The organism is Parabacteroides sp. PF5-9 (assembly GCF_029893105.1).
Taxonomy (GTDB): domain Bacteria; phylum Bacteroidota; class Bacteroidia; order Bacteroidales; family Tannerellaceae; genus JARXWG01.
The window spans coordinates 1-99,713 of record NZ_JARXWG010000018.1 but is presented as its reverse complement, the minus strand read 5'-3'; the positions used below and the strand labels follow the sequence as shown (position 1 = coordinate 99,713).

General features: G+C 40.9%; 91 protein-coding genes, 1 tRNA gene and 1 other RNA gene. 48 read left to right on the top strand and 45 right to left on the bottom strand.

The window, feature by feature from the left end; translation table 11 throughout:
- Positions 1-724: 724 nt before the first annotated feature.
- On the bottom strand, positions 725-1,942 hold the full coding sequence (locus M2135_RS11410) for an S-adenosylmethionine:tRNA ribosyltransferase-isomerase (RefSeq protein ID WP_280748634.1): 1,218 nt from the start codon (positions 1,940-1,942) through the stop codon (positions 725-727).
- Positions 1,943-2,328: 386 nt separating this feature from the next.
- On the opposite strand from M2135_RS11410, the gene M2135_RS11405 reads away from it, so the two are divergent.
- From M2135_RS11405 to M2135_RS11390, 4 genes are all read left to right on the top strand, one after another.
- Entirely contained in the window at positions 2,329-2,838 is a 510-nt protein-coding gene (locus tag M2135_RS11405; RefSeq protein WP_280748635.1) for an RNA polymerase sigma factor, read from the top strand.
- 127 nt (positions 2,839-2,965) lie between these two features.
- On the top strand, positions 2,966-4,015 hold the full coding sequence (locus M2135_RS11400; protein ID WP_280748633.1) for a DUF2027 domain-containing protein: 1,050 nt from the start codon (positions 2,966-2,968) through the stop codon (positions 4,013-4,015).
- 7 nt (positions 4,016-4,022) lie between these two features.
- On the top strand, positions 4,023-4,511 hold the full coding sequence (locus M2135_RS11395; protein WP_280748632.1) for a CYTH domain-containing protein: 489 nt from the start codon (positions 4,023-4,025) through the stop codon (positions 4,509-4,511).
- 38 nt (positions 4,512-4,549) lie between these two features.
- Entirely contained in the window at positions 4,550-6,715 is a 2,166-nt protein-coding gene (locus M2135_RS11390; RefSeq protein WP_280748631.1) for a S46 family peptidase, read from the top strand.
- A gap of 92 nt (positions 6,716-6,807) precedes the next feature.
- Here the strand turns inward: M2135_RS11390 and M2135_RS11385 are convergent, their stop codons facing one another.
- The 3 genes from M2135_RS11385 to hemW all read right to left on the bottom strand — a co-directional run bounded on the left by M2135_RS11385 (position 6,808) and on the right by hemW (position 8,858).
- Positions 6,808-6,978 carry a hypothetical protein gene (locus M2135_RS11385; protein ID WP_280748630.1) on the bottom strand — a complete coding sequence of 57 codons (171 nt, stop codon included), beginning with the start codon at positions 6,976-6,978 and terminating at the stop codon, positions 6,808-6,810.
- Complete coding sequence (locus M2135_RS11380) at positions 6,971-7,546, bottom strand: zeta toxin family protein (RefSeq protein WP_280748629.1); 576 nt, start codon at positions 7,544-7,546, stop codon at positions 6,971-6,973. The genes M2135_RS11385 and M2135_RS11380 overlap by 8 nt, the downstream gene beginning before the upstream one ends.
- Before the next feature lie 181 nt (positions 7,547-7,727).
- The gene (hemW, locus tag M2135_RS11375) at positions 7,728-8,858 is read right to left on the bottom strand and encodes a radical SAM family heme chaperone HemW (RefSeq protein ID WP_280748628.1); all 1,131 of its coding nucleotides are present in this window, start codon (positions 8,856-8,858) and stop codon (positions 7,728-7,730) included.
- 630 nt (positions 8,859-9,488) lie between these two features.
- Between hemW and M2135_RS11370 the strand changes: the two genes are divergently transcribed.
- Positions 9,489-11,645: an elongation factor G gene (locus M2135_RS11370; protein WP_280748627.1), complete on the top strand. Its 2,157-nt coding sequence runs from the start codon at positions 9,489-9,491 to the stop codon at positions 11,643-11,645.
- Between the two features lie 69 nt (positions 11,646-11,714).
- On the opposite strand, the gene M2135_RS11365 is transcribed toward M2135_RS11370, so the two are convergent.
- Positions 11,715-12,062, bottom strand: a complete 348-nt coding sequence (locus M2135_RS11365; protein ID WP_280748626.1) for a hypothetical protein — start codon at positions 12,060-12,062, stop codon at positions 11,715-11,717.
- 50 nt (positions 12,063-12,112) lie between these two features.
- Between M2135_RS11365 and M2135_RS11360 the strand changes: the two genes are divergently transcribed.
- The 3 genes from M2135_RS11360 to M2135_RS11350 all read left to right on the top strand — a co-directional run bounded on the left by M2135_RS11360 (position 12,113) and on the right by M2135_RS11350 (position 14,413).
- Positions 12,113-12,283 (top strand): hypothetical protein, encoded by a 171-nt coding sequence (locus tag M2135_RS11360; protein WP_280748636.1) that lies wholly within the window; start codon positions 12,113-12,115, stop codon positions 12,281-12,283.
- Positions 12,284-12,383: 100 nt separating this feature from the next.
- Complete coding sequence (locus M2135_RS11355) at positions 12,384-13,643, top strand: putative DNA modification/repair radical SAM protein (protein ID WP_280748625.1); 1,260 nt, start codon at positions 12,384-12,386, stop codon at positions 13,641-13,643.
- A 5-nt stretch (positions 13,644-13,648) separates the two neighbouring features.
- A complete protein-coding gene (locus M2135_RS11350; protein WP_280748624.1) occupies positions 13,649-14,413 on the top strand; it encodes a TIGR03915 family putative DNA repair protein in 765 nt (254 codons plus the stop codon).
- Positions 14,414-14,476: 63 nt separating this feature from the next.
- Here M2135_RS11350 and M2135_RS11345 read toward each other — a convergent pair whose 3' ends face one another.
- Together M2135_RS11345 and M2135_RS11340 are read right to left on the bottom strand one after the other, a co-directional pair.
- Positions 14,477-15,337 carry an RNA polymerase sigma factor RpoD/SigA gene (locus M2135_RS11345; RefSeq protein WP_277464157.1) on the bottom strand — a complete coding sequence of 287 codons (861 nt, stop codon included), beginning with the start codon at positions 15,335-15,337 and terminating at the stop codon, positions 14,477-14,479.
- Positions 15,338-15,476: 139 nt separating this feature from the next.
- Positions 15,477-16,994, bottom strand: a complete 1,518-nt coding sequence (locus tag M2135_RS11340) for a Do family serine endopeptidase (protein ID WP_280748623.1) — start codon at positions 16,992-16,994, stop codon at positions 15,477-15,479.
- Positions 16,995-17,295: 301 nt separating this feature from the next.
- On the opposite strand from M2135_RS11340, the gene rnpB reads away from it, so the two are divergent.
- Positions 17,296-17,669, top strand: an RNA gene (gene rnpB / locus M2135_RS11335) — RNase P RNA component class A.
- A gap of 20 nt (positions 17,670-17,689) precedes the next feature.
- On the top strand, positions 17,690-19,060 hold the full coding sequence (locus M2135_RS11330) for a YihY/virulence factor BrkB family protein (RefSeq protein ID WP_280748622.1): 1,371 nt from the start codon (positions 17,690-17,692) through the stop codon (positions 19,058-19,060).
- 58 nt (positions 19,061-19,118) lie between these two features.
- Here M2135_RS11330 and M2135_RS11325 read toward each other — a convergent pair whose 3' ends face one another.
- Positions 19,119-19,721 carry a riboflavin synthase gene (locus M2135_RS11325; RefSeq protein WP_280748621.1) on the bottom strand — a complete coding sequence of 201 codons (603 nt, stop codon included), beginning with the start codon at positions 19,719-19,721 and terminating at the stop codon, positions 19,119-19,121.
- Positions 19,722-20,216: 495 nt separating this feature from the next.
- Here M2135_RS11325 and M2135_RS11320 point away from each other — a divergent pair, with 495 nt between their 5' ends.
- The 5 genes from M2135_RS11320 (at position 20,217) to M2135_RS11300 (ending at position 25,067) form a co-directional block, all read left to right on the top strand.
- A complete protein-coding gene (locus M2135_RS11320) occupies positions 20,217-21,281 on the top strand; it encodes an AhpC/TSA family protein (protein WP_280748620.1) in 1,065 nt (354 codons plus the stop codon).
- Positions 21,282-21,431: 150 nt separating this feature from the next.
- On the top strand, positions 21,432-22,124 hold the full coding sequence (locus M2135_RS11315; protein ID WP_280748619.1) for a hypothetical protein: 693 nt from the start codon (positions 21,432-21,434) through the stop codon (positions 22,122-22,124).
- 194 nt (positions 22,125-22,318) lie between these two features.
- Entirely contained in the window at positions 22,319-23,314 is a 996-nt protein-coding gene (locus M2135_RS11310) for a GGGtGRT protein (protein WP_280748618.1), read from the top strand.
- Positions 23,315-23,537: 223 nt separating this feature from the next.
- The gene (locus tag M2135_RS11305; RefSeq protein WP_280748617.1) at positions 23,538-24,500 is read left to right on the top strand and encodes a hypothetical protein; all 963 of its coding nucleotides are present in this window, start codon (positions 23,538-23,540) and stop codon (positions 24,498-24,500) included.
- Positions 24,501-24,608: 108 nt separating this feature from the next.
- Entirely contained in the window at positions 24,609-25,067 is a 459-nt protein-coding gene (locus M2135_RS11300) for a hypothetical protein (protein ID WP_280748616.1), read from the top strand.
- A 56-nt stretch (positions 25,068-25,123) separates the two neighbouring features.
- Here M2135_RS11300 and M2135_RS11295 read toward each other — a convergent pair whose 3' ends face one another.
- Both M2135_RS11295 and M2135_RS11290 read right to left on the bottom strand, forming a co-directional pair.
- Entirely contained in the window at positions 25,124-25,501 is a 378-nt protein-coding gene (locus M2135_RS11295; RefSeq protein WP_280748615.1) for a putative quinol monooxygenase, read from the bottom strand.
- 69 nt (positions 25,502-25,570) lie between these two features.
- Positions 25,571-26,875: a hypothetical protein gene (locus tag M2135_RS11290; RefSeq protein ID WP_280748614.1), complete on the bottom strand. Its 1,305-nt coding sequence runs from the start codon at positions 26,873-26,875 to the stop codon at positions 25,571-25,573.
- Between the two features lie 426 nt (positions 26,876-27,301).
- On the opposite strand from M2135_RS11290, the gene M2135_RS11285 reads away from it, so the two are divergent.
- From M2135_RS11285 to mnmD, 3 genes are read left to right on the top strand one after another with little or no spacing between them, the layout of a single operon-like run.
- Entirely contained in the window at positions 27,302-27,787 is a 486-nt protein-coding gene (locus M2135_RS11285; RefSeq protein WP_280748613.1) for a low molecular weight protein-tyrosine-phosphatase, read from the top strand.
- 21 nt (positions 27,788-27,808) lie between these two features.
- Positions 27,809-28,582: a DUF5040 domain-containing protein gene (locus M2135_RS11280; RefSeq protein WP_280748612.1), complete on the top strand. Its 774-nt coding sequence runs from the start codon at positions 27,809-27,811 to the stop codon at positions 28,580-28,582.
- Positions 28,583-28,586: 4 nt separating this feature from the next.
- Complete coding sequence (gene mnmD, locus M2135_RS11275) at positions 28,587-29,252, top strand: tRNA (5-methylaminomethyl-2-thiouridine)(34)-methyltransferase MnmD (protein ID WP_280748611.1); 666 nt, start codon at positions 28,587-28,589, stop codon at positions 29,250-29,252.
- 21 nt (positions 29,253-29,273) lie between these two features.
- On the opposite strand, the gene M2135_RS11270 is transcribed toward mnmD, so the two are convergent.
- The 8 genes from M2135_RS11270 to M2135_RS11235 all read right to left on the bottom strand — a co-directional run bounded on the left by M2135_RS11270 (position 29,274) and on the right by M2135_RS11235 (position 36,453).
- Positions 29,274-29,681 (bottom strand): PaaI family thioesterase, encoded by a 408-nt coding sequence (locus M2135_RS11270; protein WP_280748610.1) that lies wholly within the window; start codon positions 29,679-29,681, stop codon positions 29,274-29,276.
- 89 nt (positions 29,682-29,770) lie between these two features.
- Positions 29,771-31,246: a cysteine--tRNA ligase gene (gene cysS / locus M2135_RS11265; protein ID WP_280748609.1), complete on the bottom strand. Its 1,476-nt coding sequence runs from the start codon at positions 31,244-31,246 to the stop codon at positions 29,771-29,773.
- 23 nt (positions 31,247-31,269) lie between these two features.
- The gene (gene purE, locus M2135_RS11260; protein ID WP_280748608.1) at positions 31,270-31,776 is read right to left on the bottom strand and encodes a 5-(carboxyamino)imidazole ribonucleotide mutase; all 507 of its coding nucleotides are present in this window, start codon (positions 31,774-31,776) and stop codon (positions 31,270-31,272) included.
- Positions 31,777-31,907: 131 nt separating this feature from the next.
- The gene (gcvH, locus tag M2135_RS11255) at positions 31,908-32,288 is read right to left on the bottom strand and encodes a glycine cleavage system protein GcvH (protein ID WP_280748607.1); all 381 of its coding nucleotides are present in this window, start codon (positions 32,286-32,288) and stop codon (positions 31,908-31,910) included.
- 11 nt (positions 32,289-32,299) lie between these two features.
- On the bottom strand, positions 32,300-32,920 hold the full coding sequence (locus M2135_RS11250) for a hypothetical protein (protein WP_348537114.1): 621 nt from the start codon (positions 32,918-32,920) through the stop codon (positions 32,300-32,302).
- 13 nt (positions 32,921-32,933) lie between these two features.
- Positions 32,934-34,382 (bottom strand): RNA polymerase factor sigma-54, encoded by a 1,449-nt coding sequence (gene rpoN / locus M2135_RS11245; protein WP_280748605.1) that lies wholly within the window; start codon positions 34,380-34,382, stop codon positions 32,934-32,936.
- 217 nt (positions 34,383-34,599) lie between these two features.
- Positions 34,600-35,268, bottom strand: a complete 669-nt coding sequence (locus M2135_RS11240) for a bifunctional 4-hydroxy-2-oxoglutarate aldolase/2-dehydro-3-deoxy-phosphogluconate aldolase (RefSeq protein ID WP_280748604.1) — start codon at positions 35,266-35,268, stop codon at positions 34,600-34,602.
- A 141-nt stretch (positions 35,269-35,409) separates the two neighbouring features.
- Complete coding sequence (locus tag M2135_RS11235) at positions 35,410-36,453, bottom strand: sugar kinase (protein ID WP_280748603.1); 1,044 nt, start codon at positions 36,451-36,453, stop codon at positions 35,410-35,412.
- A gap of 297 nt (positions 36,454-36,750) precedes the next feature.
- Here M2135_RS11235 and truA point away from each other — a divergent pair, with 297 nt between their 5' ends.
- The 5 genes from truA to M2135_RS11210 all read left to right on the top strand — a co-directional run bounded on the left by truA (position 36,751) and on the right by M2135_RS11210 (position 40,454).
- Entirely contained in the window at positions 36,751-37,497 is a 747-nt protein-coding gene (gene truA, locus M2135_RS11230; RefSeq protein WP_280748602.1) for a tRNA pseudouridine(38-40) synthase TruA, read from the top strand.
- 52 nt (positions 37,498-37,549) lie between these two features.
- Positions 37,550-38,446, top strand: coding sequence for a DMT family transporter (locus M2135_RS11225; protein ID WP_280748601.1), 897 nt, complete (start codon positions 37,550-37,552; stop codon positions 38,444-38,446).
- A 168-nt stretch (positions 38,447-38,614) separates the two neighbouring features.
- Complete coding sequence (locus M2135_RS11220; RefSeq protein ID WP_280748600.1) at positions 38,615-39,019, top strand: type II toxin-antitoxin system HicB family antitoxin; 405 nt, start codon at positions 38,615-38,617, stop codon at positions 39,017-39,019.
- A 22-nt stretch (positions 39,020-39,041) separates the two neighbouring features.
- Entirely contained in the window at positions 39,042-39,677 is a 636-nt protein-coding gene (locus M2135_RS11215; RefSeq protein WP_280748599.1) for a DUF3256 family protein, read from the top strand.
- A 12-nt stretch (positions 39,678-39,689) separates the two neighbouring features.
- Entirely contained in the window at positions 39,690-40,454 is a 765-nt protein-coding gene (locus tag M2135_RS11210) for a GDSL-type esterase/lipase family protein (RefSeq protein WP_280748598.1), read from the top strand.
- Positions 40,455-40,481: 27 nt separating this feature from the next.
- On the opposite strand, the gene M2135_RS11205 is transcribed toward M2135_RS11210, so the two are convergent.
- The 9 genes from M2135_RS11205 to M2135_RS11165 all read right to left on the bottom strand — a co-directional run bounded on the left by M2135_RS11205 (position 40,482) and on the right by M2135_RS11165 (position 51,819).
- A complete protein-coding gene (locus tag M2135_RS11205; protein WP_280748597.1) occupies positions 40,482-41,006 on the bottom strand; it encodes a hypothetical protein in 525 nt (174 codons plus the stop codon).
- Between the two features lie 76 nt (positions 41,007-41,082).
- Positions 41,083-41,391, bottom strand: coding sequence for a TRL-like family protein (locus M2135_RS11200; protein WP_280748596.1), 309 nt, complete (start codon positions 41,389-41,391; stop codon positions 41,083-41,085).
- A gap of 283 nt (positions 41,392-41,674) precedes the next feature.
- Positions 41,675-43,129 carry a TrkH family potassium uptake protein gene (locus M2135_RS11195; protein ID WP_280748595.1) on the bottom strand — a complete coding sequence of 485 codons (1,455 nt, stop codon included), beginning with the start codon at positions 43,127-43,129 and terminating at the stop codon, positions 41,675-41,677.
- A gap of 6 nt (positions 43,130-43,135) precedes the next feature.
- Positions 43,136-44,473, bottom strand: coding sequence for a Trk system potassium transporter TrkA (trkA, locus tag M2135_RS11190; protein ID WP_280748594.1), 1,338 nt, complete (start codon positions 44,471-44,473; stop codon positions 43,136-43,138).
- Between the two features lie 38 nt (positions 44,474-44,511).
- On the bottom strand, positions 44,512-46,419 hold the full coding sequence (gene dxs, locus M2135_RS11185; RefSeq protein ID WP_280748593.1) for a 1-deoxy-D-xylulose-5-phosphate synthase: 1,908 nt from the start codon (positions 46,417-46,419) through the stop codon (positions 44,512-44,514).
- Positions 46,420-46,488: 69 nt separating this feature from the next.
- Complete coding sequence (locus M2135_RS11180; RefSeq protein WP_280748592.1) at positions 46,489-47,790, bottom strand: ATP-binding protein; 1,302 nt, start codon at positions 47,788-47,790, stop codon at positions 46,489-46,491.
- A 9-nt stretch (positions 47,791-47,799) separates the two neighbouring features.
- Positions 47,800-49,170 (bottom strand): sigma-54 dependent transcriptional regulator, encoded by a 1,371-nt coding sequence (locus M2135_RS11175; RefSeq protein ID WP_280748591.1) that lies wholly within the window; start codon positions 49,168-49,170, stop codon positions 47,800-47,802.
- 48 nt (positions 49,171-49,218) lie between these two features.
- Positions 49,219-50,703 carry a TolC family protein gene (locus M2135_RS11170; RefSeq protein WP_280748590.1) on the bottom strand — a complete coding sequence of 495 codons (1,485 nt, stop codon included), beginning with the start codon at positions 50,701-50,703 and terminating at the stop codon, positions 49,219-49,221.
- Positions 50,704-50,841: 138 nt separating this feature from the next.
- Complete coding sequence (locus M2135_RS11165; RefSeq protein WP_280748589.1) at positions 50,842-51,819, bottom strand: Gfo/Idh/MocA family oxidoreductase; 978 nt, start codon at positions 51,817-51,819, stop codon at positions 50,842-50,844.
- Positions 51,820-52,254: 435 nt separating this feature from the next.
- Between M2135_RS11165 and M2135_RS11160 the strand changes: the two genes are divergently transcribed.
- The 6 genes from M2135_RS11160 to M2135_RS11135 all read left to right on the top strand — a co-directional run bounded on the left by M2135_RS11160 (position 52,255) and on the right by M2135_RS11135 (position 59,422).
- On the top strand, positions 52,255-52,710 hold the full coding sequence (locus tag M2135_RS11160) for a hypothetical protein (RefSeq protein ID WP_280748588.1): 456 nt from the start codon (positions 52,255-52,257) through the stop codon (positions 52,708-52,710).
- 330 nt (positions 52,711-53,040) lie between these two features.
- A complete protein-coding gene (locus tag M2135_RS11155) occupies positions 53,041-54,495 on the top strand; it encodes a THUMP domain-containing protein (RefSeq protein WP_280748587.1) in 1,455 nt (484 codons plus the stop codon).
- Positions 54,479-56,665: a DPP IV N-terminal domain-containing protein gene (locus M2135_RS11150; protein WP_280748586.1), complete on the top strand. Its 2,187-nt coding sequence runs from the start codon at positions 54,479-54,481 to the stop codon at positions 56,663-56,665. The genes M2135_RS11155 and M2135_RS11150 overlap by 17 nt, the downstream gene beginning before the upstream one ends.
- Positions 56,666-56,696: 31 nt before the next feature.
- Positions 56,697-57,968 (top strand): phosphoribosylamine--glycine ligase, encoded by a 1,272-nt coding sequence (gene purD / locus M2135_RS11145; protein WP_280748585.1) that lies wholly within the window; start codon positions 56,697-56,699, stop codon positions 57,966-57,968.
- Positions 57,969-57,974: 6 nt separating this feature from the next.
- A complete protein-coding gene (locus tag M2135_RS11140) occupies positions 57,975-58,985 on the top strand; it encodes a hypothetical protein (protein WP_280748584.1) in 1,011 nt (336 codons plus the stop codon).
- A complete protein-coding gene (locus M2135_RS11135) occupies positions 58,973-59,422 on the top strand; it encodes a VTT domain-containing protein (protein WP_280748583.1) in 450 nt (149 codons plus the stop codon). The genes M2135_RS11140 and M2135_RS11135 overlap by 13 nt, the downstream gene beginning before the upstream one ends.
- Before the next feature lie 34 nt (positions 59,423-59,456).
- Here M2135_RS11135 and gldN read toward each other — a convergent pair whose 3' ends face one another.
- The 9 genes from gldN to M2135_RS11090 all read right to left on the bottom strand — a co-directional run bounded on the left by gldN (position 59,457) and on the right by M2135_RS11090 (position 68,493).
- Positions 59,457-60,539, bottom strand: coding sequence for a gliding motility protein GldN (gene gldN, locus M2135_RS11130; RefSeq protein WP_280748582.1), 1,083 nt, complete (start codon positions 60,537-60,539; stop codon positions 59,457-59,459).
- A 14-nt stretch (positions 60,540-60,553) separates the two neighbouring features.
- On the bottom strand, positions 60,554-62,119 hold the full coding sequence (gene gldM / locus M2135_RS11125; protein ID WP_280748581.1) for a gliding motility protein GldM: 1,566 nt from the start codon (positions 62,117-62,119) through the stop codon (positions 60,554-60,556).
- A 19-nt stretch (positions 62,120-62,138) separates the two neighbouring features.
- Entirely contained in the window at positions 62,139-63,194 is a 1,056-nt protein-coding gene (gene gldL, locus M2135_RS11120; RefSeq protein ID WP_280748580.1) for a gliding motility protein GldL, read from the bottom strand.
- A gap of 39 nt (positions 63,195-63,233) precedes the next feature.
- On the bottom strand, positions 63,234-64,658 hold the full coding sequence (locus tag M2135_RS11115) for an SUMF1/EgtB/PvdO family nonheme iron enzyme (RefSeq protein WP_280748579.1): 1,425 nt from the start codon (positions 64,656-64,658) through the stop codon (positions 63,234-63,236).
- 3 nt (positions 64,659-64,661) lie between these two features.
- Positions 64,662-65,612 carry a type IX secretion system membrane protein PorP/SprF gene (locus tag M2135_RS11110; RefSeq protein ID WP_280748578.1) on the bottom strand — a complete coding sequence of 317 codons (951 nt, stop codon included), beginning with the start codon at positions 65,610-65,612 and terminating at the stop codon, positions 64,662-64,664.
- 145 nt (positions 65,613-65,757) lie between these two features.
- Entirely contained in the window at positions 65,758-65,979 is a 222-nt protein-coding gene (locus M2135_RS11105) for a DUF2795 domain-containing protein (RefSeq protein ID WP_005633363.1), read from the bottom strand.
- A gap of 78 nt (positions 65,980-66,057) precedes the next feature.
- Positions 66,058-66,621 (bottom strand): cob(I)yrinic acid a,c-diamide adenosyltransferase, encoded by a 564-nt coding sequence (locus tag M2135_RS11100; RefSeq protein ID WP_280748577.1) that lies wholly within the window; start codon positions 66,619-66,621, stop codon positions 66,058-66,060.
- 10 nt (positions 66,622-66,631) lie between these two features.
- The gene (locus tag M2135_RS11095; RefSeq protein ID WP_280748576.1) at positions 66,632-67,423 is read right to left on the bottom strand and encodes an SAM-dependent methyltransferase; all 792 of its coding nucleotides are present in this window, start codon (positions 67,421-67,423) and stop codon (positions 66,632-66,634) included.
- Positions 67,424-68,031: 608 nt separating this feature from the next.
- Positions 68,032-68,493, bottom strand: coding sequence for a DUF937 domain-containing protein (locus M2135_RS11090; protein ID WP_280748575.1), 462 nt, complete (start codon positions 68,491-68,493; stop codon positions 68,032-68,034).
- 464 nt (positions 68,494-68,957) lie between these two features.
- Here M2135_RS11090 and M2135_RS11085 point away from each other — a divergent pair, with 464 nt between their 5' ends.
- The 11 genes from M2135_RS11085 to thiL all read left to right on the top strand — a co-directional run bounded on the left by M2135_RS11085 (position 68,958) and on the right by thiL (position 80,828).
- On the top strand, positions 68,958-69,350 hold the full coding sequence (locus M2135_RS11085; protein WP_280748574.1) for a 6-bladed beta-propeller: 393 nt from the start codon (positions 68,958-68,960) through the stop codon (positions 69,348-69,350).
- A complete protein-coding gene (locus tag M2135_RS11080) occupies positions 69,253-69,993 on the top strand; it encodes a hypothetical protein (RefSeq protein WP_280748573.1) in 741 nt (246 codons plus the stop codon). Before M2135_RS11085 ends, M2135_RS11080 begins: the two co-directional genes overlap by 98 nt.
- A gap of 83 nt (positions 69,994-70,076) precedes the next feature.
- Positions 70,077-70,544, top strand: a complete 468-nt coding sequence (locus tag M2135_RS11075; RefSeq protein ID WP_280748572.1) for a hypothetical protein — start codon at positions 70,077-70,079, stop codon at positions 70,542-70,544.
- A 24-nt stretch (positions 70,545-70,568) separates the two neighbouring features.
- On the top strand, positions 70,569-73,106 hold the full coding sequence (locus M2135_RS11070; protein WP_280748571.1) for a M4 family metallopeptidase: 2,538 nt from the start codon (positions 70,569-70,571) through the stop codon (positions 73,104-73,106).
- A 93-nt stretch (positions 73,107-73,199) separates the two neighbouring features.
- A complete protein-coding gene (locus M2135_RS11065) occupies positions 73,200-73,661 on the top strand; it encodes a hypothetical protein (protein WP_280748570.1) in 462 nt (153 codons plus the stop codon).
- A gap of 177 nt (positions 73,662-73,838) precedes the next feature.
- On the top strand, positions 73,839-75,296 hold the full coding sequence (locus tag M2135_RS11060) for a glycosyltransferase family A protein (RefSeq protein WP_280748569.1): 1,458 nt from the start codon (positions 73,839-73,841) through the stop codon (positions 75,294-75,296).
- Positions 75,293-76,255 (top strand): DUF4922 domain-containing protein, encoded by a 963-nt coding sequence (locus M2135_RS11055; protein WP_280748568.1) that lies wholly within the window; start codon positions 75,293-75,295, stop codon positions 76,253-76,255. The genes M2135_RS11060 and M2135_RS11055 overlap by 4 nt, the downstream gene beginning before the upstream one ends.
- An 84-nt stretch (positions 76,256-76,339) precedes the next feature.
- On the top strand, positions 76,340-76,858 hold the full coding sequence (locus M2135_RS11050) for a hypothetical protein (protein ID WP_280748567.1): 519 nt from the start codon (positions 76,340-76,342) through the stop codon (positions 76,856-76,858).
- A gap of 41 nt (positions 76,859-76,899) precedes the next feature.
- The gene (gene sppA, locus M2135_RS11045) at positions 76,900-78,666 is read left to right on the top strand and encodes a signal peptide peptidase SppA (protein ID WP_280748566.1); all 1,767 of its coding nucleotides are present in this window, start codon (positions 76,900-76,902) and stop codon (positions 78,664-78,666) included.
- Between the two features lie 7 nt (positions 78,667-78,673).
- The gene (gene lpxK / locus M2135_RS11040) at positions 78,674-79,780 is read left to right on the top strand and encodes a tetraacyldisaccharide 4'-kinase (protein ID WP_280748565.1); all 1,107 of its coding nucleotides are present in this window, start codon (positions 78,674-78,676) and stop codon (positions 79,778-79,780) included.
- A 10-nt stretch (positions 79,781-79,790) separates the two neighbouring features.
- Positions 79,791-80,828: a thiamine-phosphate kinase gene (thiL, locus tag M2135_RS11035; protein WP_280748564.1), complete on the top strand. Its 1,038-nt coding sequence runs from the start codon at positions 79,791-79,793 to the stop codon at positions 80,826-80,828.
- Positions 80,829-80,834: 6 nt separating this feature from the next.
- On the opposite strand, the gene M2135_RS11030 is transcribed toward thiL, so the two are convergent.
- Entirely contained in the window at positions 80,835-81,263 is a 429-nt protein-coding gene (locus M2135_RS11030) for a hypothetical protein (RefSeq protein ID WP_280748563.1), read from the bottom strand.
- A gap of 533 nt (positions 81,264-81,796) precedes the next feature.
- On the opposite strand from M2135_RS11030, the gene M2135_RS11025 reads away from it, so the two are divergent.
- On the top strand, positions 81,797-83,425 hold the full coding sequence (locus M2135_RS11025; protein ID WP_280748562.1) for an ABC-F family ATP-binding cassette domain-containing protein: 1,629 nt from the start codon (positions 81,797-81,799) through the stop codon (positions 83,423-83,425).
- A gap of 30 nt (positions 83,426-83,455) precedes the next feature.
- Here the strand turns inward: M2135_RS11025 and M2135_RS11020 are convergent, their stop codons facing one another.
- Positions 83,456-85,177, bottom strand: a complete 1,722-nt coding sequence (locus M2135_RS11020) for a tetratricopeptide repeat protein (RefSeq protein ID WP_280748561.1) — start codon at positions 85,175-85,177, stop codon at positions 83,456-83,458.
- Positions 85,178-85,299: 122 nt separating this feature from the next.
- On the opposite strand from M2135_RS11020, the gene M2135_RS11015 reads away from it, so the two are divergent.
- The gene (locus tag M2135_RS11015; protein WP_280748560.1) at positions 85,300-85,896 is read left to right on the top strand and encodes a hypothetical protein; all 597 of its coding nucleotides are present in this window, start codon (positions 85,300-85,302) and stop codon (positions 85,894-85,896) included.
- A gap of 2 nt (positions 85,897-85,898) precedes the next feature.
- Here M2135_RS11015 and M2135_RS11010 read toward each other — a convergent pair whose 3' ends face one another.
- The 3 genes from M2135_RS11010 to M2135_RS11000 form a co-directional block, all read right to left on the bottom strand.
- Complete coding sequence (locus M2135_RS11010) at positions 85,899-86,435, bottom strand: FHA domain-containing protein (RefSeq protein WP_280748559.1); 537 nt, start codon at positions 86,433-86,435, stop codon at positions 85,899-85,901.
- A 120-nt stretch (positions 86,436-86,555) separates the two neighbouring features.
- Positions 86,556-89,381 carry a pitrilysin family protein gene (locus M2135_RS11005; protein WP_280748558.1) on the bottom strand — a complete coding sequence of 942 codons (2,826 nt, stop codon included), beginning with the start codon at positions 89,379-89,381 and terminating at the stop codon, positions 86,556-86,558.
- Positions 89,382-89,437: 56 nt separating this feature from the next.
- Positions 89,438-90,406, bottom strand: a complete 969-nt coding sequence (locus M2135_RS11000) for a helix-turn-helix domain-containing protein (RefSeq protein WP_280748557.1) — start codon at positions 90,404-90,406, stop codon at positions 89,438-89,440.
- Between the two features lie 888 nt (positions 90,407-91,294).
- Here M2135_RS11000 and M2135_RS10995 point away from each other — a divergent pair.
- The 3 genes from M2135_RS10995 to M2135_RS10985 all read left to right on the top strand — a co-directional run bounded on the left by M2135_RS10995 (position 91,295) and on the right by M2135_RS10985 (position 92,648).
- Positions 91,295-91,597, top strand: coding sequence for a hypothetical protein (locus tag M2135_RS10995; RefSeq protein WP_280748556.1), 303 nt, complete (start codon positions 91,295-91,297; stop codon positions 91,595-91,597).
- A 111-nt stretch (positions 91,598-91,708) separates the two neighbouring features.
- On the top strand, positions 91,709-92,086 hold the full coding sequence (locus M2135_RS10990) for a hypothetical protein (RefSeq protein WP_280748555.1): 378 nt from the start codon (positions 91,709-91,711) through the stop codon (positions 92,084-92,086).
- Positions 92,079-92,648: an RNA polymerase sigma factor gene (locus M2135_RS10985; RefSeq protein WP_280748554.1), complete on the top strand. Its 570-nt coding sequence runs from the start codon at positions 92,079-92,081 to the stop codon at positions 92,646-92,648. The genes M2135_RS10990 and M2135_RS10985 overlap by 8 nt, the downstream gene beginning before the upstream one ends.
- Here the strand turns inward: M2135_RS10985 and M2135_RS10980 are convergent.
- A complete protein-coding gene (locus tag M2135_RS10980) occupies positions 92,590-93,645 on the bottom strand; it encodes a WYL domain-containing protein (protein ID WP_280748553.1) in 1,056 nt (351 codons plus the stop codon). The genes M2135_RS10985 and M2135_RS10980 overlap by 59 nt on opposite strands.
- Positions 93,646-93,765: 120 nt before the next feature.
- Here M2135_RS10980 and M2135_RS10975 point away from each other — a divergent pair.
- Together M2135_RS10975 and M2135_RS10970 are read left to right on the top strand one after the other, a co-directional pair.
- Positions 93,766-93,892: transfer RNA gene (locus M2135_RS10975), tRNA-OTHER, on the top strand.
- 181 nt (positions 93,893-94,073) lie between these two features.
- Positions 94,074-96,311, top strand: coding sequence for a hypothetical protein (locus M2135_RS10970; RefSeq protein ID WP_280748552.1), 2,238 nt, complete (start codon positions 94,074-94,076; stop codon positions 96,309-96,311).
- A 3-nt stretch (positions 96,312-96,314) separates the two neighbouring features.
- Here M2135_RS10970 and M2135_RS10965 read toward each other — a convergent pair whose 3' ends face one another.
- Positions 96,315-96,860 (bottom strand): GNAT family N-acetyltransferase, encoded by a 546-nt coding sequence (locus M2135_RS10965; protein WP_280748551.1) that lies wholly within the window; start codon positions 96,858-96,860, stop codon positions 96,315-96,317.
- Between the two features lie 17 nt (positions 96,861-96,877).
- A complete protein-coding gene (locus M2135_RS10960) occupies positions 96,878-97,570 on the bottom strand; it encodes a Crp/Fnr family transcriptional regulator (protein ID WP_280748550.1) in 693 nt (230 codons plus the stop codon).
- A 189-nt stretch (positions 97,571-97,759) separates the two neighbouring features.
- Here M2135_RS10960 and M2135_RS10955 point away from each other — a divergent pair, with 189 nt between their 5' ends.
- A complete protein-coding gene (locus tag M2135_RS10955; RefSeq protein ID WP_280748549.1) occupies positions 97,760-99,046 on the top strand; it encodes an alginate export family protein in 1,287 nt (428 codons plus the stop codon).
- Here the strand turns inward: M2135_RS10955 and M2135_RS10950 are convergent.
- The gene (locus M2135_RS10950; RefSeq protein WP_280748548.1) at positions 99,029-99,547 is read right to left on the bottom strand and encodes an HD domain-containing protein; all 519 of its coding nucleotides are present in this window, start codon (positions 99,545-99,547) and stop codon (positions 99,029-99,031) included. The two genes, M2135_RS10955 and M2135_RS10950, sit on opposite strands and share 18 nt — an antisense overlap.
- Between the last annotated feature and the right edge of the window lie 166 nt (positions 99,548-99,713).

Below are 99,713 nucleotides of genomic sequence, written 5' to 3'. Positions count from 1 at the left end.
TTGACGGTCGTTTATTCTTTTAAATCTAATTATAAAATTAGACCTAACGTCTATTGTACTACTTGTTGAATATGTAAATCTTTCAAAGAACTCTTCTCGCACCTTCGCCACTCATTCTATGATAAAATCAGAGATGATTTTCGGCGAACGTGGGTGCAAAGATAATATATAATATATTCATAAACCAAATTATTGGGGAAGTTTTTGAAGACAAAATGTGTCATAAATCTTAACCTATTGAAAAACAAGCAAAAATATCCTACATTTTTTTTGCATTCTCCTTCTAAAAATATTTTTCCATCAAATAATCTATCCTGTATTCTTCTAAAATTAATGTAAAACCGCGCATACAATCTCCCCTTTTGCGACAGTCAACTTTGAACGAATTCAAACAAAAATCGCAACATCGCTGTCGGTTTATTTGAAGTATAATGAACACTTTTCTGTTAGAGGTACCTCTAAATTGTTTTACACCTACCTCTAAATCGATTTACACGTACCTCTAAATTGTTTTAGACGTACCTCTAACAGAAAACAGAGGTAGGTATAACAAAAAAGCAGTCTGCATGCTACAGCAAAACAGTGTGAATCATGTTTTTATTTCCTTTGGATGATGAGAGGATAGGATCAATGCATTATTTATAGTACCGCGCGTACAATATTATATAATAATAAGTTTTGATTTTCTGTTTTATCCTATGATATCCTGGTATGTCTTTCGGTTTTAAAGCAACAAAGAGCTATCACCATAGCTTAAAAATCGAAAATCATGAGTCAGTGCATAATCGTAAATTGATTTCCAGTCTTCTTTTACAAAGGCTGAGATAAGCAGGAGCAGTGTACTTTTAGGTTGATGAAAGTTCGTAATAATCCCTTTTACAATTTTGAAATCATACCCTGGAGCTATAATAATTTGTGTTGTTGTAATCAGCGTATCCCTCTTCTTCCGATCCAGATAATCCAATATACGTTGTAAAGCATCTGTTGCAGTTAATGTTTTATTTTCAATTTCATAAGGGAGCCATTGTCCGACAGCTAATTTATCGGGGGATATCTCCGGATCGCTTTCCAATATAGAGCCTATATAATACAGACTTTCCAATGTACGCACAGATGTTGTTCCTACAGCTATAATCTGATGAATATTCTCCTTAATTTTTTCAATTGTTTGGCGAGATACCGAGATATATTCGGTATGCATCTCATGGTCTCCTATTTTTTCGCTTTTAACCGGTCGGAAAGTTCCTGCACCAACATGTAAGGTCACTTCCGCTCTATCGAAGCCTTTAATGTCTAATTCCGATAATACCTCCGGAGTAAAATGTAAACCTGCTGTAGGCGCGGCAACAGAACCTTTTATTTTAGAATAGACTGTTTGATACGTTTTCAAATCACTCGACTCTGTCTGGCGATGAAGATAAGGAGGTATCGGCAATATGCCGGCCGCTTCTAAGAGTTCTGCAAAAGTAAAATCGGCCTCCCACGTAAATTCAATCAAATGGGTATCTCCATTTGATTGTTGTTTGACTGCTTGTAATAGAGTCTCCTTCCCATGAACCCGTATTTTCTTTTGTAAGACCTCCCCTTTCCATTTCTTCAGATTACCGACAAGACAAGTCCAACTACACTGTTTTGTTTGTTGAAAAATCTGTATATAATCGTGAGGAACAGCAGGTTCCAAGCAAAATATTTCTATTTGCGCTCCGGTCTCTTTCTGAAAAAGCAAGCGAGCCTGAATCACACGTGTATTATTAAATATGAGTAAAGCCTCCTGAGGTAAATGGTGGGTTATACATTTAAAGAGTGTTTCGTTAATTTCTCCATTCCTATATAACAGGAGTTTTGATTCGTCTCTCTTCGGCAGAGGAAATTTTGCAATCCGATCATCCGGTAGTGCGTAGTTATAGTCTTCAATTTGTATTTGTTGAATCGCTTTTGTCATATTTTTACGCTATAGTCGTTATCAAAAAACCACGCAAAAGTAACAAAAGAAACAGGATAAATCGTACAAAATGAGAAGTTAATGTCATTCATCAAAACCCTTGCAGACTCTTTCGACACCAGCTGTTGAAAGGTAGCTAACCAACGTTAGTTGAAGATTCTGATCATTTTGTTGCAAATCCTGAAAGCCATAACTTGAATTAGTTGTAAATTCTGATCAATTAGTAATCGTGGATAAAAAAAACAACAAAAGTTTGAACATTTTGCAAATTAACCCTCTTCCGATCCATTCAGGCTTCGTGCCCTACCTTATATTTGCCCAAGAAGAAAGAATAATACAGATTACAGATTAAAACAACACTTTTTCGTAAAAAACAAACTGATAGGATAGATATGCTACAATTAGAAAAAAAATTGATCGGAATGCAAGACAATATGATGACGTTTGCCATGTCGTTGACTTCCAATCGAGAAGACGCACAAGATTTACTTCAGGATACCACTTTACGCGTTTTAGATAACCAGGAAAAATATACCGACAATGTAAATTTTAAAGGATGGGTGATGACTGTCATGCGCAATACCTTCATTAATCAGTATCATCGGATCATTCGTTCACAAACGATTATAGATCAATGTGCTGATTTGTATCATATGGAAATTATGAATGACTCCGGCTTTGATTCGCCTGACGTCTCTTTTCACTTAAAAGAGATCACCAAAGCGATTGATGCCTTAGAGGATGATTTGCATAACCCTTTTTCTTTATACCTCAGCGGTTATAAGTATGCCGAAATAGCGGAGACCTTAGACGTTCCGATCGGGACAGTAAAAAGCCGTATATTCTTAGCCCGCCTTGAACTGCAAAAAGCATTGGTTGATTTTAAAAAGCATTGAACGAATAGAATAACACTATCTTATAGAGTCAAGATCACTTTACAGCGGTAAAGTGGTCTTTTTTATTATGCTTTCCATTTCGCAGATATTTATCTACTTTTGTTTCTTAAATAAAAGTAAAGAGATTATGCAGATAAAAATTGGTGATAAAGTTCGTTTTCTAAATGCTGTAGGAGGAGGAGTTGTAACACGTTTTAAAGGGAAAGACCAGGTATTGGTTGAAGACGAAGATGGGTTTGAAGTTCCCGCTTTGATTCGAGAATGTGTTATTGTAGGGAATAGCGAGATGCAGGTTAGAAGTTCCAATAAACCAAAAATAGCTCCCCCCATAGAGCCTCCCAAGACTGTAGAACAGCCTGAAGAGAAAATCGTCGAAACGCGGGAAGGTGAACGATTGAATCTCTATATGGCTTACCTTCCGATAGATCCTAAAACGATGACACAAAGCGGGTACGAAGCCTATTTTGTCAATGACAGCAATTATTTCCTGTTCTTTAATTATATGAACCGTCAGAACAACAGTTGGATCAGTCGATATAACGGATTGATTGAACCCAATACCCAGATCTTCCTGGAAGAATTCGGAAAAGAAGCACTCAATGACCTGGAAAGAGTTTGTGTACAGTTTATCGCATTCAAGAAAGACAAACCTTATATATTAAAAAATGCTGTTTCTGTAGAACTTCGCTTAGATACGGTTAAATTTTATAAGATCCATTGTTTTACCAAAAATGATTTTTTTGAAGAGGATGCACTGATTTATCCAATAGTCCGTAACGACCTACCGGAAAAGGAGTTATTAATTTCAGCGTCCGAGTTACAGGAGGCTATGCAACAAAAAGCAAAAAACGACCGCAGAGAACCACACCGCATACCAAAGAAAAAAGTATCAGATCCAATTATAGAGGTTGATTTACATATTAATCAACTATTGGATAACACAAACGGTTTAAGCAATGCAGATATCCTGGATTATCAGTTGGAGAAATTTCATGCTGTCTTAGCGCAATACGCCAAAGAGAAAGGTAAAAAGATCGTTTTTATTCATGGGAAAGGTGAAGGAGTCTTACGTACAGCTATTGAAAAAGAGCTGAAAACGAGATACAAACACTATCAATACCAGGACGCTTCTTTTAGAGAATACGGCTTTGGAGCAACGATGATTATCATAAAATAGCATCTGTATGGCGACGGAAATCGAACGAAAATTCCTGGTCAAGGGAGATTTTAAGAAAAACTGCATACAGATTAAGCGGATTAAGCAGGGATATATCTGTGCACTTCCGAACAAAACGGTACGAATTCGTCTTACCGATGAGAAAGGGTTTCTGACGATAAAAGGAGCTTCCGATGAAAAAGGTCTGACTCGGTATGAGTTTGAACAGGAGGTTGCGATAAAAGACGCCGAGGATCTTTTTGAACTATGTGAACCGGGTCGTATTGATAAAACAAGGCATCTTGTAAAAGAAGGAGACCACGTTTGGGAAGTCGATGAGTTTCATGGTGAGAATGAAGGGTTAATCCTTGCTGAAATAGAACTGACCTCCGAAGAGGATTCTTTTGAGATACCCGAATGGGTGGGAAAAGAAGTGACCGGTGATCTTCGTTATTACAATGCGATGCTCACTCAAAATCCATATACACAATGGGAAGAAAAACTTAATCGCAAATAAACAGTGAAAATAATTTTATAACTAAAAAAATACATACAATGAAAAAATCGATCTTGATTTTGTTAGTCGCTCTTTTCGTCTTGCCGACAACTAAGGCAGATGAAGGGATGTGGCTCTTACCGCTACTTAAGCAACAGAAGTTTGCAGAAATGCAAGCTTTAGGTTTGAAACTCCAGGATTTTGATATCTATGACCCGGAATCGGCATCATTAAAAGATGGTGTTGTCATTTTCGGGGGCGGATGTACCGGAGAGGTGGTATCTCCGGACGGATTGGTTTTAACCAATCACCATTGCGGATACGGACAGATACAACAACATAGCACCGTAGAGCATGATTATCTGACAGATGGATTCTGGGCGATGAGCCGTGAGCAAGAGTTGCCGAATCCGGGACTGACCGTTACATTTATTGATCAAATAGAAGAGGTCACCGACTATGTGAAGAAAGAGTTGGAAAAAGAGACTGATCCGAACAGTATGAACTTTCTGTCACCCAAATACCTGAATGGTCTGGCGGCAGAAAAGGTCGGCGAACAGTTTTTGCAAAGCAATCCCGGCACAAGCGTAGAAATACGTGCCTTTTATGGTGGCAATAAATATTATATGTTTACCAAAAAGACTTATTCAGACGTGCGGTTGGTAGGTGCTCCCCCCTCCTCGATCGGCAAATTCGGAGCAGATACCGACAACTGGATGTGGCCGCGCCATACCGGTGATTTTTCCGTATTCAGAATCTATGCAGATGCACACGGCAACCCGGCAGCTTATTCGGAGACCAACGTTCCGCTTCGTCCCAAACGTTGGTTTAAAATATCCCTCAAAGGCGTTGAAGAAAATGATTTTGCCATGATCATCGGTTTCCCTGGAAGGACAAATAAGTATTACACCTCTTGGGAAGTGGCCGAACGCAGGGATATCGACAATACAGTCAGAATTAATATTCGCGAACTACGTCAACAGGCGATGTTGGAAGAGATGTTGAAAGATCCGAAAATCCGTATTCAATACTCAAGTAAGTATGCCGGTTCGACTAACGCATATAAAAATGCGATCGGCACCAACTGGGCCATCGACAAACGCTCTTTCGAGCAAGTAAAAAAGGAAGAACAAGACAAGCTGATTGCCTGGGCAAACAAAATGAATAAACCGGAATATTCTAAAGCCTTGAATACATTAGAACAGATCGTTTCCGACAGAAAAGATCTGCGGTTCAGAAACTGGGTATTAGATGAAGCATTAGCCAGAGGCATTGAGTTTGTAAGAGTTCCGACCAATATTCAACCACTTGTGGATGCGCTACAGAAAAAGGATAAAACGGTTCAACAAGAGCAATTGCTATTGTTCGAAAAAGGGTATCAACGTTTTGCAGACAAAGACTACGCTATTGCTGTAGATAAAAAAATATCAAAAGTCCTATTAAAAGAGTATAGACGTTTGATTCCTATCAATGCACAACCTTCGTATTTTAATGTGATCGACCAAAAGTTTAAGGGTAACGTAGATCTGTTTATCGAACACCTGTTCGATAAATCGATTTTCGGAAGTGATGACAACTTTAATCGATTTAAAGCTAAACCATCCGTAAAAGCGCTTCAGGAAGATCCGATGATTTTATTTGCCAAAGCCGTTATGGATGAAAGAAATACTTTAACAAAAGCTATTGCCGATTTCGACACAGGTTACTCCATCGCTCATCGTACCTATGTCAAAGGATTGCTTGAGATGTATCAGGAGAAGGCTAATTTCCCGGATGCCAATTCAAGCATACGTTTGACCTACGGCCAAGTGAAAGGATACGAACCACGAGATTGCGACTATTACGGACATCAAACGACCTTGGAAGGTGTTATGGAAAAAGAAGACCCTAACAACTGGGAGTTTGTTGTACCGGATAAGTTGAAAGCTCTTTATAAAGCACAAGACTACGGCCCCTACAAACTATCAAACGGCAAAATGCCTGTCGCTTTCTGTGCTACTACTCATACCACAGGAGGAAACTCAGGTAGCCCCGTTTTAAATGCCAATGGCGAACTGATCGGAATTAATTTCGACCGCAACTGGGAAGGGGTCGGAGGAGACATACAGTATCTACCCGATTATCAACGAAGTATCATAGTCGATATCCGATATGTGTTGTTCGTTATCGATAAATATGCCGGGGCAAGTTATTTGTTGAAAGAGATGGAATTGATGAATCAGTAGTCACAAGGTGAGGTATTGAAACAAAGAAAGCGGGTGATTAAATCACCCGCTTTCTTTTGTTATATGTAAAATTCGTGTCGAATATAGTTCAATTAAAACGAGAGTTTTTCTAATTCTGTTGCTTTCACTCTGAAAATATGGCCGTTTCTTGAGAAAACCAATTCACCACCATCTTTCTTTTTTTCGTTTACTAATCTCTGAAATGCAATATTTGCGCCTTTTACTATATTTTCTTCGAATTCTCTAACTTCTTGCTCACTCATGATGTTCAAGTTTAGTATAAATAATCGGATTGTATATCTCTTTTGTTTCTCCCTTGAATCCTTTGGCTATTATTTCCATCGGAGACATAGAGTTGTCAGTTATCATCCAATAATCACTAATGGGAAGATATAGTTCGAACAGATTTTTGATACCGGCCGAGTAACGGCGACGTATCGTATTCTCTGGAATGTTGTGCCCGCCGGCAGCAACTCTCATTTTTACACGTTCAACTGCTAAATCTGGTGTATTCAACCAGAAATACAACAATGTCACGTAATATCCTTCCCTTTGTGCTTCCCGTATCAAGTTTGCAACCGACCGGGTGGCTAGTGTAGTTTCCATTGCAAAGGTCTTACCTGTTGCGATAAGTTCCTTAATGCGCTTATACATTATACGACTGGCTTCAACGGCAACCGCGATACTATCTGCATTAAACGGGGAAAGCCCCTTGGCTATTTCGTCGGAATTAACAAACTCTTTACACTTCAGCATTTCGGGCAGAATTGTGAAAGACGCTGTTGTTTTACCTGCTCCATTACATCCAGAAATAATGTATAAATATGGCACTCTCTACTGCTTTTTGACGCGACAAATATACATATTACTTTTATATTACAATGAATTTAATTCTCAAAAATAGTGAAAATGTGCACGAAATGTACTTGAAAGTAAGCAATTCGTTGGCTAAAAAGGGTGTTTTGTCATAGAATGTAACTCTTGAATCGTGCGTGAGTACAGCATTTTCCCATCATTCAACAAAAAGTAAATCACTCATGATATGATCTGAAATAAAAATGCCTTTTTTTGTCAGCCTGACTCCATTTTCTTTTTCTATGACTGTGCCTTGTTGTAAAAATGGAGTCATTTGCTTTTGGCAATAGGTCATTAATTCCTCTCCGAAGAGTTGTAAAATCTCATCGTAACTGATTCCCCACATCGTGCGCAGACGAGTGATAACATAATCATTGTACCGGGTATATAAGTCCAGATTTTCTGTTTCTACAGCCAGAATACCCTTTTGAACTCCCGCTATATAAGAAGGCATAGAGGAGATATTCCATTGGCGGCTTATCCCATTATACGAATGAGCCGAAGGACCTAGCCCTACATACTTTTTCCCCATCCAGTACGAACTGTTGTGTTGGGAGATATAGCCCGGACGAGCAAAGTTTGATATTTCATAATGGGCGTAACCTGCCGCAGAGAGTTTCTCCATTAAACTCGAAAAGAACGCCACACTATCCTCTTCATCAAGCGGGTTTATTTCTCCACTTTCCAATAGACGATACAAAGGTGTACCTTCTTCATAAATCAAATGATAGGCAGACAGATGCGGTATATCCAATGCCAAGAACTGATCCAGATTTTCTTCCCATTTTGTCAGCGTTGAGCCGGGCAGTCCATAGATTAAATCCAGACTCAGATTCGTAAAACCTGCTTGTCGGCACCGGTCAACGGCTGCAACCGCCTGTTCAGCAGTATGCCGGCGATTAAGAAATTTCAAATCCTCCGGATCAAAACTTTGCACCCCGATACTTATCCGGTTAAAAGGCAAAACAGCGAGTGAAGCGAGATAATCAATAGAGAGATCATCCGGATTTGCCTCTAATGTAATTTCCCGACATCGGGAGAGGTCGAATAACAGATTGATCTGTTCAAATATCCGTTCAAAATCGGATACCGCAAGTTGTGAAGGCGTCCCACCTCCCAAATAAATCGTTTCAATCGCTTCCCCTTCCAAATAATGTTTCCTCAACTCCATTTCACGAAGAAGTGCCTCCATATACATTGTTTTATATTGCATATCCGTGTTCGAAAAGAAGTCGCAATACAAACATCGTTTCGTACAAAAAGGAACATGTATGTATATCCCGGCCATAACTACTCGCTTTTTTGAAAGGAGAGGCAAAGATACACAACTATTCTTTTATGATAGAGTCATAAAACATCAAATCTGACACTATTTGAAGCTTGTGCGTTATATCAAACTCACCTTAATTACGTTCAGAAAATAAGCCGATCGCTTCTCCCAAGCGTTCCAATCATCGGTTTTTTTTCTGTAGATCAATTAATCGTCTAACAGCTGTGTCACTTTCGTCTAACAGTTGGTGCACTTTCGTCTACCAACTGTTGCCTAATCGTCTACCAGTTGGTAGACGATTAATTGATTCATAAAAAACAGTTCGGATATCTGAATAAAATGCATAACGCATCCAGTAAAAAAAGGGAGAGCAATATGGAATCTTCAAACATGACACTCCCCAAAACAAATCAAATTTCTTAATTTTTTTCATCGCATACCTCAATAAACAACTCTGCTTCTTTTGATACGAATGATAGAATAACGTCCATCCAACTAAAACCCACAAAATCCGGGAAGGTCTTAAAAAACATTGTTCTAAAACATAAGGGGTAAATTGTTTTTTACCCTAACAATCGATAATTTGCGGCGTCTTAAAAAAAAATGCGTCAGACTTATTATTGTTCAACCAAATAAAATCCTGATATCATGAAAGTATATCAAACAAACGAAATTAAGAACATTGCCATTTTGGGAAGTTCTGGCTCTGGGAAAACCACTCTCGCTGAAGCTATGCTTTACGAGGGTGGAGTTATAAAACGTCGCGGTACAGTGGATGGAGGCAACACGGTGTCCGACTATTTCCCGGTTGAGAAAGAGTATGGCTACTCGGTATTCTCAACCGTTTTCAGTGTTGAATGGCAGGACAAGAAATTAAATTTCATTGACTGTCCGGGTTCAGATGATTTTATCGGCGGTGCTGTTTCGGCTTTAAACGTGACAGACACGGCGTTGATGGTGTTGAATGCGCAATACGGTGTTGAGGTTGGTACAATTAATCAATTCCGTTATATCAATCAGTTTAAAAAACCTGTTATATTCATTGTGAATCAGCTGGATAACGACAAAGCGGATTTCGATGGAACAATCACCCAATTGAAAGAACGTTGGGGAAGTAAAGTGGTACAAATCCAGTACCCAATCTCCACAGGACAAGGTTTCAATGCCGTTGTGGATGTTTTGAAAATGAAAATGTACAAATGGAAACCCGAAGGTGGTGTTCCTGAAGTATTAGATATTCCGGCAGAAGAACAAGATAAAGCGATGGAATTGCATCAGGCGCTTGTCGAAGCCGCCGCAGAGCATGATGATGCTTTGATGGAAAAATTCTTTGAAGAAGGATCTCTGAGTGAAGACGATATGCGTGCAGGTATCCGGGCCGGATTGATTAGCCGGGGTATGTTCCCTGTATTTTGTGTCTGTGCCAGCCGCGATATGTGCGTGCGCCGTACTATGGAATTTTTGGGGAATGTTGTACCTACACCGGATAAGATGCCGGCTATAGTGACAACATCCGGAGCGGAAGTAAAACCTGATCCAAGTGGTCCGACAAGTGTCTTCTTCTATAAAACAACGATCGAACCTCATATCGGTCAGGTCTCATACTTTAAAGTGATCTCAGGAAAAGTCAAAGAAGGGGATGATCTATTGAATACAGATCGCGGTTCGAAAGAACGTATTGCCCAACTATTCGTCACAGCCGGACAAACCCGTAATCAAGTGACCGAAATGGTTGCTGGTGATATCGGTGCTACAGTAAAATTAAAAGATCTACGCCGTGGAAATACATTGAACGGTAAAGGCGCTGATTATAAATTCGACTTTATAAAATACCCGGATCCGAAATATCGCCGGGCTATAAAGGCTGCGAATGAATCAGATTCTGAAAAGATGATGGAAATTCTTATGCGTATGCGTGAAGAAGATCCGACATGGATGATCGAACAATCGAAAGAGTTGAAACAAACAATCGTTTCAGGTCAGGGTGAATTCCATTTGCGCACGTTGAAATGGCGTATGGAAAACAACGATAAGATCATGATCGAATATCTTGAACCCAAAATACCTTATCGCGAAACGATCACCAAAGCTTCACGCGCCGACTACCGTCATAAAAAACAATCAGGGGGTGCCGGACAGTTTGGAGAGGTACATATGATTGTTGAGCCTTATCATGAAGGCGTTCCGGTGCCGGAGACTTATAAATTCGGTGGACAGGAGTTTAAAGTATCCGTGCGTGATACGCAAACAATTGATTTGGATTGGGGTGGTAAACTCATCTTTATCAACTCGATCGTAGGAGGATCTATCGATACGCGTTTCTTACCGGCTATCCTGAAAGGAGTTATGGCTCGTATGGAACAAGGCCCATTGACCGGATCATATGCCCGCGACGTGCGTATCATCGTTTATGATGGAAAAATGCACCCGGTCGACAGTAATGAAATCTCGTTTATGCTGGCAGGACGTAATGCCTTTAGTACGGCATTTAAAGAAGCAGGACCGAAGATCCTTGAACCGGTATACGACGTAGAAGTATCTGTTCCGGCAGAGTATATGGGTGATGTGATGAGTGATTTACAAGGACGTCGTGCAATCATCATGGGTATGAATAGTGTGGATGGATTTGAAAAACTCTCAGCCAAAGTGCCTTTGAAGGAGATGTCAAACTATTCTACCTCTTTAAGTTCTATTACAGGTGGACGTGCTTCATTTACTATGAAGTTTGCCAGCTACGAACTGGTGCCGTCGGATGTACAGGATAAACTGCTTAAAGAATACGAAGCATCACAAGAAGAAGATTAAAATTCTTTATCTCATAAATGTACTTTTTTGGAGGGTCATACTTTGTGAAAGGCATGACCCTCTTTTTATTTATAAAATTTCTATTCGTGTTTTAACCATGCAGTTAGGATATTGTTCATGGACTACAGCAACCATGCGCTCATGCATATCCATTTGAAGATCATGGCCGGTTTGAGAATCAGTCGTGCAAAATGGGATAAAGAGTTCAATATATCGTCTTTGTACATCTTTGACCAATATATCTATTCCTCGTTTGTTCCACTCCGGATCAGTTTCTAATGCAACACAAACCCGATCACGCACTTTTTTAATAGGCAACTTCTGGTCGGTATACAAATAAACAGTCCCAAACGCATTGTTATTATGCGATATTTCCGGAAACAACTTATTTTGAAAAAAAGCGTGAATGGTTCTCATATTTCTTTGCATGTATTTTGTGGATAAACGAATTTTCTAAATATTGCTTGATGATTAAACACCTGATACCTCTACTTGGTTCAAAAAAGGATAATACGACTATCGGTGCCGGTAGTGTCGTGACCAAATCGATCCCGGCAAACTGTCTGGCAGCAGGGAATCCTTGCAAAGTGATTAGAGAATTATACATTCAGACAGCAATAAATCACTCAAACAGATAGAGATAGATATCGAATGTTTTTATGTTGATAACTTTTATTGTATCCGCTGTATAGTGCTCTTTTTTTCTCTATTTTTGTTAAGGCAAAATTCACTGCAAATATGGACGAAAGCGCACTCGAAAAATTGAAAATTCTGGCAGAATCAGCCCGTTACGATGTATCATGTGCATCGAGCGGCACGTCACGTTCCAATAAGAAAGGAACAATAGGGAGTGCTGCCGGTTGGGGGATCTGCCACAGTTTTTCGGAAGATGGGCGATGTATTTCGCTTCTGAAAGTGATGCTAACCAACTACTGCATCTATGATTGTGCCTATTGCATCAACCGCAGAAGCAATGATATCCGACGAGCTACATTATCGGTTACGGAATTGGTAAACATAACCATTGAATTTTATCGACGAAATTATATCGAAGGGCTTTTTCTCAGTTCGGGAGTCGTTCGTAATCCGGATTACACCATGGAAAGATTGGTTAAAATCGTGAAGGATCTCCGTACAATACACCGCTTTAATGGCTATATCCATATGAAAAGCATCCCGGGTGCAAGCCGTGAACTCGTTCAGGAAGCGGGACTCTATGCCGATCGTTTGAGTGTAAATCTGGAAATACCTAATGAAGAAAGTTTGAAAAAACTCGCTCCTGAAAAAGATTTCAAGAGTGTGTTTGCTCCTATGCGTTATATTCAGCAAGGGGTATTGGAAAGTGCCGAAGAACGAAAACGACACCGGTATGCTCCACGGTTTGCCCCGGCCGGACAAAGTACGCAGATGATTATTGGAGCGACTCCGGAAAAGGATAAAGATATTCTTCGGGTTTCCTCAGCCTTGTACCAAAGAGCCTCCATGAAAAGGGTTTATTATTCGGGGTTTGTCCCGGTGAACGAATATGATCCACGGTTACCGGCATTGAAACAACCGCCGTTGGTTAGAGAGAACAGACTTTATCAGGCCGACTGGTTGTTGCGTTTTTATCAGTTCAAAGTGGAGGAGATTGTAGATGATGCCTTCCCGGATCTGGATCTGGAAATAGATCCGAAACTGGCATGGGCGTTACGGCATCCGGAGCTCTTCCCGGTAGATGTCAATAAAGCAGATTATGAGATGCTGTTACGTGTACCAGGAATTGGTGTAAAATCAGCTAAACTGATTATTGTCTCCCGAAGACATACGCGTTTAGGAACCGAACAACTGAAAAAAATCGGTATCGTAATGAAAAAGGCACAGTATTTTATTACTTGCAGGGAGTTGATGATGCAGACGGTGAATGAACTAAGGCCGGAGAATGTACGGGGACTTTTAACTCAGAAGAGAAACCGTAAGTTTGATGAGAATCAACTGATCATACAATTCCAAGATTAACGCACATGAATATCTTTATTTATAACAAAACCCTTGAAGGCTTATTTACCGTTGTATTTGATGCGTATTTCAGAAAAACATTCCCGGATCTTTTATTGGGAGAGAATGATCCTTTACCACTTTTTTATGATGAACTGATATACAGCGTAACCGATGAACAAAAAACGGATCGCGTATGGAATGCGTTAACAAAAAAACTCTCGAAAGTGGCACTTTCGCATATTACTGTTAGCTGGTTGTCAGAATTGCCCGAAGTGGATATGCTTATATTCAGATATATCCGAAAAAACCTGGATGCACCAAAGTCTATTGAAACGAATTTTGGAGATCCTGATGTATTAGAACTCTCTAAAATATGGAAAAAGGTCGGACAGGAAAAACATCGGATACAACAATTCCTACGTTTCCAGAAAGCGGCAGATGGTACTTTTTTTGCGGCTATGGAACCGTTATATGATGTATTGGCTCTGAATATTCCTTTTTTAAAGGATCGTTTTGCCGATCAAAAATGGTTGATCTATGATTTGAAAAGGGAATATGGATATTATTATGACCTAAAAGAGGTAGTAGAAGTGCGTTTTGAACAGAAAGGAGATCATCTTATCTCCGGATTATTGAGCGAGGATATTATGGATAAGGAGGAGAAACTTTTCCAACAGATGTGGAAACAGTACTTTAACGCTATTGCAATTAAAGAACGTATGAATCCAAAACTACAGCGTCAACACATGCCTGTTCGATTCTGGAAATATTTAACTGAAAAGCAATAAAATTAAAAAGGCCCCTTATCCTGCCGGATAGGAGCCTAATGTCTCAATCATATCATAAGGGAACTACCCTAAATACGATTTCAGGAGCTTGCTACGGGTGCCTTGTCGCAATCTTCTGATTGCTTTTTCTTTGATCTGGCGAACGCGCTCTCTCGTGAGGCCAAATTTATCGCCAATCTCTTCCAAGGTCATTTCTTGGCAACCAATACCGAAAAACATCTTGATAATTTCACATTCTCTTTCGGTCAATGTAGCAAGTGCTCTATCAATTTCTTTGGCTAGAGACTCGTTCATCAACGACCGGTCGGCAATAGGAGCGTCATCGTTCACAAGCACATCCAAAAGGCTGTTGTCTTCGCCTTCCACAAATGGAGCATCCACAGAGATATGACGTCCGGATACTTTCAACGTATCGGAAATTTTATCTACCGGGATATCCAACTCTTCTGCAAGTTCTTCAGGCGAAGGTCTGCGCTCGTTTTCCTGTTCGAATTTAGAAAAGGCTTTACTGATTTTATTCAGTGAGCCTACCTGATTCAATGGAAGACGAACAATACGTGACTGTTCGGCCAACGCTTGCAAAATGGACTGACGAATCCACCATACGGCATAAGAAATAAACTTAAACCCTCTTGTTTCATCAAACTTTTCTGCAGCTTTTATCAAACCAAGATTACCTTCGTTAATTAAGTCGGGTAGACTTAACCCTTGATTTTGATATTGCTTAGCTACGGAAACGACGAAACGTAAGTTGGCTCTGGTTAATTTCTCCAATGCTTTACGGTCTCCTCTTTTAATAGCCTGTGCCAATTCCACCTCTTCTTCTACTGTGATAAGATCCTCTCGTCCAATCTCTTGAAGATACTTATCCAGCGAAGCGCTTTCGCGGTTGGTAATGGACTTCGTAATTTTTAATTGTCTCATTCAATCAATATTAATTGAGAATATTGGGGTGCAAAGATAATACATTTTATCGAAAGATTGGCTGAACGCACTCCACATTCAGCCAATTAAAAACCTTTAACAATCTTTTTGCCTATAAAAACCTATTCTATTCTCTAAATTATTCCGCAAGATCTATAGCATAGTATTTGGTACGCCCATTTGGATAAATACCTTTAATAAACAACACTTGATCCTCACTATCATTTCTCAGGACACGTTCAACAACCTTTTCAAATTCTTCCGGTGTTGAAACCCTTTGGTCATTTACAATCAGGATAATATACCCTTTAGAAATTCCGGCGTCACGAATCTTTCCATTTGATACACCGGCCACTTCAATACCATAACTAATCCCTAATTGTTGCTTCTGTTTCTCAGACAGTTCTTTAAATGCCGCACCTAAAACTTCCGACACATCTCCTTTGCTCTGAACAATCTCTGTATTTCCCTGAGCATTGCGTAATTCCACAGTAAACGTTTTAGCCGAACCATTGCGATCGACTGCTACTTTCACTTTATCGCCAGGACGGAACTTATTGATCTGCTCCTGCAATCCGTTTGCAGTTCTTACACGGACATCATTAACTGCTGTAATTACATCTCCTTTCTCAAGCCCTGCTTCTTTGGCAGAACTTCGTTGTGCAAAGTCTGATACATAAGCACCTTCTAATACTTTCACTTTACTCTTTTCTTCTTCAGGAATATTGCTGACATCTGCAATCATAACCCCTAAGATGGCTCGTTGTACGGCTCCATATTGTTTTAAATCACTCGCCACTTTTCCGGCAATACTAATAGGCACTGCAAATGAATAACCTGCAAAATTTCCTGTTTCCGAATAGATCGCCGTATTAATACCGACCAACTCTCCTTTCGTGTTGACCAGCGCTCCCCCGCTATTTCCGGGATTAACGGCGGCGTCTGTTTGAATAAACGATTCAATACGGCTGCGATCACCACCTCCGGCTGAAATACCACGTCCTTTTGCACTGACAATACCGGCAGTCACTGTAGAGGTGAGATTAAACGGATTCCCAATAGCCAATACCCACTCTCCCACTTTCAATTTTTCAGAATCTCCAAATGGAATAGTAGGCAGATCTTCTGCACTAATTTTAATCAATGCAATATCTGTAGATGGATCAGTACCAATCGTTTTGGCAACAAATTTCCGATTATCATTCAATGTCACTTCCAATTCATCAGCACCTTCTATCACATGATTGTTGGTAATAATATATCCGTCGGTAGAAATGATTACCCCAGATCCGGCACCTACTCGCGGTTGTGGCTGACGTTGATAACCTCTGTTGCCGAAACCAAAGAAATACTCAAATGGATCTATATATTGCTGGCGTCCGCCAGACCGGGCATTGATATTGGTTGTTGCTTTGATATGCACAACGGCATGTACCGAACTCTCAGCCGCCACAGTAAAATCGATACTCTCTGCTGCAATAGTGTTCAAGTTGGCCAAATGCACAGGTTGTTGTCTAAACCCGTATTCGGATTCCACGAAATACGAAGATTCAGCCTGTTTTTTGTTCATCATATACGCACTCGTCCCAACGGCTGCCCCTACACTTACGGCAACAACCAAAACGATTCCCAGCATATTCTTCCACGTTTTCTTCATAACTTTCTTACTTTTAATTAAACACTTAAATTTAACATTTCATTGATGACAAATTAAATTCAAAAAACGTGCAGATACTCTTTTTTAGTACATTTTTTATCACTTTTAACGAGTTTCTCCCAAACCTTAACTGGGATTAACAGTACCGTGCATAACATATTACTCTCTTAACATTTTCAGACTGACAAAAGGTCACATCCACATATATACAACAGCTAATAAGTCAGAAAAGTTATTCAAAAAGACAGTTTATTCGTCGACGTTCGCCAAATTGATTATTTTAATTATACCTTTGCCCCCTACAGCCTGTCGGTCTGTCGCTTATATAAGTGATTATATGAGAGGAAAGTCCGGGCAACACAGAGCACCATACTTCCTAACGGGAAGCTATCCGCAAGGGTAGAGTAGCGTAACAGAAAATAACCGTTTCGCTTAGCGGAATAAGGGTGAAAAGGTGAGGTAAGAGCTCACCGGGTTTCATAGCAATATGAGATGCCGTACGTCTTATGGGTTGTAAGGTCATGTATACCGGCGCAGTAGAGTTGCTCGCTCGATGCCGGGGGGTAGACCGCTAGAGCTTGTCGGTGACGGCAAGTCGAGATAAATGGCAGACGCTTTATCTTATTTATTAAAATAAGTAAAGAACAGAACCCGGCTTACAGACAGGCTGTTATTTTTTTATAATCATCATTATTATGGGTAGAAATAATAAAAAAGAAAGTAAACCCTCCTTTTTTGAACAGATCAGTTCATTTATTTCAAAAGCGATTCATTTTATTACGTATGATATCTGGCGGATAACGGGTAACGAAGTGAGTGGAATAAAAGAGTTAGGAATAAATACAATAAAAACCATCCTGTTAGCCGTTCGCAGTTTTAATAATGAAAATCTACAAAGCAGAGCTTCGGCACTAACATACAGTACATTATTGGCTATTGTCCCCATGCTGGCCGTATTGCTGGGTATTGCCAGAGGTTTTGGGTTTCAGGATATTGTCCGCAACGCTTTAGGTGACTATTTCCCGGGGCACGATAATGAGTTGAACAAAGCGTTTGAATTTGTCGATGGTTATTTAACACAAGCCCAAGGAGGTCTGATTGTTGGGATTGGAGTTATCTTGTTGCTTTATACCGTAGTTAATCTGATTTCCAATATAGAAGATACATTTAATGATATCTGGCAAATCAATAAATCACGCTCAATACCGCGGAAAGTCACCGACTATTTAGCGCTCTTTCTGATTATCCCCGTTCTCATGACGGCATCAAGTGGTATATCCATTTTTATATCCTCCCTTCAAAATACCATCCTTGATCAATTTGTATTCTTAACCCCATTTGTAGATGCCATACTGAAAACAGTCCCTTTTGTGATCGCTTCGCTTGTTTTTGCCGGACTCTATATTTTCCTGCCAAATACCAAAGTACGGTTTCTGCCCGGATTAATGGCAGGAATTGTTGCCGGGTGTGCATTCCAAATATTTCAATACATCTACATCAGTGGTCAGATCTGGGTCACAAAATACAATGCCATTTATGGTAGTTTTGCAGCTATACCACTCTTGCTGCTTTGGTTACAACTCTCCTGGCTAATCTGTTTGTTTGGTGGAGCACTCGCTTATGGGGCACAAAATGTTGGAAAATTCAGCTTTGAAAAAGACAGTAAAAACATCAGCCGGAGGTATAAAGATTTTATTTTTGTACTCATCACATCACTGATTGTCAAACGATTTGAAAAAGGTGAAAAACCATATACTGCCGACGAACTTTCAGAAACATACCACATTCCGATCCGCCTGACCACCGAAATAGTATATACCTTAACCGAACTCCATATATTAACGGAAGTCATTGACGATAAAGACGAATGGGTGATCTACTATCAGCCGGCCATTGATATCAACCAAATATCTGTTGCCTATCTGTTAAACCATCTTGATCAGCTTGGTTCTGAAAATTTTAAAATCGATAAAACGGAGAGATTCAATCCAGAATGGAGAGCGGTCTTAAAAGTTCGGGAAGATATGTTTCATACAATGGGAGATATTCTTTTAAAAGATCTTTGATCGTAAGGCGCAAATTATTCAACTGAAATCAAAACAAATAACCTGCGCCTTATTCTCATTATTTATATTGCATCATTTTACTGATATACTTTCCGACAATATCAAATTCCAGATTGACAACAGTCCCAACCGCTATTTGACCAAAGTTGGTAAAGTCATGCGTGTACGGAATAATGGCCACCTCAAAACTATCCTCTTGGGAATTACACACCGTTAAACTGACACCATTCACACAAACAGACCCTTTCTCAACAGTCATATATCCCTGTCGCGCCATCTCTTTATTGAAGTCATATTTAAATGTATAATACCAACTGCCATCCGCTTCCTTTACATTTTCACAAACAGCCGTCTGATCAACATGTCCCTGCACGATATGCCCATCCAATCTGCCATTCATGATCATGCTACGTTCCAGATTCACCCTGTCGCCGATTTTTAACAGGCCAAGGTTTGAACGATCTAAAGTCTCCTGAATGGCTGTTACCGTATAAGTATCATCCGTTATGCGGACAACAGTCAAACAGACGCCATTATGTGACACGCTTTGATCTATCTTTAGTTCACCCACAAACGAACAGTTCATGGTCAGGTGGATATTCCCTCTTTCTGCTTCAATGCCTACAACAGTGGCCGCTTCTTCTACGATTCCTGAAAACATATCTTTCTGATTTAATAAGTTTGAGACATCAAAAATACGCATTTTAAACACCTAAAACAAATGAATATTTTTTGCGTTCAGCCTATTGCTGGTTTTCGAAAAGCCAACATACATTTCCACACCCTCCCATGGAAATAGAAAAAACATGCTGTCCCTTTTTTTATAATATCTGAAAGACTATTCTGTCAGACGCACCTCTGTTTTTTGTTAGAGGTACGTCTAAATTTGTTTAGAGGTAGGTGTAAATTGATTTAGAGGTACGTCTAAATTGTTTTAGAGGTACCTCTAACAGAAAAGTGTTCATAAAGGTGCAAATAAACCAAGCCTTCGTTTGAAAAACTGTCGGTTATGTCTGAAAAATGAAGGATGAAGAAGTTTTGTTTATCCAATATGTTCTGAAAAGCGGCAGGAAGGTTCTAAAAATTCGCAGAATACAATATCTTTGCCAAAATATCCACGTCAAAGCATATTCATTCATTAAAAAATTATACAAACATGAAGAAGTATTTTTATCTCCTGACTACAGCGCTTTTACTCGTAGCCTGTGCGCAACAACCTGGCTATAAGATCTCCGGCACAGTTTCAAATGCAGATCTGAATGGTAAATACATCTATCTCTATGAATACAATAAGAGTATCGAAAACCCATTGGACAGTACTTTAGTTGAAAACGGGAAGTTCACTTTTAAAGGTGATCAACTCACCCCTACCCTCGGCGTGATTGAATTTACCTCGAAAGACTTTGAACCTCAACGGGCTCAAACAGGCTTGAATGCACCTTATAAAGCTATATTTGTTCTTGAAAATGGTCAGTTGACCGTAGATTTAAATGAAACACCGACAGTGACAGGAACTCCCGAAAACAATGACTGGGCAACCCTTCAAACCGAACTACTCAAAGGATTGACTACAGAACATGAGGATGAAGAAGCTGCATATAGACAACTGATGTCGCTCGTTCAACAATATATTCAGAACCACCCCGACAATGTCTCTTCTGCTAAATTAGTCTATGATTTCAGACACAGTTTGGAAGAAGATTTCCGTCGCCAGGCAATCAACAATAGCGGAGATCTGTTCAAATCAGTTGCCGGAGTCGATAAATTAATCGAACATCTTGCTACACTCGAAAAAGTAGCTATCGGCAAAAAATTCACCGATTTTGAAATGGCTGACCCGAAAGGCAATGCGATAAAACTTTCTGATTATGTAGGAAAAGGGAAGGTTGTATTAATCGACTTCTGGGCCTCTTGGTGTCCACCGTGTCGTCGCGACATGCCGCATCTGGTAGAAGTTTACAAACAATACAAAGGTAAAAAATTTGAAGTTGTAGGCGTTTCTTTAGACCGTACACACGATGCGTGGGTAAAAGGGATTGAGGAGTTAAATATTACATGGCCACAAATGTCCGATCTGAAATATTGGCAATGCGAAGGCGCTGCATTATATGGAGTTAACAGCATCCCTCATACCGTATTGATTGATGGCGATGGTACGATTATCGCTAAAAATCTCAGTGGAGAATTGTTAGATGCCAAACTGGCAGAAATACTGAAATAGGCGTTCAAATCACAAACATTCCTTGTGTAGCTTTCATCTTTCAACTATATTTGTGCGTCAATTAACGCCTAAATACTCTTGTAAAAACAGATGTAGGCAGTCACAGAAACAGAACAGTTTTATTATCATACATAAAATTAATTAGCGATTATGATTTATTCTCACGAAGTACAACAAATGTGTGTTGTAAAAAAGGGGGCAAACCATCCGAATGCTCCAATTCCTGAAGAAGGAAAATGGGTTAGAGCAACTCAAATCACAGACATCTCTGGTCTGACTCATGGTGTGGGTTGGTGTGCTCCTCAACAGGGGACTTGTAAATTGACTCTGAATGTCAAAGAAGGTATAATCCAGGAAGCGTTGGTTGAAACAGTCGGTTGTTCAGGAATGACCCACTCTGCTGCTATGGCTTCTGAAATCCTTCCGGGAAAAACATTACTGGAAGCATTAAATACCGACTTGGTTTGTGATGCAATTAACACGGCTATGCGTGAATTGTTCCTACAGATCGTTTACGGTCGTACACAATCGGCTTTCTCTGAAGGTGGTCTGCCTATCGGTGCTGGTCTGGAAGACTTGGGTAAAGGATTACGCAGCCAGGTTGGTACCATGTTCGGAACATTGGCTAAAGGTCCGCGTTATCTGGAGATGGCAGAAGGTTACTGTACACGCATGGCATTGGATGCCGACGGCGAAGTGATCGGTTATGAATTCATCCACTTGGGTAAATTCATGGATATGGTGAAAAAAGGAACGGATGCTAACGAAGCGTTGGAAAAAGCCAAAGGAACCTACGGACGTTTTAAAGATGCTGTAAAATATATCGATCCGAGACATGAGTAGAAGAACAATATTCATACGCGTTCTCAGTGGGCTGATTGCAGTAACAGCGATTGCGTCTGTTATTGCCTATTTTGTTTTAAAGCCAGACAGACCGTGGATGGCATTCTTTGTAGCCTGTTGTGGTGGCGTACTTATTGTTAACTTCATTCTATCATTAATCCTGGTAATTAAGAATTTTAAAAAGTAAAAATAATATGGCTTTATTTGAAAGTTACGACCGCCGGATAGATCACATCAACGCGGTTTTAAAAGAATATGGTATCAACAGCATCGAAGACGCAAAAGCCATCTGCGACGCGAAAGGTATCGACCCTTATACCATGTGTAAGGAAACACAACCGATCTGTTTTGAAAATGCATGCTGGGCTTACGTCGTAGGTGCAGCTATCGCTATAAAGAAAGGTGCTAAAACAGCAGCCGAAGCAGCCGAAGCGATTGGTATCGGCTTGCAGGCATTCTGTATCAAAGGATCAGTAGCCGACGACCGTAAAGTAGGTATCGGCCACGGAAACCTGGCAGCCCGTCTGCTTCGCGAAGAGACCAAATGTTTTGCATTCCTGGCCGGTCACGAATCATTCGCTGCGGCAGAAGGAGCAATTAAAATCGCAGAGATGGCCAATAAAGTACGTAAAGAACCTTTACGCGTTATCCTGAACGGTTTAGGCAAAGATGCTGCGATGATCATCTCACGTATCAATGGCTTTACTTATGTGCAAACTCAATTTGATTATGCTTCAGGGGAAGTCAACGTTGTTAAAGAAAAAGCTTATTCCGAAGGTTTGCGTGCCAAAGTAAAATGTTATGGCGCCGACGACGTTCGCGAAGGTGTAGCTATTATGGCCAAGGAAGGTGTTGATGTATCCATTACAGGAAACTCCACAAATCCGACCCGCTTCCAACATCCTGTTGCCGGTACATACAAAAAAGAGTGCCTGGAAAACGGACGGAAATACTTCTCTGTCGCTTCAGGTGGCGGTACAGGCCGTACACTTCATCCGGATAATATGGCAGCTGGTCCTGCATCCTATGGTATGACCGACACAATGGGTCGTATGCACGGTGATGCTCAGTTTGCTGGTTCTTCATCTGTTCCTGCACACGTAGAAATGATGGGATTCCTTGGAATGGGTAACAATCCGATGGTAGGTGCGACTGTTGCAGTAGCTGTGGCTATTGAGCAAGCGAAATAAAAAATATCATCTGACAATAAAAGGCTGTAATTCAAAAAAAGTTACAGCCTTTATTTTTTCCGGACAGTTACTTTTCATTCATAAGCAACCAAGCAAAAAAGAGTAAAACCGACTTATTTCTCCTATTTATTCATTTTAACCTACTATTATTACATATTTTACATAAAACAGAGTCGCTGATTGAAAGATCATTTTAAATTTGCATTATTAAATTGTGTGTGTCATGAAAGGCGATTCTTTTTATGATAATTTTCTACAAATTATCTCAGATAAATATCCGAGAAAGGCTGATTTAAGCAATAGGTTACTGGATATTCTTCCCATTTCAAAAGAAGCGTTGTATCGAAGATTGAGAGGAGAAGTTCCCTTCTCCTTCCAGGAAATCGGCTTGATATCCGGTAAGTTAGGCATATCCCTCGACAGTATTGTCGGCATCACCTCAACAAAAAGCAGACCATTCCACCTGAAATTAACCAATTATGCACAACCGGAAAGAACCGATTATGTTATGATTGAAGAATTCCTTACAATCCTCAATGAAATAAAAAAAGATCCGGACTCCGAAATGGGAATTGCAACTAAGATATTTCCCGATGCATTACATTTAAAATTTGAATATCTGACTCGTTTTTATCTTTTTAAATGGCTGTGTCAATTCGACAACAAGAAAAAGACAATTTTATACAGTGATGTGACCCAGACAGGCAGAATATTGGAACTACTGGAAGAGAAAAGAAGAGCATACGGACATTTCAAAAAAACAGACTATATCTTCGACAAAATGATCTTCCAGAATTTTGTAGATGACATCAACTATTTTGCGGATGTAAATATCATCAGTACAGATGATCTGAAATTACTAAAAAAAGACCTATTGCATTTTGTCGGTTACTTGGAAGAGATCGCCTACAAGGGGGAGAATGAATTTGGAAATAAGATAAACATCTATATCTCCAACATCAATTTTGAAACAGGTTTCTCTTACATCTATTCCGAAAAATATAAATTAAGCCTGATCCGATCTTTTACGTTATACGACATCATTTCTTTAGACGAATTAACCATGGAAAACACAAAAAAATGGACCTATTCGTTACTCAGATCCTCCACTCAGATATCGGAAAGTGGAGAGATACAACGTCGCAATTTCTTTAATGAACAACGAAAGATCATTGATGCTATTTAAAAAGACCACAGCCTATTACACCCAAATAAATCGTTTTTTCCTCCCTTAATTCACCGGATATTCATTTCAAGTGCTTATATTTGTCTAAATAGTTTTAAAACAACAAATATGATCAGACTCCTCTTGGTTCTCTCTTCCTTTTTACTGACCTTGAATGTGAATACTTTTCAAAAATTTGAGTGGGAACAATACGGATTATCGTTCAGCGTCCCGGCCGATTTTAAACGGGTTGGCAATAATAAAGAGTCGTTCGAAGCCAAAAACGACAACATTCACCTGGCCATTGAAGTCTTTGACTATAAAGGGGTAAGTGCTGAAAATATGGGAGAAATATTAGGCGGCATGGCCAACGACGCCGGTATGCAAAATGCGGAGTTCGGTGAGCTGGTACTGACTACACTTGAAGGCGCCTATATCGAAGGAACAGTAGGCGGAATAAATATGATCTTCGTCGCACTCATGGATACCGACTCGAATGTCGCTCTTTTGGCTTCTATCACTTATATCAACGGATTTGAACAAGATGCGACAGATATCTGCAACAGTTTTGCAATTAAAAATTCCTGATCGCACAAAAAAGGCTATCCGTTTGGGACAGCCTTTTTAAACGTCAAATCGTTCTTTCAAAATTTCTTTTTCATCGTATACACTTCCAGATCAGCCTTACCTTCAATCGCTTTCACAAACGCTTTGAAATGATCCGTATTGTTATGATAATCTATGGCTTGTTGAGATTTCCACACTTCAATAATCGTCAATTTATCCGAATTACTGGTATCTTCCCATACCACATAAGCGACATTACCTTCTTCCTTACGAGTACCTTCAACGACAGCCTCTAAAGCTTTCAACACTTCACTTTTATAAGCCGCATTCACTGTAACATGCGCTACAATCGTTAACTCTCCTTCATTTGTCTGTGCCTTTGATGTGACAGGATTCAAGACAAACATCATAAATAAAGCACTTAAAATCAATCCTTTTGTAATAACCTTTTTCATACCAAATTGTGTTTTTTAATTATCAATTGCCAAAGATAATTCTTTTAGATGAAATGAAATGTAATTCGATTAATTATCCAACTCAATTTTAGATAAATTACCTGAATGATCACCATAATAAAGCGTTGAATCATCCAGCCACCCGATATAATGATCATACCTGTATTGCTCGTCATCATTCTGAGAACCGGTGACTTGTCGATATGTTTCGAGATTTATATCATAAACCCAAATCTGATAGGATCCCGAACGGTTGGATAAAAACGCCACACGATTCCCATCCGGTGATACTGCCGGACTTTTATCATCCCATAACGAAGGGAATAACGGACGAATCTGTTTATCCTCCAAAGAGAGTATATATAAAGAAACTGGAGGAGGGACGGGCACTGGGGGGACTCGTGTTAAAGCATCTTGATACCCTTCAAACAAAATAAACTGATCAGTCACAGCCATAATAACAGTCATGATTTGTGTAAAATCAAAATAAAAAGTCTGTAAATCAATGAACTGTTCATCCTCCATCGTTTCCAAATCAAGTATACGAATTCCAACTTGATAAGAGTCTACTTCATACGAAAAATAAAAGACCTTGGTGTTATCCTTGGAGAACACAGGAAATCGATCCCTTGAATCCCGTTCTTTAGTCAAAGGTTTAATTGCTTGTGTTTCTAAATCATACAGGGAGATATACGACGGTTCTTCAGACAGCCTTAAGTTGAAAGAGTTTGCTGTAAATAATAACTGCTTGCTGTCATACGACCAATACGGATCACTATTAGACCCAGCCAACAGTTGTATTATTACTGATTCGTTTATAGAAGAAAAAAATAACGATTCTTGCGAATAATGCGATTCGACATGAGCCACCTTCTCTAAATCAGGAGAAAACACGGTTCGGATAACAGACTGTGACTTTCCTGTATAAAAGAGTTCCGTCTTCGGTTCTATTCCCGGAACCAACATGATAGTAGAAGTTTTTCGCGATTCAAATCCTTTACGAATCGATTTCACATAAAAATAAACAGGAATACCATTGGGCAGATTATTTACGGTATGAGTTACAAAATCACGATACGTTATCTCCTCGATTTTCTCAAACCCGTTTTCCGGATGTGAGGATTGATAGATCTCATAGGATGTAGGGAGAGATACATTATAATATGGCATACACCTTGTTTGCAACCCGGGAGTCGAAAAGTCGGAATATATATTCTCTTCCCCCCACCGAAAGGTAACAGAATGATCTCCGACAACTGTCTTTCTCAAATCGGCAACCGATAACATATCGGAATATATCTCTTCGCCATCCTTATCGCAAGCAATAAACAGAAAGAATATCAGTAGAAGCGGGTAATAGGATCTTGTTTTCATACGTTTTTCATAAGTTATCATTTAACGGACTATATAGTTAATGCAAAATACATAAAAAGGATGCATCAATACTCAAAAAAACAGATTATTTGCAAAAAAACTCTTCTATCACATTTTTACAACAGATTGTAAAGAACTATTTGCATCATTTGAATCGCTTTTTCGAACAGACTATTCGTTTTTTTGTTGTACCTACCTCTGTTTTTTGTTAGAGGTACGTCTAAATGGATTTAGAGGTAGGTGTAAATCAGTTTAGAGGTACCTCTAAATTATTTTAGACGTACCTCTAACAGAAAAGTGTTCGAAACCCCTGCGGTTTTTGACCGTATTCATGTATGTTTCTGATTCAATATATTTCATTTCACAAGCGTTACAGTCCATATAAATGCTTATTTTTGTCCGTTATTACCGCTCAATTGATAAAAGATGAAACAAGAAAAAATCAAACTCCTTTTTGTCTGTCTGGGGAATATCTGTCGCTCTCCTTCGGCCGAAGCCGTGATGAAAAAAGTCGTCAAAGAGGCCGGACTTGAAGATCGCTTTGAGATTGACTCTGCCGGTACTGCCGCTTATCATGAGGGGGAGATGGCCGACCAACGTATGCGGACGCATGCCTCTCGGCGAGGTTATCAATTGGAATCAATCTCTCGCCCGGTGCGAATGGATGATTTCGACCATTTTGACTTGATTATCGGTATGGATGATCAAAATATAACGAATCTCAAACGTTTGGCCCCGGATCTGGAATCGCAGCAAAAAATTCATCAGATGACCGAATTTTCTAAAGTGAAAACGATTGATCATGTGCCGGATCCCTATTATGGCGGAGCCAGCGGATTTGAAAACGTATTAGATATACTGGAAGATGCTTGCGACGGTTTGTTAGAGCAGATAAAAGAATCTTTATTGTAACCACACTATAACTCAAAAATCATGATCCGGAAAATTAGTTTAGTCCTATTTATAGTTAGTTTTTACACTGCTGTTTTCGCACAGCAAAATACGATAACGTACAAGTATAATCTCCTATTGACCGGTGCCTCTTTTGCATCACCTGAAAACAGATGGTTCGAAATGGGATGCCATGTTTTAGGAGCCAACCCGATTAACCGGGCTATCGGAGGTGAAGCCATTGCCAGTACAGCGAATCGAATGGCTGACGGCACTCTCTATTCCAAAGCAGAACTGGAGAATCTGGACGCTTTGGTGATCATGCAAGTACACGAACGGGATGTCTTCGAGCCGTCACAGCTGAAAGAAAATTATCACGACTACCCTACCCCATTTGAAAGAATCAATTATGCCGCGGCTTTCGATTATGTGATTAAACGATATATTTCGGAATGTTACGAACTGAAAAATGATCCTCAATCGAAATATTACAACACCCCAACGGGTAAACCGGCTGTCATCGTATTGTGTACCGACTGGCATGATGCACGGGTGGTTTATAATACCTCAGTTCGTCAGTTGGCTGAGAAATGGGGATTTCCGGTTGTTGAGTTTGATAAAAATATCGGGTTCTCTAAAAACCAGGTTCACCCTGTTACCCATGAACATTACAGTCTGCTCTACTCGACCGACACTCAGGAACTGAACGGCATAAAATATGGTTGGCATCCGATCCGCGGTGAAGCATCATACATTCAACAACGTATGGCCGCCATTTTTGCCCATAAAATGAAAGAAATATTGCCACTTAAATAAACGTATGGAGATCAAACGTGAGATACTGATCACTGCCGACGGAAGCCATACGTTATTCGTTCCGCAGATAAACGAGCATTATCATTCGGTGAACGGAGCGATACAAGAATCGATACATGTTTTTATTGAAGCCGGACTACACCAATTCTCCCAAAAACAGATACGGATATTGGAGATCGGTTTCGGCACCGGACTGAATGCTTTTCTTACATTCAAAGAGGCAGAGGAAAACAGTACGCAAACGATTGAATATATAAGTATCGAACGGTATCCGCTGCCGGAAGAGTTGGTCGATAGATTAAACTTTGGTTCATTGATCTGGCCGGAAAGGGAAGAATTTTTCCTGCACCTTCATAGATGTTCTTGGAATAAACCGATAAAAATTGCTGAACATTTTATATTTACCAAAATCGAGGACGACAGTAATTCTTGTCCTCTTCCGGAGAGTATTGATCTGATCTATTTTGATGCTTTCGCCCCAGAGAAACAGCCCGAAATGTGGACGCAGGAGATATTCGACAAATTATATGCGCATACCTCTTCGGGAGGAATAATCGTTACTTATTGTGCTAAAGGGGAAGTACGACGTAAAATGCAACAAGCCGGTTTTAAGATGGAACGTTTACCCGGACCACCGGGAAAAAGGCATATGCTGCGAGGAGTTAAATAATAAAAAGACCTTTTCAGCCCATCATTCAATCGGTTCAAAAGGTAATTCCGCATCTTTCCGGTAACCAGAGCCATTAAAAGTTGCAATTAAAGTACCTGCTTCATTGGTGATTTTCACTTCACAATGCGCCAGTCGTTTATGGTTGAATATTTCCTGAGCTTCCGCATAAAGAAACCCTGTCGATTCGGATTTAAAGAAATTAATCGAAGAATTGGTGGATAATGTCAATCGTGCATGACTATTCGTTGCAGCAGCAAAAGCTAAATCAGCCAGTGTAAAAATCGCTCCCCCTTGACAAACTCCCCCACCATTCAGATGCATCGGTTTGATTTCCATACGCGCTTTTGCATAGCCATTACCGACTTCCAACAATTCTACGCCAGCAAAAAGGGCGAATTTATCGCCCTGAAGAAATTCTTGTATAGTCACCGTTTTTAATGTTTAATTATAAATGATTAATGTTTAATTCTATATGGTTAACAACAAATAATTAATCATTTATCATTAACCATTAAACATTATTTGCTTAGTTTCCATTCGGCGCCCTCTTTCGTATCTTTGATCTCAAAACCGAAAGCCGATAACTCATCACGTATTTTATCAGATGTTGCCCAATCTTTATTGTTTTTGGCTTGTTGACGGATAGTCAACAATAGATCCACCGCTTTTCCGAATGCATCCTGGTTGTCACTTCCCGCAGAGGTTTCATCTTTCATGCCTAAAACAGTCAAAAAGAATGTTTGAAAGACCTCTTGTAATTCTTGTAAATCATCATGACTGATCGTTGCCTTTCCATCTTTTACCGAATTAATACCTCGCGCGGCATCAAACAAATATGAAATAACCACAGGCGAATTGAGATCATCATTCATCGCATCGGAACATTTCTCCCGAATCCCTTTAACAGCTATTGTTGAATGCTCTGTCGATTGTAATTTCTGTAAATGTTTATATGCATCCAACAAACGCGATAATCCTTTTTCGGAAGCTTGCAACGCCTCGTTACTAAAATCCAATGTGCTGCGATAATGTGCCTGAAGAATAAAAAAGCGGATAGTCATTGGTGAATAAGCCTGCGAAAGCATTTCATGTGTTCCGGAGAAAAACTCTTCCAAGGTAATAAAGTTACCTAACGACTTACCCATTTTTTGGCCGTTTACAGTAATCATATTGTTATGCACCCAATAACGCACCATATCTTCGCCCTGTGACGCGACAGCCTGAGCAATCTCGCATTCATGATGTGGAAAGATCAGATCCATACCACCTCCATGAATATCAAAATGTTTACCCAAATATTTTCGTCCCATAGCCGTACATTCACAATGCCATCCGGGAAAACCATTACTCCACGGCGAAGGCCATCGCATGATATGTTCAGGCTGTGCATTTTTCCAAAGTGCAAAATCAATCGGATTGCGTTTCTCATCCTGACCGTCCAAAATACGGGTTGTATTCAACATATCCTCAATATTCCGTCCGGAAAGGATACCATACCGATGTTCTTTATTATACTTTTCAACATCGAAGTAAACCGACCCCTGGCTTTCATAGGCATAACCGTTATCCAGGATCTTTTTGACCAATTCGATCTGTTCGATTATATGACCGGACGCTTGTGGTTCAATGCTCGGAGGAAGTACATTCAATATATCCAGTTCTTTGCGATAACGATTCAGGTAATATTGAACAACCTCCATCGGTTCCAATTGTTCCAAACGGGCTTTTTTTGCAATCTTATCTTCACCTTCATCGGCATCATGCTCTAAATGTCCGACGTCGGTCACATTTCTGACATATCTGACTTTATACCCCAGATGTTTCAGATAGCGAAACAACAGGTCAAACGTGATAGCCGAACGAGCATGCCCCAGATGCGCATCACTATAGACTGTCGGTCCACAGACATACATACCGACATAAGGTGCATGTAAAGGAGTAAACTGTTCTTTTTTTCTTGAAAGGGTATTATGTATAAATAAAGGATGTTCCATCGTTGACAAATGAGTTTAGAGTATCAATTTGTTTTATACGTAAAGGTGACTTTGGCCAAATCGGTATTCGCCTTTACTATTTTCGTTTTAAGGTCTTCTTTATAAGCGATCAGTTTCTCCTGTAATTGCTCATCGCCTACTGATAATATCTGAACTGCAAGAATACCGGCATTCAATGCTCCATTAATACCAACTGTAGCTACTGGAATCCCCGGAGGCATCTGAACGATTGCCAAAAGTGCATCCATCCCGTCCAGGGTCGAATTGATCGGAACGCCTATCACCGGCAATGTGGTCATCGAAGCAATCACACCACACAAATGAGCGGCCATACCTGCTGCTGCAATAATCACTTTAATTCCTCGATCTTTAGCACCTTTGGCAAATATTTCCACCTCAGCGGGAGTACGATGCGCAGAAAGAGCATGCATTTCAAACGGTACTTCCATCTCATTTAAAAACCCGGCAGCTTTTTCCATAACTGGAAGATCCGACGTGCTACCCATAATTATACTTACAACAGGAGTCATATTCTCTCAATTTATTTATACGCTACCCGCTATCTCTTCGGGTATCTCTTTATTAATCAAAAGAGTCAGGCAGAAATAATTCGTTTATCCGCCTGACCTTATGTGCTTTTTTATCGCCGAAATATATAGACTTATTTCGCAATCAGCTTTTGATAATCGTCTGCCGATAAAAGATCAGCCGTCTCTGCCGGATCTTTCATCGCAATTTTAATCAGCCACCCTTTTCCATAAGCGTCTTCATTCACCAATTCAGGCTTATCTTCCAGATCAGCATTTACTTCAACCACTTCGCCACTAACAGGCATAAACAGATCGGAAACAGTTTTAACAGCTTCTATCGTTCCAAAAACTTCTTCTTTGGCCACGGTCTCACCTTCTGTGTTTATATCCACAAACACAATTTCTCCCAATTCACTTTGCGCATAATCTGTAATACCGATATAAGCTTCATTCCCTTCAATCCGGATCCATTCATGATCCTTTGTGTACTTCAATTCAGCTGGAAAATTCATAATATGAGTTTTTAAATGAATAAATAGATATAGCTAATTAATGACGCAGTAAAGGTACATATAAATCCTAAACCAAAACCTGCGTATGTTTGCATTGGCGTATGCCGTTTTAAATAGATCCGAGAAGAACAAACCAATCCGGCAATAAGAAACAGCAACATAAAGGCCCAGAAAGGATTCATCAGATGGATCCGGCACACCCCCATCACTCCGCCCATCAGGCCGCCGATCCCTATACTATGTGCACTAATCTTCCATACAAAATTGACACATAACGCGATGAGTAGGGCGATAATGCCTCCTATCAATATCAACAACAGCCAGTTTGGCATCATCATTCTATACATATAATAGGTATAGAGCAATATCGAAGCGATAATAACCAGATAGGGAAGCACTCGCTCCCTTCGATCTGTCAACTCGATATCGGAAGCGCCTCCAGTTCGAATAATCAATAAAATAAATAATGCAGGAATAATGCAAGTCACCAACAGTGCGCCTACTATAATCAGTAGTTTTGCTTTATCCGGATAAATGGACAGATAGGTAAACATCATCGCTAATAGAACTCCATAAGTAACCATCAGCAACGGATGGAATAAAAAAGAGACGATGTTGGCAAACGTTTTCATCATGCCTACAAAATTATATTTCTTTTCTCAGACGAGCAACCGGAATATCCAATTGTTCCCGGTATTTGGCAACTGTCCGTCGGGCAATCACATACCCTTTTTGTTTCAGAATAGCTGTTAGCTCTTCATCTGTAAGCGGTTTACGTTTATCTTCTCCGTCAATATGTTCTTTCATGATTTTTTTCACTTCGCGGGTTGAGATCTCTTCGCCACTGTCTGTTTGCATCGATTCCGAGAAAAAATATTTCAACGGATAAACCCCAAAGTTTGTCTGCACATATTTACTGTTACTCACCCGGGAAATGGTCGAAATATCATATCCTGCACGTTCTGCGACATCTTTAAGGATCATCGGACGAAGTGTCGCCTCATCACCAGTCAGAAAAAAATCATGCTGCAACAGAATGATCGTTTCCATGGTACGTTGTAACGTCTCCTGACGTTGTCTGATTGCATCTATAAACCATTGAGCCGAATCCAGTTTCTGTTTGACAAACTGTACGGCCTCACGCATTTCGGAGGTCTGGTTCGCTTTATTCGACGAGTAATCTTTAAACATCTCTGCATATTCACGGTTGATATGCATATCGGGAATATCGCGGTTGTTCATACTCAAGGTTAATTCTCCATTATGTGCTTCCACAATAAAATCGGGTACCACAATACTCATGGCCAGTTCAAGCGGCGACCCCCACCCTGTTCCAGGCTTGGGATTCAACACGGTTATTTCATGAATGACCTGTTTGAGTGTGACTTCATCAATCCCTAAACCACGTTGTATCTTGTCGTAATGTTTACGTACAAATTCACCATAATAGTTTTTTAAAATAGATACTGCCAAAAGAATTGTTTCTGTTTGCTCTTTTTTATTGAGTTGTAAAAGCAAACATTCTCTCAAATCACGTGCACCGACTCCCGAGGGTTCAAAATCCTGAACAACACATAATATTTTTTCGATTTCATCCTCATCGACATCCTGTCCGGCTTGGAAAATCAGATCATCTGCTATAGATGATAAATCCCGTCTCAAATAACCGTCATCGTCAATATTTCCGATAATATATTCGGCTATTTTCATCTGTTTATCAGGCAATTCTCGCAATCCCAACTGTTCGAGCAGATACTCATTCAACGACTCACTTACCGAAAAAGGGATATCCTCCTTACGTTCACCCCGTTCGCTGAACTCTTTGAGTTTATAATCCGGGATATCGTCTTCTGTCAGGTAATCACCCAGATCTATCTCCTGGCTATCAGCAGTTAGACCCTCATCCCCCTCACCTTCTATCGCTTCAAACTCATCAAGCGGTTCACCCCCTTCTTCCAAAGCCGGATTTTCTTCCAATTCATGTTTTATGCGTTCTTCCAGTTCTATTGCAGGCAGTTCCAACAACCGGATTAATTGAATCTGTTGCGGAGAGAGCTTTTGTTGTAATTTCTGTTGTAATTGCTGTTTCAACATAAATCGATATTCTTAAAAAGATTGCAGAAACGCGTCGACAATCCTGACTATTCTAGAATATGCAAATATAAACGTTTATCACAAACCGCATCGAGATTCATCACGTAATAGTTGTAAAAGAATCACAAGAAAACCCTTTCACCAACCGTTCGAGGGAGTACCTGAAACGCTTCATGAATACAAGCCTTTTTCAAGCAACTCCCTAAAACATTCTTTTTTATCGTACACTTTCAATTATAGTAAAAGCCTCTTGGCATAATGAAGTGATTTTCCCCCACTCCTGATTCTTAATCATTTCGGCAGGAAACAGGTTTGAACCCATACCTACGCAAGTGACCCCTGCTTTAAACCAAGCTGTCAGATTTTCTTTCGTAGGCTCTACCCCGCCGGTGACCATCAACATCGACCAAGGCATCGGCGCCTTCACGTTTTTTACAAAAGAAGGTCCTCCCACATTTCCGGCCGGGAAGACTTTACATACATCACTTCCTGCCTCCTGGGCATTCCCAATTTCTGAAACCGATCCACATCCCGGAATATAAGGGATCAACCGCCGGTTACAAACCTTCGATATCTCCGGGTTAAAACAGGGACCTACCACAAAATTCGCCCCCAACTGAATATACATCGCGGCCGTTGCCGGATCGACAATCGATCCGATCCCCAGAATCATCTCAGGGCACTCTTTGGCTGCATACTTTACCAACGCACCAAACACCTCCTGAGCAAAATCGCCCCGGTTTGTAAATTCAAAAACTCTGACTCCTCCCTCATAACAGGCCTTAAGCACCTTCTGAGCAGTCTCTATATCCGCATGATAAAACACCGGAACCATTCCGGTGGACTGCATGACCGACAACGTCTTTATTTTATTAAACTTAGCCACGTTTTTTAATGATTAATTGTTAATTATTAATGATTAATGAAAAAAATAATGATATTTAATTAATCCCAGTTCAAAGACATAAGAGCTTAGTGCTGTTCCAATTAATCATTCATCATTAAACATTAATCATTCTATCTATATTCATCTCGAAACTCTCCCCGAAGCATCTCCTGCCATCAGCTTTTCGACCTCATCGACAGTGACTTGGTTAAAGTCGCCATAGATTGTATGCTTCAAACAAGATGCCGCAACGGCAAACTCCAACGCTTTCTGGTCATCCGCCGGATAAGTAATCAATCCGTAGATCAAACCACCCATAAACGAATCGCCACCTCCGACACGGTCTACAATATGGGTCATATCATAACGCTTTGACTGATACAGCTTTCCTTCAGAATAAAGCACTCCACCCCATGTGTTATGGTTGGCATTAATTGCACCCCGCAAGGTAATAATGACCTTCTTCGCCCGTGGGAAACGTTTCTGCATCTGTACACATACCGATTCAAACTCCGCTGCGTTCACCTCACCATGCGTAGCCGTCACATCAAAACCTTCCGGCTTAATAGCGAACACCTTCTCGCAATCTTCCTCATTTCCCAACACAATATCACAACACTCCACCAAAGCCGGCATCACTTCAGAGGCTGTTTTTCCATATTTCCAAAGGTTCTTCCGGTAATTCAGGTCACAACTCACCGTTATACCCAGCTTATTGGCCATCTTCACCGCCTCCAGACAAACATCAGCCGCCCCTTGTGAAATGGCCGGGGTAATTCCTGTCCAGTGAAACCAGGTCACTCCTTCAAACACGTTTTCCCAATTGATCATACCCGGCTGGATCTCCGCGATAGCCGAATGTGCCCGGTCATAGACCACCTTACTGGCACGCGCCACAGCGCCTGTTTCCAGAAAGTAAATCCCCAGACGGTCGCCCCCATAGACAATATGATCTGTTCCGACATTGTATTTGCGCAAATCCATTACACAAGACTTCGCTATATCGTTCTTCGGAAGGCGGGTAACAAACTCTGCTTTTAATCCATAATTGGCTAAAGACACAGCCACATTGGCTTCACCTCCTCCAAAGGTAGCATTAAATTGTGGGGACTGGTTAAAGCGTAGGTAATCAGGCGTTGCCAAGCGCAACATAATCTCTCCAAACGTTACGATTTTCTTCTCCATGACAGTAAATTAAGTTAGTAGCGTGCAAATATACTTATTTCGAAGTGAAAACAACTGTATCCTGTTCGTTTTCCCGAACGATCTGCAATAAGAATTCATTCGATAACTGTAGAACGATCGTTCTATAATTATCAAATGATCATTCCACAATTGTGAAACGATCATTTGACAATTGTCGAATGAATTCTTCTTTTGCATGTTTGAGGATAAAGATCTCATCGGATTAAACAAGCTATTGGCTATATTTCTCGTACCTTTGCATATTCAAAGATGTGAAACCGTCTAAATATTGTTTCTGTGGCAAGATATTTCATCTATTTAGGATATAACGGAAAAAATTACTGTGGGTGGCAGATACAACCTAATGGCGCTACGGTACAAGGGTGTATCGAGACAGCATTGGCCACTCTACTGCGCAAACCTGTGCCGATTGTAGGTGCCGGACGTACAGACAGTGGTGTGCATGCCCGGATGATGGTTGCCCATTTCGACTGGGAAGAGGAATTTGATGAGCTCTCTTTCCTGGCAGAGAAACTCAATCGTCTCCTGCCCAAAGATATTGCCATTCATCAAATCATTCCTGTTGCTCCGGATGCGCATGCCCGTTTTGATGCCACATCGCGCACCTACAACTATTACATCACCCGACAAAAGAACCCGTTCAATACTGATTTTGTGTACAAAATACACGGTTCATTGGATATTGAAGCCATGAATGAGGCGTGTAAAATCTTGTTTGAATACATTGATTTTACCAGTTTCAGCAAACTCCATACCGACGTAAAGACCAACAACTGCCGGATCATGCATGCCCAATGGACTCAGGAAGATGATGTCTGGGTGTTTACCATCCGGGCTGATCGTTTTTTGCGCAACATGGTACGTGCCATTGTCGGCACACTACTCGAAGTCGGACGAGGAAAACTGTCATTAGACGGCTTTCGTCGAGTCATCGAATCGAAAGACCGTGGCCAAGCCGGAACCTCCGTGCCGGGACAAGCTTTGTTTTTAGTAGATATCACATACGACTATATACACTTATAATGAAAAAATGCTCTTCATTATCCATTGTCAATTATCCATTGTCCATTGAATTATGTGGGTTGTTTTAGCTTTTGCCTCCGCCTTTCTTTTAGGCTGTTATGATATCAACAAGAAGATATCGCTGACCGGAAACGCAGTTATTCCGGTTCTGTTTTTCAATACACTTTTCAGCAGTCTACTGTTTATTCCGTTTATAGGTCTCTCGTTTTATACCTCCGTATTAGACGAAACACTCTTTTTTGTACCGAAAGCCTCTTTGCAGGAGCATCTGGCGGTAATGGTCAAGGCTATAATCGTTTTGTTATCCTGGCTCTTCGGGTATTTCGGAATCAAACACCTGCCTATAACGATCACCGGGCCGATTAAAGCGACTCAACCGGTACTGACTTTGATCGGCGCATTACTTATTTTCGGAGAACGATTAAATCTGTTACAATGGATAGGTGTTTTATTGGCCATAGCCTCTTTCTATCTGCTCTCTTCTTCCGGCAGAAAAGAAGGCATCCATTTTTCGCACAACAAATGGATCTTTTTCACGATCATGTCGGTTATTTTCGGGGCTTTAAGCGGTCTATACGATAAACATCTGATGAAAAGCATGGATGTGATGACCGTACAGGTATGGTTCAATGTGTATCAATGTATTATAATGACTTTTATCTTGTTACTCCTCTGGTATCCCCGAAGGAAAGCAAGTACTCCGTTTGTCTGGAAATGGAATATCCTTCTTATATCCGTTTTTCTGGTGGCGGCCGACTGGATTTATTTTTATGCCCTTAGCTTCCCGGATTCGATGATTGCCATTATCGCCATGATCCGCCGGAGCAATGTATTGGTCACATTCACCGCCGGCGCGTTCTTTTTCCATGAAAAGAACTTAAAGAGCAAAGCTGTAGATCTGCTGCTGGTATTGATCGGGATGATATTCCTCTATTTAGGAACAAAATAATACTTTTACAAACAATATTTATTAAAACATCTTTTATCTGTTAGAAATATTTCTTACATTTGTGGTATAACCAAAGCGACTATTGAAGAATACCTGAAGGACTTCGACTTAGATTACAAAAAGAGATGAGACTTAAATAAGTCCTTTTTAAAAAAAAAATAATATGATATGAAAATAAAAAAACTAAAAGCCGTTATTACTGGTGGCAAAGATCAATTTGGAGCATGGATTGAAGAAGTGCCCGGAGCCTATGGTGCTGGCGAAACGATCGAAGAAACAAAACAAAATCTTTTGGAGGGATTAAATCTTTATATCGAAGAAAATGAGAATATACCTGCTGTGTTGAAAGCAGATTATGAAATTGATTTTACTTTCGATACTTCCGGATTTCTGAAGTATTATTCTAAGTACATCTCATTTGCCGGAATGAAAGAGATTACAGGGATTAATCAAAAACAACTATGGTCATATGCGAATGGCTACAGAAATCCAAGCAAAGAAACTTCAGAAAAGATATTAAACAGCATTCAACTGTTTGGAGAAAAATTACTTCAAGCCCAATTACGTTTTTAAACGTACAAAAAATGAGAAAAATATGATGCGATTTATATTCACTATCATCGGCTGTTTTTTCCTGAGTGCCATAAATGCACAGGATATGGCCTCCGTTTTTACCAATATGCCCGACCGCTATATCCCTCAACTGGAAAGTGCTTGGCGAAGAGACCTTATAGATCTTTATAATTCCTCGGATAAGGAAGCCCGTTTACAAAACACGATGACCGGTTATTCTGTACTGGAAGAATTAACGGCTGATTACCTCAGACTTCGGTCTACCGAACGGACCACCATTGAAATGAAATTATTGCCGCTCGTCAATAATACCTATATCATTTGTATGACAACAACTATAGAAGGGCCTGCAGCGGACAGTCGTATCTCTTTTTTCACCACAGAATGGCAACCGCTTGAAGCAGAGACTCTATTAACACCTGTCAATACAACCTGGTTCATCCAAAAGAACGCACAACGAAGTGAAGATGAATACGACTATGCGATCTCACGGCTGGATATGGATCTGATTAAATATCAGTTAAGTCCTGAGAATCTGACCTTGACTGCAACTTATACCACTCCCCTTTACCTCAGCCGGGAGGAACGTGATAAAATAACCCCATTTATCAAAGATACTCCTAAGGTGTATACCTGGGAAAGATCGCAGTTTCAATAAAACAATGATCTGATGAAAAAGAGAGTTCTTTTCTTTTTGTTGCTTGTAGGTTTACAAAACATTTTTTGCTCTTCTGCACAGGAAATGAATTTGAATATTGTGTATATAGGCAACAGTATTTCACAAGGTGTTCTGATTGATCAACCTGAATTGAATGCACCACCGGTCAAAGCCAGTCTGTTCCTGGAACAAATGCCGTTAGTCGGAAATGTCAGGTATTCCAATCAGGGGGTAAGTGGCAAGACTACGGTAGATTTTTTACCTGCACAAAACAGTTATTTTGCCAAGGTAAAGGCTGCAGCCGATCAGTTTAAAGAGGATTCCAATGCCTTATTGCTCTTTTCCATTATGTTGGGAACGAATGACAGCGCCATCAAAGGACCCTATGGTGCTCCGGTCTCATCGGAACAGTATTATACGAATCTGCAAGTGATTATTGACGAATTGCTCAACCTATACCCGAAGAGTAAAATTATTTTACATTATCCGATATGGTATAGTCCTAATACCTACAACAATTCCATGTATCTGAAAGAAGGACTGGAGCGGTTAAAATCTTATTTTCCGCAATTGCATCTTTTAGCTGAAAGAAAGCCTAAAAATGTGTTTATTGGTGATACGGAAGCCTTCGAATTCTTTAAAGAGAATTATGATACGGTATTTGTCCCGGAAGATGGGAATGCTGGTGTTTTTTATCTTCATCCGAACCTTACCGGTGCTGCACGGCTTGGAGAATTCTGGGGAAAAGCGATTTACAGGATTATAGAAAAACGATAAAACGAAAGTATTTTTCTATCTCCCGGTTTATTGATTGTACTTAACGACTTGAAAAATACGGGAAATTAGAGTCGATTGTTTTGCCCACTTTTTAGGATTCAATGTATAACGAACAGTCTTATTATTTCCTTGTAATATAAGGTTATACGGAGATTCCTCCTGGTAGATTTGTTCCAACAGATCATATGGTATTTCTACCTTTGCCCGGTGTTGCCAATAATTCCTTTTAGGCTGTACATAATAGATCTCCGGCTCTCCTTTATACACTTCTTTACCGTTATGGTCTAAAAGAATAACAGCGTTTATCTGTAATACATCCTGTAAATAATATGTAAACGTATATGAAGCCGAATCGCGCCCGGATAAATAAGTGATATCGTAGGTAAGGCCTTTGGTTGCTTCTTTTTGATCACTCTTATACCCCTTTTGAGGATGAATAAAGTAGACATTCCCGTTTTCCTGAGGATAAAAAGAATAGTCACGGTTCACCTTTTGAGCCCAACCGTTAAAAGCCAAACATAAAATGAAACAGGATAAGAGAGAAAGTCGCATTGATTCTATTTTTTAATAATTATCGGAGTTGAACAAAGGTTCAACTCCGATAATAGAAGAATATTATAAAAGTATCTTATTCTCCGTAAACAAATGTTTCGTAAGTTGTAATGATACCTAAGATAGTATAATTACGTTCGTCTACATGAGTAATTCTTGTGATGCCTGCGTTTTTAGCAGCAGTTTGATAACTTGCGTCACCAGTAGCAAACAAACCTAAAATACCTGTAGCTTTTCCTGTTCCTACTTTTGTAGCCAGTTTATTGCTTGTTACAGCTGTTCCTGATATAACATCAGTATAAATAGCTCCCATTACAGGTGCTTTTGTTACGCCACAACTAGTTAAGAATGCTGCAGCAGCAATGCACATAAAGATTTTTTTCATAACTCTGAATATTGTTCTTACCCCCTCCCATGATAAGGAATGTTAGTTTGTTATTTAAACGGTTAGGGAGGATACCCATTTGTTTTCACTTGCGCCCGCAAAATTACAAAAAAATTAATATTGTTATTTTAATTTATGTTAATTGATCGATTGAAACCGGTCTTGCTGGGATTGTAAGGCCGGTCAATATTAGCATACAAAACAAAAAATATATGTAATGAAAGTTATCTTATTCATCATGCAACGCTCTCACAGGTCCGTTTGAGCCGTTCTGTATGAATATTTATTGCTTCCAGAAACCCGGAATAAGGATTGTCAATACTGTAAAAATCTCCAGACGACCGGTTAACATTAAAAAGGATAGAAACCATTTCGATACGACCGGAACATCGGCATAATTATCAAATGGTCCTAACGAGCCTAAAGCCGGACCGATATTCCCTATAGCAGATATGGCTACACTCACCGCATCATCAAACGACATACCATCTAATGCCAATACAAGGCAACTCACAACAATCAAAGTTATATAGGCAAAAGCAAAAGCCAGGACACGATGTACGATTTCTCCCGAAACCACATGTTTGTTCATTCGCACCGGAATGATCGCATGCGGATGCGTTTGTTTCTTGAATTCATTCGAAAGGTTTTTCGTCAAGATCACAAAACGTCCCACTTTCAATCCTCCGCTGGTAGAACCGGCACAGCCACAGACAAACATCAGGAATAAAGCAATCAACCAGAAAAAAGCGCCCCACTCAACATAGTTTGCCGTTCCAAAACCACAGGTTGTTATTAACGAAATAACCTGAAAACAAGCATGGCGAAAGGCGTACTCAATATCCGTCGTATACCCATTATATAATAACCAACCCAACGTTGCCCCCGTTGCCACTACCACAAACATCAGAAACCAACGGAATTCTTCGTCTTTTATCAGTTTGATCGGTTGAATCTTCAAACAAAAATATATAAGGGTAATATTCGTAGCACCTAAGAACATAAAGATCATAATGACATACTCGACATAAGCCGAATCCCAATAAGCTATACTGGTGTTCCGGGTAGAATATCCTCCGGTAGAAATAGTCGTCAACCCATGATTCAGTGCATCATAAAAGTTCATCGGACCTATCCAAAGAAGCACAACGACCAAAAGAGTCAGAAAAATATACACACCGGAAAGACGTTTGGCCACCTGAGTCACCCGGGGCAAGAAACGATCATGCGTAATGCCTGGAGTCTCCGCATCAAATAGCTGAGAAGCGCCTCCTCCAAATATCGGCATCAATGCTACAGTAAACACAATAATACCGATTCCTCCCTGCCATTGCGTCAAGCTACGCCAAAACAATATGCCTTTCGGCATCGATTCGATATTCGTCAGAATAGAAGCACCGGTAGTTGTATAACCCGACATCGTTTCAAAAAAAGCGTCTGTCACATTATCGATATACCCTCCCAGATAAAAGGGAAGCATACCAAATAAAGAGAACAACAGCCAGGTCAGGGCGACTGTCAACATCCCTTCACGCCGTCCGGCCATATGTTCATCTGCATGCAAACCGATCAGGTAAAAAAGTCCCCCCACAACAAACATGATCCCACTGGAGATCAATAACGGAATAAAATCTCCTTCTTTATACAAGAAACCGACCAATGTCGCCAACAGCATGAAGAATGTTTCCAACAGAAACATCATGCCCAACATTTTCAGTATAAATCGTATATTGATCATGAATGATTAATTGAAATAATCCTCCAGTCGACGCATCGCCGAGTCCAGACAGAAAACCACCACATGGTCGTTCGCCTGAATCTGTGTATTCCCTTTAACCAGCATCGGTTCTCCGTCACGTATCATGCCGCCTAAAGTCATATCTTTTGGTAATTTAAGATCTTGCACCTGCTTTCGGGTAATTTTCGAATCCGGTCGGGCAACCAGTTCCGCAACGTTTGCATTTGCAAAAGTCAGCATCTTCACATTCGAGACATCGGCATCCAACAAGAATTTGTAAATATGGCTGGCCGCTATCAGTTTTTTATTAATCACCGCCCCGATATCCATACTTTCCGCTAACGAGATATAATCGAGATTCTCTATTTTGGCAATGGTTTTAAAAACACCAAAACGTTTAGCTGCAATACATGAGAGAATATTTGTACTGGCGTTCTCAGTCAAAGCGATAAAAGCCTGAGCGTCTTTTATTCCTTCCTGTTGCAACAGTTCGGTATCACGGGCATCTCCATTAATAACCAATACGTTACCCGGAACAATTTCCGCCACACGATGGCTTTCTTCCTTGTCGGTCTCAAAGAGCTTTATACGTATATTGTTCGGGAGATACTGACAAGCCCGGATAGCGATCCGGCTGGCACCCATAATAAATATCTTCTTGACTTCCGGGTCTTTCTTTCCGGCCAACACACGAACATCATCCACATGCGATTTGGTTGTCGTAAAAAACAATAAATCATCCGCTTCTATGAGATCACTCCCTCGAGGAATGATCGTTTCATTTTTTCGTTTGATTGCCACAATATGATAATACTTGTCTTCATTGGGCAGATCCATAATCCGCATATTCACAAACTGTGAATTCTCACGGATCTTTACGCCTATCAGAATCAATGCACCACCAAACAGTTCCCAATACTGGCGGGTCCATGGCCTACGAATATCCGATACGATCTCTTTAGCTGCCAACATCTCCGGATAGATCATCGAGTTAATCCCGAGTGTTTCAAAAAATTCTTTATTTTTGGGTAAGAGGTATTCGTAGTTATTGATTCGAGCCAGCGTTTTCTTAGCCCCCAAATTATGAGCCAACATACAAGCCATCACATTCACCGCCTCTTCCGGTGTCACACTAACAAACAGATCCGCATTTTTAATCCCCGCCTCTTCCAGGTTACGAAGTGATGTCGGATCACCGACAACCGGCAGGATATCCATATTCGAATTGGGAAAAGTCAACCGTTCTTCATCCGGGTCCATTAGAATGATATCCATTTTTTCCTGGGACAACATTTTAGCTAAATGTGTACCCACCTCTCCGGCACCGGCTATAATAATTTTCACGTCCGTTAATTATTGGTTTGATATATTCATTTCACGCTTCATAGCGGATTAAGCATTTTTTTTGCCTTTTGCACAATCCCTTCCGCATCCATTTCACATAATCGGTATAATTCTGGAATGGAGCCATGTTCTATAAATTCATCCCCTACACCGATCCGTTGCAGAACGGGGGTATATCCGTGATCAGCCATAAACTCAATCACTGCTGTTCCTAATCCACCCCTGATCACGCCATTTTCCACCGTTAATACATATTTATAGGTACGTCCTACTTCATGTAAAAGAGCCTCATCAATCGGTTTGAGGTAAATCATATCATAATGAGCAACCGAAAATCCATCCTGTTCCAATACATCTATCGCCTTAATAACCTCATTACCAATCGGGCCGATCGACAAAACAGCCATATCCGTTCCCGCTCTTAACCGCTTTCCTTTACCAACAGGAAGCGGTTCCATTTTGTTGCGCCAATCCCTGAGTTCGCCTTTCCCACGCGGATAACGAATCACAAATGGCCCGTCGGCGACTTTATAACCGGTATACATCAGGTTGCGCAAATCGATCTCATTTAAAGGAGAAGAAATTACTAAATTAGGAATCGGACGCAAATAAGCCAGATCAAAGATCCCATGATGAGTCGCACCATCCTCACCTACCAAACCGGCACGATCCAGACAAAGTACCATATGCAGTTTCTGTAAAGCGACGTCATGAATCAACATGTCGTAAGCACGCTGCATAAACGAAGAGTACACATTACAAAAAGGGATCATACCCTCTTTCGCCATACCGGCAGAAAAAGTAACCGCATGACCTTCAGCGATACCGACATCAAAAGAACGTTTTGGAAAAGCTTTCATCATATAACACATCGAACTTCCCGTTGGCATAGCCGGAGTGACTCCTACAATCCGTTCGTCTTGCTCTGCCAGTTCCACCAATGTATGGCCAAACACATCCTGATACAGTTGAGGTTCGTTCAACTTAAGCGGTACGATTCGTTCACCGGTCTCTTTATTAAATCTTCCGGGCGCATGCCATTCGGTAGCCGATTCTTCTGCCGGTTTGAAGCCTTTTCCTTTTTTTGTCTTGATATGCAACAACTTCGGCCCTTTCATATGTTTGATATCATTCATCACTTTAGCCAGATAGTTGACATCATGTCCATCTATCGGACCAAAATAGCGGATACTAAATCCTTCAAACAGATTATGTTGTTCGGTAATCAGCGCTTTCAGGCTATTATTCAGGCGGAGAATAATCCCCCGTCGGTTTTCATTAATCAATTTCATCCGCTTCAAACCTCTGTAGGCATCATATCGCACCTTATTATAGGTCTGACTTGTGGTGATATCCACCAAATATTGACTCAACCCGCCAACACTCTGGTCGATCGCCATATCGTTATCATTGAGAATGATCAATAAGTTATTCGGATTAGCCGATGCATTATTCAACCCTTCAAAAGCCAACCCTCCTGTCATAGCACCGTCACCGATGACAGCCACCACATTACGATTTTCTTCTTTCTGAAGATCAAAAGCAACCGACATACCCAATGCCGCCGAGATCGAATTGGAAGCATGCCCTGCTATAAAGGAATCATATTCGCTCTCTGCCGGATTAGGAAAACCACTGATCCCTTTAAATGTCCGTAACGTATGAAAAGCTTCCCGGCGACCTGTCAATATTTTATGTCCATACGCCTGATGCCCCACATCCCAGACAATACGGTCATAGGGTGTATTAAACACATAATGCAATGCAACCGTCAGTTCCACTGTTCCCAGGCTGGCGCCCAGGTGTCCCGGATGTTCCGAGAGTATATCTATTATATATTGACGCAACTCTTCACACACCTTCGGCAAATCATCCATCGCCAATTGCCGTAAATCATTCGGCGATTGAATCTTTTCCAAAAGATGTTCATTTGTGCTTTCAGTCATGATCTTTTTCTTTGCCCGCAAAATTACAGAATTAACCCCACATAAAATAGTTTTATGGGCGTTATTCCTTTATTCGAATACGATCCTGAACTTTGTCAGTCCATCTTCATAACTCCGAAGAGAAAAAGAGCAATGGTGTTTTTGCAGTACTTCACGGATAAAAATCAAGCCGATCCCCTGCCCTTGTGGTTTCGTCGAAAAGAACGGGCTGAATAATTTTGTTTCGGTTTCTTCGTCAATGCCTTTCCCATTATCTGCTATTTCAAGCATGATGGGATGATTGGTCGTGCGCACATAAATTTTTCCATCCCGGTCGATAGATTCGGCAGCATTTTTTATGATATTGACCAACACCTGTTCAAAAAGAGAGACATCTAAAAAAACGGTTGGTGACTCCTCACTTAACTCCGGTATAATTTCAATCTGGCGGTTTTGACAAATTGTCTCCATAAAACGTTTACAAGAGGTAACAACCGTGTTAAGACTAACCTGCCGGAGTTCAGGTTCCGGTATACGAACCACATCAGCAAATTTGGTAATAAACCGGCTCATACTATAACATCTTTCAATAGAAATCCGAAGCACCTCACTGAGTTCTTCCATATGCTCCATCCCCTTAAACGTTTCGTCAAGCGTATCCAATGTCGAAGTAATACCGGCCGTCGTATTATTCACTTCATGTGCAATCATCCGAATCACTTTTTCATACGCTTTCTTTTCTGCCTTAAAGACCTCCTGTGTAAGCGATTCCACCAGATAAAAATCGTGATGAAAACCTTTATCTATAAAAGAAGAATGGGTACATTTATAGATATGAGCATTACTTAAACGGATCGTTCGGGAATCATACATTGGTGTATCAATAAGTTCACGACCCAGTGGAGATTCCAACGAGGTTAACTCCTTACCATAAAGTAAATCAACATGTCGCACCCCGAGTATCTGGCATCCGGCCGAATTGACCGAACGTATTTTTTGATCCAGATCCATAATAATCACCCCTAAAGGAGAGGCATTGATCAACAGATCCAAGAAATGATTTTGTTCCCGCAGATACAACCGTTCATTCTTCAGTTGCTCCATCATTTTATTAAAGACATCAACCACCCGGTCTGCTTCGGTCTGTCCAACACGTCCCAGACGCGAACTAAAATCCTGTTCTTTCAATAACTCCATACCGTTTCCGATGATATATAACGGCTTGACAATACGACGGTAAAAAACAAACAGATAGAGAATCGTCAATAAAAGCACCCCCTCTACAATAAAAAACAGGTAGATAGATGATGTTTGGAATACATAATACGTAAGCACAACTAAAACGGTCAATAATAAAACAGTCAGTATCCAAAACATCCCTTTCAGCTTCATCCCCTGTAGTTATTTATCGGTAGAAATACCATGTTTCTCCAACCGGCGATACAATGCAGCACGGCTGATACCCAAAGCAGAGGCCACATGAGAAAGATTCCCCTGATGCGTCTCTAATGCCTGTAAAATTGTCTGTTTTTCTATTTCATCCAACGTCAACCCCGTTGTCGTAAATGACGCCGAAGCATGTTGCTCCTGATCAGGCGATAATTGGTGCTTAAAATCGTCAGTATCCAATAGTTTCTTTCCGGAAACCAACATCGTTCGTTCCACCAGATTCTTCAATTCACGGATATTGCCCGGAAACGGTAAACGTTGCAGATAAACAATTGCCTCCGAAGTAAACTCCACCTTGGGTAGTCCATTACTTTCCGACTGTTTATCCGCAAAATACCTGACCAACAACGGTATATCCTCACGCCGTTCGCGAAGTGGTGGCAAATGAACCGTAATCAGATTGATGCGATAAAACAGATCTTCCCGAAATGTCCGGGCAGCAACCATCTGGCGTAAATCACAGTTGGTCGCACTGACCACACGGATATCTACTTTGCGCGGACGGCTATCTCCCAGTACCTCAAAAGTCTGATCCTGCAACACCCTGAGCATTTTCACCTGGCTCGACAATTCCAGGTCACCGATCTCATCCAGAAAAATCGTCCCTTTATCCGCCATCTCAAAACGTCCGGTACGATCCATATACGCATCGGTAAAAGCCCCTTTTTTATGTCCGAACATTTCACTTTCAAAGAGACTTTGGGAAAGTCCGCCCAAGTTTACTTTCACAAAAGGAGCCTTTACACGCGGACTGTTCAGGTGAATAGCTTCAGCAATCAACTCTTTTCCCGTACCACTCTCCCCTGTAATCAATACCGGTGCATTGGTCGGCGCGATACGGGAGACCGTTCCGAATACATCCATCAATGCGGCACTTTGTCCGATAATTTTATCAAAATGAAACTTCTGATCGGCATCACTACGGTTAAGCGGAGTCTTCTCTATTTTCTTCTGTTCACTCAGTTCAAGGGCTGTACGGATGACATTCAATAATATCAGATTATTCCACGGCTTAGTGATAAAATCAAAGGCGCCCGCTTGTATCCCCTGGACAGCCAAAGCGATCGATCCCCAAGCTGTAATCAGAATAACCGGTACATCAGGCCTGAAAATCTTTACCTGCTTCAATAATTGTATACCCTCTTCCCCGGTGGTAGTCAAGGTAAAATTCATATCCATCAGTATCAGCCGGGGCGCAGCCATACGTATAACCTCCAACGCCTCTTTTGGCCCCGAAGCGACCTCCGTGCTATATCCGGCACGTTTCAACAGAAAAGAGAGTGAAGAACGAACAGCGGCATCATCATCAATTATTAATATCATAGTGTATACGATTAAAGAACAAAACTACAAAAAAAATATTCTTCCCTCTCATCTTCTAACTATCTCTTCAAAATCAGCATCCAATGTGCTGTCATTCAAGAAATCATAAAGCGTGATACTTCGTATGTTGTAATAATAAAACCAATAGTAGGCCAGTTCCTGAATATGTTTCTGACGGGCATTGTCTTTCGAATTCTGCGCATCGTTCAGATCCAGGATATCGATTTTCCCTATCAAAAAAGTTTCGATGGAAGTCTTATACCGCTTCTCCGCCAGTTCGTCTACCTCAGAAGCTATCACTAATTGGGAAGCCTGGTTATTAAACTTTTCAACCAACAGGAATATATCCTGGTTAAAATTCATCTGCTCCTGACGTGTTTTTGAGAGAACCACTTCACGGTTCGATTCAGCCACTTTCACCTTTCCCTTGCGTTTGCCCCAGTCCAATAAAGGAATAGTCACACCTACCTCTACAATCTGATTATCTTTCAACGGATCATAGGCTCCACGCAATACGGAGTCGGTTCCGGTATACCCAAAACTGGCAAAAAGATTGATACTCCGGCGGTTTCCTTTTGCTTTGGCAACTTCATAGTCGGCCTCCAGCTGGCGGCGAAGAATATTTTTTGAAAATGAATTATTCTCCTGTGCTTTCTCCAATACCGCTTGATAATTCATCCGGACATCAGGTGCCGACTCGGGAATAACCAACTCGATCATATCCTGCTCACTCAGACCCAGAAAAGAACGTAATCGGAACATCTGCGTATTCAATTCCGACTCGGCCTCCGTCAATTTCCCTTTCGCCTGCAAAGCCGATTGCTTCAGGCGCATCTGTTCACTTTCCGAAATCTGTCCGATCTTCCGTTTAGCAACAGCTATATCATACAATTTTTCAGCATTTTCCAGATTTTGTTGGGCGGTAGAGAGGTTTTCGCGAGCCAGTAACAGATTAAAAAAATGATTAATCGTCGACATTGTTATTTCTTCGACATTTTCGATATAAGTCGCTTTGGCTTCCTGGTACCTGACCGGCTCAATACGACGTTTCCACTTCTGATTGTTTACCCCGAAAATAGGTTGCCGCAAAGTCAATCCGATCGGGATACTCATATATTCATTATACGCTCCATGTCCCAACTGACGGGTAAAATCCAGCGACGTGTTCAGGGAGATCTGCCCTCCGGTCAACGGAATATTTTGTAAAACAGATAATTCGCCGCTCAAATCCAACGAATTATTTCGTACATAACTGAAAGAGCCATCATCATTTTGCCGTTTGTTATACTGCTGGTAATAAGCTGGTAATGTACCGGTAAAAGAAATTTCAGGCAACTGATCTGCCCGGTGTGTTCGGTACTCCCAATAAGCTGTTTTCAATTCGTTTAACGCAACCGCTGCATCGACAGACTGCAACTGGGCTAGTACGATCGCCTCTTTCAATGTGAGCCGAACGGTATGTTGAGACTCCTGAGCATAAAGAACAGAGGTTATTATCAATAAGTTAGTTACGATTATCAAATATCTTTTCATACCGGTAAATTGTTTTGCATCCGAAAATGCAAAACCTATGCCAAAAAGATATTCGTCTGGTTATCCGGCAACTAACAATCTATCGGATGTTCGTTTTCGGACAGTTTGTTCGGTTTTGTTGAAAAAGTAATGATAGCCTTATTCCCCCAGAATCATATCCATAACCCTCGATGTTCGCGCACCTGTGATACCTGTTGAAGGGCACTGCCCCACTCCACGTAATTCGTCGACGATCGTTTGTATCAAAGGTTGTTGAATACATTCGGGAGGACGAGCTACAATTGCATCAAGATAATCGGGAGTAATCAGTTTAATCGGATTGAAGGCAAATGTATTAAAACGGATCTCCCCTTTTGTGCCGGTGATCACCACATAATCCCATTCCGACTTTTCGGAAGTCACAAAACACCACTGTCCTGTTCCGATTGCCCCCGATTCAAATTGCCAGACTGCCGAAATCGTATCCTTCACCTCATAATAATGTCCCAGATTCTGCGCACAGCCTTTGGCTTCCGTAATCTCCCCTAAAAGGAAAGCCAAAATATCTAATGTATGCGGAGCCATATCGTAGAAATACCCTTCTCCGGCAGTCGCCCGTTGTACCCTCCATGTCTGTTTTTCAGGGTCTAAATCGTTTGCCGAGGGAGTACGGAAATATTTCACATCAACAGTCAGCGGCGTTCCGATCAACTGTCTATCCAACAACTCCTTGATCTTTCTGAAATAAGGCAACGCCCGGCGGTAATAGGCCACAAAAAGCTTCTGTCCGCTGATCTCCGACGCTTTAATCATCTGCATACATTCGAGATAACTCATCGCCATCGGCTTTTCAACATAGACCGGCTTGCCGGCCTTCAATGCCTTTATAGCATATTCGGCATGCGAGTCGGGCGGTGTTGCCACATAAATCGCATTTACATCCGGGTCATGAATCAACCGTTCCACATCGGTATAATATTTGGGCACATTGTGACGCAAGGCATAATCTTTCGCTTTTTCTTCATCTCTACGCATAACAGCGATCAGTTCCGAATGCGCTGTTTTATAAAAAGCCGGGCCGCTTTTCTTCTCACATACATCGCCCGCTCCGATGATTCCCCATTTTACTGTATCCATAATTGTTTTTTTCGACAAGCGAATATAAGAAAAAACAAACAGATCGATCAAACAGATCATAAATAGATCGCTTAAACCAATAACGCAGATCACCTATTCTTTTTATAATTAATCGTCGATCTCTTTTTTCAGATACACTAATCGTCTACCAGTTGGATCCTTATCGTCTACCAATTGGATCACTTTCGTCTACCAACTGTGTCACTATCGTCTACCAACTGTGTCACTATCGTCTACCAATTGGTAGACGATTAATCCGGTTAGAAAAAAAATAAGCGAATAGCAGAACATTTGCATAAGCGATGGAGATAAAAACAACAGGACATGATTAAGGGTATCGAATAGTCGTCTTTTTAAACAAAACACGCTTTTTTTATCTGTTGGATAGGATTATCATCGAGATTATGTACATTTGTCTCGATAAAAAGAGATGGTATGAAAAAGAGTATATTGAGTTTATTGGCTTTGGTGATCGCTTTGGTTGCCTGTGAAGGACCAGCCGGCCCTCCGGGAAGAGATGGATTCGACGGACAAGGCATCGTCACCTCCAAAGTATTTACTGTCGAGCAAAGGGATTGGGAGTATGTCGACGGAGTGGCTCCTTATTTTGTCTGTTATAAAGATTTCCCTCAATTAACGGATGATATTTATGAGTTCGGGGCTGTTTTAGGGTATTTTATTTTATATCCTAACACCAACGACGAGGTACAAATTCCTATGAACTACAGCTTCCCAGATTCCGAAGCAGTAAAACCGGGTGAATGGTACAATTGGGCAGAGTACTATTCGTTTGATTATATGCCCGGATCGATCGGCTTTTATGTGCATTATAGCGATTTTGAAGATATCACCCCTCCACGTCGAGAATTCAGAATTGTACTCCTCTATTAATGAAAATAATAATGTACTTTTGTCCAATAAAAGTATACTTGTTGAGTTGAATGGCAACAGATATTAATGCCATCTATCTCCATGATTCCACAAGACCCCTCCCTGGTAAAGTAATCTTTCATGATCCCGGTTTTCGATCGGTCATGGAACAGGAACGGTGATTGGCAAAACAAGTGTATTGGGAATCAAGCATGTATGGTATCACGAACAGAGACGAACAATTAATTTAAATATATAATAACCAAACAATGGATGCTAACATGTTAGCTCTTGTCTGACAAACAAAGACTATCAACTGTCCGTTTTCCATTGTCAATTGTCAATTACAAAATGAGCACAGCGAATTTTGAAATGGTGGCTAAAACACTTTACGGCATGGAAGACGTCCTTGCCGCTGAATTATTGGAGCTGGGCGCCAATGATCTTCAGATAGGCCGCCGAATGGTTTCGTTTACCGGAAATCAGGAACTGCTTTACAAAACCAATTTTTATTGTCGGACAGCCTTGCGTATTCTTAAACCGATTTACCATTTTAAGGCAAAAGATGCCGAAACGGTCTATAAGGAGGTCAAGACTATTGTCTGGGAGAACTATTTATCTTTGGATAAAACGTTTGCAATCGATTCGGTGATCTATTCCGAGGATTTCAACCATTCCAAGTTCGTCGCCTATAAAACCAAAGATGCGATCGTCGATTATTTCACGGAGAAATTCCAGAAACGACCATCCGTCAGGGTGAATAATCCGGATATCTATATCAATATTCATATTTCACACAATGACTGTACGTTATCGATCGACAGTTCGGGTGAAAGCCTTCACAAACGCGGTTACCGCGTAGAACAGACAGAAGCACCATTAAATGAAGTACTTGCCGCCGGAATGATACTAAAAACAGGATGGAAAGGCGAGTCGAATTTCATCGATCCGATGTGTGGATCCGGGACATTGTTGATTGAAGCGGCAATGATCGCCCTGAATATCGCACCGGGCATTCACCGGAAAGAGTTTGCTTTTGAAAAATGGTTGGATTTCGATCAGGAACTTTTCGACCGGATCTATAATGATGAAAGCCGGGAGCGTGAATTTGCCTTTAAATGTTACGGATATGATATTTCCCCTGCGGCAATAGAAATTGCACGGAAAAATATCAGTAATGCCGGCATGAATAAATATATACAGTTGGATGTTCTGCCTTTCCAGAAGTTTGAAGAGGCTCCGCAACCGGGTATTCTGGTGATGAATCCGCCTTATGGGGAGCGTATTTCGTCGCGCGACCTGTTAAGCTTGTACAGTATGATCGGTGAACGGCTGAAACATGTATTCACCGGATATAAAGCCTGGATCATCAGCTACAAAGACGAATGTTTCGACAAAATCGGATTACGTCCAAGCGAACGAATGAAACTGATCAACGGCTCATTGGAATGTGAATATCGTTGTTATGAATTGTTTGAAGGAAAAAACAAAGATTATAAAAAAGCATTAAACGAGAATAGCGATAGAGACTCCAAAGGTTCACGACGGGATGATCCGAAAAAACGGCCGAACTTCAGAACCGACCGGATGGATCGTCCGGAACGTCGTTTTGCCGCGGCACATACCGAGGATGAGGATGAAAAAGCAGACTTTCTGCCCGGTAAACGTTTTTATGTGAAAGAAGAGGAGCGCTCGATACGGAAACCTTCCGTAAAAAAACATTTTAAAGACGACACCAACGATCGCTACAAACAATCAGGGAAAAAAATCTTAAAAAAAAGGGGGAGAAATGACTACAACAATTAAACGTATAACCGTTGTCTGTTTAGGCTGTTTATTTATGGTTAATCTGATGGCACAGAAACAATTCAAATTGGAAGACCTCATTCCGGGAGGAGCAACGTATACGAATTTTACTCCGGAAACACTCCGTCAACTGCAATGGTTTGGAGATGAATACATGTATGTAAAAAACAACGAAGTATATGGAGCCATACCGGGTAAAGCGGAAAAAACGATCTTCACCCTTGAAGAATTAAACAGTGCATTAAGCGGAGCCGGGATAGAACAGTTAAAATCGTTTCCTGCCTTTACATTGCCTCAAAAGACGATCCCAGTGATTGCCTTTACTATTAAAGGACATCGGATTCAGTATAACTTCATAGAAAAACGTATCACGGCCGACTATCAATTGGCTGCCGAATGGAGTCATTTCGATTATTCGCCGGAAAATGGCTATTTGGCATTTACGGAAAAGAACAATCTGAAGATCGTATCTGCGGAGAATCAAGTGACAGCTATTACCAACGAATCGGATGAAGGTATTGTATGCGGACAATCTGTACATCAGAATGAGTTTGGGATCAGCAAAGGAACCTACTGGTCACCGAAAGGCAATGCATTGGCTTTTTACCGGATGGATGAAACAATGGTGACCACATATCCCCTAGTCAACGTAAGTGCCCGTACTGCCGAACTGGTTCCACGTAAATACCCGATGGCCGGTATGAAAAGCCATCATGTGACTGTCGGAGTTTACAACATCTCCACCGGACAAACAGTCTGGTTGAAAACCGGATTGCCACAGGAAAAATACCTGACCAATATTGCCTGGAGTCCGGATGAGAAAAGCATCTATATTGCTGAATTGAATCGTGATCAGAACGAAATGCATCTGGTTCGTTATTCAGCCATTACCGGAGAAAAAGAAGCTGATCTTTTCACAGAGACCAGTAAAACGTATGTCGAAGCAAGTAATCCGGTCTTGTTTTTACCCAATGATCCTCAAAAATTTATCTGGCAAAGCGATAGAGATGGCTTTAATCATCTTTATCTATATGATATCTCCGGGCAGTTGATCAAACAATTAACAACAGGAGAATGGGTCGTACAGCGCGTACAAGGTTTCGATCGTAAAGGAGAACATATCTTTATCACTGCAACAGCGCCACATCCGGCCAGTTCGAAGAACATCGGAACTTCTATGGAGACCTATGCCTGGCAAATCAATCTGAAAAGTGGGAAACGCACTTGTTATACCTTAAAAACAGGGGTACATAATACGACTGTCAGTCCTTCTGGACTTTATGCCATCGATCTGTATACAGCACCACAGGTTGTGCGTGAAACTGCAATCGTAAGAGTGAAAGACGGCAAAGAGATCACGCAATTACTTGTCTCTAAAAATCCATTTGAGGGGTATAATATGCCTGAAATCTCCACCGGTACAGTCAAAGCAGCAGACGGTAAAACCGATTTGCACTATCGATTACTTAAACCGGTCGGCATGAAAGCAGATAAAAAATACCCGACCGTTATCTATGTATACGGAGGACCACATAGCCAGAATGTGACCGGAGGATGGAATTACGGCACACGCGGATGGGAAATATATATGGCTCAATTGGGATACGTGGTGTATGTACTGGACAACAGAGGGACAAGTAACCGGGGAAAAGCCTTTGAAGAAGTGATTCACCGTCAGTTAGGGGTTACCGAAATGGCCGACCAGATGGAAGGTGTGAAATTCCTGAAATCGTTGCCTTATGTCGATGCCAACCGCATCGGTGTCCATGGATGGAGTTATGGCGGATTTATGACTACCAATCTGATGGTTTCGCATCCCGACGTATTTAAGGTAGGTGTTGCCGGAGGGCCGGTGATCGATTGGAAATTCTATGAAATCATGTATGGCGAACGGTATATGGATCATCCGGATGACAATCCGGAAGGGTATAAAAATTCTGATCTGAAACAAAAAGCAGGTAACCTGAAAGGACGTTTATTACTTATCCACGGAGATGTAGACCCGGTCGTAGTATGGCAGCATAGCCTGACTTTCTTAAAGGCTTGTATCGATGCCAATACATATCCCGATTATTTCGTCTATCCGGGACATCAACACAATATGATGGGGAAAGACCGCATTCATTTACATGAGAAGATTACACGCTATTTCGAAGACTTTTTAAAATAAAGACAAACATCTATTAGAATAAAAGAATCATATGAACATATTACTGTTAGGATCAGGAGGACGTGAACATGCTTTAGCCTGGAAAATGGCTCAAAGTCCGAAAACAGACCGGCTTTTTATAGCACCAGGTAATGCCGGCACGGCTCAAGCCGGAACAAATGTATCCATCAAAGCGGATGATTTTCCGGCAATAAAAACGTTTGTCCTGGAAAATAAAATCGAGATGGTGGTGGTCGGCCCGGAAGATCCGCTGGTAAAAGGGATTTATGATTATTTCCAGAACGATTCTCTGTTGAGTCACATTCCGGTCATTGGTCCCAGCAAAACAGGCGCTATGCTGGAAGGAAGCAAAGATTTTGCGAAGGCCTTTATGCAACGACATCGTATTCCGACAGCCCGGTATAAGAGTATTTCCGTAGAAAATCTGGAAGAAGGATATGCTTTTCTGGAAACATTGGAAGCGCCTTATGTACTGAAAGCCGATGGTTTGGCCGCCGGAAAAGGGGTACTGATTATTGATCACCTCGACGAAGCTAAAAGAGAGTTGAAAGGGATGCTCGATGGGATGTTTGGCGATGCCAGTAAAACAGTCGTCATCGAAGAGTTTCTGGATGGGATCGAATGTTCTGTTTTTGTCATGACAGACGGTACACACTATAAAATACTTCCTGTGGCTAAAGACTATAAACGTATCGGAGAAGGAAATACCGGTTTGAATACCGGCGGAATGGGGGCTGTATCTCCTGTTCCTTTTGCCGACGATACTTTTATGGCGAAAGTAGAAGAACGGATCATCCGTCCGACAATCGATGGACTGAAAAAAGAGAACATCGACTATAAAGGATTTATCTTTCTCGGACTGATAAGCGTAAAAAATGAACCGTTGGTTATTGAATACAACTGTCGTATGGGGGATCCGGAGACGGAGGTTGTGATGCTTCGCATTCAAAGTGATCTGATTGAACTATTGGAAGGCGTAGCTAAAGGCGATTTGGACAAACGCAGTCTGACAGAAGACCCACGGGCGGCTGTAACAGTGATGCTGGTCAGCGGCGGCTATCCGGAAGAATACGAAAAAAATAAAGTAATCTCAGGATTAGATCAATTATCATCCGAAAATATCATTTTCCATGCTGGTACTCGCTCGGATAATGAAGAAATCCTTACTAGTGGAGGACGCGTAATCGCTGTTAGTTCATACGGTAAAGATAAAGACGAAGCGTTGGCTAAATCATTTGCCGGAGCTGAGACCATTCGGTTTGATAAAAAATATTTCCGTAGCGATATCGGTTTTGACCTGTAATAACGCATGAGGAGTTCTTCAACAGCTTATGGCAAACGGTATTCATTAGATAGAACAGGTGTCTATCTGTACACGTTGTTTGCCTGTTTATGTTGTTGGGGAATTGGATATATCAACTCTGTTGGGTTTCCTGTCTACGGCGAAGTGACCGCCCCTCCGCTATGGAATGCGATCTGTCATATATTATCGGATAAACTAATGACTTATCTCATTGGATTTATCCTGATGCTTGGTGGAGCATTTATGCTTCATCGAGCCAATTATGTATTGGTTTTAATCAGGGAAAAAACAGTATTAGTTTTCTTGATATATACCTTACTGCTCAGTACCAATCCGGATTTTTTCCCTCTAAAAGCGACGACTGTAGCCGTTTTCTGCATGGTGTTTGTCATCTATCTGCTCTTCACCTCTTACCACAATCCCGAAGCGATAGAGAAAGCGTTTAACTGGTCGTTAATCATCGGTGCCGGAAGTTTATTATGGATTCATCTCCTGTGGTTCGTACCGTTATGCTGGATCGGTATGTTCAAGTTCCGCACTTTGACATTAAAGACTTTCCTGGCTTCTTTATTGGGATTGACGACAATCTATTGGTTTGTGTTAGGATGGTGTATCTGGCAAAATGACTTTACCGCTTTTACCATTCCTTTTACCGCACTTTTTAAAGTTCGCTTTTTATCAATTACCGGAATAGAATGGATGGATTGGGCGAGTATTATTCTGATTCTAATACTGACAATTACTTCCGTATTGAATATTGTCGCTCATGAACATGACGACACACTACGCACCAGGCAGTTTCTCTCTTTTCTGACCTTATTCGTCATCTGGTCATTCGGTCTGTTTTTCTTATATGAACAAGCGTCGGAAGAGTTTCTGGAAATATCTTGTATGCCCATGAGTGTATTGCTTGCGCACTATTTTACAGTAAGCCGTAACCGGTATAATTTCTGGCTGTACCATTTATTTGTCTTGTTATTAACTTCATTTCTGATTATACGCCTATGGAGTTTCTAATCGAGTATGGATACATTGGCGTATTTATCGCTTCATTCCTGGCGGCGACAGTATTGCCCTTTAGTAGTGAGGTCGTACTAACTGGCGTTCTTTTAGCCGGAGCAACCTATTGGCCGTGTATGATTTCGGCGACGATAGGAAATTTTCTGGGCGGCATGACCTGCTACTGGTTAGGTATGCTGGGCAAGGTTGAATGGATCGAACGATATTTAAAACTCGATCCTGTAAAAGTCAAAAGAGTCCAAGACTGGATACAACATAAAGGGTCGTGGATGGCTTTTTTTGTTTTTCTTCCCGGAATAGGCGACTTCATTGCCGTCGCTTTAGGTTTTTTACGTGCAAACATCTGGATCGTCGCGATCTCTATGCTGGCAGGAAAAGCGATCCGCTATTGGATCTGGATGGAGTTTGTCTATAAAATCCAGGGATTGTTTTAACCTCCTACCCGCTCTTCTCCTGCACCTATTCTAATTACCGAGTCCGACGAACACTTCTGCCCGGAGCCGCACTTTGCGCCTTAGGAGCGCTCGTTTTGGGAGCCTTTGTTGCTTTTGGTGCTTTCTCCGTAGATGTTGTTTTGGTTCCGCGCCGAGCCACAGTAGTCTGCTTGGTACTTTTCGAAGCCTTTGTATCTTCTGCGACAGAGGTTGTGTCCGGTTGCAACCAAAGCGATTTTTCAAACCCGACTAACTGTTCTTCAATACGTTCCTGAGCAAGTTTCAAAGAATCAGGCTCCGGATAATACTCCCGTAAAGTTTTGTTCATCAGGTTTTCCGTCTTGATAATTTCACCGTCAAACATACGTCGACGGAAATAATCATCAATGGTAAATGTTTTCGCATTATTGATATTGGAGGTCATAATAAGCGTATTGGTAATATACGGACGAATATTTTCATACGGTAACCAGAATAATGGCATACGCTGTTCACCCAAATCACCGACAATGGTCATAATCGGACAAATCGCCAAGGTCTTCACATCAAAAACCGAATTATTCTGATCGAAATACCAAGCTTCTTTCACATAATAGGCTTGTACATCAGCTGAAGGCACATCACTTTCATTGATGATATAAGACGGTTGTGCATTACCACGCCCCGGAATCTCTTCATAATAAATATACGCCCGATCGAGCACATCTTTGAAACTTTCGATATGATCATCATCAAAAGCTTCATACCCATCTTCGTACTTATAAGCTATAATTTTCCCTTCACTCATCAACTGAAAGATGATAGAGAACAAGTTCATATTACCATTTACCGGACGTGTCGGATAATAAAGCGGCGCATTCGATTCTTTGGTTAAATCGACTTCCCGATACATCACACGCATCCAACGGGCATTACCGATCTCTTGTGTCATGCGCTCATTCATATCTTGTGCACGAACGGTCAGATCCGGTAGGCCGGTATTTTTGCTTTCCTGTCCGCGTCCGCCACGCAATACCTCAGGACCACGTCGCTGCGGAGTCTCTCCTTGTGCATATAGCGCGTCCGAAACGAACAACACTCCTACTACTAAAGCAAATATATAATACAAACGTTTCATATAGGTTATTTATCTTAGTTTACAACTACCTGAATCGGAGACAATTGACGTTCTATTCCATCAGGGCCTTTGGCTACAACTCCTGTAATAAAGAACTGTTTGCCTCGTGATAATCCACGGATATAATCTTTCTGTTTCTGTGAGAAGTTGGTTCCCTGAGTCACCTCTTTCATCACATTACCAAATGAATCATTATAGTTCAGTTCAAACCGTAAAACGGTAAATTGTATATTCAGTAAATCATCATCAATAGCAGCCAAAATACCGTCTGTCGAAAGCAGATCACGTTTCGCAATCGTACCACCCCTGAATTTACGGGTATTCCCATTCGCATCTTTATACTCCAGATAGGGCATCGGATCGGGTAACGCACGTACCCGGAAAGTACTCTTCGCCATTTCCACATGACGACCATCAGCCATACGGGCATTCACGCTAACTACAGCATCTGTACCCACTGTCTGTGGACGAGCCACCCACAAATCACCCTGACGGGTCAACGTGCCGTTCGACATACCAGCTGTCACATTCCCACTCGGAATACCCGGTACGGCAATACGAATCGGATTATCAATACCTGCATACAATACATTCATCATCGTAGGCGCAACAGTAGCACTCGGTTCGGTCACAAAATACTCACTTTCGAAATCACGACGCATAATACTGCCGTCATTATTCGGCATTTCAATATATCCTTTAATAGGGAATGTTCCCGTACTTCCTGTCGTTACAGTAAAAAGTCCCTGGTTCTCTGTCGGCAACAGGTCTCCATTCACATAGATCGTCGGGCGTTTGGTAGAGTCTACCGCCGAAAGGACGATATTTGCCCGGTATTGGCTACCACGCATAACGATCTGGCTTTCGGGAATCACTTGAGCCGTTATCGTATTGACGCGGTAATCACCCACATCGACACTGCTCAACAGATTGCTTAATACTTCACCTTCCGCATAACGGATATCGCTCTGTAGTTTGGTCAACATTGTGACTGCCGCTGCAACCGGCATACTTTCAAAAAGCGCCTCTTCCCATGTCCGTATATTCAGTCCGGCTTTCCGGGGCGGAACAGTACTTAAACTCGCCTCAAGAATACGGGTTTTAGCTGTATCCTGAACCATTTCCGCCATAAACTTCCGATACGAATCGATCGCTTCTCTCAGTTTTTTCCCTTCACCGACCACCGGAGCAAGCATCACCCGAGCGGCTGCTTCCAAATCGTCTTTACGGTCTATATGATTGACATCTCCTTCTTTTCCGTCGGCAGTCTTTACGATTCGTTCTTTCAACTCCTGTACATAATTGAAAAGATCATCCGATGCACGCTTTACTTTAACTCCCTTTTCATACCACTCCCCTACCTTATCCGGATTGATCTTGTTGTAAGCATCCAACTCACCGGCAACAATTTCATTGCGGTGGGAAGAATTATCGATAGAAGTACGTAAACTGTCTTCTACCAATTCAAACCCATCCAACACCTCGGAAGAGACATTGAGCGCCATCATAGCGATGAACACCAGATACATCAGGTTGATCATCTTCTGACGCGGAGAATTAGGATTATTACCTATTGCCATCTGTCTTCTTTAACTTGGATTATTTATACGGTTGTTGATACGGATTATTCCCTTGTGCAGGAGGCTGCTGCGGATAACCTTGTTGCGGGTATCCCTGTTGCGGATACCCTTGCGGTGGTTGTTGCTGAGCAACAAACTGTCCCGCAGGAGCAGCACCCGGCATATTGACGGTCATGGCCTGCAACAAACGGGTATAGACCATATTCAGTTCGGCCAACTGACGCGTCATCTTTTCGGTCTCATTCCGGAAAACAGAACTGTCTACCACCGATCCGTCATACATTTCACGGATACGGTTCAACCCTCCATTGATATGTTCGATCGACTCGATCTGCGAACTGATGCTCTTTAACTGTATTTCATAAATGGTATTCAGTCCGGAGATATTCCGGTTCAACGCTTCCATCTGTTGTACATACCCACGGGAATTTTGATTGATACCGTCAGAGTTATCCGTGATATGTTTATATGAATTCAATAACGTATCAGAAACTTCCGATAACGAACTGGTCACCTGACTGAAACGTTCCATATTTTCAGACATACCCGACAGCTGTTCCAGGTATTTCTGTGTCGCTTCGGTCAGTTCCGCCATTTTAGAAATCTGCTCGGCTGCGCCACTCAATTTCTTTATGCTCTCTGATAAGTTTTTGGTATCGTCTTCCGAAACGTCCAGAGAACCGGCGATATTCAATTGTCCGCCACCAACAACCGTTCCTCTTTCCGAATGTGCTCCATTATCGTCATTCGCCTCCGAATGAATCATAGCCGACACCGGTTGTCCGGCAAAATCAGGACGATCCATCGGGTTTTTTGATTTCAATACCGGGAAAACATCCTCCCAATGGTACTCACTTCCCGGCTTTTCGAATCCGAAAACAAAAAATACCAAAGCCTCTACCGTCAGTGCTATACCGATAATCCAGTTGGCATAAGGCAGGTGAAGCAATTTAAACATCGTTCCTATAATAACAATAGAGGCGCCCCAGCTATAAATAAAATTCAGGATTCTCTTTCCCCGTTCACTGGAAAGATACATCTCCATTCTATTCTTATATCTTCTATATTTTCCCATTGTAATTGAGTTATTTTATCTTTATATGATTATTCTGTTTTACTTTTTGCCTTTTGAAAACCCGATCTGCGTGCGGGCACAACGGAAACCGATGTATGAACGTGTTTCATTCTGATATTCAAATGTACGCATATCCGAACGGATAAATTGCGCCACATCTTTCCATGAACCGCCACGCACGGTTTTTTTCTTCATCGCATACGGATCTTCCTTGGCCGCATCATAATGCAGTTCGGGATTCATATCACTCATCTGATTCGGGCCCGACTCGGCATACGAGGTCGATGTCCATTCGGCTACATTACCAGCCATATCAAACAGACCAAATTCATTGGCGGAAAAAGAACCGACACGAGAGGTAATCAGATGTCCGTCTTCCGTATAATTCCCGTCACCCGGTTTGAAGTTTCCTAAGAAACACCCCTTACTGTTTTGCAGTTCATCGGTCGCCCAAGGGTATTTATTTTCATTTTTCCCTGCACGTGCGGCATATTCCCATTCACCTTCAGTCGGTAAACGGAACGGTTCGATGGTTTGCCCCGGAGAGAGTGTCAGACTCTCTTTGTACAGATTCGTGCGCCAGACACAAAAAGCGGTAGCCATCTCCCACGAAACACCAACAACAGGATAATCATCATATCCGGGATGATTGAAATACATCCGCATATAAGGTTCATTATAGGCATTATTGAAATCGTTCACCCAGCTGGATTCGTCCGGATAAATATTGATGATCCGTGTATGCAGAAAATCCCATTCGCTACTTAACGGACGAGTGATTGTTTCATTCACAACACGCCCTTCTTCATCAATGTAAGCGGTATCTTTGGAAATCATGATAACTTCATTCATATTGACTTCAATGTCCGTATTCCGAACACGCTCCTGCGGATTAAAACGGTGTTTACGCAATGCTGCTGCCGTATAATCATACCATTCATATTTATAATGCATCTGCTGAGGATCCAGTTTTTTCTCACCCGTCACCGGATTGGTATAATAGACACTTTCAATGGCCAGCTGCTCATCTTCGCTCGGTCTTCTCCAAGGAATAGGACGGCTCCAATCCAAATGCGGAGTGACAGGCTCTCCGTAACGGTCTTCCGTAATCTTAAACAGATCATTCCCGCCATAAGCCGGATCGGCCAGACGTTCACGTATAATCGAGTCACGTACCCAATGCACAAACTGCCGGTATTTCGAATTGGTCACCTCCGTCTGATCCATCCAAAACGCATCAAAAGAGACCCCTTTCGTATCCGACATAATTCCCCAAAGCGAATCTTTATCTGAAGGCCCCATCTCAAAAGCACCTCTTTTAATCAATACCATACCGTAAGGAGACGGTTCGTTAAACGCAACCGATCGCACTCCGGTGACTTCACCTCCTGCGCCACTCAATGACCGTCCGCATGAAGTGGTCAGTAATGTCATTGTTACAAGTACAACTAATACTTTTTTCATATACTATAATATACGTACACTTTTATGTCTGTTCTTTCCTGTTTTTGTTTTCTTCAATTGCAAGGCATATCTCACCAGCAATTCGTGGCTTCCGGTACTCCCCTTCAAAATGGCCGAAGTGGGGAAATCATAGGCATATCCCACCTGAAAACGACCAAATGTCCCTCCCAATAACAAGACGACTGATTCGTTCACTCGCCAGGAAAAACCTCCGTTAAACATTTTATTATATACCACCCGGGCCGTCACATCAGCCTGAAAGGTCTGCATATCCGTTTTCAGAAATACAGACGGTTGTAATTCATACAACGGGTTCCTTGTCTTAATATTGTATCCTGCCGTGAAATTAAATGCTCCGGGAATATAGGTATAAGCCGTTTCGCTCAACTGCATTTCCGGTTCGGTCAGATGCGTTGCACCAATACCGACATAAAAATGCTTATGGGTATAATAGATCCCTGCATTCAAATCAAATCCTGTTCCCGAAACAACTTCCCGTGGAATAGCCTCATCCTCCTGTTGATGTTCTTCATTGCCTTCAGGGATAAAGACTTTTGTCCCGTCGAAAGAGACATTGGCTATACCCGCTTGTATCCCGATACTTAACGTTCCTCCGAAAAGTTTCAACTTATGGGCAAACTGGCCGGCGACATGTGTATTTTGGAATAAACCAATACTCTCGGAGAATAATACCAAGCCAACCCCATTATTCGTATTTCCGATCTTCAAGGGCATATCCCCTGTCACAAAGAAAGACTTCGGAGCACCAGAGATCCCTATCCACTGCTGCCGGTGTAAAGCTAACAGATTCAAATCTTCCGAATTTCCGGCATATCCCGGGTTATAATACCCCATAGCCATAAAATACTGACTGAGTTGTGCGTCATATTGTGCCCGTACCCATCCGAAACAGGTCAGCAACATAACAAAAACAAACAACAGCAATCTTCTCATCCGATTATAGAGCCAATTTTATTCCCACAAGATATAAAACGGGTATCGCCCCAATAAATTGTATGTATACCAAAAAACAAACGAGGCAGGAAGCCTATACGCTCACTACCTCATTCTTATTTTCTGAATTCACAGTCTAAGGCTATTAATACTCTTCTTCATTAAAGAAGAAATCTTCTTTACTCGGATAATCGGGCCAGATATCTTCCATACATTCATATATTTCGCCTTCATCCTCCATCTCCTGCAAATTTTCGATCACTTCCAACGGAGCACCTGAACGTTGTGCATAATCAATCAACTCATCTTTTGTAGCTGGCCATGGTGCGTCTTCCAGTTTTGAAGCCAATTCTAATGTCCAATACATAGTTGTTTCGTATTAATAACTGCCTGGGCAGTTTGGTTCTTCATTTTCAAATTTTTCGCAAAAATATAATAATATTCTTTAGCTGCAAGTATAATCCCAAATTATTTCCTCTCCATTGTTTTTTATACACTCCTTACGTGACAAAACAAACAGGTAATCAGACAGTCTGTTGATAAAGATCAAAACAGGCTCTTCGACCGGATTATTTTCTGCCAATCGATAGATCTCCCGTTCCGCCCGACGACATACCGTGCGGCAAACATGTGCCAGCGCAGCCGAACAACTACCGCCCGGAAGCAGGAAATTTTTCATCTTAGGCAAATCGTGGTCGATACGATCGATCTCTTTTTCTATCCGCTCAATACTTTCCGGTGTCACCTTACTTTCAATTTTAAGTGTGGTATTTTCCTGATCGGTTGCCAGATAAGAACCAATCGTAAATAATTTGTGTTGCACAAAACGTAAAAAATCGAGCTCACTCTGCCCCTCTACTTCAGTCATTAATAAACCGATAAAGGCATTCAGTTCGTCTGTTGTCCCATAACTCTCGATACGTTGATCTGCTTTGGACACACGTTGTCCGCCGACCAGCGAAGTCGTTCCTTTATCACCCGTTCCGGTATAAATCCTACTCTTATCCATAAGTTGTCTGTTAAAAATAAACTATATAATTGCGTTTATGTAACTTCTTATTAAAAAACACAATACCCAACGAAAACAAGTCGACCGTCACCGAAACCTCCGGATGATCACAGACCTGCTTCCAGAGTTTACGCATAGACGGTGTACTTTTTATGCCGTCAAACACAAACACGGTCTGTTCTCCGGCAGCTTTCAAACATGCGGTAAACAAGTCATAGGTGTCTGCCCGCTCATTGCGGATATTGAAAAAAACAAAATCCAACGTTTTCATTTCCGAAATCACCCGGGGAAGTAACACGTTGTACACCCCTACCCGCAAGTCGATCGGATTGTGGGCTGCTTCATCAAACACTTTTCGGGATACATCGGCAAACGCTTCGACATCTTCCAATACAACACATCTCAGATCTGTCGCATAAGTGGTAAGATACAATGTCGATATACCCATCGCCCCTCCCAACTGCAAAATATGTTTCGATTGGAAATAATTGGTCAATCGAAACAACAAAGCACCGTATTTCGGACTGATTGCTTCCCGTTCAACCAGTTTTCCAACAGACAAACTCCTTGTCTTATTCGGATGTTTCCGGTCTTTATAGGTAATCATCTCTTGTTGAAAGCGCAATTTTTTCCGTAAAAGTTCTATTTCCTGAAAAGAGTAATAAGGCGATTTCTCTCTGATCACTTTGGTAATCAGATTAAAAACAAAAGGAGAATGCACTCCATGTCCATGCCGATGGCGAATGCGCCGGTAAAGAAGTGAACCTTTATACAATACGCTTTTTTGAGGGAATAGCCGCATAACGTTTTTTACTGACCGACAAAGATAAAGCTTTTTATAATATACCGTTTTGTCAATCGTTGGACACCGTGTTCCAAAAAAATGAATTTGTCATTTTACCCCCTTCACCATTCGCCTATTTGAATCCTCCTCACTGAGTCGTTCAAAAAAATGCAAGGATTCAGAGTTTATTTGAGAGACAACCCTTGATTATGATCGCATCATCTCTATTTTTTTCAATCCTAAAAACAGGCTATTCCAGCGCAAAACAACCGGCTTCAAAGCCGTTTTTTCACGCTTAATACACCCTTCAAAAAAATGATTGTGATGATTGTTTAAGGTTATGCAGATGATTTTAAAAATCATCTGCATAACTGTTGACACTCTTCGTAATAAATTAAGAGAGTGAACTGGTTGAATTGTTGAACACTTCCTGACTTTTCACATCAAATCCGCTCAATCAATACCTATTTCAGTCAAAATGGCCAAAATACGCGTTAGCCATATCGGCCATTTTGTTTATTTATGCCACAAATTGTCTGTTTTTGCAAACAAAATGACATTGCGACAACCACTGTTTTAGGAGTATTGATGCAGGTATTTTCAGATCAAATCCGAAACGGTTCAACTCATTTATTAAACAGTTTACCTAAGGTTCCCAATAAACCTCCGGCAACAGAACCACCTCCTGCGGAGCCGGTTAATGCGCCGACCAGTGATCCGACATCAAACCCTTTTTCATTCGGGTCATTTACTTTACTCGACAACACATTCATCACCGCCGGCACAACGGTTGACGCCAATGTATTGGCGATAGCCGGAGACAAACCGATTTTCTGTGTTAAGCCGCTCACAATCGACTTCTCTATCGTTTTCAGCATCGGATTGCTTGCTGTAGCAGATGAACCTCCTCCAAAAAGCCCAAGCAATGTCGAAATTTTATCAGGGGTGGCATACTGTTTCAGACCATCGGTAAAGGCCTGAGTGGTTGTCTCTACGGCGTCACGTTTCTTCTCTTGCGGGATATCCTGACTCTTGGTGATAATACTCATTACAGGTCCCTGAATCTCTTTTAAAAGGTTCTCTAACATGATTTCTTTTTGTTTAATTTATACTTCATTTGAACGGCGGAAACTAATAAAAAGTTCTGAATGTTCTTTCTTTTTTTATACTCGACAGAAAAACAAAGCCCAGATAAGCGCAAACAAAAACGAATCAACTCTTTTTAAATTTCATAAAAACCCTATAAACCAACGAAGTAGAATGCACCCATCACAACCCGTATTGAAGATTTAAAAAATACAAAAAAATAAGTATAAATGAAAAAATATTCCAATTAGCCATCTCGCTACTATCGCTTACCACCTCTTCAGAAAAACCAGACGACACGATTTATGGATCAGTCGCTATGGAATAAACGGCTCTGTAAACTTGTCAAACCAAATCATCCATAGTATATTTACTGTCCATTTTAAAATAATACCAAATGAGAAGTCCTTTTATACCTACGAAAACAATTTTTATTTTCTTTTTTCTGTTGATATTAACTGCATGCATGGAAACAGATGCTCCTGCCGAATTAATCAAACTCGATCTCACCGATGTGTTGAATAAAGAGACGAAAATAACTGTAGATGAAATAGCTTCGAACAGTCAGATCATTCCCCTTGAAACGAATGAACATATTTTAATTAAGCAGATCAATAAAATTTTATTAGAACACGATCAGTTTTTTATTTTACATGACAATCTATGCTCTGTCTTTAATCTGAATGGACAATTTATCCGAAGAATAGGAACAAACGGACAAGGCCCTGGTGAATATACGCAGATTACAGATCTGTTTATTGATGACAAAGGGCAAATTATCTTCTTTGACAGTGCTTCGCATCAGCTGTTTTTTCATCAATCCGACGGTTCTTTCTATTCGCTCTTTCAAAATTCCTGAAAAAATACAATCCTTTTCTCCGTTTTACGACAACTCATTTATCGGATTAATAGCCAACCGGAATGGGCAGGAGACCACCCGTTTCGTCTTGTTTGACCAACAAGGCCTTGAAACAGACTCGATCCCTTACGACAGACAATATGAAAATCAATCAGGTATTCAAAGTTTCTTTTATATGCCAGAAGCGAATTTTTATTATTACAACAACAGTTTTCATGTCAAAGAACTGTATAATGACACCCTATTTTCCTTAAATCCACAATTACAATTATCACCTCGTTATGTCGTAAACTTAGGAGAATACGCCTTAGTGGCCGAACAACGGTATCAACTAACCAGTCCACGAGAAAATCCCATGGCCGGAAAGAAGTATGTGACAACTATTTTAGAAAACAAGCAATATCTATTTTTAAGTAGCCCGACTTTTGACCTGAATAAATTCATTGTTTACAATAAAAACACAAAGACCTTAGCTAATTTATTATTACACTATAATGAACCGGAAAAGTCAATGTTCAACAAACATACATTTACACCTCGGTACATTTCAAAAGACTTGACAACTCTTATCTCTTTTGAAGAACCAGCCGATCCGGAGAAAGAAGATAATCCGATGATTGTTTTATTGACTTTAAAGCCGTGAAATTATATTTTTTATTACAAAAATTTTATTAATCAAAAAATTATTTTATATTTGCATTCATACAACCACGAAATTATACGCCTATGAAAAAACTTATTTTAATATCCCTTCTATCATCCATACTGTGTTATGGCTGTAAAAAAGAAGATGATATTGATCTCTCCACAATAGATTTTAGCAATATTGAGAATTTATATGCCCAACCGTTGCCTGTCATTCAGAAATGTGTACAGGGAAAATGGAAATGGTTTGTGACTTATGGAGGAGTGGTAGGGGAAAGTTACAAGGATAACACATTTGTTTATATTTACGACAACCATTGCGTTATAACATCTAAGAACGGAGATCAACGTTCTTTTAATTACATATGGAAAAAAATTCATATGGAAGAGTATGAACATAAAACATGGGTAATATGGAATACAGATGAGAACAGAGGGGTTTGGTGTTTTAGTTCAATAAGGAATGACACTATAGGTTTAGGGAATACTAACTCAGGATATCCTTATATGGCATTTGTATGGGCAAGAGTTAAAAGCTATAATATATAACCAAATATTCTAATTAATATAATTATGAACACAAAAGCATTTTTTATCACATTGATTCTTTCGTGTATTGGAATCCATAGTATGGCGCAACAATCCAAATTTCTCCAGAAAGAAACCGATCGCAATGGAAACATTTCCTTTGCTGTATTTAGTACTGACTCCTTTCTGCAGCCAATAAACAAATCGGTCGAATTAGTAAAAGAGTTATATATCGCACGAAAAACAGACGAATTAAAACAGTCAGAAAAACGAAAGGAGCAACAAGACGAACTGGGTTATACCCATCAATATTATCAACAATACTACAAAAATGTAAAAGTGGAATACGGAGAAGTTTCCGTTCATGCAAACAGGCTGGGGAATATTGAAACAATATTCGGCGATTTTAAACCGGTAGGCGATATTGACACTAATCCAAAACTTACGGAAGCACAAGCTCTGAACGCAGCATTGAAATATGTAGGAGCAGAAGTCTACAAATGGCAAATCCCAGAAGAGGAACAATGGATCAAGGAATATTATAACAGTACATTCTACCCAGCCGGAGAATTGGTTATAGTGAAAGATCAACTGCTAACAGACAAAATATACCGTCTGGCGTATCGTTTTGATATTTATGCCCATAAACCGTTGAGCAGAGATTATATCTGGGTGGATGCTATTACAGGTGATATTCTTCATATGGATGCGCGCATTCATTTCGCCAATGCCACTGGTACGGCAGCTACACGCTACAGCGGATCACGCTCTATTACAACCGATTCTTATAATGGAAGATACCGGCTTAGGGAGACAAGAAATGGTGTCAATATTTCAACATTCAATATGAATCATGCAGGGACTTACTCTTCTACCGATTTTACAGATAATGATAATAACTGGACAACAGCAGAGCATAGTGTAAATAATAATAATGCAGGGTTAGACGCCCATTGGGGTGCTGAAATGGTATATGAGTATTTCAAACAGGTACATGCACGCAACAGTTGGAATAACAGTAACGGGCCGTTATTAAGTTATGTTAATGCAGATCTAAAACTGATAAACAAAGATTTTACATACAACGACAATGCATTTTGGGATGGAAGTAGAATGACTTATGGAAAAGGGTCTTCCAGACCTCCGTTTACAACACTTGATATCTGTGCACATGAGATAGCGCATGGCATTTGTAGTTCTTCTGCAAAGCTTGTCTATCAAAAAGAGTCAGGAGCTATTAATGAAAGTTTGAGCGATATTTGGGCGGCTTGCGTAGAGAATTGGGCAACAACCGACAAACAACCTTGGCTTATCGGTGAAGATTTAGGATATACTATGCGTTCTATGAGTTACCCAAATACATATTCACATCCAGATACGTATGGAGGTACTTATTGGTACAACATTAATAGTTGTACACCAACATTTGAAAATGACTATTGTGGTGTACATCGTAACAGTGGTGTAATGAATTACTGGTTTTATCTGTTATCTGTTGGAGGAAACGGAACCAATGATTTTGGAAAAGCATTTGGTATAACTGGCATCGGCATTGAAAAAGCGGCAAAAATAGTGTACAGGGCTGAAACCGTTTACATGACACAAAACACCACTTTTGCAAATGCACGGACACATACGATCACGGCCGCCACAAATCTATATGGAGCAACATCAAAGGAAGTTATTGCTGTTACAAATGCATGGCATGCTGTAGGGGTTGGCGATAGTTATCCTCTCACAATCGTTGGCCCCTCAATGATTGGAGGAACAACAAGCAGTAGCTATACGATCAATTACGTCCCTGCTAATGCGACACTTTCATGGAGTTATAATACAAATCTATTAACGCTGGTATCTTATTCTGCAAACGGAATCGTTGTTAAACCCAAAACATCTACTACTGTTGGAGATGCAACGATTACAGCCAAATTAACCTATAGTGGAAGTACAAAAACAGTGTCTCACTATGTCGGAGTTGGTGGCCCACATAGCATGAATGTTCAGTTGATCGTTAGAAAATCTTCTGATGGGAGCCAGGTCTATCCTTCTGGTGGACTATGTCCAAATACATACTATTACGCGACTTTAAATCCTGGAAATACAACTCTTACAAATGTAAACTGGGGCGCAAGTTCGCAACTACAAGTATCTTCTGCATCCAATACTCAACTCTATTTCCGTACCTTGTCGCAAGGTTGGGGAACGCTGAACATTACTGCAACAACGAGTTATGGCGTTACTAAAACAATTTTAGGAGTCACTTTAACCGAAAGTTCCAGTTGTGGCAGTAGTAAAAGTAATTCTTATTTTTCAATATCATCAATCCCTTCATCGAACATTGTTGAGATCAAATTTGACATGGATCTTTTCAATGCTCAGATTAACAAGATGGTATACACCCAAAAACCGTCTTTTGACATCCGTATGTATACCATTACAGGCGTAATGGTAAAACAGGCAAATTCTACCGGTGAAAGTGTTCAATTTGATGTGTCTGCACTCCAAAAAGGAACTTATATTATTCACATATATGATGGCATAAGTGAAATTCCGGAAATACATAAAATCCAAATTACCCATTAAATAAAACACTACATAGTCAATGTTGCATAACAAACTAATAATGCAACATTGACTATACATATCAGTATAATAAGTCCAAATAATCAAACATATATGAGAAAAATAATTTTTATATCCCTTCTATCATCCATACTATGTTATGGGTGTAAAAAAGAAGATGATATTGATCTCTCCACAATAGATTTCAGCAATATTGAGAATTTATATACCCAACCGTTGCCTGTCATTCAGAAATGTGTACAGGGAAAATGGAAATGGTTTGTGACTTATGGAGGAGTGGTAGGGGAAAGCTACCACGATAATACATTTGTGGATATTTATGAGGACTATTGTGTTATTACATCCGACAATGGAGAGCAGCGTACTTTTAATTACAGATGGAAAAAAATCTATGCAGAACAGTACAAACGTAAGGCGTGGGTAATATGGGATACAGATATCAATCGTGAAGCTTGGTGTTTCAGCTCAATAAAAAATGATACTATAGGTGTGGGAGGCACGCATTCTGGATATCCTTATATGGCATTTGTATGGGCAAGAGTTAAAAGCGAATAGTTATGTAAATCTTCATTCATTACGATCACGAGATCAAGATTATATTTTGTTATTGTTTTGTCACCTCTTATGCCATTCGGATAACATTGTTACAAAAACCGAATGTACTATTCAGATAGAAATTAATTAACAAGAAGCATTATCTTTGCCGATAATAAACATATCATTACCGGTTAGATGAGACAACGTATCAACTGCTTTATTGTTTACGGAGAACCTGAAGCAACCCGTGAAACCGTAACACATTTAAATGCTTCCCCTTTAGTCCAACATATTTATCTATTGACCACCAACCCGGACGCTGAAGTAATCGAACACACTATATTGCTTCCGGTTAACGGGTTATGGGGAACAGATACCTTTCGAAAAATAGCCGGATATGCGACAACGGATTATAGTCTGATCTATACCCAGCCGGAAAGATTAACACCCGGGATGTTTGCTCTGGAACGATTTACAGCCGTTGCAGATGACACTGATGCAGGTTTGGTCTATTCGGATTATTATGAATTGAAAGAGGAGAAGCTAACTACTCTCCCCGTAATCGACTACCAATGGGGAAGTCTGCGTGATGATTTCAATTTCGGACCCGTTCTCTTCTATCGCTCCAAAGCATTACTGGAGGCTGTTGAAACCATGGACAAAGGGTATCAGTATGCCGGATTATATGATCTTCGCCTGAAAGTATCACAACAACACCAGCTGGTACATATCAATGAATATCTCTATACAAAAATTGAAACAGATACCCGGCGATCGGGTGAAAAGCTGTTCGATTATGTCGATCCGAAAAACAGGAACGTGCAACTTGAAATGGAAGAGGTATGTACGGATCATCTCAAAAGGATTGGAGGTTATCTGCCGCCCCATTTCAAAAAGATCGATTTTGATACTGAGCAGTTTGAAACTGAAGCATCTGTAATCATTCCTGTGCGCAATCGGGCACGTACCATCGACGATGCGATCCGTTCCGTCTTAAGGCAAAAAACATCATTTCCTTTTAACCTAATCATTATTGATAATCATTCCACGGATGGAACGACAGAAATCATTGAACGTTATAAAGAAGATATACGATTGATCCATATTCGTCCGGAAAGAAACGATTTAGGCATAGGTGGATGCTGGAATATGGGTGTTCATCATCCTGCTTGCGGAAAGTTCGCCATACAACTGGATAGTGATGATGTGTATAGTGGAGATGATACCCTGCAACAGATTGTCGACGCTTTTTATGACCAGCAATGTGCAATGGTTGTCGGCACCTATAAAATGACTAATTTCGAGATGGAAACGATCCCTCCCGGAGTGATCGATCACCGGGAATGGACCCCTGAGAATGGACGTAATAATGCGCTTCGCATCAATGGGTTGGGCGCTCCACGAGCATTTTACACGCCGCTTCTGCGACAAATTAACCTGCCGAATACCAGTTACGGAGAAGATTATGCGTTGGGGTTACGCATCAGCCGGGAGTACCAGATCGGACGTATCTACAATGTACTCTACCTCTGCCGCCGCTGGGAAGATAATTCGGATGCGTCGTTGGATATTGTCAAAATGAATCGATATAACACGTATAAAGACCGGATCCGTACATGGGAACTTCAGGCACGTCAAAAAAAGAATCGATGAATCACACATTCTGTGTCACTTCACAACAGGTTCGCGAACTGTTTTATCAACAATTACAACTTTGGCCGCTCGTCAAGGAAAGATACGAGGTATTACAACAGGTACATATAAAGACATTACATATAGACGATTTCAATATAAAAGTTCAGTTTAATCCATCTCGCATTCTCTCTGCCGGAGCAAAGGTTGACAGAGAGTCGCTTTTGAAACGAAAATGTTTTTTGTGTCCGGAAAACTTACCGGCCGAACAAATCCGGTTGCCGTTTAAAGAGGATTACCTGATCTTATGTAACCCCTACCCTATCTTTCCGGAACATTTCACCATTGCCTCCCAAAAACATATCGCGCAAGAGATCAGTACTCATTTGAACGACTTTCTGGTACTGGCCTATTGCCTGAAGGATTTTAGCCTGTTCTACAACGGTCCAAAAAGCGGAGCGTCTGCTCCCGACCATATGCATTTTCAGGTAGTCACGCGCAATGTAATGCCTATAGATATAGAAATAGACACCCTGTCTGATAAACAAATCAGATTATTAATAAATGAAGACCAATCGGAATTATATCAATTGACAAATTATCTTAGAAATGGATTTGTAATCAAGGCGACAACAGCCGAAAGCGCATTATCCTTGTTTCAAACCGTATACAATGCATTCGATAGCTTACCGGAAGAGTCAGAACCAAAAATGAACGTTTTTGGTTGTTATAAAAAAGACAAATGGATAATCACCATCATCCCCCGGCGACAGCACCGTCCGTCACAGTTTTTTGCCGAAGGAGATGCGCATATTTTATCCAGTCCGGGAGCTGCAGATATCGGAGGATTATATATTACTCCCCGGGAAGAAGATTTTGAAAAAATAACTCCGGATATCCTTCGGGACATTTATAGTCAGGTATGCTTCAGTCATGATGAAATTGACCGGATAAGTACCCGAATTGTAAAGAAAGAATAAAAAAACAACATCTTCTCCGTTCTTTAACTATATAAATGTTAAGTTTGTAAATTATTCTGCCGAAAACATCAAAAAAAGAGAATAATGATGAGAAAAATATTGATGTTCATTGCTTTTATTTGTCTTGTTACAGGAGTCAAAGCACAATTCCGCACAGATAAATTGACCTTTGGTGGAGGTTTGGGTATGCAGTTTGGCAATTATACCCTCATTAACATCGCTCCTCAGGTGGGATATAATTTCTCCAATTACCTGAATGCCGGAGCGGGTTTCACGTTTACCCACTACAGTGATAAGTACGATAATAACCAATGGAAACAGACAAACAATTATCTCGGATTTAATGTCTACGGACGTCTCTACCCTCTGCCTTATGTCGTACTGTCGGTTCAACCGGAGATCAACCGGATGTGGCGAAGCAATACATACAGACCTACCGGTGATAAAACAAAAGAGGAGGAAATGATTCCTTCCTTTTTAGTTGGTGCCGGAGTGCGGGTCGGACCTATGCGATTAATGATACAATATGATGTAGCGAAGAATGAAAATTCACCCTATGGAAATAAGATCTTTTATAGCGTAGGTTATTCGTTTAATCTTTAATTTTTCTTTTTAAATTCAGTATCTAAAAACAGTAAAGTAAGATGAAACAATTTTTTAAAATGATGTTTGCCTCCACATTAGGCGTTTTCGTAGCAGCCGGAATATTTATGCTGCTATTTTTCTTTATATTGGTGAGCATGATGGGAAGTATAGGCAGTTCACCTGCATACATTCCAAAAGCAAACACAGTCTATAAAATTAAACTGGACGGATCATTAACAGACAATACCACCAACGATCCTCTGGCTTTACTGTTCTTTAATATTGAGACCCCTCCATCATTAAAAGAACTATTGGAGGCTATCCGGATTGCAAAAGAAAATGAGCATATCGCCGGTATTTATCTGGAAGCAGGAAGTATGACTACCGGCTCTGCCAACTGGGAAGCACTCCGACGTGCATTGATCGATTTCAAAGAAAGTGGGAAATTTATAGTTGCCTATGGAGATTATTATTCGCAAGGGAATTACTATTTATGTTCCGTTGCCGACAAAATATTCCTAAACCCGCAAGGAATGCTTGAGATTGCAGGGATGGCCTCGCAAACGATTTTCTATAAAGGTATATTGGAAAAAGCCGGAGTCCATATGGAGGTATTCCGCGTAGGAACATACAAAGGGTATGTCGAAGCCTATATCCAAGATAAACTGAGTGACGCCAATCGTGAACAGATTCAATCCTATATGGGAACAATATGGAAGAATGTAACCCAGGGAATAGCCGAATCACGTAAGATCTCCGTAAACGACGTGACTCATTTTGCAGAAAGCGGATTAGCACTCTCAGCCCCGGAAAAAGCGGTCGAATGCGGACTGATCAACGAATTAAAATACAAAGATGAGGTTGAAAAATACATCCAGGAAATAGCCGGGCAAACCGATCGGAAATTACGCACTGCTTCTACAGACAAAATCGTTCACATCAAAACATCTAAAAAAGTTAAAACCGATCAGATTGCTGTAGTATATGCCGAAGGGGAAATTATGCAGGAGTCAGCAGAATCGATATACATCAACGAAAACATCATTTCTGAAAAGCTGATCACAGAACTGAACAAGCAGAAACGCGACGAAAAAGTGAAAGCAATCGTTCTACGAGTGAATTCACCCGGTGGAAGCGCTTTCCTGTCGGAGCAGATCTGGCATGAGATCATTGAAATAAAAAAAGAAAAACCGGTCGTTATCTCTATGGGAAGCACTGCTGCTTCAGGAGGATATTATATCTCCTCTGCTGCTGATAAAATTGTGGCCGAAGCCAATACCATTACCGGATCGATCGGTATTTTCGGGATGTTCCCGAACACGACCGGATTATTCCAGAAACTGGGCATAACAACCGAAGTGGTAAAAACAAATAAATATGCCGATATCGGCGACATGAGCCGCCCATTGCGTGATGATGAGAAACAACTTATCCAGGCACATGTAGAAAGAGGATATGATCTGTTTTTACGCCGTTGTGCCGAAGGACGTGGTATGAGTAAAGAGGCCATCAATGAAGTTGCTCAAGGAAGGGTCTGGACCGGCGAACAAGCGAAAGAGTTGGGGCTAGTCGATGAGTTAGGAGGAATAGATAAAGCCATCAGTATAGCCGCCGAACTGGCAAACATTTCTGATTATAGTATCAATCACATATCCGGAAGCAGTGATTTGTTTCAGGACTTTTTCGAAAAACAGTTGGAAGAGATTAAAACAACTGTAGTAAAAAGTGCATTAGGAAATGAGTTCGAATACTGGAAAACAATCAAACTGATTCAAGCATCCAGCGGTATTCAGGCGCGTTTACCATACGATATGCAACCGCTATAAACCATTTATGCCGATAGACTATACCATAAAGCTCAATCCTCAGCTTAGTCCGTTCTCTTTTCTGTACGGAATAGCTGTTCGATTCAGGAACCAACTATTCGACTGGGGGATATTACCTTCGGAAGAATACGATATTCCGGTGATATGTGTAGGCAATATCGCTGTCGGCGGAACCGGTAAAACACCACATACCGAATACATTATTCGTCTGTTGCAACCTCGATACAAAAACAAAATAGCAGTCCTTAGCCGGGGATATAAACGCAAAACATCCGGTTATATCTTAGCGAACGAACAGACTAAAAGCCGGGATATTGGTGATGAGCCTTATCAGATTAAACAAAAATTCCCACAGATACAGGTGGCAGTAGATGCCAATCGTCGCCGGGGCATACAACATCTATTAAAGCTACCGGAAGAGATTCGGCCGGAGATCATTTTACTGGATGATGGTTTCCAACACCGATATGTCACCCCATCATTGAATATTGTACTGACAGATTACCATCGGCTCATGTATTTAGATAAACTGATGCCTGTCGGTCGGCTACGTGAACCTAAAAGTGGAATCCGAAGAGCCGATGTCATCATTGTCACCAAATGTGCTTCCGACATCAAACCGATAGATTTCAGGATTATTGAAGATCACATCAAAGTCGTGGCACATCAGACTGTCTTTTTTACAACAGTCAGATATGGAGAGATCAAACCTGTTTTTTCGAAAAACGCATTACCCTGGGTCAAACGAGATATCCGGAAAAACGATGATGTACTGGTCGTTTCCGGAATAGCTTCTCCCGATGGATTTATTCGTGAGATAAAAAGATATTCCAATCAGGTCACGACACTTACATTTCCCGACCATCATACATTCAGTACGAAAGACATCGAAAAGATCAAAAACACCTTCGAACAATTCAGTTCGCTGGAAAAACTGATTATTGTCACCGAAAAAGATGCGGCACGCCTGAGAGATATGACCAATATTCCGGACATGATCAAAAAAAGATTATACTATCAACCGATTATGGTCGATTTCATAGGAAAAAACAGAACCCGATTCGACGAACTGATCAAAGAACATATTCTTACTTTTTCTAAAAACAAAAAATGAATATACACAAATGAGTAAACATACCGAAATTTCAACTTTAGGAGAATTTGGATTGATCCGCCACCTTACCGAAAAAATAGAGTTAAAAAATCAAAGTTCATTAAAAGGAGTAGGTGACGACGCTGCAGTCCTCGACTATAAAGAAAAAAAAGTATTGGTGACGACAGACCTCCTACTGGAAGGTGTACATTTCGATCTGATGTACGTCCCGCTCAAACATCTGGGATATAAAGCCGCTGTTGTCAATTTCTCTGATATTTATGCGATGAACGGGCGTCCGAAGCAGATCACCGTATCCTTAGGCATCTCCAAACGTTTTTCTATTGAAGATTTAGAGGCTTTTTATGAAGGACTTCATCTGGCCTGTGAGATCTATGGAGTGGATATTGTCGGCGGAGATACCTCTTCGTCACTCACCGGATTTACGATCAGCATCACCTGTATGGGTGAAGGAGAAAAAGAGAAAATCGTCTACCGCAACGGAGCCAAAGAGAATGATCTGATCTGTGTTTCGGGTGATCTGGGTGCTGCGTATATGGGTTTGCAACTGCTTGAACGCGAAAAACGCGTTTTCAATGGCGAAAAAGATTTCAATCCCGACTTTACCGGCAAAGAGTACTTACTGGAACGCCAATTAAAACCTGAAGCACGTAAAGATATTATCGAGATATTGGAAAAAGAAAACATTGTGCCCACTTCGATGATCGATATCTCCGATGGTCTTTCTTCCGAACTATTACATATATCCAAACAAAGCAACGTCGGATGCCGGATATACGAAGAACGTATTCCTATCGACTACCAAACAGCAGTTATGGCAGAACAATTCAATATGAATCTGGTCACTGCAGCGTTGAATGGCGGAGAAGACTATGAGTTACTCTTTACTGTGCCGCTTACGGATCATGATAAAATTTCGGAAATGAAAAGTGTAAAAGTCATCGGTCATGTCACCAAAGCTGAATTAGGTAGTTACCTCGAAGGCCGGGATGGCGGAGAGATCGAACTGATCGCTCAAGGCTGGAATTCGTTGGGCAGCCAATCCTAAAACGATTCACTTACGTATAAGAGTATATTTATATCTGGTCTCGGTGATATCCTGAATATAAAGGGTATCGCCTTTTAAGGCCAGGGGATAAGCCGGATATTCGGCATAAAACGCATCCATAACGTAGGCGTCATATCCATTACCGGTCGGCGCTTTTCGCCAATTCAGCAGGCCGGATTCTTTCTCTTTATTTTCTGTCCAGATATAGTCATCGCCTTTAAAGGTGATGAACGTGTTCTCGTAATTCGAAAATTCCCGCCCGTTTTTGCTATGAACAAGTTGCCACTTACCCGCAATATGCGATTTTATTTCTGACAGCGGTTTATCATAAAGGGTTGTATTGACTTTCTCTTTCACCGTTTTTTGTCCACAGCCAGACAAACATAAAATGAATAGACAACTGAAAAGAGTTACGCGGTTCATTGTGTTTTTCATCTGTTTTTTATTTACTCCACCTCCTATACGCTAAGAGATAGTAATTGCAAATATAGAGAAATAATCTGTTAAGAAAAAGTACCTATTCTACTCTCCCAAGCTTGCAGATCATCCGTTCATTTTAAACGGATCAACTAATCGTCTACCAGTTGGTTCCTTTTCGTCTACCAATTGGTGCACTATCGTCTACCAACTGTGTCACTATCGTCTACCAATTGGTAGACGATTAATGCTTTCGTAAAAAACAGTCCAAGCAACATGATAAAAAGAGTAACGCATCCTGATGAAAAAGAGAAGGGAGCAATTCGAAAATCGATAGAAATAGGCGGTTTATAAAAATAATTGTATATTTGCACGCATAAACGTAAAATTACTCCAATGTAATTCTCTGAAAACAGGTTCTTATTCCTAAGTCAAAAAGTTTTCCATTCCTGTGGAAAACGCACTGTTTTATTCCTTTAGTTATTTATTTGTAAAGTATGGGTTCAATCATTCATTGATTGCATTATTTTATTTTAATTTCAGAGCGTACAATGAGTATAATTATACAGAAAATCACGTATATACATCCCGACAACGAAGTCTTATTCCAACAGATCAGTTTGACGGTTAATAAAGGACAGAAAATTGCATTAGTCGGACATAACGGTTCCGGAAAATCAACACTCTTCCAACTTATCCGGGGAACTGTAACACCTACTGAAGGGGAAATCTACTGTTCGGAAACCCCTTATTATATCCCCCAGCATTTCGGACAGTATGATCAATATACCGTTGCGCAAGCATTAGGTATAGCGGAGAAACTCCATGCGTTTCATGCCATTATCGAAGGAGATGCGTCGGTTGAAAACTTCAACCGTCTGAATGAGGACTGGAGTATTGAAGAACGCAGCCTTTCTGCCCTTGCTTTCTGGGGCTTAGAGCATATTGATCTCAGGCAACCGATGCATACCTTGAGCGGAGGAGAGAAAACAAAAATATTCCTAGCTGGTCTACAGATAGATGAACCGACCTTTGTTTTAATGGATGAACCAACCAATCACCTGGATCTGAAAAGCAGGGAAAAGTTATACCGGTTGATCGAATCGAGTAATACTACTTTTTTGATTATAAGTCATGATATTACCTTATTAAATCTCTTACCGCTCACATACGAATTGACACCATCAGCCATACATGTTTACGGAGGTAATTACTCGTTTTATAAAGAGCAGAAAGAACAGCAGTTGGATGCGCTGCAAAGATCGATCGAAGCAAAAGAGAAAGAGTTGCGGAATGCACGCCGACAGGCTCGTGAAGTCATGGAACGCAAACAAAAACATGAAATGAGAGGTAAAAAACTGAATGAGAAAAAGGGAATCGGCAAAATGGCGATGAATACGATTCAGGACCAAGCGGAAAAAAGCGGAACAAAACTAAAGGAGATCCACGAAAACAAAACAACCCAATTGACAGAAGATCTTTCACAGCTTCGTTCTTCCCTGCCCGACCTTAGTTTTATGAAGATGAATCTTCAGTCTTCCAACCTGCATACAGGTAAAATATTGGTCCAAGCGGAGCAGATCAATTTTGGCTACCAGGATCAACCGTTATGGGGGAAACCGCTGGATCTGCAGATAAAAAGCGGCGACCGTTTGGTGATACGTGGTGATAACGGAACCGGAAAAACAACGCTGATCAAACTGATCACCGGCCAACTATCGCCTACTGAAGGTCGAATCGAAAAGGCTGACTTTTTATATCTCTATCTTGATCAGGATTACTCGTTAATAGACAACCGCCTGACCGTCTATGAGCAGGCGCAGCAGTTTAATTCACGCCATTTTCCGGAATATGAGGTTAAAATGTTATTGAACAGATACCTTTTCCCACACGATGCCTGGGACAAAAAATGCAGTCAACTAAGCGGAGGCGAGAAAATGCGGTTGGTCTTTTGTTGCCTGATGATCAATAACCAGACGCCTGATCTTTTTATACTGGACGAACCGACAAATAATCTGGATATCCAAAGCGTTGAAATCATCACCTCCGTCATACGGACATACGAAGGAACGCTTTTGGTCGTTTCCCACGACCGTTATTTCCTCAACGAAATCAACATCGAAAAAGAGATTGAACTCTCTAAAGATGGGTATGCAGAGATACGGACGCTTATCTTCTAAGAGGATATTCCTCGTTATTGCTATTGAAATTTATTGGCAATGCTCTCTAATCAGGCGGTCCACTACCGGATCGCCTAACTCTTTAGCCTTGGCAAAAGCTTCACAAGCCTTATCTTTCTGATTCTGACGTACCAGACAGACGCCTTTCAAACGGTAACAGGAGGCAAAATCGGGAGAAAGAGCAAGCGCTTTTTCAACACTCTCCAAGGCTTTGGTATAATCTTCCTGACGGATATAAATCGAGGCTTCCTCTGCATAGTAATTGGGATTATCTGAAACTAAACGTATAGCCGTTTGAATATCCGCTAATGCTCCATCCATATCTCCTGAACGGAACTTAGCCTGCTTGCGATTATAATAAAATTCATCATTCACACGACCATTCAATAGCGAATAGAACAGATCATAATCCTTTATTGCTTCATCATAGAGCATAAGTTGCATTTTATATTCAATCCGTTCCTGTAAATAAACAAATGTTTCAGCAGACACACCACTCATTTCAATCGCTTTATCAAATAAAGCGATGATATCAGAAATTTGCACACCGGGAATATTCTCCAACGCTTTTGCTGCCGAATAAAAACTGGAAGAAGAGGCTATATCGCTGTTATTGACAATCATATAGGTCTTATATGCATCTACAAATCGACCCTGGTAAAAATAGATATCTCCTTCCAATTGTCTGTATACGGGCAGATCCTGTTCACCGATTGCTTGTTGTACTGTTTGTAACGCCTTGTCTATAGTCCACTCCGGATCTGTCAGTGTGGTATCATTGACCGATACCCCATAAATCAGTTTGGCTTTATTAAAAAGCATATTCCCTTTATTCTTATCATACTTAGCCGCTGTGTTCAAATCTTCCAGAGCCATCGTCAGATAATGGTTTGCCTGTGAAGGGTCGGATGCCAACTCTTCCCGGTTATAAGCATAATGATTCGCCCGGCTTACATAACCGTCTGCCTGATCCGGGAATGTGGCAATAAAATCATTTAATGTTGCCAGATAAGTCGGTGCATCCTGTGAGTTTGCCAACAGAAACAAAGAGACTTGTGCCTGATCGGGATCGGAAGGCCATGCTTTTCGTATGTTGATCGCATTGTAAGCCGAATTAAACGCATCTGTCGATGAGATATATAAACTATTGATATAACCGGCTGAAACAATATATGAAACATCCGTATTCCCTGCCGCATCTTCCTGAGCCAATCCGAGTACCTCTCCGTTAGCTGTCAGAAAAGGTGTATGTAATTGATCCGTCTCTAATCCGACCGATGTTTTATAATAACTAAAAGGTTCTTTCAATTTACTGACTTCGGTGATCGTCCCTTCTTTAAACATCATTGTTTTCCCTGTTGTATAAGCTACCAGATAAACAGTTGCTCCTTCAGCTACTGGTTCTGATGCGACTTTCAGAAAAGGAACTTTTTTGGGTATCGACACTTTAAAGCGTATCACATCATATAATTCATCTGCCCCTATAATCGTTGACACCTGATATTGATTACCATCCGTATCGGTCACCACCGCCTTCGATGCACCTTTAAAAAGGGAATAAGCAGAAATGGCTTCTCCTGTTTCCGTCACAAAGCAACCACTCCCCGTATGTAACAGTTTTTCATCAGCTCCATAAGTGGTGATCGAAATCACTGCTTTGCGTTGTTTATCCATCCACCGGGGTGCCTTATTCTGCGCTGCAACAAAAAGAATCTGGCTGCAAAGGAAAAGGAGTAAATAATATTTTTTCATCTTCATTTTCTGTTAGTTGATCCAGACGCAAAAGTAATGATTTATCCGAAATATACAGGAGATATTGATCTGTGGGATTATTTTATGTAAGTTTGCTGTGACAATTAATGAAAGATCATGTGATGAAGACAAAAGAAAGAAAGAATTGGTTTTTTTATTCAACTGCACAAAATGCTGTATACCTCCTTGTTTTAGCGTTATTTCCCTTATTGTGTTTGTCTACCGCCTGTTCATCCGGTAAAGAGTATGATGCGCTTTACGAAACATGGTATGAGCATTTTCCGAATAATTATATGAACACTTCCACCTATGAACCCTATTCATTCCATGCTAAACGAGACTCACTGACGCTTTTACAGCGAAAAACGTTACTTCATTCGCTTTCGGCTTATGACGATGAGTTTTACTCACTGGCTCATGAAGGTTTCTTAAAGGTTCTTGATGAAGAGCAGATGAAAGAACAACCGGAAATCTTTTTCTTTTACACCCTCAACCTTCAAGAGATGAATAGCTTTCAAAAAGTAATCGAAAACTTCAACTATTTATTACAAGCCTCTATCAGCGATTTTCCGTATTACGATGAATTGCGTTGGAAGCTGGCATTGAGTTATCTAAAAACCAGGGATAAGAAAAACGCTGTCAGGTTATTGAATGAATTGAAATCAAGCCCACAATATTCCTATCAGACAAAAGCGGAAGCATTGCTCCAGGAACTCTAAATTTACTCCGTTTCTTCCCCTTGGGGAGTATGTAATACAAATGTGGTGGCACCAATGGTGACAACCGCCCCTTCGTCGATTGTCACTTGTTCTTTCTTTCCAAGCAACGTATTCCCTAAAAATGTGCCGGTCATACTTGAATTATCCCTTAAGGAATAGTACAACTGACCTTCACTATCTTGTTTCGTATGGATTATACAATGTTTTCTCCCCATGCTGGGATCACTGGTGATAATCGGTATATCCACTCCGTCGGTATCCTTATTCCGACGTCCGATCACATTTTCACCTAAGACAAGAGGAAGCTCCTGTTTAAAGGCAAACGTATTTTCGATCACAGTAATCCACCCATAGCTAAAGTCCGGTTCTTTGACTTCCTTTTCTTCACCTGTTGCAGTCCGCACGACCTTACGTCCTATTTTTATTTTGAACTGTGCAGTACATTGTGGACAGACAAATGCCAACACCTGTCCATCCGCATATTTCGTTTCATCAAACGTCAACTGATTATCACATTTCGGACAGAATACTCTTTTCATAAAATACATCCGTGTTTTCTGAATAACACGACAAAGATAGCCTTTTAACCGGCTATAAACAAAAAATCGTAGAAGCATGGTCATCTGCCCCTACGATTTTTAATCCTTGTATAGTCTATTCTATTTTTCCGCTTCGACCAAGATAGGCGTTCCCAATCCTATATCTTTCAAGCGAGGGAGTTGACTTTTCGCATCCCCTACCACAACGACGACCATATCATTCAGATTGATCTCTTTTGCGATAACTGCTTTGATTTCTTCCAAAGTGATATTTTTCAATGTATGCTCCTCTTGTTTGAGGTAATCCATCGGCAATCCGGTGATCACTATATCATTTAAAATAAGAAGTAAAGAATTGATTGTCTCATAATTACCCGCTTGCTGGCGCATCATGGCATTTCGGGTAGTTTCCAGATCTTCTTGCGTATAATTGGAGCCATAACCGGTCAACATTTCCCGGAACACCTCTACAGCCTCTTTTGTTACAGAGGTTTGTACACTGGAGGAGGCGATAAACAGACCAAAATCCTTTTGCCCTTCGAAAAACGAATAAGCGCCATAGGTGTAGCCTCGTTCAAGGCGTAATACCCGGAACAGATCCGATCCCGACCCGTCACCCAATTTGTAATTGGCAACAACTCCGGGATAATAATCAGGAGATGTCCGCGTCATAGCCCGCTTACCTATGAGAATCACCGACTGCTTCGCTTCCGGATAATCGACAAAATAGAGATTACCTCCTTTAACAGCATCAGATAGCGTTGGAAGTACGACCGCTTTATGATCACCTTCTTTCCAGTTTGTGCTCAATGAAGTAAATGCTTTTTCAGTCTCTGCTTGCGAATAGTTACCGGTTATCAACAGATTGCTTCGAGCCGGAGCATAGTAATCTGCATAAAACCTCTGGACATCCTCTATCGTGATCTGCTTCACAGATTCAATAGTACCTAATGTCGAAGCAGACCAAGCGTTATCCCCCAATACAAGTTTGGTAAAAACTTTCTGAGCGATCACATTCGGCTGCACTTTCTGTTCTTCCAACCGGGTGATGTTCTGCTGCTTCAAACGTTCAAATTCTTTCTCATCCCACCTCGGATGCAGCAACATCTCTTCGATTAATGCGGCCAGTGCCGGTACGTTTTTAGAAAGGCAGTTCCCTGAAATACGCGTATGCATTTGTCGGGCTTGTATATTCAACGATGCACCAAGATTCTTGATCGCATCTTCCAACTCCTCCGGAGTTTTATCGGCAGTACCTTCCCGCAATAACTGTGCAGTCAAATTGGCCACTCCCTCTTTTCCGTCCATATCACTGATTGATCCTGCCGGAATAACCAGATTGAAATAAACCAACGGCAATTCATTCTGCTCAATGCCATAAGTTTTTATTCCGTTTGACAGAACACCATTCCATATCTTCGGCTGTGGCATAGGCGACAATGTTCCCAATGGAGGTTCGATACTCCGGTCAAATTGAGAGGCCGACAGTTCATAATCATCATCCTGAATAGCACCAGCCTCCGATTTCAAGGACTGATTATCTAATTTCTCTTCCGTAACCGCTGCAACTACAGATCCCGTTAATACCTGATTCAGTTTTCCGGCCGGAACAAAACTGGTCATAACAGCCGGTTTCCCTTTGATATAGGTCTGATACACCCGCATCACATCTTCAGCCGTTACCCCATTCATCATTTCCACTTCATATTCCATCATTTCAGGAGATCCCCCAAACACATTGGCCGAAGCTATTTGAAAAGCTTTACCCATCACCGAACTGATCCCATTATAAAAAGAGGTCTCATTCATATTCTTTATCCGCTGAAGATCCAGAGGATCTACCCCTGTTCGTTCAAATTCGACCATCCCCTTTTGCAAGGCATCATAGACCTCATCCAACGTCTTATCAGGAAAAGCACGGACGGTCAACGTCAGTTCTCCCGCGATCTCCATTGAACTATTATACATACTGACGGAAGGCGCCAGTTTTGCCTTTTCAACAACTTCTTTATACAAGGGTGCTTTTTTCCCCTGAGTCAATAGATTGACCAACACATCCAGCGCGTATGCATCTTTATGATACATTTGCGGAGCAGGATAAACAATGGTCAGTTCCGGCATATTGGCAAATTTATCCTCGTGGTAGAGTCGGACATCGTTCTCCAAACGGGCGATCTGCACCTCTGGTTTCTCCACTTCATTGCGCGACTCTATCTCTCCAAAATACTTCTCCACCCACGCTTTAGCCTCTTCGGTCTTGAAATCTCCGGCAATAACCACCGTCGCGTTGTTCGGTGCATAATAATGGTGATAGAACTCTTTGACATCCTCGACTGTCGAACTTTGCAGATCGGCTATCTCTCCGATAACTGTCCAGCTATACGGATGACCGGAAGGGTATAAGGCTTTGTAAATAACACCATCCGTATGTCCGTAAGGGCGGTTGTCTACGCCTTGCCGCTTTTCATTGATGACCACATCAATCTCACGTTCCAACCCTTGCTGGGTAATCGTATTGATAAAATAGCCCATACGGTCGGATTCCATCCATAATATTTTCTCCAGGGCGTCATTCGGAACCTCCTCATAATAAATCGTCCCGTCTTTCCATGTACCACCGTTAAAACTTCCTCCCAGGTCATTGATCTTAGCGATAAATGCATTGCGTTCCAGATGTTCGGAACGTTGGAACAACATATGTTCGAAGAAATGGGCAAATCCGGTCTTGCCGGGTTTCTCCCGGTTTGAGCCGACATGATATTGAATGGCTACTGCCACTATCGGATCCGAGTGATCCTGATGTAAAACCACTTCCAAACCATTCGTTAAGGTATACTTTTCAAAAGGTAGGGAGAAATTTTTCGGTTTCTCGTTTGACTGACATCCCATCAGAAAAAACAGACAAAGGAAAAACAAAGCTTTAAAGGGTAAGATTGATATTCTCATAAATGTAATTATTAATACGGGGCAAATGTATCAATATATTTTTTAAATGTGATTCGTCACAATGAATTTATCAGTTCATATTGTTTGTCAAAAAAATTAACCCGCGCTTTTTCTCCACTCACAGAGATCATCGTTGAACCGCGCAGCAATGCCCCAACTCTTTTTTTTACAATATCAAACGACTCTTCATCCAATGAAACAAAGTTATATAAGACAAAAGCCCTGATCATACTGATATGATAATTATTGATATCCACATACCAGATGCTTAAATCAAAATTGACATTCGCCACATAGATCTGTACACGATTCTTCGTCTCTTTAAAACAACCCTCTATTGTGATCTGTTTCAACCCATCCAATAATCGCAACAACTCCTCTTTCAGCTGCTTCGTGTCTTCCTCCGTCACCAAGTTGATGCTTTTATAATAAAGAATATCATTGACCAGGTATTGAAAGATGAACGGATCAAAAATATAATAGGTATCCTTCACCAACTTATATTCAACCACCTCCTGTCGCCGAAGTCGCCTCACACGTTCCGGATAGGCTGATTCTTTAAAATTCTTTACCTCATTTGTCTTTCCGGATTGATAGAGGCTTTTGAACAGATGCAATCGATTCAGATACTCATATTCCGAAAAAAGTGTGACAGGAAGTGTATTTGTACATTCGACCACCACCGAATGAGGATCATCACGGCCACTCTTCAGGATAGAGAGATACTCCTCCATCATAGTATAATCGGTTTCACTCGGCTCATAGAAATCGAGTAACTTTAACTGAAACGGTTTGCTTTTAGACGACAAGGTGGAAGAGATGATATTATCTACAGAAATACCAAAATGATGTGCCATAAGAGATATTTCCGAAAAAGTAAAAGCGACCTCTCCGCGTAATCGACGATAAACAGCTTCTTTCTCTATGCATAATAACTCTTCCAATAGCTTGGTTAGAGCAGGGCGGCTAGGTATTTTCTCTTTGACCTGGCTCAAAAATCGCTCTTGTAATTGCTCTTTATTCATAGCGGTAAGGATATTTGTATGCTTCAAATAAATCGTTGGATCAGGTATTCGTGTCTATCGATTATTCTGCCCTTAGCTACAAATATAACAGATTATTTTTGCATTTGAAAGTGTTTGTCTTGTTATCTTTAATCACGACCAATCGGTAAGAATGAATGTGAATAGATAATCTTGTTACAAAAAGAAAAAGGAATAGAGATGTACTGAATGTCGGGTGGAAAAAACAGAACTTTTGGAAAATGCGGTAGAATAGGTATTAAAAAAGAAAAGGTTGTCATCCCGACAACCAATCTCCATTGTTAACCTTAAATCTAATACCATGAAAAACACAATGCAAATATACGACAATTTTATGTTTTACAGCATAAAGAGGCGGAAAAATCACTTGTGTTAATATTATTTAACTATAACACCTGCTTTAAAACATACCCCTACCGCTTTCACAAAAGAACTATTTATATACAACCCCTCCCCTTTATCGCTAAAATAGACGTATATGTTCGTCTACTTATTTTCTCCGCATAACGTCTATTTTTTTTCTGCATTATTTAATCGTCTAACAGTTGGTTCACTTCCGTCTACCAATTGGATCACTTTCGTCTACCAACTGGTGCACTATCGTCTACCAACTGTTAGACGATTAATTGTCCAAAAGAAAAAGTGAGCGATCCGGAAGAAAACAGTTAGTCGTTGTACAATAAAAGAATAGTCAAAGGGTCGGATTTTCAGAAAAATCACACACATTTGCATCGATATGTATGATGAGTGATTCAGAAAGAGTCGTTTTTTTCATTGTCGCTTAAAATATATTCTTCCTTCAATTGTCTGTATAAGTAGAGCGCGCTTCATTAAAATAATTAGAAGTAAAAACAGTCAAATTTTAAACGTATGATGACAAGAGAGTTTGGAATGGGATTTTTAGGTAGAAACCCTTTCGATAAAGAGGCCAGAAAAAAGTTCAAGGAAGAGTGGGATCAGATGAGCGACAGTGAAAAATTGGAGTTGATGAACAAACGTATGGCCGGTTTTAACCACCATGAGGATCATTTATCTGTTGAAGCGATCGATGCCCGTTGTGAAGCATGGATGAAGATGTCGAACGAAGAAAAACAAACATTCGTAGAAGAAAGAAAAAAAGCGTTCAAGAGCCGGATGCATAACATGCATGGATGTTTTGGTTTCGGACACTAAAATCACTCAAGCCGGTTGCAACGCACAAATGCAACCGGCTAAAAAAGAACGGTATAAACAAAACTCATCCGCTATTAACTACTGATATTCAAAACATAAACAATCATTCAGATGAAAAAATTCAGATTCTTAATACCCGTTGGCTTTCTTTTAATAGTTGCAGTATTCAGTCTTATCACGATGCTATTATGGAATTGGTTAATGCCTGCATTATTTGGATTAATCACCATTAATTTCTGGCAAGCCGCCGGTCTGTTGATTCTTGCACGCATTTTGTTTGGCGGTTTTGGGCGGGGCAAAAGCAAAATGATGATGAGCGGTATGATGCATAATCACAGAAACCCCATCCATGAAGGATGGATGAAGATGAGCCCGGAACAACGCAGAGCATTCATTGAAAAAAGAAGAAAATTTGGCTTTGGACATCCATTCGACAAAAGACATTTCGACATGGATGAACAGGAAGAACAGAAGAATGAGAATGAGTGAACAAACCGACAATAAGAACGTCAAAAAGATTATAACAGACCATCAGTCGCAGTTAAAGTCATTCATTCGCAAACGAGTTTCCAACAAGGAAGATGCCGAAGATATTTTGCAGGATGTATTTTATCAATTGGTCAAAGCCATTGAAAATACAGCCAGCCCGATAGAACAGGTGACTGCATGGCTCTATCGCGTAACACGGAATACAATCATCAATAAAGGCAAAAAGAGAACGGAAGATGCATTTCCGGTTTCCGGAGACGATGAAGAGGATGGTATATTCAAAGAGTTTTCCGAAGTCTTATTCAATGAGGATAATCCGACTCCCGAAACCGAATATCTGCGTTCATTGGTCTGGCAAGAACTCGAAATAGCCTTATCCGAACTGCCTCCCGAACAGCGCGAAGCGTTCGAACTGATGGAATTAGACGGCCTTCAGGCCAAAGAAATCGCCCAAACGACAGGAGTCCCGGTAAACACGTTGCTATCGCGCAAACATTATGCGGTCAAACATCTTCGCAAGCGGTTGGAAGGATTGTATCATGAGATTCTTTATATAAGATAGTGGCTGCATCCAATCGTTCCTGCATATAGTTTCTCAAATGATCCGGACTCAATACTTTCAGGTGATCGGCATACCCAAAGAACTCACGATGCAGTTCCCGATTGACCACCACCTCTATTTCGAAGATCTTTGATCTGTCTTCCCGCGTTTCAATCAATTGCTGACTCTTATGAATCGGTTTGGTCGTCACATAAGGAGCATCGGAGGGGTCGACCCAAAAACGCACCTTTTCTGCTTTCTGTTCAAGACTCTTTGATACCCCCACCGTATCCTCAAAAAAAGTCGACGGGTCAAATAAAGTATTCGCTTTGTACACCTCTTTCGAGGCTACTTCCAAAGCCTGGATACGATCCAATGCCAGATTGGTCAACAAAGGTAAATCTTTCCGCGTGCCGAAAACAAACCAACGGTTGCGGTACTCCTTCAACAGATAAGGGTAAAAAACATAATCCGATGCCGATTGGGCATGAAACGACCGGTACTGAATATATAATGCCTGTTTATTGACCACGGCATGATAGATTATATCCAGGTAATTCAACCCTTTCAAGCTTTCATTCTTTTCAAAGTCGATGACAGGAACGGTTTGCTGACGTGCCGAAACAACATGATCTTCCAGCCGGTTTACGATCTCTCCCATTCCTGAAAAAGATGAAAACCCTTTAAACTGTCGCAAGACTTCTACCGCTTCCGACATGACTTTCAGATCTTGTTCCGATAAAGGCGTGTTGGTGATGCTGTAATCCGGATCTTCATACGTATAATACTTATTGTCATAGACGATAATGGGTGCGTTATATCCTAATTTCTCACTACGCATCAACTGGATATCCATTTGAACGGTCCGGCGACTGATTCCTTTATCGATCCCCTCAAATTCATATAAGGCATCCGAACAGGCGTCGATCAAATCGTCCAATGTCCACTGTCTGTAGCGGTTACGCAAACAGGTATCAATCGTTTTATAGCGCACCAACGCATTCCGATTAGCAGGCATAATCAACTGTTTTTGAAGTTTTTTTCAAAAATACAAAAAATATTTTTCACTACGCAAAAACATTGCGCATCGACCCATTTATCTTTGCATCATCGATATTTGAAACGATTAAAACAATTAGGGGCAGTAACTCAAGTGGCAGAGTACCGGGTCAAGTTAGCTTCAGAATTATCTGAACAAGGTCAACTTAGGCTTACTACAAACGCATTCATGCCGGAAGTTGTTGGTTCGAGTCCAACCTGCTCCACCTATAATACGGGTCAAAAGAGGCTTACTTCAAAAACTACAAACTACGACGATGCAGCTTCTTGATTACCCTATTTATGGGGATGTCAAAGAGGTTTTGTATAGTTACCTTTATCCAATGATTAAAGGCTAAATAATAAAAACTTCTTTGACTCCTTTAACTCCAAATAAACATACACATTATGAATACAGATCTATTAAGAGTATCACTTCGTCAACAAGCAGTATTTATCTCCAAAGAACAAATAATTGCAGAGAGAGAAGAGATCAATGCTACAACATTATCATTAGTCGGCAACCTACGCAGATTAGGATATACCGTTTCCGAAAATCTATTGACTGCAATCAATCATATGAATCCGATGGATAAATGTGATCTATTTGAATTATTGGGAGAAGTCAAGGGAATAAACCTCAATTGGGCTCCACTGGTGAAGGAGTGGGATGTACCGACTGGTGAATCTTTATTAGATCATATCGTTACTCTATTCGCCAATGCGATATATACACACAAAGGCACCCGGTTGGCCTGTGGTCACCTTATTCCGGAAGAAACATTCCCACTTGAACGGTATAATGGCTGTCCATTTTGTGGAAAACCGTTTGAATTCGGTAAAATCGAAAACTTCGGACAAGGCAGCAAATTAAACGTGTTGGAGTTGTGGACAGAAAAAGAGTTAAACAACTATTTTGTGAACCTTCTTGAATCACGTACAGCCCTTGATGCCACACAGGTAGACAGTTTGAAAATTCTGTTAAGAGAACTTCCTCTTCCTGAAGTCAATGTGAGCATGAAAGAAACAACTGTCCTCATCATTGATTCACTGGTTGAAAAAAATGAAATCGAAAAAGCACAGGTTTACTTTAACAATCCGAATGATATACTGCGTTACCTCTGGTATACCCAAACCGATTATATGCAACTCATTGAACCTAAAACCATCATAAATCGATTCGCACGCAACCACACCCATGTATGGGTGGCATTAAACCGGAAAAAGGAAGCCCGGCAGAAAATGAAGACAGAGCTAAAATTGAAATATACACGTGCAGAGTGCCGTATTGCCGCCACCTGGCTTAACAAGCTGGATATGGAACCCGAAAAGGCTTGTGAAATTATGCATCCCAAACGCGGTATGTGGGTACGTATCATCCGTGCTTTACGTCTGGCTGAATATGCTAAAAAGCCCGGATTTGAACGCCTTCAAAACTTAATGGATGTCTTCTACAATGAAACATATCCCGTTGTAAAGGGAGAAATGGAGACTGCCCGTCTTAAAATGGATATGGAAACAACTTTTGCGTTACTTAAACAACGTCCCGGATTATTTGCGCGTTCATTATTCGCGAATATGTTATGGTTTGGCGCCGACGACACATTAAATGCATTCAAGGAAGTTATTGATAAAGTCCCGGCACGGCTGGTCTTTACTTTAAATATGCATGCACAACATTATTTCAAGCGTCACCAGATACGTATTGTCAGACCATTGGGAGAAACTCCCATAACAATCAAGCCCAACCGGTTGATCAATCTTCATACAGATGAACAACTGGAGGAAATGATCCGTAAAATTAAAGAATTATGCCTTACTGCTGTATTCAAGCGCTTTACTGACATTCCGACGGAATCACAAACAATGTATATCGACCCGATGCTGTTCAATATCCCATTGGCCATTGGCGACAGAAGTGAAACAATTCAGGACACCTCCTGTGCACTCATGGGGACAAAATTTCCTGTAGAAGGAAACAGCGTTCGTCTGTTTATGCAATGGGGAAAAGGACTTCCGGCACAACATCTGGATATGGATCTCAGTGCACAAATAATCATGAAAGATTATGTCAGCTATTGCTCCTTCTATCATTTGGTAGCACCCGGTGCAAAACATAGCGGAGATATCCAGCGGATTCCGGACATGATCGGTACAGCCGAATATATTGAACTCGACCTGAATGAACTGGCTGTTGAAAAAGCCAAATACGTATTGTTTACATGCAATGCATATAGCAGGGGAGCCTTGTCGCCTAACCTTGTAGTGGGCTGGATGAATTCGGCGAATCCGATGCGTATTTCTGATGAAACCGGGGTGGCTTACGATCCGTCTTGTGTACAACACCAGGTTCGTGTATCACAAAATTTGACAAAAGGTTTACTTTTTGGTATTCTTGATGTACAGGCACGCGAGATTATTTGGATGGAAATACCTTTTGATGGACAACTCGTCAATAACTTATCTTTCCAAAAAGTAGAAGCCCTACTGGCACGCCTAAAAAGTAAAACAACAATCGGAGAATTACTCTCCATGAAGGCTAAAGCTCAGCATATTGAGTTGGTTGAAACTCCGGAAGCGGATGAAGTGTATTCCATGGAATGGGCGATAGACACAGCAGCTGTAACAAAACTATTATTTGATTAACAGTCAAACTTTCATCACAATAGATGTCAGATCACTTTTAAACCGCTCATACGTAGGCTTCTCCAGCAGGCAGGGATAACTCAGTATAATCAACCGATGCGGTTTAAATTGTGGATTATATGCCGGATGATCATGGATATAAGGGTTTCGCACATATCCGAGTTTTTCATAAAAATGAAAACGCTTCTCCGAGACCTCATCAATAATAGGATCGATCTCCAGAACAATTGTCTTATCAACCGCCTGTGCAAAAAGTGAGAGCATCTGGCTGCCTCTGTTTTGTCCGCGTAAAAGCGGATTGACAGCCAGATGCTCTATATACACATAGTCATCAAAATCCCAGTAAGCAATAAATGAACAGAGGGTCTGACCATCAATCAATACTATCAGATGGTATCTGTAATCTTCAAAAGCCGCCTTTTGCTGTTGTGCATTGCGCTGTTCATGTAAAGGGAATGAACAGGAATAGACATCAAGGAAAGCCGGATAAAATTGGTCTTCTGTGTCTACTATCCGATAAAAGTCGTTTGGTGAAAGTATTGTTGACATAAACCCCTTCTTATCTCTTATAAAATAAATCGCTTTAATGCCGCTACATCAAGCAGTTCCACCTGTTTGCCTTTTATACTGATCAATCCTTCTTTCGCCAGTTTATTGATCTCTTTCGATAAGGCAGGGCGGGTCACACATAAATAGTCGGCCAACTGAACCTGGTTGTGTTCGATTTGAACCGTATTGTTGTCTGCTTTCTTTTGCTCAAATAAATAGACGACAAAACGGTTTCGCACATTTTTATGCGAAAGAGCACGAAGACGAACCACCGTACATTTAGTACAGTTGCCTGTAATACATAAAAAGTTTTTCAAAATATCCGGATGTTCACTGATCAGAGCAAAGACAGATTCTTTGGTAGCCTTAAAGAAAAGCCCCTCTTCCATCACCGTAAATGTGGCCGGTAAAGTACCGTCGGTCTTAAACAGATGAGGAGTCGCAAAAGCTCTCGGAGCAACGATATATTCGATCAACACCTCATTCCCTAAAGCATCTATAATATCCACCCGGAGTTTTCCTTCCAACAGGATATATAAATGTTTGCACGGCGTATTCTGCCGAAGAATGATTTCATTTTTTTCGATCTGGTAAAGGTCATAATCCAGCTTATCCAGCAAAGAGAGCTGAACATTTTGAGGCAAATCACTAAATAATGGAATTTGAAAAAGGCGTTGTTCGTGTTCCTTTGTACATGTTATGGCTTCCATCCTTCCGGTTTTATATTTCTAACACAAATGTATCTATTTAAAACGATTTTCCAATAAATCATGCCGCTTATACGGTAACGAATCTGCTCTTCTTCCGGCAAAAAAGAATAAAGGATGTAATTTTGATTACACCTTTTTCGTTCGGAGTCCGCTTATTTTTGTACAAAATTAAGTCAATACGATACGTTTATGAAACAAATAATCTTTACCCTCAGTGTATTCCTTTTTACCATACCCTTCTGTTATGGACAGTCGCAGGAACATGAAACATCGTTTGCCGTTCAGATCCGTCCACGGGCTGAATACAGAAACGGAGCTTTGATGCCCAGAGACGAAGGTGAATCGGCAGCCTCTTTTATCAATAACCGCGCACGTCTCTCCCTGAACTATAAACGCAGCAATTTACTAACGCTTAAACTCTCCGCTCAACATGTGGGCGTATGGGGGCAAGATCCTCAAATCGACAAGAACGGACGTTTCATCCTCAACGAAGCCTGGGCGCGCCTCAACTTCAATCATGGATTTTTTGCCCAGCTGGGAAGGCAAAGTCTCGTCTATGACGACGAACGTATTCTGGGAGGACTCGATTGGAATGTGGCCGGTCGCTTCCACGATGCACTCAAACTCGGCTATGAAAATCCGAAGAATAAACTGCATCTGATACTCGCCTTCAATCAGAACGACGAAAAGATCCACGGCGGAACCTATTATGCTGCGGGGGCACAACCTTACAAAACAATGCAAACACTCTGGTACCAACATACAGAAAAAAACGCCCCTTTCTCCATCTCCCTCCTTTTTATGAATTTGGGTATGGAAGGCGGTAATATAGAAACGCAAAAATCCAAAAACCGTTATATGCAAACAATGGGGACTCACCTTAACTACTCTCCGGGCGCATGGAAATTCGATGGTACATTCTATTATCAAACCGGAAAGACCATCGGCGGATCAGATATTTCAGCCTGGATGGGTAGTGTGCGCGGAGCATATAGCGTAGACAAACAATGGACTGTTTCTATCGGATCCGACATTGTGAGCGGAAACGATGCAAAGAGCGAAACCTATAAAGCGTTCAACCCTTTATATGGCACACATCACAAATTCTATGGCAGTATGGATTATTTCTATGCATCCTCTTTTGCGGCCGGATTAAACCCGGGATTATGGGACAGTTATCTTGGCCTATCCTACAAACCATCTTCCACAGTCGGTCTATCCTTGAATTATCACTATTTCAGGATCGCCTCTGATGTGACAGCCGACAATGAAAAGATATCCAAAGGACTCGGTTCGGAGTTTGATTTACAGGTCGATTGGACTATCATGAAAGATGTACGTCTCTCTGCCGGTTATTCGGTAATGGCCGGAACCGAATCGATGGATATAGTCAAAGGCGGCAATCACAAAAGCTGGCAGGATTGGGGATGGTTATCTTTAAATATCAACCCGCAGGTTCTATTTGTGAAGTGGTGAAAAAATCTTCTCAAATAATTCTTTCCCGGTTTTGGTCTGCATCAGTTTATCATAGAGATGTTGCTCCTGTCCTTCAGAATAGTATCCATCCAATAGATTCACAATAAGATCGGCCTCAAACAACGGCAGAAAACCCAACTCATTCGCCGATTTAAACTGATGATGAGTTGCAACGACATCGGCCAGCCATTCTTTTTCTTTCGAGCTTAAATCCGCTTCATCTTTCAACCATTCCTGAGTAAGGATATAACCCTCTCGTTGTTGATTCACGGGTAAGGTATTCCCGAATTTCTTATACGATTCCGGACAGCCGATATCATGAAACCAAGCAGCGATCTCCTGTAAAGCAGACTGGTTTTCATCCATCCCCTCTCCTACTGCTATCAATCGGGTATAGTTGGCTACAGCCTGTGTATGGATAATATGCTTATCAGCAAATTCTTGTCGGGCATAATAACCGACAACTTCCAATGCCAGGCGATCTTTTGTATTCCACTTCATATTTATTCCTTTAAAATTCGCTCACTAAATAACATATTAATCAGCAAAAACCACGATATTTATCCGAAAATTGTCTTACACTGAAAAAGGTTGACACTTTTTTGCCACATAAATAACAAATAATTTATGTCAAAAAAGAAACATCGTATGTACAGCGAAACTTTCA

Excerpts from the sequence above, each read along its gene's own strand:
- M2135_RS10965 (WP_280748551.1), bottom strand. The coding sequence starts at position 96,860 with ATGTCAACAATACTTTCACCAAACGACTTTTATCGGATAGTAGACACA.
- M2135_RS10950 (WP_280748548.1), bottom strand. The coding sequence starts at position 99,547 with ATGAAGTGGAATACAAAAGATCGCCTGGCATTGGAAGTTGTCGGTTAT.
- M2135_RS11030 (WP_280748563.1), bottom strand. The coding sequence starts at position 81,263 with ATGAAAAACACAATGAACCGCGTAACTCTTTTCAGTTGTCTATTCATT.
- M2135_RS11075 (WP_280748572.1), top strand. The coding sequence starts at position 70,077 with ATGAAAAAACTTATTTTAATATCCCTTCTATCATCCATACTGTGTTAT.
- gldL (WP_280748580.1), bottom strand. The coding sequence starts at position 63,194 with ATGGGAAAATATAGAAGATATAAGAATAGAATGGAGATGTATCTTTCC.
- M2135_RS11010 (WP_280748559.1), bottom strand. The coding sequence starts at position 86,435 with ATGAAAAGAGTATTCTGTCCGAAATGTGATAATCAGTTGACGTTTGAT.
- M2135_RS10960 (WP_280748550.1), bottom strand. The coding sequence starts at position 97,570 with ATGGAAGCCATAACATGTACAAAGGAACACGAACAACGCCTTTTTCAA.
- M2135_RS11070 (WP_280748571.1), top strand. The coding sequence starts at position 70,569 with ATGAACACAAAAGCATTTTTTATCACATTGATTCTTTCGTGTATTGGA.
- M2135_RS11000 (WP_280748557.1), bottom strand. The coding sequence starts at position 90,406 with ATGAATAAAGAGCAATTACAAGAGCGATTTTTGAGCCAGGTCAAAGAG.
- M2135_RS11300 (WP_280748616.1), top strand. The coding sequence starts at position 24,609 with ATGATCAGACTCCTCTTGGTTCTCTCTTCCTTTTTACTGACCTTGAAT.
- M2135_RS11180 (WP_280748592.1), bottom strand. The coding sequence starts at position 47,790 with ATGAAGCTGAAAGGGATGTTTTGGATACTGACTGTTTTATTATTGACC.
- M2135_RS11025 (WP_280748562.1), top strand. The coding sequence starts at position 81,797 with ATGAGTATAATTATACAGAAAATCACGTATATACATCCCGACAACGAA.
- M2135_RS11210 (WP_280748598.1), top strand. The coding sequence starts at position 39,690 with ATGAAAAAGAGAGTTCTTTTCTTTTTGTTGCTTGTAGGTTTACAAAAC.
- M2135_RS11250 (WP_348537114.1), bottom strand. The coding sequence starts at position 32,920 with ATGAAAACGTTTGCCAACATCGTCTCTTTTTTATTCCATCCGTTGCTG.
- M2135_RS11065 (WP_280748570.1), top strand. The coding sequence starts at position 73,200 with ATGAGAAAAATAATTTTTATATCCCTTCTATCATCCATACTATGTTAT.
- M2135_RS11165 (WP_280748589.1), bottom strand. The coding sequence starts at position 51,819 with ATGGATACAGTAAAATGGGGAATCATCGGAGCGGGCGATGTATGTGAG.
- M2135_RS11345 (WP_277464157.1), bottom strand. The coding sequence starts at position 15,337 with ATGAGACAATTAAAAATTACGAAGTCCATTACCAACCGCGAAAGCGCT.
- M2135_RS11400 (WP_280748633.1), top strand. The coding sequence starts at position 2,966 with ATGCAGATAAAAATTGGTGATAAAGTTCGTTTTCTAAATGCTGTAGGA.
- M2135_RS11200 (WP_280748596.1), bottom strand. The coding sequence starts at position 41,391 with ATGAAAAAAATCTTTATGTGCATTGCTGCTGCAGCATTCTTAACTAGT.
- dxs (WP_280748593.1), bottom strand. The coding sequence starts at position 46,419 with ATGACTGAAAGCACAAATGAACATCTTTTGGAAAAGATTCAATCGCCG.
- purE (WP_280748608.1), bottom strand. The coding sequence starts at position 31,776 with ATGACTCCTGTTGTAAGTATAATTATGGGTAGCACGTCGGATCTTCCA.
- thiL (WP_280748564.1), top strand. The coding sequence starts at position 79,791 with ATGAGTAAACATACCGAAATTTCAACTTTAGGAGAATTTGGATTGATC.
- M2135_RS10980 (WP_280748553.1), bottom strand. The coding sequence starts at position 93,645 with ATGCCTGCTAATCGGAATGCGTTGGTGCGCTATAAAACGATTGATACC.
- M2135_RS11350 (WP_280748624.1), top strand. The coding sequence starts at position 13,649 with ATGAATATCTTTATTTATAACAAAACCCTTGAAGGCTTATTTACCGTT.
- M2135_RS11410 (WP_280748634.1), bottom strand. The coding sequence starts at position 1,942 with ATGACAAAAGCGATTCAACAAATACAAATTGAAGACTATAACTACGCA.
- gldM (WP_280748581.1), bottom strand. The coding sequence starts at position 62,119 with ATGGCAATAGGTAATAATCCTAATTCTCCGCGTCAGAAGATGATCAAC.
- M2135_RS11390 (WP_280748631.1), top strand. The coding sequence starts at position 4,550 with ATGAAAAAATCGATCTTGATTTTGTTAGTCGCTCTTTTCGTCTTGCCG.
- M2135_RS11295 (WP_280748615.1), bottom strand. The coding sequence starts at position 25,501 with ATGAAAAAGGTTATTACAAAAGGATTGATTTTAAGTGCTTTATTTATG.
- M2135_RS11150 (WP_280748586.1), top strand. The coding sequence starts at position 54,479 with ATGACTACAACAATTAAACGTATAACCGTTGTCTGTTTAGGCTGTTTA.
- M2135_RS11370 (WP_280748627.1), top strand. The coding sequence starts at position 9,489 with ATGAAAGTATATCAAACAAACGAAATTAAGAACATTGCCATTTTGGGA.
- rpoN (WP_280748605.1), bottom strand. The coding sequence starts at position 34,382 with ATGTTGAAACAGCAATTACAACAGAAATTACAACAAAAGCTCTCTCCG.
- M2135_RS11285 (WP_280748613.1), top strand. The coding sequence starts at position 27,302 with ATGAAACAAGAAAAAATCAAACTCCTTTTTGTCTGTCTGGGGAATATC.
- M2135_RS11050 (WP_280748567.1), top strand. The coding sequence starts at position 76,340 with ATGATGAGAAAAATATTGATGTTCATTGCTTTTATTTGTCTTGTTACA.
- hemW (WP_280748628.1), bottom strand. The coding sequence starts at position 8,858 with ATGGCCGGGATATACATACATGTTCCTTTTTGTACGAAACGATGTTTG.
- M2135_RS11135 (WP_280748583.1), top strand. The coding sequence starts at position 58,973 with ATGGAGTTTCTAATCGAGTATGGATACATTGGCGTATTTATCGCTTCA.
- M2135_RS11020 (WP_280748561.1), bottom strand. The coding sequence starts at position 85,177 with ATGAAAAAATATTATTTACTCCTTTTCCTTTGCAGCCAGATTCTTTTT.
- M2135_RS11325 (WP_280748621.1), bottom strand. The coding sequence starts at position 19,721 with ATGTTTTCAGGAATCGTAGAAGAAGCGGCCACTGTTGTAGGCATTGAA.
- M2135_RS11310 (WP_280748618.1), top strand. The coding sequence starts at position 22,319 with ATGGCTTTATTTGAAAGTTACGACCGCCGGATAGATCACATCAACGCG.
- M2135_RS11280 (WP_280748612.1), top strand. The coding sequence starts at position 27,809 with ATGATCCGGAAAATTAGTTTAGTCCTATTTATAGTTAGTTTTTACACT.
- M2135_RS11140 (WP_280748584.1), top strand. The coding sequence starts at position 57,975 with ATGAGGAGTTCTTCAACAGCTTATGGCAAACGGTATTCATTAGATAGA.
- M2135_RS10955 (WP_280748549.1), top strand. The coding sequence starts at position 97,760 with ATGAAACAAATAATCTTTACCCTCAGTGTATTCCTTTTTACCATACCC.
- M2135_RS11330 (WP_280748622.1), top strand. The coding sequence starts at position 17,690 with ATGGGTAGAAATAATAAAAAAGAAAGTAAACCCTCCTTTTTTGAACAG.
- M2135_RS11095 (WP_280748576.1), bottom strand. The coding sequence starts at position 67,423 with ATGCGGCTATTCCCTCAAAAAAGCGTATTGTATAAAGGTTCACTTCTT.
- M2135_RS11220 (WP_280748600.1), top strand. The coding sequence starts at position 38,615 with ATGAAAATAAAAAAACTAAAAGCCGTTATTACTGGTGGCAAAGATCAA.
- gldN (WP_280748582.1), bottom strand. The coding sequence starts at position 60,539 with ATGAAACGTTTGTATTATATATTTGCTTTAGTAGTAGGAGTGTTGTTC.
- M2135_RS11015 (WP_280748560.1), top strand. The coding sequence starts at position 85,300 with ATGAAGACAAAAGAAAGAAAGAATTGGTTTTTTTATTCAACTGCACAA.
- M2135_RS11365 (WP_280748626.1), bottom strand. The coding sequence starts at position 12,062 with ATGAGAACCATTCACGCTTTTTTTCAAAATAAGTTGTTTCCGGAAATA.
- M2135_RS11385 (WP_280748630.1), bottom strand. The coding sequence starts at position 6,978 with ATGAGTGAGCAAGAAGTTAGAGAATTCGAAGAAAATATAGTAAAAGGC.
- M2135_RS10995 (WP_280748556.1), top strand. The coding sequence starts at position 91,295 with ATGATGACAAGAGAGTTTGGAATGGGATTTTTAGGTAGAAACCCTTTC.
- M2135_RS10985 (WP_280748554.1), top strand. The coding sequence starts at position 92,079 with ATGAGTGAACAAACCGACAATAAGAACGTCAAAAAGATTATAACAGAC.
- M2135_RS11225 (WP_280748601.1), top strand. The coding sequence starts at position 37,550 with ATGTGGGTTGTTTTAGCTTTTGCCTCCGCCTTTCTTTTAGGCTGTTAT.
- M2135_RS11235 (WP_280748603.1), bottom strand. The coding sequence starts at position 36,453 with ATGGAGAAGAAAATCGTAACGTTTGGAGAGATTATGTTGCGCTTGGCA.
- M2135_RS11100 (WP_280748577.1), bottom strand. The coding sequence starts at position 66,621 with ATGGATAAGAGTAGGATTTATACCGGAACGGGTGATAAAGGAACGACT.
- M2135_RS11160 (WP_280748588.1), top strand. The coding sequence starts at position 52,255 with ATGAAAAAGAGTATATTGAGTTTATTGGCTTTGGTGATCGCTTTGGTT.
- M2135_RS11195 (WP_280748595.1), bottom strand. The coding sequence starts at position 43,129 with ATGATCAATATACGATTTATACTGAAAATGTTGGGCATGATGTTTCTG.
- M2135_RS11340 (WP_280748623.1), bottom strand. The coding sequence starts at position 16,994 with ATGAAGAAAACGTGGAAGAATATGCTGGGAATCGTTTTGGTTGTTGCC.
- M2135_RS11315 (WP_280748619.1), top strand. The coding sequence starts at position 21,432 with ATGATTTATTCTCACGAAGTACAACAAATGTGTGTTGTAAAAAAGGGG.
- M2135_RS11155 (WP_280748587.1), top strand. The coding sequence starts at position 53,041 with ATGAGCACAGCGAATTTTGAAATGGTGGCTAAAACACTTTACGGCATG.
- M2135_RS11305 (WP_280748617.1), top strand. The coding sequence starts at position 23,538 with ATGAAAGGCGATTCTTTTTATGATAATTTTCTACAAATTATCTCAGAT.
- M2135_RS11320 (WP_280748620.1), top strand. The coding sequence starts at position 20,217 with ATGAAGAAGTATTTTTATCTCCTGACTACAGCGCTTTTACTCGTAGCC.
- sppA (WP_280748566.1), top strand. The coding sequence starts at position 76,900 with ATGAAACAATTTTTTAAAATGATGTTTGCCTCCACATTAGGCGTTTTC.
- cysS (WP_280748609.1), bottom strand. The coding sequence starts at position 31,246 with ATGGAACATCCTTTATTTATACATAATACCCTTTCAAGAAAAAAAGAA.
- lpxK (WP_280748565.1), top strand. The coding sequence starts at position 78,674 with ATGCCGATAGACTATACCATAAAGCTCAATCCTCAGCTTAGTCCGTTC.
- M2135_RS11115 (WP_280748579.1), bottom strand. The coding sequence starts at position 64,658 with ATGAAAAAAGTATTAGTTGTACTTGTAACAATGACATTACTGACCACT.
- M2135_RS11215 (WP_280748599.1), top strand. The coding sequence starts at position 39,042 with ATGATGCGATTTATATTCACTATCATCGGCTGTTTTTTCCTGAGTGCC.
- purD (WP_280748585.1), top strand. The coding sequence starts at position 56,697 with ATGAACATATTACTGTTAGGATCAGGAGGACGTGAACATGCTTTAGCC.
- mnmD (WP_280748611.1), top strand. The coding sequence starts at position 28,587 with ATGGAGATCAAACGTGAGATACTGATCACTGCCGACGGAAGCCATACG.
- M2135_RS11170 (WP_280748590.1), bottom strand. The coding sequence starts at position 50,703 with ATGAAAAGATATTTGATAATCGTAACTAACTTATTGATAATAACCTCT.
- M2135_RS11055 (WP_280748568.1), top strand. The coding sequence starts at position 75,293 with ATGAATCACACATTCTGTGTCACTTCACAACAGGTTCGCGAACTGTTT.
- M2135_RS11085 (WP_280748574.1), top strand. The coding sequence starts at position 68,958 with ATGGAAACAGATGCTCCTGCCGAATTAATCAAACTCGATCTCACCGAT.
- M2135_RS11290 (WP_280748614.1), bottom strand. The coding sequence starts at position 26,875 with ATGAAAACAAGATCCTATTACCCGCTTCTACTGATATTCTTTCTGTTT.
- M2135_RS11060 (WP_280748569.1), top strand. The coding sequence starts at position 73,839 with ATGAGACAACGTATCAACTGCTTTATTGTTTACGGAGAACCTGAAGCA.
- M2135_RS11360 (WP_280748636.1), top strand. The coding sequence starts at position 12,113 with ATGATTAAACACCTGATACCTCTACTTGGTTCAAAAAAGGATAATACG.
- M2135_RS10970 (WP_280748552.1), top strand. The coding sequence starts at position 94,074 with ATGAATACAGATCTATTAAGAGTATCACTTCGTCAACAAGCAGTATTT.
- M2135_RS11395 (WP_280748632.1), top strand. The coding sequence starts at position 4,023 with ATGGCGACGGAAATCGAACGAAAATTCCTGGTCAAGGGAGATTTTAAG.
- gcvH (WP_280748607.1), bottom strand. The coding sequence starts at position 32,288 with ATGAATTTTCCAGCTGAATTGAAGTACACAAAGGATCATGAATGGATC.
- M2135_RS11205 (WP_280748597.1), bottom strand. The coding sequence starts at position 41,006 with ATGCGACTTTCTCTCTTATCCTGTTTCATTTTATGTTTGGCTTTTAAC.
- M2135_RS11080 (WP_280748573.1), top strand. The coding sequence starts at position 69,253 with ATGACAAAGGGCAAATTATCTTCTTTGACAGTGCTTCGCATCAGCTGT.
- M2135_RS10990 (WP_280748555.1), top strand. The coding sequence starts at position 91,709 with ATGAAAAAATTCAGATTCTTAATACCCGTTGGCTTTCTTTTAATAGTT.
- M2135_RS11105 (WP_005633363.1), bottom strand. The coding sequence starts at position 65,979 with ATGTATTGGACATTAGAATTGGCTTCAAAACTGGAAGACGCACCATGG.
- M2135_RS11005 (WP_280748558.1), bottom strand. The coding sequence starts at position 89,381 with ATGAGAATATCAATCTTACCCTTTAAAGCTTTGTTTTTCCTTTGTCTG.
- M2135_RS11110 (WP_280748578.1), bottom strand. The coding sequence starts at position 65,612 with ATGAGAAGATTGCTGTTGTTTGTTTTTGTTATGTTGCTGACCTGTTTC.
- M2135_RS11355 (WP_280748625.1), top strand. The coding sequence starts at position 12,384 with ATGGACGAAAGCGCACTCGAAAAATTGAAAATTCTGGCAGAATCAGCC.
- M2135_RS11175 (WP_280748591.1), bottom strand. The coding sequence starts at position 49,170 with ATGATATTAATAATTGATGATGATGCCGCTGTTCGTTCTTCACTCTCT.
- M2135_RS11090 (WP_280748575.1), bottom strand. The coding sequence starts at position 68,493 with ATGTTAGAGAACCTTTTAAAAGAGATTCAGGGACCTGTAATGAGTATT.